Here is a 115,343-nt window from a genome sequence, read left to right as displayed (position 1 = left end):
AGCTCGCACGCTCGCTCATGAACCGGCCCCCGCCCGGGTCGGCAGCTCGTCGAGCAGCCGGTGACCGCGGGCGCTGTCGAGGGCGGCCTCGACCGCGGCCGCCAGCGAGTAGCAGCGGTCGTCGGCCAGGGCCGGCGCCATGATCTGCAGGCCCACGGGCAGCCCGTCGGACAGCCCGCAGGGCACCGACGTCGCCGGCAGCCCGGCCAGGCTGGCCGGCAGCGTGCACAGGTCGGCGGCGTACATGGCCAGCGGGTCGTCCACGCGGGTGCCCAGCGGGAACGCGACCGTGGGGGTGGTCGGGCTGACCAGGACGTCGACGTCGTCGAACGCCGCGGTGAAGTCGCGGGTGATGAGCGTCCGCACCTTCTGCGCCTGGCCGTAGTAGGCGTCGTAGTAGCCGGCCGACAAGGCGTAGGTGCCGAGGATGATCCGGCGCTTCACCTCGGGGCCGAAGCCCTGCTCGCGGGTCAGCGCCATGACCTCGTCGAGGTCGTGCCGGCCGTCGTCGGCGACGCGGATGCCGAACCGCATGCCCTCGAACCGGGCCAGGTTCGACGACGCCTCGCTCGGCGCGATCAGGTAGTACGCCGGCAGCGCCAGGTCGAAGCTCGGGCAGGAGATCTCGCGGACCTCCGCGCCCATGCCCTCCATGAGCTGCACCGCCTCGGCCACGCGGGCGAGCACGCCCTCCTCGTAGCCGTCGGTGTGCCCCTCGCCGCCGAGCTCCCGGACGACGCCGACCCTCAGGCCCTTCAGGTCGCCGGCCGCGCCGCGGCGGGCGCACTCGGCCAGCGGCGGCAGCGGGGCGTCGATGCTGGTGGAGTCGCGCGGGTCGTGCCCGCCGATCGCCTCGTGCAGGACGGCGGCGTCGAGCACCGTGCGGGCCATCGGGCCGGCCTGGTCCAGGCTCGAGGAGAACGCGATGAGGCCGTAGCGGGACACCGAGCCGTAGGTGGGCTTGTGCCCGACCAGCCCGGTCACCGCCGCCGGCTGGCGGATCGAGCCGCCGGTGTCGGTGCCCAGCGCCCACGGCGCCAGGCCGCCGGCGACGGCCGCGGACGAGCCGCCGGAGGAGCCGCCGGGGATCCGGGACAGGTCCCACGGGTTGCGGGTGACCCGGTAGGCGGAGTTCTCCGTCGAGCTGCCCATGGCGAACTCGTCCATGTTGGTCTTGCCCAGCAGGACCGTGCCGGCGTCCTTGAGCCGGCGAGCCACCGTCGCGTCGTACGGCGGCCGCCAGCCCTCGAGGATCCGCGAGCCGCTGGTGGTGGGCACGCCCTCGGTCACGACGACGTCCTTGAGCGCCACCGGCAGGCCGGCCAGCGGGCCCAGCCCCTCCCCCGCGGCCCGGGCGGCGTCGACGGCGGCGGCCTGCCGCAGCGCGGCCTCGGGGTCGACGTGCAGGTAGGCGCCCACGGCGCCGTCCTCGGCCTCGATCCGGTCGAGGAAGGCCCGGGTGGCCTCGACGGAGGAGAGCTCGCCGGCGCCCAGCCGGCGGCCCAGCTCGGCGGCGTCCAGTTCGGTCAGCTCGGTCACCGTCACTCCTCCCCCAGGATCCGCGGCACGCGGAAGCGGTCGTCCTCGGCCGCGGGCGCGGCGGCGAGGACGACGTCGCGCGGCAGGCACGGGGTGGTCACGTCGGGGCGGGACACGTTGGTCAGCGGCACCGCGTGGGTGGTGGGGGCGACGTCCTCGACGTCGGCCTTGCCCACCTGGGCGACCGCGTCGAGCACCGCGCCGAGCTGGCCGGCGAAGCGGTCGAGCTCGTCCTCGGAGAGGGCGAGGCGGGACAGCCGCGCGAGGTGCGCGATGTCATCTCGCCCCAGGGCTTCCTTCGCTGACGGGGTGCTCATGCTGTGGCGGGACTCCACTCCTGCGCCGTCCCGCCGCGGGCCCGGACCGGAGGGTGCGGGGACGTGCGGGACCGGGATACCAACCCCGCCACTGTACGTGGGCCGCCCGCGGCGGTTCCGTGGCCGACGCCGCTGCCGGCGCTGCTCGACCCGGCGGGGGCCCATGGGGGAAGCTGACCGTCGTCTGCCGATCGACGACGATCGACCCGCACCGAGGGACGCCCGGAGGAACCGTGTCCTATCTCCTGCGGCTGGTCGTCCCCGACCGGCCCGGCATCCTCGGCGCCGTCGCGACCGCGCTCGGCACCGCCGGGGTCGACATCGTGTCCGTCGACGTCCTCGAGCGCGGCGGCGGCGTCGCCGTCGACGACATCGTCATCGACCTGCCGCCCGACCGGCTGCCCGACAGCCTGATCACCGCCGCCCAGGCCGTGCCCGGGGTGCAGGTCGAGTCGCTGCGGCCGTTCTCCGGCCCGCTGGACACCCACCGGGAGCTGGAGCTGCTCGAGGCGCTGTCCCGGGCCGCCGACGGCACCGCGGTGAAGCTGCTCGCCGCGGAGCTGCCCCGCGTCTTCACCAGCGGCTGGGCCGCGGTCCTCACCGGCGGGGACGGCGCCTGCGAGGTGCTGGCCGCCTCCGACGCGGCGCCGGCCCTCGACGGGATGACGCTGCCCTGGCTGCCGCTGGAGGTGCCGCGGCTGCTGCCCAGCGAGGACGACTGGCTGCCCGAGCGGTGGCGCGAGCTGGCCGTCGAGATGATGGCGACGCCGTTCGGGTCGCCGCGCACCGCGGTCGTCGTCGGCCGGTCCGGCGGGCCGGCGTACCGGCGGTCGGAGCTGCTGCGGCTGGTGCACCTGACCGGCATCGCCGCGACCGTGGCGCACCTCCCCCCGGCCTGAGCCGCCGCCCCGGCCCGGGCCGTCGGCCCCGGCCCGGGTCGTCGGCCCCGGTCCCGCACCGTTGCCCCCCGGGCGGCCACCCGGGCGCCCGGAACGGCCGCCCGGGGGACGACGCCCGGTCAGGCCCCGGCGGGAGCGTCCTCGGCGGGCGCCGGGCCCTCGGCGGGCGCCGGGCCCTCGGCGAGCGCCGGGCCCTCGGCGGGCGCCGGGCCCTCGGCGGGCGCGTCCCCGGCCGGTGCGGGGGCCTCGGCCGGTGCCGGGGCCCCGGCGGGCTCGCTGCCGTCGCCGATCGTGGCCACCGCCCGGGCGGCGTCCGGGCCCTCGTCGAGCAGCACCCGGAAGCCGTCGTCGTCCAGGATCGGCGCCTTGACCTGCACCGCCTTGTCGTACTTGCTGCCCGGGTCGGCGCCGACCACGACGAAGCCGGTCTTCTTGCTGACCGAGCCGGTGACCTTGCCGCCGCGCTCCTGGATGGCGGCGATGGCCTGGTCGCGGCTGAGGTCCCGCAGCGACCCGGTCACCACGACGGTGACGCCGGTCAGCGGGCCGGGCCCGGCGTCGGTGCCCTCGTCGGCCATCCGCACCCCCGCGGCCCGCCACTTCTCGACCACCTCGCGGTGCCAGTCGACGGCGAACCACTCCCGCACCGAGCGCGCGATCGTCGGCCCGACCCCGTCGGCCGCGGCCAGCTCCTCCTCGGTCGCCTCCGCGATCCGGTCCAGCGAGCGGAAGTCACGCGCCAGCGCCTGCGCCGCGGTGGGCCCGACGTGCCGGATCGACAGCGCGACCAGCACCCGCCACAGCGGCACCTCCTTGCGGGTCTGCAGGTTGGCCAGCAGCTTCTGCCCGTTGGCCGAGAGCGTGCCGTCCTTCTTCGTGTAGAAGTCCGAGCGCTGGAGCTTCTCGGCGTCGAGGGAGAACAGGTCGCCCTCGTCCTGCAGCAGCCCGCTCTGCAGCAGCGAGATCGACGCCTCGTAGCCGAGGTTCTCGATGTCGAAGGCCCCGCGGCCGGCGACGTGGAACACGCGCTCCCGCAGCTGCGCCGGGCACGAGCGCGCGTTCGGGCAGCGGATGTCGGCGTCGCCCTCCTTCTCCGGGCGCAGCTCGGTGCCGCACTCGGGGCAGTGCGTCGGCATCTCGAACGCCCGCTCCTCGCCGGTCCGCGCCGCGACGACCGGGCCGAGCACCTCGGGGATCACGTCGCCGGCCTTGCGGATGACGACCGTGTCGCCGATCAGCACGCCCTTGCGGACCACCTCCGAGGCGTTGTGCAGGGTGGCCAGCTGCACCGTCGACCCGGCGACCTTCACCGGCTCCATGTAGGCGAACGGCGTCACCCGCCCGGTCCGGCCCACGTTCACCCGGATGTCGAGCAGCTTGGTGGTGGCCTCCTCCGGCGGGTACTTGAAGGCGATCGCCCACCGCGGCGCCCGGGAGGTCGACCCGAGCCGGCGCTGCAGCGCCACCTGGTCGACCTTGACGACGACGCCGTCGATCTCGTGCTCCACCGAGTGCCGCTGCTCGCGGTACCGCTCGACGTAGGCCCACACGCCCTCGAGGTCGTCGACCACCTCGAACCGCTCGCTGGTCGGCAGGCCGAGCTCGCGCAGCCGGGCGTAGGCCTGCGACTGGCGCTCGGGCTGCCAGCCGTCGTGCGCGCCGAGGCCGTGCACGATCAGCCGCAGCCGCCGGGACGCGGTCACCCGCGGGTCCTTCTGCCGCAGCGAGCCGGCCGCGGCGTTGCGCGGGTTGGCGAACGGCGCCTTGCCCTGCTCGACCATCGAGGCGTTCAGGTCGGCGAAGGCCTCGACCGGGAAGTAGATCTCGCCGCGGACCTCCAGCCGCTCCGGCACGTCCTCCCCCGCCAGCTGCTGCGGGACGTCGCCCATCGTGCGCACGTTGGCGGTCACGTCCTCGCCGGTGACGCCGTCGCCCCGGGTGGCGGCGCGGACCAGCCGGCCCCGCTCGTACAGCAGCGCGACCGCGAGCCCGTCGATCTTCAGCTCGCACAGCCAGCTCACCCCGGTGCCCGCGTCCCGCTCCACGCGCGCGGCCCACGCCGACAGCTCGTCGCTGCTGAAGACGTTGTCCAGGCTCTGCATCCGCTCCAGGTGCTGCACCGGGGCGAACGTGGCCGTGAAGCCGCCGTTGACCTTCTGGCTCGGCGAGTCCGGCGTGACCAGCGCGGGGTGCGCGGCCTCGATCGCCCGGAGCTCGGCCATCCGCTCGTCGTACTGGCCGTCGCTGACCAGCGGCGCGTCCTGCACGTAGTAGGCGAAGGCGTACCGGTCGAGCTCCTCGGCGAGGTCCCGGTGGCGCGTGCGCGCCTCGTCGGGCACCTCGGTGAGGTCCTCGCGGTCGACGGGAGCGGCGACCTGCGGGGTGTCGACGGCGGTCTCGGCGTCCGTGCTCACCCGGGAACCGTATCCAGCGGTACCGACAGCGATGCGCCCTCCGCCCGATCGGGTGCTACTCCGGCTGCAGGTAGCGGGCCGCCTCGCGGACGTGGGCCATCGCCGCGCGCGCGTACGCCGGCGTGGCCCCGGCCAGGCCGCACGCCGGGGACAGGGTGACCGCCGCGGCCAGCTCGTCGGCGGCGAAGCCCAGCTCGTGCCACCAGGCCCGCAGGCGGGAGGCGGTCGCCTTCGGCGCCGGCAGGACGGCGTCGGTGCCGGGGACGACGCCGAGCACCAGGTGCAGCCCGGCGTCGACCGCCGAGCCGACGGCGTCCAGGTCCTGCACCAGCCCGTGGTCGAAGGAGACCGCGGCGGCGCCGGCGGCCCGGAACAGCTCCAGCGGGGCCCGGTCCGCGCAGCAGTGCACGGCGACCGGCCCCGGGAGGGCGGCCACCACCGCGGCCAGCTCCTGCCGCACGACGGGCGCCTCGACGGCCGGCAGCCTGCCGAAGCCGCTGGCGGTCGGCAGCGCCCCCTGCACGACCGCCGGCAGGCTCGGCTCGTCCAGCTGCACCACCACCCGGGCGCCGGGCACCCGCGCCGACACCTCGGCCACGTGCGCCGCGATCCCCTCGGCCAGCGACTGCCCGAGGTCGCGGCGGGCGCCGGGGTCGACCACCGCCCGGTCCCCGCGCATGCGCTCGAGCGCGGCCGCCAGCGTCCACGGCCCGGCGGCCTGCACCTTGAGTCCGCCCGTGTACCCGGCGGCCAGCTCGTGCAGGGCGTCGAGGTCGCGGGCGAGGAACTCCCGGGCCCGGCGCTGGTCGACCCCGCCGCGCGGGACCAGCCGCCAGCCGGCCGGGGTCAGGTCGACGGCGAGGTCGACCAGCAGCGCCGCGCTGCGCCCGACGAGGTCCGCGCCGGCACCGCGGCCGGGGAGCTCGGGCAGGTGCGGCAGGTCGGGCAGCTCCCCCAGGACCACCCGCATCGCCTCGACCGGGTCGGTGCCCGGGAGCGAGCCCACACCGGTGGCGGCGCCCCACGCGGGGGCGCCGGACGCCTCGGTCACGGGCGGCCCGCCGCCACGACCGGCGCCTGCCCGAGCACGAGGTCGCCGCGCTCGGCGTCGGGCAGGTACAGCACCGCGGACTGGCCGGGCGCCACCCCGCGCTGCTCCTCGTCCAGGGCGATGGTCAGCCCGCCGTCGGCGGCGTCCACCGTGCAGGGCACCGCGGCGCCGTGCGCGCGCAGCTGCACCTGCGCCCGCAGCGGCAGCGCCGGGGCCGCACCGGTCCAGGTCGGCGCCCCGGTGCGGACCTCGCCGACCCCGGCCAGGTCGGCGGTGCCGATCGTCACCGTGCGCGAGACGGGCTCGATGCCCAGGACGTAGCGCGGCCGCTGGTCGCCGACGCTCACCCCGAGGCCGCGCCGCTGGCCGACGGTGAACCCGTACGCGCCCGAGTGCTCCCCCACCGTCGCGCCGGTGGCGGCGTCGACCAGCGGGCCCGGCTGCTCGCCCAGCCGCCGGGCGAGGAAGCCGCGGGTGTCGCCGTCGGGGATGAAGCAGATGTCGTGCGAGTCGGCCTTGGTGGCGACGGCGAAGCCGCGCTCGGCCGCGATCGCGCGCACCCGGTCCTTGGTCATCGAGCCCAGCGGGAACACCGCGCCGGCCAGCTGCGCGGGCGTGAGCACCGCGAGCACGTAGGACTGGTCCTTGGCCGCGTCGACCGAGCGGCGCAGCTCGCCGCCGGCGAGCCGGGCGTGGTGCCCGGTGACGACGGCGTCGAAGCCCAGGGCGCGGGCCCGGTCCAGCACCGCGCTGAACTTGATCCGCTCGTTGCAGCGCAGGCACGGGTTGGGCGTGCGCCCGGCCGCGTACTCGGCGACGAAGTCCTCGACGACGTCGGCGGCGAAGCGCTCGGCGAGGTCCCACACGTAGAACGGGATGCCGAGCTCGTCGGCCACCCGGCGGGCGTCGTGCGCGTCCTCCACGCTGCAGCACCCGCGGGCGCCGCTGCGCAGCGTCTGGCGGTCCGGGGAGAGCGCCAGGTGCACGCCGGTGACCTCGTGCCCGGCGTCGACGGCCAGCGCCGCGGCGACCGCGGAGTCCACCCCGCCGCTCATCGCGGCGAGCACCCTCATCGGGACCCCAGGCCGGCCCGCCGCGCCCGCTCCACCACCGGCCCGATGACCTCGAGCACCGCGTCGACGTCGGCGTCGGTCGAGGTCGAGCCGAGCGAGAAGCGCAGCGAGCTGCGCGCCCGGTCGGCGTCCGCGCCGACGCCGAGCAGCACGTGGCTGGGCCGGGCGACGCCGGCGCTGCACGCCGACCCGGTGGAGCACTCGACGCCGCGCGCGTCGAGCAGCATGAGCAGCGCGTCGCCCTCGGCGCCGGGGAACGACAGGTGCGCGTTGCCGGGCAGGCGGCCCGGGCCCCCGGCGAGGACGTCGTCCAGCGGTGCGCCGTTGAGCTGCGCGTCGGGCACCTGGGCGACCACCCCCGCGACCAGCCGGTCGCGCAGGGCGGCCAGCCGGGCGGCGCGCTCGGCGCGGCCGGCCACGGCGGCCTCCGCCGCGACGGCCAGCCCCACGATGGCGGCCACGTCGAGGGTGCCCGAACGGACGTCGCGCTCCTGGCCGCCGCCGTGCAGCAGCGGCATGCAGGCCGCGTCCCGGCGCAGCAGCAGGGCGCCGGCGCCCATCGGCCCGCCGAGCTTGTGGCCGGTCATGGTCAGCGCGTCGACCCCGCTGGCGCCGAAGTCGACCGGCACCTGCCCGACCGCCTGCACCGCGTCGGTGTGCAGCGGGACCCCCGCCCCGTGGGCGACCTCGGCGAGCGCCGCCAGGTCGCTGACCGTCCCGATCTCGTTGTTGGCCCACATGAGGCTGACCAGCGCGACGTCCGCGCCGTCGCCGAGCGCCGCGCGCAGCGCGTCCGGGGTGACCCGGCCGGTGGCCTCCACGGGCAGCCAGGTGACCTCGGCGCCCTCGTGCTTGGCCAGCCACTCGACGCTGTCGAGGACGGCGTGGTGCTCGATCGGGCTGGTGACGATCCGCCGCCGCTGCGGGTCGGCCTCCCGCCGGGCCCAGAACACGCCCTTGACGGCGAGGTTGTCGCTCTCGGTGCCGCCGCCGGTGAACAGCACCTCCGACGGGCGGGCGCCCACCGCGGCGGCCAGGCGCTCGCGGGCCTGCTCGGCGCTGCGGCGCGCGGCGCGGCCGCTGGCGTGCAGCGAGGAGGCGTTGCCCACCCGCGCGAGCTGCTCGGTCATCGCGGCCAGCACCGCGGGCAGCAGCGGCGTGGTCGCCGCGTGGTCGAGATACGTCACCCGTCCTCCTCGCTGGCGCTCGTCGGCCAGGTGCCGTGACGTGCTGTGCTCACGCGTGACCGCGCACCCTGGGTCACGAGGCCTCCTCGCCGGCCGCCACGCCCGCGCTGGCTGCAGGCCGGCCCGCCCCGGCCAGGGTAGTCGCGGCCCCGGGGGCCGCCTCCGCGGCCGGGGTCCGGCCCGCACGCGGGGCCACGAGCAGGCCGGCGACGGCGACGGCGGCGAGCAGGGCGACGGCCGCGAGGACCGCGCCGGCCAGCGGCAGCGCCTCCTGGCTCGCGGCGCCGACCAGGACGCCGACCGCGCCCACGCTGAGCGCCGAGCCGGTGACGTCGGAGATCTGCAGGGCCGCGGAGTCCGCGCCCCGCCGGTCCTCCGGCGAGTGCTCGAACAGCAGGACGCCGACGCTGGGCATGCCCAGACCCATCCCGAAGCCGGCGACGGTCCAGGTGAGGTAGGCGGTCCAGCCGCCGATGCCGGGCAGCGCCACGAGCGCGGTGCCCGCCACGCCCAGGGCCAGCGACGCGAACCCGATCCGCAGGAGCAGCACCCGGGACAGGCCCGGGAAGCGGCCCTGGGAGAACGACGCCAGCGCCCAGCCGAGCGACCCCGCGGTCAGCGGGACGCCGGCCGCCACCGGGCTGTACCCGTGCAACTCGGTCAGCGACAGCGGCAGCAGCGCGTCGACGCCGAAGAACGCCCCGGCGAGCAGCCCGCGCGAGGCGACGACCGTCGGCAGGCCGCGGCGGGCCCGGGCCGTGCCGGGCGGCAGCAGCGGGCGCAGCCCCAGCACGAGCGCGGCCAGGCCGACGACGGCGAGGGCGGCGGCGAGCGCGTCGAGCCGCTGGCCGGCGTACTGCAGCAGGGCGATGCCCAGCCCCGCGAGGCCGGCCCACCACCGCCGCGCCGGATCCGGGGTCGCCGCCCGGTCGGGCACCGGCAGCGCGCGGAGCGCGGGCAGCACCAGCAGCAGCCCCGCGACCACCAGCGGCAGCAGCCCGAGGAACACCAGCCGCCACGAGGCGTGCGCGGTGACCAGGCCGGAGACCAGCGGCCCGACCAGCGCCGGCAGCACCCAGGCGGTGGAGAAGGCGCCGAACAGGGCCGGCCGCACCCGCGGCGGGAACGCCTGGCCGGCGGCCACGTACAGCGAGACCGCGATCAGGCCCGAGCCCAGGCCCTGCACCGCGCGGCCGGCCACCAGGACCGCCATCGAGCCGGCCACGCCGGCGACCAGCAGCCCGGCGGCGAACACCGTGACACCGGCGACCAGCGCCGACCGCGGTCCGCGGCGGTCGCCGACGTCCCCGCCGACCACCATGCCGACCACCGAGGCGACGAGGAAGGCGGAGAAGGGCCAGCCGTACCAGGCCAGGCCGTCGAGCTCGGCCACCACGGTGGGCATCGCCGTCCCGACGGCCATCGTCTCGAACGCGACCAGCGTGACGAGCATGAGCAGCCCGATGGTGCGCAGCCGCAGCTCCCGCCCGAACAACCCGCCGTCCACGTCCTGCGCCAACCCGCTCCTCCCTCCGCTGCTTCCCGTGCCGCCGCTCCCCGTGCCGCCGCCGGCGGCCCCGCACACGGCCGAGCGCCGGCCCCCTCGGCGAGGGGACCGGCGCTCGGCGGGGTGCTGCTGCTACTTGCGGGCGGTGATCAGCTCGGTGGCCTGCGGGACGACGACGTTGAGGTCGCCGATCACGCCGAAGTCGGCCAGCTCGAAGATCGGGGCCTCGGGGTCCTTGTTGATGGCCACGATCGTCTTCGAGGTCTGCATGCCGGCCCGGTGCTGGATGGCGCCGGAGATGCCCACGGCCACGTACAGCTGCGGCGACACGGTCTTGCCGGTCTGCCCGACCTGGAAGCTGTGCGGGTAGAAGCCGGAGTCCACCGCGGCGCGGGAGGCGCCGACCGCCGCGCCGAGCGAGTCGGCCAGGCCCTCGATGATGGAGAAGTTCTCGGCGCTGGCCACGCCGCGGCCGCCGGAGACGACGATCGAGGCCTCGGTCAGCTCCGGCCGGGAGGACTTCTGCTCCACGACCCGGTCGAGCACCCGGGTGGCCTTGGCCGCGTCGGACACGGCCACCGACACCTGCTGCTCCGCACCCGCGGCCGGGGCCGGCTCGGGGGCGACGGAGTTGCCGCGCAGGGTGTAGATCGGGGTGCCGGTCGTCACCTTGGAGTGCACGATCGTCTGCCCGGCGAACGCCAGCTGGGTGGCGGTGCCGTCGGCGGCGATCTCGGTGACGTCGGTCAGGAAGCCGCTGCCGGTCTTCAGCGCGACGCGGGCGGCGATCTCCTTGCCCTCCGGCGAGGACGGGACGACCACGGCCGCCGGCGACTTCTCCGACACCAGCTGGGCCAGCAGCTCGGCCTTCGGCGCGACCAGGTAGTCGTCGAAGTCGGGGCTCTCGGCGACGTAGACCGTCGCCGCGCCGTACTCGGCCAGCTTGTCGCGCACGCCCGCGGCGGTGCCGGGGGCGCCGGCGACGACGGCCGACACCTCGCCGAGGGCGCGGGCGGCGGTCAGCGCCTCGAGGGTGGTCTTGCGGACGCCCTCACCGGCGGGGTTGAGCTCGGCCAGGACCAGGACCTCAGCCATGGGGATTACCTCTCTCCTTCGATCCGGATCCGGGTCAGACGATCTTCTGGCCGGCGAGGAAGTCGACGAACTTCTGCGCGCCGTCGCCCTCGTCGGGCACCTTGACGCCCTCGCCCTTGGGCGGGCGGCCGGCGAAGTCGAGCACCTGGCTGGTCGCCGTCCCCAGGCCGACGCTGCCCGCGTCCACGCCCAGGTCGGCCAGCGACTTGGTCTCCACCGGCTTCTTCTTGGCGGCCATGATCCCCTTGAAGGAGGGGTAGCGCGGCTCGTTGATGGTGTCCCAGGTCGACACGATCGCCGGCAGCGGCGCCTCCAGCGCCCAGTAGCCGCCGTCGGTCTGCCGCTCCACCTGCACCTTGCCGTCGGCGACGGTGAGCTTGCGGGCGCCGGAGACCTGCGGCACGCCCAGCCGCTCGGCCAGCAGCGCCGGCATGACGGCCATCAGCCCGTCGGTCGAGGTGGCGCCGGTCAGGATGAGGTCGTACTCGATCTGCTGCAGCGCCGCGGCCAGCACGGCCGAGGTCTGGATGGCGCACGAGCCGTGGATGGCGTCGTCGACGACGTGCACGGCCTTGTCCGCGCCCATCGACAGCGCCTTGCGGATCGCGTCGGTGGCGCCGGCCGGGCCGACGGTCAGCACCGTGACCTCGCCGCCCTCGCGGTCGCGGACCTGCAGCGCCTCCTCGATGGCGTACTCGTCGATCTCGTTGACGACGTTGTCCGCAGACGCCCGCGCGACGGTGTTGTCCGAGGGGTCCAGCGAACGCTGGGTGCCCGAGTCGGGGACCTGCTTGACCAGAACGACGATGTTCATCGCCAGACCTACCTCCGGATCGGTCAGGGGGACGCGAGCCCGACGGCCCGCCTGGCTCCGATCATGGAGGTTACTTCCAGGTAAAGACGCCGACGACGGCAGAGGCGGTGAGCCCGGTCACCCGGCGGGCCGCCACTCCCCCGTCTCGGCGAAACGGCGCAGGGTGGCGGCGTGCGGCGCCAGGTCCAGCCCCTGCGCCGCCACCCACTCGTCGGAGTAGTAGGTGTGCGCGTACCGCTCGCCGCCGTCGCACAGCAGGGTGACGACGCTGCCCCGGACGCCGGCCCGCAGCATCTCGGCGACCAGCGCGAACGCGCCCCACAGGTTGGTGCCGGTGGAGCCGCCGGCCCGCCGGCCGGTCGCCTCGGCGAGGTGGCGCATGGCCGCCAGCGACGCCGCGTCGGGCACCCGGATCATCCGGTCGACGATCGTGGGGACGAACGAGGGCTCGACCCGCGGGCGGCCGATGCCCTCGATCCGCGAGGGCGTGCCCGTCGTCCAGCCCGGCTCGCCGGCGGCGTAGCCGGGGAAGAACGCCGAGTTCTCCGGGTCGACGACGGCCAGCCGCGTGCGGAACCGGCGGTAGCGCAGGTAGCGGCCGATGGTGGCGCTGGTGCCCCCGGTGCCGGCGCCGACGACGACCCACTCGGGGACGGGGTGGCGCTCGAGGGCCATCTGGTCGAACACCGACTCGGCGATGTTGTTGTTGCCCCGCCAGTCGGTGGCGCGCTCGGCGTAGGTGAACTGGTCCAGGTAGTGACCGCCGCACTCCGCGGCCAGCCGCCGCGCCTCCCCGTACATGTCGGGAGCCCGGTCGACGAAGTGGCAGCGGCCCCCGTGGAACTCGATGAGCGCGACCTTCTCCGCGCTCGTCGAGGCCGGCATCACCGCGACGAACGGCAGCCCGAGCATGCGGGCGAAGTACGCCTCGCTCACCGCGGTCGAGCCGCTGGATGCCTCGACCACCGTCGTCCCCTCGGTGATCTGGCCCGAGCACAGCCCGTACAGGAACAGCGAGCGCGCCAGCCGGTGCTTGAGGCTGCCGGTCGGGTGCGTCGACTCGTCCTTGAGGTACAGGTCGACGCCCCACTCCGGCGGCAGCGGGTAGGCCAGCAGGTGGGTGTCCGCGCTGCGGTGCGCGTCGGCCTCCACGACCGCCACGGCACGGTCGACCCAGGCGCGGCCGGCGGGGTCGGAGCGGTCGAGGTCGGCGCGGTCGAGGTCGGCGCGGGCGAGGTCGGCGCGGGCGAGGTCGGCGCGGTCGAGGTCGGCGCGGTCCAGGTCGGGGGGCCGGCTCACCCCTGCGCCCCGGGCTCGGCGGCGGCGACCAGCGCCGGGCGCTCCGCGGGGGTGACGGTCACCGCCGTCCCGGGGGTCAGGTCCTGGCTGTCGACGCTGGCGACGTCGACCTGCACCTCCAGCCCGTCGGGCAGCGCGACCGCCAGCCGGGTGCTGGCGCCGGAGAAGGTGCGGGTGACCACCCGGCCCACCCCCCGCTCGTCGGCGGCGACCAGCAGCCCCTCCGGGCGGACCAGCGCGACGGCCGGGCCCGGCGCCGGGGCGGCGCCGAGCACCTCCCGACGCACGCCGAGGAACTCGACGTCGCCGTCGCCGAGGACGGCGGGGATGCGGTTCATCGTGCCGACGAACTGCGCGACGAACGCCGTCGCCGGCCGCTCGTACAGCTCGTCGGGCGAGGCGACCTGCTCCAGCCGGCCGGCCCGCATGACGCCGACCCGGTCGGCCACCGACAGCGCCTCGGCCTGGTCGTGGGTGACGAAGACCGTGGTGATGCCCAGCTCCAGCTGCAGCCGGCGGATCTCCTCCCGCAGCTGCACCCGGACCTGCGCGTCCAGCGCCGACAGCGGCTCGTCGAGCAGCAGCACCCGCGGCTCGACGGCCAGGGCGCGGGCCAGCGCCACCCGCTGCTGCTGGCCGCCGGAGAGCTGGTGCGGGTAGCGGCCGGCGCGGTCGGCGAGGCCGACCAGCTCCAGCAGCTCCGCGGCCCGCCCGCGGCGCTCGGCCTTGGCGCCGCGGCGGCGCACCCGCAGCCCGAAGGCGACGTTGTCGGCGACGGTGAGGTTCGGGAAGAGGCTGTAGGCCTGGAAGACCATGCCCATGTCGCGCTTGTTGGCCGGCACCCCGGTGACGTCGTCGCCGTCGAGCAGCACCCGCCCGGAGTCGGGCCGCTCGAACCCGGCGACGGCCCGCAGCGCCGTGGTCTTGCCGCAGCCGGAGGGGCCCAGCAGCGCGAGGAACTCGCCGCCGGCGATGTCGAGGTCCAGCCCGTCGAGGGCGAGCACCGAGCCGTAGCGCCGGGTGAGGCCCTCCAGCCGGACGGCGACGCCGGGGCGCTGCCGCAGCTCGGCGGCGGCGGAGTTGTCCGGCGACGCGGCGCCCGGCACGGCGGGGGCCGACGGGGTGGACGGGACGGCGGTCATACGGGGTCCTCCCCCCGGCGCCGGCGGTCCAGCGCGGAGATCAGCAGGAGCAGCGCCCAGGTGAGCAGCAGCGAGAGCACCGAGACCGCCACCGACAGCTGCGGCTCCGCGCCCGAGGCGAGGACGATCCAGGTCGGGAAGGTCTGGAACCCGAGGATGTTGGCCACGGTGAACTCGCCGAGCACGAGGGCCACGGCGAGGAACGAGGCGTTGAGCACCGACGTGCGCAGGACCGGCAGCACGACCCAGAGCATCACCCGCGGCCAGGAGGCGCCGAGGTTGCGCGCGGCCTCGGTGAGCGTGCGCAGCCCGGCGCCGCGCACCCCGGCGTCCAGCGCCCGGTAGACGAACGGCATCGCCAGCACCACGTAGACGAGCACGAGGATCCAGGGCAGGTCCGGCTCCTGGAGCGCGAACATGAACTCGGCCAGCGGGGTGTTCAGGAAGTAGTCCGGCGCCCAGGCCAGCACGCTGCGGACGCCGACGACGAGCGCGATCGGCGGCAGCACCAGGGGCAGCAGGGTGAGCAGCTCGACCGTCGTCCGCAGCCGGGGCAGCCGCAGCTCCACGAGCACGACGACCGGCACCACCAGGGCCAGCGCGATGAGCACGGTGAACAGGGCGAGCAGCAGCGAGCGGCCGAAGGTCTCGGCGAAGCCCTCCGCGCCCGGGATCCGGGTGTACGGCTCGAGGGTGACGCCGCCGTCGCGCCGGTCGCGGATCGTGTACCAGATCGAGGCGCCGAGCGGGACCAGGAAGTAGACGCCCAGGACGGCGAACACCGCCCAGCGCCACCACCCGCCGCCCCGGCGCCCGGGCCGGGCCGGCGTCTCGGGGGCGACGCCGCCGGCGCCGGTGACCCCGGTCGTCATCGCCGTCATGCCAACCACCGCTGCGCGCGCCGCTGCACCCAGGCGTAGAAGACCATCACCACGCCGACGAGCACGACCATGCCCAGCGCCAGGGCCTTGCCCAGGTTCTCCGCGCCGACGACGACGTTGCTCGACAGCGAGTCGGCGATCTGCAGCGTGACGAGCGGGACGCTGCTGCCCACCAGCGCCTTCGCGGTGGCGTACGCGGCGAACGCGGAGGCGAACAGCAGCATCGCCGCGCCCAGCACGGGCGGCGCCAGCACCGGGCCGCCCACGTACCGCCAGTACTGCCAGCCGGTGGCGCCGAGGTTGTCCGCGGCCTCGCGCCACTGCGGCCGCAGCGCCTCCACCGCGGGCGTGATGGTGAGGACCATCAGCGGGATCAGGAAGTACAGGTAGACGACGCCCAGGCCGGTCATCGAGGTCAGCGAGAAGCCGTCGAGCCCGAGGGTGTCGGTGAGCAGCGAGGTGACGACGCCGGCGTTGCCGATGGTGGCCAGGAACGCGAAGGCCAGCGGGACCCCGCCGAAGTTGGCCAGCACGCCGGAGGCGGTGAGCACCATCCGCCGCAGCGCCCGCCCGCGGCGGGAGCCCACGACCGCGAAGGACAGCGCGAGGCCCAGCACCGTGGCGAGCACGGCGGTGACCGCCGACAGCTGCAGGCTGCCCAGGTAGGCCCGCCCGTAGGCGCCCTCGGTGACCCGGCCGATGTTGTCGGTCGACCAGGTCTCGTCGAACGTGACCGGGTCGGTGACCCGGAACGCCTCGACGGCGAGGACGCCGAGCGGCAGCAGCAGGAAGACCGCGACGTAGAGGAAGAACGGCACCGTGCCCAGCACGCTGAGCAGGCCGGCGCGGTGCGCGCCGGGGGTGTCCAGGCTCGACGTGTGCGGGATGGTGGTGCTCAGCCCGACATCTCCTCGTTCCAGCGGGCCGTCACGACCTCCTTGGCCGCACCCTCCTGCTCCTCGGTCGGGAACTCGGCGTCGCCCTCGACCGGCGGCAGCGCGGCCAGTGCCTCGGGGTCGGCGGTGCCGGCCTCCTGCATCGCGGGCAGGCGGACCGGGCGGGCGCCGCCGGCCAGCCACAGGTTCTGACCCTCGTCGCTGTACAGGAACTCCTGCCACAGGCGGGCGGCCGCCGGGTGCGGCGCGAACGCGCTGATCGCCTGGCTGTAGTAGCCGCCGAACAGGCCGTCGCTGGGGACGGCCACCTCCCAGGTGGTGCCGATCTCGGCCAGGCCCTCGGCGTAGGAGGCGTTGAGGTAGTCCCAGTCGATGACGATCGGGGTCTCGCCGCTCTCGATGGTGGCCGGCGTGCTCTCGACCGGGTTGAAGTTCCCGGCGTCCTTGAGCTCGACGAAGAAGTCGATGCCCGGGCCGATGTCGTCGAGGTCGCCGCCGTTGGCCAGCGACGCCGCCCAGACCCCGCCGAACGCGGCCGCGGCCTGCGTCGGGTTGCCGTTGAGCGCGACCTGGCCGGCGTAGCGCGGGTCGAGCAGGTCCTCGAAGGTCTGCGGGCACTCGCCGACGATGGTGGCGTTGCAGCCGATGGAGATGTAGCCGCCGTAGTCGTTGTACCAGTGGCCCTCCGGGTCCTTCTGCCCCTCGGGGATCTCGTCCCAGGTCTGCACCTGGTACGGGGCGAGCAGGTCCTGGGCCTGCGCCTGCCGCGCGAAGGCGGTGCCGAGGTCGAGGACGTCGGGGGCCCGGTCCTGGCCGCGCTGCTGCTGGACGGCGTTGAGCTCGTCCTGGCTGGAGCCGTCGGGCAGCGTGCTGTTGACCTGGATGTCGTAGGTCTCCTCGAACGTGGAGATGATCTCCCCGTAGTTCGCCCAGTCCGGCGGCAGCGCGATGACGTTCAGCTCGCCCTCGGCCTGCGCGGCCGCGACCAGCTCGTCCATCGAGCCGAAGTCCTCCAGCGAGGTGGCCTCGGCGGCGTCGCCGCCGCCACCACCACCGCCGCCACCGCCACCGTTCCCGCTCCCTCCCCCGTCGTCGCTGCCGCAGGCAGCGAGGGCGAGGCCGGCCGTGAGCAGGGCCACGGCGGTCTTCGGGGTGCTGCGTCGCACGAGGTTCCTCCAGGTGTCTGTGCCGTCGGCCGCGGGCAACGGGGCCCGGCAGCCCCCGGGATGGTGACAGACGGGGGACCGTCCGGTGGGCCCGAACGGCGACGGTGTGGCGAACACGAGACGAACGGACGGCCCGCGGGGCCGCGGTCAGCGGCCGGAGAAGGTCGCCTTGCCGGGCCCGTTCTCGATGAACGAGCGCATGCCGCCCTGCTGGTCCTCGGTGCCGAACAGGCCCGAGAAGAGGCGGGTCTCCAGCGCCAGCCCCTGCGACAGGGTCATGTCGAGGCCGTCGTCGATCGCCTGCTTGGCCGCGGCCAGCGCCAGCGTCGGGCCGGTCGCGAAGCGCCGGGCCATGGCCAGCGCGGTGGAGTACACCTCGTCGTCGGGGACGACGGCGTCGGCCAGGCCCATCTCCAGCGCCTCCTCGGCGCCCACGTGCCGGCCGGTGAACACCAGGTCCTTGGCCTTGGCCGGGCCGACCAGGCGGGCCAGCCGCTGCGTGCCGCCCGCGCCGGGGATCACGCCCAGCAGGATCTCCGGCTGGCCGACCTTGGCCCCGGCGCCCATGACCCGGAAGTCGGCGCACAGGGCGAGCTCGTAGCCGCCGCCGAGGGCGTAACCGGTGATCGCGGCGATGACCGGCTTGGGGATCCGCTGCACCGCGCTGAACGACTCGGTGAGCTCGCGGCCCCAGGCGGCCATGCCGCGGGCGTCCAGCTCGGCCATGGCCTTGATGTCGGCGCCGGCGGCGAAGACCCGCTCCCCGCCGTAGAGGACGACCGCCCGGATCTCCTCCCGGCCCGCGGCCTCGATCGCCGCCGCGCGCACCTCGCGGTGCAGCTGGTCGTTGATGGCGTTCATCTTGGGCCGGTCGAGGCGGATGGTGCCCACCCCGTCCTCGACCTGCAGGGTCACGAACTCCGGCTCGCTCACGGGCACCTCCGGCGCTGGGACGTCGTCGTCCCCGGCACCCTAGCCAGCGGCGGCCCTCATGCCGCCCGGCGGGCGGTGAAGCGCCCCTCGGTGCGGTCCAGCCGCAGCCGCAGGCCGAAGGTCTCCGACAGGCCCTCGGCGGTGAGCACCTGCTCCAGCCGGCCGGAGTCGACGACCTCGCCGCCGCGCAGCAGCAGCGCGTGGGTGTAGCCCGGCGGGATCTCCTCGACGTGGTGGGTGACCAGCACCTGCGCGGGCGCGTAGAGGTACCCGGCGAGATCGGACAGGCGGGCCACCAGGTCCTCCCGGCCGGCCAGGTCCAGCCCGGCGCCCGGCTCGTCGAGCAGCAGCAGCTCCGGGTCGGGCATCAGCGCGCGGGCGATCTGCACCCGCTTGCGCTCGCCCTCGCTGAGGGTGCCGAACGGGCGGTGGGCGAACGCGTCGACGCCCCACTGCCGCATGAGCATCGCGGCACGGGTGAGGTCGGCGATGTCGTAGCGCTCCCGCCAGCGGCCGACGACGGCGTAGCCCGCGGAGACGACGACGTCCCCGGTCCGCTCCCCGGGGGCGATGCGCTGGGCGAGGGCGGCGCTGGTCAGCCCGATCCGCGGCCGCAGCTCGAAGACGTCGACCGCGCCGAGGGTCTCCCCGAGCAGCCCCACCACCCCGCGCGTGGGGTGCATGTGGGCCGAGACCAGCTGCAGCAGCGTGGTCTTCCCGGCGCCGTTCGGGCCGAGCACGACCCAGCGGTCGTCGGCGTGCACCGTCCAGTCGACCCCGCGCAGCAGGTGGGTCTCACCGCGGACGACGTCGACGCCGCGGATCTCGACGACGGGCTCGGACGCGGCGGGACTCGACACGTGCCCATCCAACCAACCCGCCGCGGCCCGCCGGTTGGCAGGATCACCGGGTGCGTTCTGCAGCGAGCGACCTCGAGGTCTGGCCCGGCTCCCCCGCCCCGCTGGGTGCCTCCTGGGACGGCAACGGCACCAACTTCGCGCTCTGGTCGGCCGGGGCGCAGGCGGTCGACCTGTGCCTGTTCGAGCCCGACGGCAGCGAGCACCGGCACCGGCTGCAGGAGACCACCCACCAGGTCTGGCACGGCCGGGTGAGCGGCGTCGGCCCGGGACAGCGCTACGGCTACCGGGTGCACGGCGGCTACGACCCCGGCAACGGGCTGCGCTACAACCCGGCCAAGCTGCTGCTGGACCCCTACGCGCGGGCCGTCGACGGCGAGCTGACCCTGCACCCGGCGCTGTTCGGCCACCCGGGAGAGGCGGTGGACTCCGGCGTCCCCGACACGACCGACTCCGCGCCGTACGTGCCCCGCGGGGTGGTGGTGCACGACCCGTTCCCCTGGGACGGCGACCGCCGCCCGGGCACGCCGTGGTCGGACACCGTCATCTACGAGGTGCACGTGCGCGGGGCGACGATGCGCCACCCGGACGTCCCCCCGGCGCTGCGCGGCACCTACGCGGGGCTGGCCCACCCGGCGTTCGTCGAGCACCTGCAGGCGCTCGGCGTCACCACGGTCGAGCTGCTGCCGGTGCACCACTTCGTCAGCGAGCCGCACCTGCTGCGGCGGGGGCTGACCAACTACTGGGGCTACAACACTCTCGGCTACTTCGCCCCGCACGCCGCCTACAGCTCGGCGGGGTCGGGCGGCGCGCAGGTCACCGAGTTCAAGGCGATGGTCAAGGCGCTGCACGCCGCGGGCATCGAGGTGGTGCTGGACGTCGTCTACAACCACACGGCCGAGGGCGACCACGCCGGCCCGACCCTGTCGTTCAAGGGCATCGACAACCGCGGCTACTACCGGCTCGACGGCGCCAACCCCTCCCGGTACACCGACTACACCGGCTGCGGGAACACCCTCGACGTCCGGCGCCCGCAGGTGCTCGCCCTGCTCATGGACTCGCTGCGGTACTGGGTGACCGAGATGCACGTCGACGGCTTCCGGTTCGACCTCGCCGCGGCGCTCGCCCGGTCGATGCACGACGTCGACCGGCTGTCGGCCTTCTTCGACGTCGTCCACCAGGACCCGGTGGTCAGCCAGGTGAAGCTGATCGCCGAGCCCTGGGACATCGGCGAGGGCGGCTACCAGGTGGGCAACTTCCCGCCGCTGTGGACCGAGTGGAACGGCCTGTACCGCGACACGGTCCGCGACGTGTGGTCCGGCGCGCACGTCGGCGTCCGCGACCTGGCCTACCGGCTGACCGGCTCCTCGGACCTGTACCGCTCCGACGGGCGCCGTCCCCTCGCCAGCATCAACTTCGTGACCGCGCACGACGGGTTCACCATGCGCGACCTCGTCACCTACGAGCACAAGCGCAACGAGGCGAACGGCGAGGACAACCGGGACGGCGAGAGCCACAACCGGAACTGGAACTGCGGCGTCGAGGGCCCCACCGACGACCCGGCTGTGAGCGCGCTGCGCGGCCGCCAGGTGCGCAACCTGCTGACGACGCTGCTGCTGTCGACCGGCGTCCCGATGCTCACCGCCGGCGACGAGCTCGGCCGCACCCAGCGGGGTAACAACAACGCCTACTGCCAGGACGACGAGCTGTCCTGGATCGACTGGGACGACGTCGACGGCGACCTGCTGGAGTTCGTGTCGCGGCTGGTGCGCCTGCGCCGCTCCTCCCCCGTGCTGCGGCAGGTGGCCTTCTTCGAGGGCCACGAGATCCCCGGCACCGGCGGCACCCGGGACCTGGCCTGGTTCGCCCCGGACGGCGGCCAGCTCACCACCGCCGACTGGTTCGACACCGACCTGCAGACCGTCGGGATGTACCTCGACGGCCGCGGCATCCGGCACCGCGACGACCACGGCCGGCCGGTGCGCGACGAGTCGTACCTGGTGTGGCTGCACGCCGGGCCCGAGCCGGTGACGGTGCAGCTGCCGGGCGCGCCGTGGAGCGACGGCTACGAGTTCGTCGTCTCCACCGAGTACCCGACCGGTGTGCCGCCGCGGCCGGCGGTGGTCGCGCCCGGCCCCATCGACCTGCCGTCCCGGACCGTCTGGCTGCTGCGGGTCCTCCGCCGTCCCTGAGACGGCCGGAGCCGGACGACGGTGTGCGCCGAGGTGCAGTTCCCGGGCCGGGAACTGCACCTCGGCGCACACCGTCCGGTGCGGGAGTCAGCTCCGGGCGGTGTCCTGCTCCAGGTGCACCCGCTGGTCCTGCCGCACCGAGGACGCCGGTGGCCCAGGACCCGGCGGGTCCTGGGCCACTCGCGTGCGGCGGTGCGGGCGCTCAGTCCTGCGGCTGCTCGAAGGTGATGACGGTCCAGCCCAGCAGCAGGCGGTCGCCGTCGGACAGCGGGTGGGCCACGCCCGGCTCCAGCTGGGTCCACTCGGTGGCCTCGGGGCCGGCGACGTGGGTGCCGTTGAGCGAGCCGAGGTCGACCAGCGACACCTCGCGGCCCTGGCGCTGGACGGCGGCGTGCGCGGAGGAGAGCACGTTCTGGGTGTCGGCGATCGGCACCGGCCGCGCCGACCCGGTGGTGACCAGCTCGTGGCTGTCGGGGCGGCGGCCGAGCACCAGGTCCTCGTCCACGGTGACCACGAGGCCGTCGTCGAAGCGCAGGACCGGCGCCGCGGGCGGCTCCGGCTTCCAGAACGCCGTCGCCTCCCCGCCGTCGGTGCCGGGGCCCTGCGCGGCGGCGGCCGGGGCGTAGCCGCCGCCCGGGGCGCCGAAGCCGGCGTCGGAACCGGCGGAGAACGACGAGGGGGCCTGCGTGGCGCTGGGCACCGCGGCGGCCGAGGCATGCGCCACCGCGGCCAGCTGCAGCATCGCGCCGCCGCCGGGGACGGTGCCCTCGACGAGGTCGTAGGCCACGCCCGGCGGCATCGACGGCACGGCCTGGCCGGGGCCGACGTAGAGGCTGGAGCCGAGCTGGAACCCGGCGGCGAGCGTGCAGCCGCCCGCGACCTGGTGCCCGGCCACGGGGACGCCGTCCACCGCGGGCTGGCCCTTGCCGTACCAGAGCGCCACCCCGGTGCCGGAGCCCCCGGCGGTGTCGACGAGCACGAGGGCGAACGAGGCCGACCCGCCGCCGAGGCCCGCGACCTCGCCGGCGACCGCGGCCAGGACCCGGTCCGCCCCGGGGCCGGACACGCCCAGGCAGGCGTGCAGGGCGGCCGTCAGCGCGGGGGCACCGGGAGCGTCCACCCACAGCAGACCGCCGCCGCGACGGGCGACGACGGCATCTCCGGGCAGGACTTCACAGCGGTCGGGCATGCCCGCCAGCCTAATGACCGACGGCGGAACTGGGCGGTTCGGCAAGTGCGCCACGCCGGTCGCACCACCGCGTTCGGGGAGTGGTGCGACCGGCGTGACGCGTGAGCCTCAGGCGGTCGCGACCAGACCGAGCTCCGCCGGGTCGGCGAGGTGCCCGGAGTGCGGGAGCACGCGCACGGTGTAGCCGAAGGCGCCGGTCCGCTCCAGCGGCAGCGTGGCGGTGAACCAGTGCCGCGAGCCGTCCGCGTGCTCGAGCGTCATCGGGATGGTCGTGACCTCGTGCAGCCCGTCGGCGTCGTCCACCCGGCCGTAGGCCGCCTGCACCTGGACGTCCTGCGGCGTCAGTCCCGGCAGCTCCACCTCGGCCCGCAGGGCGAGGGTGGTGCCGATCTCCGGGGTGTCGCCGACGCCGGTGGCCTCCACGTGCGCGACCCGGACGGTGTTCCACCGCTCCTGCAGCCGCGCCCGCCACGCCGACTCCTCGCGGGCCGGGGCGTAGCCACCGTCGGCCATCGCGCGGGCCGAGCCCGCGGCCGGCACGTAGAGCCGCTGCACGTAGTCGCGCACCATCCGGGTGGCCAGCACCTTGGGGCCGGTCTCGCGCAGGGTGTGCCGCACCATCTCGACCCAGCGGGTCGGGATGCCGTCGCGGTCCGCCTCGTAGAAGCGCGGGATGACCTGGGTGCCGAGCAGGTCGTAGATCGCCCGCGCCTCGACCTCGTCGCGGCGGTCGGGGTCGGCCACGCCGTCGGCGGTGGGGATCGCCCAGCCGTTCTGGCCGTCGAACCACTCGTCCCACCAGCCGTCGCGGATGGAGAGGTTCAGCCCGCCGTTGAGCGCGGCCTTCATGCCCGAGGTGCCGCACGCCTCCAGCGGCCGCAGCGGGTTGTTCAGCCACACGTCGCAGCCCCAGTACAGGTACCGCGCCATGCCGATGTCGTAGCCGGGCAGGAACGCGATCCGGTGCCGGACGGCGGGGTCGTCGGCGAACTTCACCATCTGCTGGATCAGCTGCTTGCCGCCGTCGTCGGCCGGGTGGCTCTTGCCGGCGATCACCAGCTGCACGGGCCGCTCGTCGTCGAGCAGCAGCGCCCGCAGCCGCTCGGGGTCGCGCAGCATCAGCGTCAGCCGCTTGTAGCTGGGCACCCGGCGGGCGAAGCCGATGGTGAGGACGTCGGGGTCGAACGCCGACTGGGTCCAGCCGACCTCCGCCTCCGCCGCGCCGCGGGCCAGCGCGACCTCGCGCAGCCGGCGGCGCACCTCGTCGACCAGGCGGCCGCGCAGCATCCGCCGCGTGCTCCACAGCTCGCCGGCGCTGATCCGGTCCACCCCGTCGAAGGAGGCCGGCTCGTCACCCTCGACCGGGTCGCCGGTGCGGGAGCTCTGCGTGCCCAGGTCGACCAGCTCCCGGGCGGTCCAGGTCGGGGCGTGCACGCCGTTGGTGATCGAGCCGATCGGCACGTCGGCCTCGTCGAACCCGGGCCACAGGTCGCTGAACATGTGCCGGCTCACGTGGCCGTGCAGCTGGCTGACGCCGTTGGCGCGCTGGCCCAGCCGCAGCCCCATGTGCGCCATGTTGAACTTCGTCGGGTCGTCCTCGGCGCCCAGCGGGATGAGGTGCTCCAGCGGGACGCCGAAGCCCGCGAAGTACCGCTCGATCAGGGCCCGCGGGAAGCGGTCGATGCCGGCCGGCACCGGGGTGTGCGTGGTGAACACCGTGCCCGCGCGGACGGCCTGCAGCGCCTCGGCGAACGACAGCCCGTGCGACTCGGTGAGCTCGCGGATGCGCTCGACGCCCTGGAAGCCGGCGTGGCCCTCGTTGGCGTGGAACACCTCCGGCGCCGGGGTGCCGGTGAGCTGGCAGTAGGCCCGCAGCGCGCGGACGCCGCCGATGCCCAGCAGCATCTCCTGGCGCAGCCGGTGGTCCTCGTCGCCGCCGTAGAGCCGGTCGGTGACGCCGCGCTCGGCCGGGGCGTTCTCCTCGATGTCGCTGTCGAGCAGCAGCAGCGAGACCCGGCCGACCTGCGCCCGCCACACGTGCGCGTGCAGGGTGCGCCCCTCGGGCAGCGGCACGTGCACCACGACGGCGGACCCGTCGGCCTGGCGCAGCAGCTTCACCGGCAGCCCGTGCGGGTCCAGCGACGGGTAGTGCTCCAGCTGCCAGCCGTCGGCGGACAGGCCCTGCTCGAAGTAGCCGGCCCGGTAGAGCAGCCCGACGCCGATCAGCGGGACACCGAGGTCGGAGGCGGCCTTGAGGTGGTCGCCGGCGAGGATGCCGAGGCCGCCGGAGTACTGCGGCAGCACCTCGGTGATGCCGAACTCGGCGCTGAAGTAGGCGATCGACGCCGGCGCCTCGGCGCCCAGCGACTGATACCAGTGCGGGGCCGACAGGTACTCGTCGAGGTCCTCCACGACGTCCTGCAGGCGGCGCACGAAGCGGCGGTCCTTGGCCAGCGTCGCCAGCCGCGAGGCCGACACCTCGCCGAGCACCTTGACCGGGTCGCCCCCGCACGTCTGCCAGAGCTCGGGGTCGAGCGCCTCGAAGAGGTCCCGCGTCTCCGGGTGCCAGGACCACCGGAGGTTCATCACGAGTTGGGCGAGCGGCATCAGCTCCTCGGGGAGGGATGCCCGGACCGTGAACCGACGGAGAGCACGCACGACGGCGACCCTATCCACGACCGGGCGGTCGGGCTCCTCTAGCACGGACCCGCCCGGCGGGACCGCTCACCCCGGGGCCTCTGCTCCGACATGCCCGCTGTTCGTGATCTCGCTAGCGTGATCGCGATGACTGGCCGCGCTGACCTCCGCCTCGGCATCACCGATGTCGCCCCCGTCGTGTCCTGCGGGTCGTTCTCCGCCCGCGCCGTGGTCGGCGAGCACGTGCCGATCACGGCCACCGTGTTCCGCGAGGGCCACGACGCCGTCGCCGCAGACGTCGTCTGGACCGGGCCCGACGGCACCCGCGCCCCGTTCACCCGCATGGCGCCCTACAGCCAGGAACCCGACCGGTGGCTGGCCACCGTCGTCCCGGACCGGGAGGGCCGCTGGACCTTCCGGGTGGAGGCGTGGAGCGACCCGCTGGCCACCTGGCACCACGCCGTCGAGGTGAAGATCGAGGCCGGGCAGGGCCCGGAGGACCTCGCCAACGACCTCGAGGACGGCGCCCGGCTCCTCGAGCGCGTCGCCGCGGAGGCCGACGGCGAGTGGCGCGACCGGCTGACCGAGGCCGTCACCGCCCTGCGCGACACCGACCGCGACCTGACCGCCCGGGTGGCCCCCGCGCTGGCACCGGCGGTGCAGGAGCACCTGCACGAGCACCCCGTCCGGCAACTGGTCACCGCCTCCCCCGAGTACGAGGTGTGGGTCGACCGGCCGCGCGCGCTCTCCGGCTCCTGGTACGAGTTCTTCCCCCGGTCGACCGGGCCGGTGGTCGGCGGCACCCCCACCCACGGCACGTTCACCACCGCCGCCGACCGGCTGCCCGCCGTGGCCGACATGGGCTTCGACGTCGTCTACCTGCCGCCGATCCACCCGATCGGCACGGTCAACCGCAAGGGCCGCAACAACACCCTCACCCCCGACCCGGACGACGTCGGCTCGCCGTGGGCCATCGGCTCGGCCGAGGGCGGCCACGACACCGTGCACCCCGAGCTGGGCACGATGGAGGACTTCCAGCGGTTCGTCCGGCGGGCCGGCGAGCTCGGCATGGAGGTGGCGCTGGACTTCGCGCTGCAGGCCGCGCCCGACCACCCGTGGGTGAAGACCCACCCGGAGTGGTTCACCACCAAGCCCGACGGCACGATCGCCTACGCGGAGAACCCGCCGAAGAAGTACCAGGACATCTACCCGATCAACTTCGACAACGACCCCGCGGGCATCTACGCGGAGTGCCGCCGGGTGATCCAGGTGTGGATCGACGCCGGCGTGAAGGTCTTCCGCGTCGACAACCCGCACACCAAGCCGCTGAACTTCTGGCACTGGCTGATCTGGGACGTCAAGCAGAGCCACCCCGACGTGCTCTTCCTCGCCGAGGCCTTCACCCGGCCGGCGATGATGCACCAGCTGGCGCGCATCGGGTACACGCAGTCCTACACGTACTTCACCTGGCGCACCCAGCGCGGCGAGCTCGAGGACTACGGCCGCGAGCTCGCCGAGAACGCGCACTACATGCGGCCGAACTTCTTCGTGAACACCCCGGACATCCTGCACGCGTCGCTGCAGTACGGCGGGCCGCCGATGTTCAAGATCCGCGCGGTGCTCGCGTCGATGATGAGCCCGACCTGGGGCGTCTACTCCGGCTACGAGCTGTACGAGCACGTGGCCGTGCGACCCGGCAGCGAGGAGTACCTCGACAGCGAGAAGTACCAGCTGCGCCCGCGCGACTGGGCGGCCGCCGAGGCCTCGGGCCGCAGCCTGGCGCCCTACCTGCGGCGGCTGAACGAGATCCGTCGCGCGCACCCGGCGCTGCAGCAGCTGCGGACGCTGCGCTTCCACCCGGTCGACAACCCGAACCTGATCTGCTTCTCCAAGACCGACCCCGGCTCCCAGGACGCCGTCCTGGTCGTGGTCGCCCTGGACAGCCACAACCGGCAGATCGGGACGACGGCGCTGGACCTGGCCGTGTTCGGCCTGGACTGGCACGAGCGGTTCGCGGTGCGCGACGAGCTGTCGGGCGCCACCTACGACTGGGGGCAGTTCAACTACGTCGAGCTGGACCCCTACCACGAGCCGGCGCACGTCTTCTCGATCACCTTCCCCCGACCGGTGACCTGGCCGCCGCCGGTCGCGTGACCCGCCCCGCCCACTCACCTCCAGCCCACCCGCACAGCACTACCTGAGGGGCGACACCTCCCGATGACCGTTCCCGTTCCCGACACCCCCGGCCGCTCCGCGCTGCCGCCGCCCGGCACCGACCCGGAGTGGTACAAGCGCGCGGTCTTCTACGAGGTGCTCGTCCGCGGCTTCGCCGACAGCAACGCCGACGGCGTGGGCGACCTGCGCGGCATGATCGACAAGCTGGACTACCTGCAGTGGCTCGGCGTCGACTGCCTGTGGTTGCCGCCGTTCTTCGCCTCGCCGCTGCGCGACGGCGGCTACGACGTCAGCGACTACACCGCCGTGCTGCCCGAGTTCGGCGACATCGAGGACTTCCGGGAGCTGCTGCAGGAGGCCCACTCCCGCGGCATCCGCGTGATCATCGACTTCGTCATGAACCACACCTCGGACCAGCACCCCTGGTTCCAGGCCAGCCGCAGCGACCCCGAGGGCCCCTACGGCGACTTCTACGTGTGGGCCGACGACGACACCGGCTACGCCGACGCGCGGATCATCTTCGTCGACACCGAGAGCTCGAACTGGACCTTCGACCCGGTGCGCAAGCAGTACTTCTGGCACCGGTTCTTCTCCCACCAGCCCGACCTGAACTTCGAGAACCCGAAGGTCGTCGAGGCGATCCTGGACGCGCTGCGGTTCTGGCTGGACCTGGGCATCGACGGCTTCCGGCTCGACGCCGTCCCCTACCTGTTCGAGGAGGAGGGGACCAACTGCGAGAACCTCCCCAGGACCCACGAGCTGCTCAAGCAGGTCCGCAAGGTCGTCGACCGCGACTACCCCGACCGGGTGCTGCTGTGCGAGGCCAACCAGTGGCCGGCCGACGTCGTCGAGTACTTCGGCGAGGACGGCGACGAGTGCCAGATGGCCTTCCACTTCCCGGTGATGCCGCGCCTGTTCATGGGCGTGCGACGGGAGCAGCGGTTCCCGATCTCGGAGATCATGGCGCAGACGCCGGACATCCCGGCCAACTGCCAGTGGGGCATCTTCCTGCGCAACCACGACGAGCTGACCCTCGAGATGGTCACCGACGAGGAACGCGACTACATGTGGGCGGAGTACGCCAAGGACCCCCGCATGAAGGCCAACATCGGCATCCGCCGCCGGCTGGCGCCGCTGCTGGACAACGACATCGACACCCTCGAGCTGTTCAACGCCCTGCTGCTCAGCCTCCCGGGGTCGCCGGTCCTCTACTACGGCGACGAGATCGGCATGGGCGACAACATCTGGCTCGGTGACCGCGACGGCGTCCGCACGCCGATGCAGTGGACCCCGGACCGCAACGGCGGGTTCTCCACCGCCGACCCGCAGCGGATGTACCTGCCGCTGAACGCCGACCCGGTCTACGGCTACCAGGTCACCAACGTCGAGTCGCAGCTGCGCAACACCACCTCGCTGCTGCACTGGATCCGGCAGATGATCCGGGTCCGCGGCCAGCACCCCACCTTCGGCCTGGGCAGCTTCGCCGAGATCGGCTCGCGCAACCCCACGGTGCTGTCGTTCGTCCGCGAGTTCGGCGACGACATCGTGCTGTGCGTCAACAACCTGTCGCGGTTCCCGCAGCCGGTGGAGCTGGACCTGCGCAGGTTCGAGGGCTACACGCCGATCGAGCTCACCGGCCGGGTGGAGTTCCCGCAGATCGGCGTCCTGCCCTACATGCTCACGCTGGCCGGGCACGGCTTCTACTGGTTCGAGCTCGCCAAGCCGGCACCGGAGCCCGAGCCGGTCGTCGAGGAGCACGAGACCGCCGGCTCCGCCGTGGCCGACTCGCTGCTGGCGGCCGGCGTGGTCCACGCCGCCGACGACGCGCCGGGAGGGGACCGATGAGCGCGCTCACCGACATCCTGCGGGAGTGGATGCCGAACCAGCGGTGGTTCGGCGGCAAGGGCCGGGAGTGGGCCGGCGTCGAGGAGGACGGCTTCTTCCTCGACCGGTCCGGCCCCGTGCTCTCGGTGCACCGGGTGCACGTCACCTACACCGACGGCGGCAGCGACACCTACCTGGTGCCGCTGTCCTGGCACGACCACGTCGTGGAGGACCTGTCCTCGGCGTTCGTGGGCGCCGTCCCCGGCGGGGACCGGGAGAACTACGCCTACGACGCGATGCGCGACCGGGAGGCGACGACGCCGTGGCTGGTCCACCTGGCCGAGCAGGCGCGGGTCGGGTCGCTGCGCTTCGTCGCCGAGGAGGGGGCGACCATCCCGGCGGGGCTGCCCGGTGACGTCATCTCCACCGAGCAGAGCAACACCTCCCTGGTGTACGGCTCCGAGGCGATCCTCAAGCTCTTCCGCCGGCTCGAGCCCGGGCTCAACCCCGACGTCGAGATCCACGACGCGCTGCGGCGCACCGACAACGAGCACATCGCGCCGCTGCTGGGCTACGCCGAGATCGACCACGACCGGGACCCGGACACCGAGCCGGCCACCGTGCTGATGCTGCAGACGTTCGTGCCCAACGCCAGCGACGGCTGGCGGCTGGCCACCGCCAGCGTGCGCGACCTGTACGCCGAGGGCGACCTGCACGCCGACGAGGTGGGGGGCGACTTCGCCGCCGACAGCGAGCGGCTCGGCGCGGCGACCGCCTCGGTGCACGCCGACCTCGCCGCGGTGCTGCCGACGCAGCCGGCCGACCGGGAGTGGTTCGAGGCGGCCGCCGAGGAGATGACCGGCCGCCTGGAGGCCGCCCTGCCGGTGGTGCCGCAGCTGGAGGAGCACGCCGAGGGCCTGCGCCGGCTCTACGCCGAGCTGGCCGACTGCCAGGAGCCGGTCGTCCGCCAGCGGGTGCACGGCGACCTGCACCTGGGCCAGGTGCTGCGCACCGCGACCGGCTGGATCCTGCTCGACTTCGAGGGCGAGCCGGCCCGGCCGCTGGCCGCGCGGCGGCAGCTGGACAGCCCGATGCGCGACGTCGCCGGGATGCTGCGCAGCTTCGACTACGCCGCCCGGCACATGCTCGTCGAGCAGCCCGAGAACACCCAGCGGGCGTACCGGGCGCAGGAGTGGGCCGAGCGCAACCGCAGCGCCTTCTGCGCCGGCTACTCCGCCGCCAGCGGGCTCGACCCCTGCGCCGACTCCCCCGTGCTGCGCGCGTTCGAGGCGGACAAGGCCGTCTACGAGTGCCTCTACGAGGCGCGCAACCGCCCGCACTGGCTGATGATCCCGCTGCAGTCGCTGTCACGGCTGGCCGCCGGCTGACCGGACCGGCCCGGCGGATCCCGGCCCCACGACCCCGACGCGAGTGAAGAGGACGACGACGCGATGACCTCCCCCGACGGCGCCCCGAGCGCCGAGACGACCGGCCGCGACCCCGCCGACACCCCCGAGTCGCCCGCGACCCGGGAGGAGCTGCAGCAGGCGGTGGACCAGATGGCCGAGGAGGCGCGGGCCGCCGAGCGCGAGCCGGTCGTCAACGCCGCCCCCGCCCGGAAGCGGGCCGCGGCGAAGAAGGCCCCGGCAGCGAAGAAGGCGCCCGCGGCGAAGAAGGCCCCCGCGGCGAAGAAGGCGACGACGACGGCCTCCGGGGCGGAGGCCCCCGCGGAGGAGGCGGGCGCCGCCCCGGCGAAGAAGACCACTCGCCGGGCGGCGGCGAAGAAGACCGTCGCGGCGCAGGGCGCCGTCGCCGAGGTCGAGCCGGCGGTCGACCCCGGCACGGTCGCGGCGCAGGGAGCGCCCACCGGCGACGCGGCGGAGCCGGCGCCGGCCACCAGGTCCCGGGCCCGCAAGGCGCCCGCCGAGCGGGCGCCGGCCAAGCGGGCGCCCCGCGCGAAGGCCTCCTCGCCGGCCGCCATCCACGAGCCGCAGGCCGACGCCGTCGCCGAGCAGGGCGGCACCGCCACCCCGGTCGTCGCCCCGGCCCCGATCGCCGAGCCGGGCTCGCCGTCGGGGGCGCCCGCCGGCCAGCCGTCGGCACCCGACCCGGACCCGGCCACGCCGAGCACGCCGCAGGCCCCGGCCGAGACCCCCGGCCGGGCGCCGGCCGAGGCGCCGGCCGAGGCACCAACCGAGGCCCCGTCCGAGGCCCTGTCCGAGGCGCCGTCCGAGGCCCCGTCCGGGACCCCGACCGGGACGACCGCCGGCACCCCGGCCGCCGAGGCCGTGCAGGAGGTCTCCGCCGACGACCTGCGGGCCGTCGTCGAGGGCTGGTCGCACGACCCGCACGCCGTCCTGGGTGCCCACCGCAGCGGCGACGGGTGGGCCGTCCGGACCCTGCGGCCCGACGCCGTCTCCGTCGCCGTCCTCGACGAGGACGGCAGCCGCTACGAGGCCCGGCAGCTGCACGGCGGCGGCGTCTACGAGGCGCGGCTGCCCGCCCAGCCCGGCGACTACCGGCTCGAGGTGGTCTACCCCGACGGCGCGGGCGGCACCGCCACCTACGGCGTCGACGACCCCTACCGCTGGCTGCCCACGGTCGGCGAGCTCGACCAGTACCTGATCCGCGAGGGCCGGCACGAGCGGCTGTGGGAGGTGCTCGGGGCGCACGTCCGCCGCTACGAGACCCCGCGCGGCACGGTCGAGGGCGTCTCCTTCGCCGTCTGGGCGCCCAACGCCCGGGGCGTGAAGGTGACCGGCGACTTCGACTACTGGGAGGCCCGCGCCTACCCGATGCGGTCGCTGGGCGCCTCCGGCGTCTGGGAGATCTACATCCCGGGCGTGCAGGCCGGCAGCCGCTACCGCTACCACGTGCTCGGCGCCGACGGGACCTGGCGGGAGAAGTCCGACCCGCTGGCCTTCGCCACGGAGGTGCCCCCGCTGAACGCCTCGGTCGTCACCGAGTCCCGCCACGAGTGGGCCGACGAGGAGTGGCTGACCGCGCGCGCGGCCGGCAACTGGCACGAACGGCCGGTGAGCGTCTACGAGGTGCACCTGGGCTCCTGGCGGCAGGGGCTGTCCTACCGCCAGCTCGCCGACGAGCTCGTCGACTACGTCGCCGCGGCGGGCTTCACCCACATCGAGTGCATGCCGGTCGCCGAGCACCCCTTCGGCGGCTCCTGGGGCTACCAGGTGACCAGCTACTACGCGCCGACGGCCCGCTTCGGCAGCCCCGACGACTTCCGCTACCTCGTCGACCGCGCGCACCAGGCCGGCGTCGGGGTCATCGTCGACTGGGTGCCGGCGCACTTCCCCAAGGACGCCTGGGCGCTGGCGCGCTTCGACGGCACGCCGCTGTACGAGCACCCGGACCCGCGCCGCGGCGAGCAGCCGGACTGGGGCACCTACGTGTTCGACTTCGGCCGGGTCGAGGTCCGCAACTTCCTCGTGGCCAACGCGCTGTACTGGTGCAAGGAGTTCCACATCGACGGCATCCGCGTCGACGCGGTCGCCTCGATGCTCTACCTGGACTACTCCCGCGAGGAGGGCCAGTGGACACCCAACGTCCACGGCGGGCGGGAGAACCTCGAGGCGGTGGCGTTCCTGCAGGAGATGAACGCGACCGTCTACCGCGAGGTGCCCGGCGTGGTCACCATCGCCGAGGAGTCCACCGCCTGGCCGGGCGTCACCCGGCCCACCTACCTCGGCGGCCTGGGCTTCGGGTTCAAGTGGAACATGGGCTGGATGCACGACTCGCTCGAGTACATGAGCAAGCAGCCCGTGCACCGCAGCTACCACCACGGCCAGATGACGTTCTCGATGATCTACGCCTACTCCGAGAACTACGTCCTGCCGATCAGCCACGACGAGGTCGTCTACGGCAAGGGCTCGCTGCTGCGGAAGATGCCCGGCGACCGCTGGCAGCAGCTGGCCAACCTGCGCGCCTACCTGGCCTTCATGTGGTCCCACCCCGGCAAGCAGCTGCTGTTCATGGGCTCGGAGTTCGCCCAGGACGCCGAGTGGGCGGAGAGCCGCTCGCTGGACTGGTGGCACCTGGACGACCCGGCGCACCGCGGGGTGCTGCAGCTGGTCACCGACCTCAACGCCCGCTACCGGGAGCTGCCGGCGCTGTGGTCGCAGGACGTCGACCCGGCGGGCTTCCAGTGGATCGACGCCAACGACGCCTCCGGCAACGTGCTGAGCTTCCTGCGCTACGCCCGGGCGGGCGCCGCCGAGGGCGCCGACACCACCGAGGAGCGGCCCCCCGGCCAGGCGCTGGCCGTCGTCGCCAACTTCGCCGGGCACCCGCACCACGGCTACCGGATCGGGCTGCCCCGCGGCGGCACGTGGCGGGAGGTGCTCAACACCGACGCCGAGGGCTACGGCGGTTCCGGCGTCGGCAACTCCGGCGCCGTGGTGGCCGAGGAGCAGCCCTGGCACGGCCAGCCGTTCTCGGTGACGCTGACCGCCCCGCCGCTCGGCACCGTCTGGCTGCTGCACGAGGGCTGAGCCGGCTCGCGACCGCGGGAGCCGGTCGCCGCCGGGCCCGGGGCGTACCCGGGCCCGGCGCCGGTCTCGCGCGGGGAGACCGCCTGCGCGGGGCCGGCGGCGTGCATCATGTGCCGGCTCCCGCGCGCGCCACCGGAGGGCGCCGCCCCGGCAGACGAGGACGACCGCTCCATGAGGCAGGCCCCGGGTCGCGCGGTCGTCCCGTCCGACACCGGCGCCCGCGGGCTCTGAGCCGTGCCGCGCCGTCCGGCCCCCCGGCTGGCCCTCGTCCTGCTGGCCGGCGCGCTGACCGCCGGCTGCACCTCGGTCGTCGCCGGCACCCCCGCGCCCGGGGGCGGGTTCCGCACGGACGCCACGGACGCCGAGCTCACGGTCGGGCTCGCCGGGGACGGCGAGGTCGACCGCCTGGCCCGCAACACGATGGCCGACGTCGTCACCTACTGGCAGGAGACGCTGCCGGCCGTCTACGGCGAGCAGTTCACCCCGCCCGAGGGCGGCTACTGGTCGGTCGACCCGGCCACCACCGACGACGCCGACCTGCCCCGGGACGCGTGCGTGGACGTCGACTACGTGGCGATGACCAGCGCGCTGTACTGCCCCGACACCGACACGATCCTCTACAACGCCGGCGGCCTGGCCGACTCGATGGCGGCGATCGGCCCGCTCGTGGTCGGCTCGACCATGGCCCACGAGATGGGGCACGCGATCCAGCACCGGGTGGGGACGGCGGACCGGGAGACCTCCCTCGTGCTCGAGACGCAGGCCGAGTGCTTCGCCGGCTCGTGGAGCCGGTGGGTGGCCGACGGGGGCGGGTCGCACAGCGTCGTGCGCGCCGCCGAGCTGGACCTCTACCTGGAGGGGTACGCGTTCTTCGGCGACCCCGCCGGCAGCTCCCCGGAGGACCCGGGCGCGCACGGCTCGGCCTACGACCAGCTCGCCGCCTTCCTCGTCGGGTGGGACGGCGGCGCGCAGGCCTGCCGGGAGGAGTTCACCGCCGACCGGCTGTTCGTGATCGCCGAGTTCACCTCCGAGGAGGAGGCCGACAGCGGCGGCGACGTGCCGCTGCGGGAGGCCCTGACCGCGGCCGAGGCGCTGCTGGACGCCTTCTGGACCGCCGCGGCCGACGGCGACCTCGCCGGCGACGACGGCTGGCGCGGCGACGTCGCGACCCCGGCCGTGACCGGGGAGCTCCCCGCCACGTGCGACGTCCCGGCCGGGGGCCTGCGGCTGTCGTGGTGCGTGGACGACGGCGGGCGGGCCACGGTGGTCGCGGACGAGGAGGTGCTGGCCCCCGCCTCGGCGCAGCTGGGCGACTTCGCCGTCGTCGCGCTGCTCGGCCTGCCGTGGGCGCTAGCCGCGCGGGAGCAGCTGGGCCTGCCGGTACGCGGGCCGGAGGCGCTCGCCTCGGCCGGGTGCACCGTCGGCTGGATGACCGGCCTGGTCCTCGCCGGCGACCTGCCCGGCCAGGACCTGCGCCTCTCCCCCGGCGACGTGGACGAGGCGGCGCTGGTCCTCCTCGACGCCGCCGAGGACCCGGCGCTCGTGCCGGCGCCCGAGCTGCCGGCCACCGCGCTGGTGGACGCGTTCCGGCGCGGCTTCGAGTCGCTCGGCGAGGACTGCGCGGCCTGAGCCCCCCGCCCCATCCACCCCAGGGGGCACGGGCGCGCGCGAAGCCGTTCCGCGACCGGCGGGCAGCGTGCATCATGTGCCGGCTCTCGAACGGCCGCCCGCCGGCCGCACCCCCCAGCAGACGAGGAACCACGCTCCATGAGGCACGTCTCGCGCCGCGCGGTCGTCGCGGCAGCGGTGGGCAGCGTGCTGCTCACCGGTTGCACCAGCAGCATCGACGGCACCGCGAACCCGCCGGTCACCGACGCGACGGCCGAGGAGTTCCCGATCGTGGGGGCCGCCGACAACGAGGTCGACCGGATCGCGCGCAACGCCTTCCTCGACCTCAACACCTTCTGGGCCGAGGCGTTCCCCGAGTACTTCGGCGAGGACTTCCTGCCGCTGCAGGGCCCCACGTCCTCGGTCGACACCGACGACATCGACTACAGCCTCTACCCGGAGGACACCGGCATCGGCTGCGAGGAGTACCCGGTCGACCCGGCCGAGGTGGAGATGAACGCCTTCTACCACTACGGCTGCGACGTCGTCGCCTACGACCGGCCGTTCATCGCCGCGCAGATGGAGGAGTTCGGCCCCTACATCAACGCCGCGATCATGGCCCACGAGTTCGGGCACCTGCTGCAGGGCCCGTTCGACGGGCCCTCCGGCCGGATCGGCCGGTTCACCGACATCACGATCTACCTCGAGACCCAGGCCGACTGCCTCGCCGGCGCCTTCACCCAGTGGGTGGTCGCCGGCAACGCCCAGCACACGACCGTGCGGGTCGAGGACCTCGACCGGGTCATCAGCGGCTTCATCGAGCTGCGCGACCCGGTGGGCCTCACCGACGTCGAGGTGCAGGGCGCGCACGGCTCCGGCTTCGACCGGGCGTCGGCCTTCTACGAGGGCTACGACAACGGCGTCGCCGCCTGCCGCGACAACTACGCCGAGAACGAGCGGGTCTTCACCGTCGACGAGTTCGACGAGACCAACGGCGAGGAGACCAACGGCAACGCCCCGCCCGAGGACATCGCCGCGATCATCGAGACGTCGATGGGCGAGTACTACACGGGCTTCGTGGACGGGTTCCAGCCGCCGACGCTGAACTTCGACGGCACCGCCCCCGAGTGCGGCGACATGGTCGAGCGCGACCTGGGCTGGTGCGAGTCCGACGACACCGTCTACGTCGACCAGGAGCTGCTGGAGGGCGCGTACAACGACATCGGCGACTTCGCCGTGGCGGCCGCGTACGGGCTGCCCTACGCGCAGGCCGTGCGGTCGCACCTGGGCCTGCCGGCCGACGACACCACCGCCACGGTGTGCCTGACCGGCGCGTACACCGCGGCGTTCTTCAACGGCGACTTCGAGGAGAGCCTGGAGATCTTCCTCAGCCCCGGCGACGTGGACGAGGCGGTCCAGTTCCTGCTGACGTACGGGCAGATCGAGACCGTCCTGCCGAACGTCGACGCCACCGGGTTCGAGCTGATCGGCGCGTTCCGGGCCGGCTTCCTCGAGGGCCCCGGCGCCGACGCCTGCGGCCTGCAGTAACCGGCCGGCACGCGGCACGGTTGCCGTCCCACCGTCGCGGGCACCCCGCGACGGTGGGACGTCGCCGTTTCCGGGCCCGGTGGTGGCCGCTGGTCGCCGCGCTGCTCGCCGGCCTGCTGCTGTCCGGCTGCGTGGTGACGCTCGGCGGGGTGCCGCGGGCGGCCGAGACGCCCCCGCCGGACGCGCCCGACGGCGAGGTCACCGTCGTCGGCACGGACGGCGGCGAGGTCGACCAGCTGGCCACCAACGCCCTGGCCGACCTGGGCACGTTCTGGTCCGAGCAGCTGCCCGACGTCTTCGGCGTCCGGTTCGAGCCGCTGGCGGGCGGCTTCTTCAGCGTCGACCCCGACGACGTCGACCCGGGCACCTACCCCGACGGCGTCGGCTGCGGCACCGACCCCCGCGAGGTCGAGGACAACGCCTTCTACTGCCAGGCCGAGCGGGTCGCGCACTCGGACTCGATCAGCTGGGACCGGGCCTTCCTGGCCGAGCTCGCCGACGCCTCCGGCCGGTTCCTGCCGGCGCTGGTGATGGCGCACGAGTACGGCCACGCGATCCAGGCCCGCGTCGGCTACCCCCGGACGTCGATCCTCACCGAGACCCAGGCCGACTGCATGGCCGGCGCGTGGACCGCCTGGGTCGCCGCCGGGGAGGCCGAGCACGTCCGGATCCGCCAGGCGGAGCTCGACCAGGTGCTCGGCGGCTACCTGCAGCTGCGCGACCCGGTCGGCACCGGGCAGTTCGAGCAGCAGGCGCACGGCTCGTTCTTCGACCGGGTCTCGGCCTTCCAGGACGGCTTCGACGGGGGCGCCGAGGCCTGCCGCGACGAGTTCGGCAGCGACCGGCCGTTCACGCAGAGCGAGTTCACGAGCGACACCGACTTCGCCACCGGCGGGGACGCGCCGTTCCCGACGGCCCAGGAGCTGGCAGCGAGCTCGCTGCCGGAGTTCTGGGACCGGGCGTTCGGCGAGGTGCTCGGCGGCAGCTTCCAGGCCCCGCAGCTGGAGCCGTTCGACGGGACGGCGCCGGACTGCGCCGGCGACGACGACCTCGACCTCGTCGCCTGCCCCGGCGAGGACCTGGTCGCCTACGACGAGACCGACCTCGCCCGCCCGCTCTACGAGGAGATCGGCGACTTCGCCGTGCTGACCGCCGTCTCGGTGCCCTACGCGCTCGAGGCCCGCGACCAGCTCGGGCTGTCCACCGACGACGAGGACGCCCGGCGGTCCGCGGTCTGCCTGACCGGCTGGTACGCCGCCGCGGTCGCCGACGGCGCGCTGAGCGACATCGTCATCTCCCCCGGGGACGTCGACGAGAGCGTGCAGTTCCTGCTCACCCGCGCCGGCGACCCGGCGGTGCTGCCCGGCCTCGACCTGTCCGGCTTCGAGCTGGTCGACCTGTTCCGGTCGGGGTTCCTCGAGGGGGCCGCGGCCTGCGACGTCGAGTGAGGACCCCCTCGCCCCCCACCGCTCGCGAGCTCGCGCCGGGCCCCTGCGAGGGGGCCGTGGGTCAGTACAGGGCGAGCATCAGCTGGCGGCGGGCGGCGCCGACCCGCGGGTCCTCGTCGCCGACCACGGCGAACAGCTCGACCAGGTGCTTGCGGGCGGCCTCCCGGTCCTCGCCGGCGGTGCGCCGCACCGTGTCGACCAGCCGGGCGAAGGCGCCCTCGACGTCTCCGGTGCCGAGCAGGAAGTCCGCGGCGCGGGTCTGCGCGGCGACGTCGTCCGGGGCGGCGTCGGCCAGCGCCAGGGCGTCCGGGCCCGCCGCGTCGGCCCGCTGGAACAGCTGCACCTGCCGCAGCGCCAGCCCGGCGACCGGGTGCTCGGGCTCCTCGTCGAGGATCGCCTGGTAGGCGGCCTCGGCGGCGGCGAGGTCGCCGCGCTCCAGGGCGGCCTCGGCGGCGTCCAGCCGCGGGTCCTCCGGCTCCTCGGGGCCGGCGTCGGCCCCGGGCACCGCGCCCCCGGTGGTGGCGCGGACCAGCTCGGTGACGAACTGACGGGCCTGGTCCTCGGGGATCGCGCCGGTGAACTCGGCGACCAGCTGCCCCTGCCAGACGGCCTTGACCGCGGGGATGCCCTGCACGCGCAGGCCCTGCGCCAGCGCCGGGTTGGCGTCGACGTCGACCTTGGCGAGCACCCAGGAGCCGCCGCCCTCCGCGGCCAGCCGCTCGAGCACCGGCGAGAGCTGCTTGCACGGCCCGCACCACTCGGCCCACAGGTCGAGCACGACCGGGACCTGGAAGGAGCGGTCGAGGACCTCGCTCTGGAACGTCGCCTCGGTGACGTCGACGACGGCCGCGCCCGGGGCGCCGGCCGGCGCGGCGGCGCTCGGCGGGGGTGCGGCCTGGGCGCGGGCGGCGGCCTCGGACCGGGCCTTCACGGCGGCCAGGTCGACGGCGCCGGACATCGCGGCGGCCAGCTGGGCTTGCTGGGCCTGCGCGCGCGGGTCGGGACGTCCGGGGCGGGAGGGCTGCATGACCCGATGATCCCACCCCGGGTCCCGGGCGTGCCGCCGGTGCCGCGCGCTAGGCCGCCGGGGCCGGCCGCAGCGCGGGGGCGTGCCGCAGGCCGAACACCTCCCGCAGCGCGAGCCTGGCGGCGTTGTCCCCGCACATGCCGTGCACCGCCGGCCCCGGCGGGGTCGCCGCCGACGCGAGGTAGGTGCCCGCGATCGGCGTCTTGTAGGTGTTCCAGCGCGGCACCGGCCGGGCCAGCATCTGGCGCAGCGACGCCTCGCCGTTGGAGATGTCCCCGCCGACGTGGTTGGGGTTCCACTGCTCCATCTGCCGGGCGTCCTTGGTCGCGCGGGCGACGATCGTGTCGCGGAAGCCGGGTGCGAAGCGCTCCACCTGCGCCTCGATGGCCTCGGTCATGTCGACGGCGGAGCCGTGCGGCACGTGCACGTAGGCCCAGAACACGTGCTCGCCGCCCGGCGCGCGCGTGCGGTCGACGACCGTCGGCTGCACCGCGAGCACGTACGGCCGCTCGGCCGGCCGGCCGTGCGCGGGCCCGTCCTCGCCGGCGATGGTCTCGGCCAGGTTCCCGGCGACGTGGATGGTGCCGGCGCGGCGCACCTCCGGGTTCGTCCACGGCACCGGCTCGGACAGGATCCAGTCGATCTTGAACACGCCGGGACCGTGCTTGTACCGCGACACCCAGCGCCGGTAGCCGTCGTGCACCCGGTCCCCCGCCATCCGCACGAACGCCCGCGGCGAGGTGTCGAGCAGGACCGCGGGCACACCCTCGAACTCGCGCAGGTCGGTCACCTCCTGCCCGGTGACCAGCTCCCCGCCCTGCTCCTCGAAGGCCGTGACCATCGCGTCGGCCAGCGCCTGCGAGCCGCCCTCGACCAGCGGCCACCCGCCGTGGTGGGCGAGCATCCCGAGCAGCATGCCGAGCGCGGCGGTCAGCGGGCGGGCGAGGTCGAGCATCCCGTGCGCGGCCGCCCCGGCCAGCAGCGCCTGACCCTCCTCGGTGTCGAAGGTGCGCCGGGCCAGCCAGCGGATGTTGGGCAGCCCGGTCAGGCCGAACCGCGCGACCTGCACCGGGCTCCGGGTCGGCAGGCGGCGCAGCATGCTGGAGAGGAAGAAGTCCACGACGTCGTCGCGGTGCTCCACCAGCGGCTCGAACAGCCGGCGGTAGGCCGCCCCGTCGGCGCCCAGGCCGGCCGCCGTCTCCTCCAGCGACCGGCGGGAGACCGCCGCCCGGCCGCCGTCGAGCGGGTGGGCGTAGCAGATCTCCGGGTGCACGAGCCGCACGCCGCGGCTCGCCAGGTCGAACTCGCGGAAGAACGGCGAGACCGCGGCCATCGGGTGCACCGTCGAGCAGACGTCGTGGCGGACACCGGAGCGGATCAGCTCCTCGGTCCGCATCCCGCCGCCGGGCCGCTCGGCCCGCTCGACCAGTTGCACCCGCAGGCCCGCGGCCGACAGCCGCAGCGCGGCGGCCAGCCCGTTGGGTCCCGCTCCGACGACGACGGCGTCCGGCTTCGAGCTCACCTCGTCATCCTGCCCGCGACGGGTCAGAGCTGCCCGAGGATCTCGTCGGCGGCGCGGAAGGGGTCGGTCTCCCCCGCCACCACGCGGGCCGCGAGCGCGTCCAGCGCCGCCGAGCCGCGGACGTCGCCCATCCGCTCCCGCAGGCCGGCCAGCGCGATCGCCTCGATCTCCCGCGCGGCCCGCTCGGTGCGCCGACGGCGGCCCTCGCCGGAGGTCTCCAGCCACTCGGCGTGCCGGTCCAGCTGCTCGAGGACGCCGTCGACGCCGTTGTCGGTGTCCCGGCTGGCGACGGTCCGGCAGATCGGCGGCCGCCACCAGCCCTCCCGGTCGTGCCGCCCGCCGAGGGACTGCATGGCCCGTAGGTCGCGCACGGTCTCCGCGGCGCCGTCCCGGTCGGCCTTGTTGACGACGAAGACGTCGGCGATCTCCAGGATCCCGGCCTTGGCCGCCTGGATGCCGTCCCCCATCCCGGGGGCCACCAGCACCAGCGTGGTGTCGGCCAGCGAGGCGATCTCCAGCTCCGACTGCCCGACGCCGACGGTCTCGATCAGGACGACGTCGCAGCCGGCCGCGTCGAGCACCCGCAGGGCCTGCGGGGTCGCCCAGGACAGCCCGCCGAGGTGCCCGCGGGAGGCCATGGAGCGGATGTAGACGCCGCGGTCGCCGGCGTGGTCCTGCATGCGCACCCGGTCGCCGAGCAGCGCGCCGCCGGAGAACGGGGACGACGGGTCGACCGCCAGCACCCCGACCCGCAGGTCCCGCGCGCGCAGGGCCCGCACCAGCGCGGTCGTCGTCGTCGACTTGCCGACACCCGGCGAGCCGGTGAGCCCCACCACCCGGGCCGAGCCGGTGTGCGGGGTGAGCGCGGCGGCGACCTCGCGCAGCGCGGGGCTGGCGTCCTCGACCAGCGAGATCAGCCGGGCCACCGACCGCGGGTCGCCCGCACGCGCGCCCTCGACCAGGGCCGGGACGTCGACGGCGCGACGGCCCCGCCGCCCGGGAGGGGCGGCGGGGCCGGGCGTCTGTACCGCGGTCCCCTCGAGGGGGTCGCTCACGCCTTCGCGGGCACGTGCAGGATCAGCGCGTCGCCCTGCCCGCCGCCGCCGCACAGGGCCGCGGCGCCGACGCCGCCACCGCGGCGGCCCAGCTCCAGCGCCAGGTGCAGCGCGATGCGCGCGCCGCTCATGCCGACCGGGTGGCCCAGGGCGATGGCCCCGCCGTTGACGTTGACCTTCTCCGGGTCCAGGCCCAGCTCGCGGGTGGAGACGATACCCACCGCGGCGAAGGCCTCGTTGATCTCGACGAGGTCCAGGTCGGCCGGGTCGATGCCCTCGCGGGCGCACGCCTTGGCGATCGCCCGGGACGGCTGGGTCTGCAGCGAGGCGTCGGGGCCGGCAACCACGCCGTGCGCGCCGATCTCGGCCAGCGGGGTCAGGCCCAGCTCGGCGGCCTTCTCCGCGCTCATCACCACGACCGCGCAGGCGCCGTCGGAGATCTGCGAGGCGGTGCCGGCGGTGATCGTGCCGTCCTTGGCGAACGCCGGCTTGAGCCTGCCCAGCGTCTCCACGGTCGTGTCGGCGCGGATGCCCTCGTCGTCGCGGAACTCGATCGGGTCACCCTTGCGCTGCGGGATGAGCACCGGGGCGATCTCGTCGTCGAACAGCCCGTTCTTGGCGGCGGCGGCCGCGCGCTGGTGGCTGGCGGCGGCGAAGGCGTCCTGCTCCTCGCGGGTCAGCCCGTACTGCGCGTTGTGCTGCTCGGTGAGCACGCCCATCGCGATCTGGTCGAAGGTGTCCGACAGACCGTCGTGGGCCATCGCGTCGACCAGCGTGGTGTCGCCGTACTTGGTGCCGACGCGGGAGTTGAGCAGCATGTGCGGCGCCTGGGTCATCGACTCCATGCCGCCGGCGACGACGATCTCGAACTCGCCGGCGCGAATCAGCTGGTCGGCCAGCGCGATCGCGTCGATGCCCGACAGGCAGACCTTGTTGAGCGTGAACGACGGCACCGACATCGGGATGCCGCCGGCGACGGCCGCCGGGCGCGCCGGGTTCTGGCCGGCGCCGGCCTGGATCACCTGGCCCATGATCACGTAGTCGACCTGGTCGCCGGAGATGCCGGCCCGCTCCAGCGCGGCCTTGATCGCCACGCCGCCGAGGTCGGCCGCCGAGAAGTCCTTGAGCGAGCCGAGCAGCCGGCCCATGGGCGTACGCGCGCCGCTGACGATCACCGAACGGGACATGCTGGCCTCCAGGTGCGCCGGCCGCCGACGCTGGCGACCGGGGGTGGGGTGCGAGCCGGCCGGGTGGAGTGCCCGCCGCGGCCGGGTGGGCTGCGCAGAAGGATAGGACGCCCGGTGCAACGAGCGGACCACGTCGGCCGCTCCTGTTGCCTGCACCACACCGCCGGCCGCCCGTCCCGGCCTGACGTCCGAGACGTCCTGCGGCAGGATGCCGCCCGTGACCGACACGCAGACCGGCCTGCCCGCGGGGCTGTTCACCACCATCGACCACGTGGGCATCGCCGTCCCCGACCTGGACGAGGCCATCGCCTTCTACGAGAAGACGTACGGCATCACCTCGGTGCACGAGGAGACGAACGAGGAGCAGGGCGTCCGCGAGGCGATGCTCGCCGTCGGCGACGGCGACACCCGCATCCAGCTCCTCGCGCCGCTCACCCCGGAGTCGACGATCGCCAAGTTCATCGGCCGCTCCGGCCCGGGCCTGCAGCAGCTGGCCTTCCGCGTCGAGGACGTCGACGCGACCTGCGCGCTGCTGCGCGAGCGCGGCCTGCGGCTGCTCTACGACGCCCCCAAGCGCGGCACCGCCGACAGCCGGATCAACTTCGTCCACCCCAAGGACGCCGGCGGCGTCCTGGTGGAGCTGGTCGAGCCCGCGAAGACCCCCGCCGCGCACTGACGCCGCGTGCCCGCCGGGTCAGCGGGGCCAGACCACCGGGAACAGCGGGTGGTCCAGCTCCGCGCCGGCGGGCAGCTCGTCGGCCAGCCCCTGGAACGGCGGCGACGTCCGCCACGGCCGCGGCGCGTGCCGCGCGTCGTCGGACAGGTAGCGCAGCGACAGCACGCGGCGGCGGCCCGCGAACGGGAACCCCGGGGCGCCGTGCACGGTGAGGAAGTCGAAGAACACCGCGTCCCCCGGCTGCAGCTCGAACGCCCGGACGTCGTGCGCCGAGCGGTCGGCCTCGACGTCGGGCAGCTCCGCCAGCGACCCCTCGGGGAACCAGCGCGCCTCGCCGGTCAGGAACGTCCGCGGCATCAGCCAGGGGCCCGCGTGGCTGCCGGCCAGCAGCTCGAGGCTGCCGGCCAGCGGCACCGGGTCGACCGGGATCCAGGCGCTCACCCCGCGGCCGTCCACGTTGTAGTACGGCTGGTCCTGGTGCCACGGCGTCCGCTGGGCCGTGCCGCCCTCCTTGACCAGCACGTGGTCGTGGTAGAGCCGCACCCGCGGCGTGCGCAGCAACGCCGCCGCGATCTCCGGCACGCGCGAGTCCAGCGCCAGCCGCGCGATCTCCGGGACGTCGCCCCACCGGCAGAAGTCCTCGACGAAGCGGCCCGGGTCGTCCGGCCCGCTCGCGGTCAGCGCCAGCGCGCTCGGCCGGCGCAGCACCTCCTCGACGGCGACCTCCGCGCGGGCCACCTCGGCGGGGTCGAACACCCCCCGGACGCACACGACGCCGTCCCGAGCGAACGCCTCCACCTGCTCCTGGCTCACCGCGACCACGGCGGCAGCCTAGGCAGGACCCGCCCGCGGTCCGGACCGGGAGTGGCGCAGGTCGCCCTCCCCCGCCTCGCCGCGGTTCTTACTCGTCAGTAACATCTGCCCCCACCGCACCAGCTCCTCCGAGCCGACGAAGACCCGGGAGACACCGTGGACGAGATCAGGGACGCCATCCTCGCCGACCAGCTGGCCGACATCGGCGGGCTCGAGGTGCCGGAGTCCTACCGGGCCGTCGTGGTCCGCAAGGACGAGCAGGACATGTTCGCCGGGCTGGCGACCCGGGACAAGGACCCGCGCAAGTCGCTGCACGTGCAGGAGGTCGCCACCCCCGAGCTGGGCCCGGGCGAGGCGATCGTGGCGGTGATGGCCTCGTCGGTGAACTACAACACCGTCTGGACGTCGATCTTCGAGCCGGTCTCCACCTTCGGGTTCCTGGAGCGCTACGGCCGGGTCTCCGAGCTCACCAAGCGCCACGACCTGCCCTACCACGTGGTCGGCTCCGACCTGGCCGGCGTCGTGCTGGCCGTTGGGCCGGGGGTGAACAAGTGGAAGCCCGGTGACGAGGTGGTGGCGCACTGCCTGTCGGTGGAGCTGGAGGACCCGGCCGGGCACGACGACACGATGATGGACCCGCAGCAGCGGATCTGGGGCTTCGAGACCAACTTCGGCGGCCTCGCCGAGCTGGCCCTGGTCAAGTCCAACCAGCTGATGCCCAAGCCGGGCCACCTGTCCTGGGAGGAGGCCGCCGCGCCGGGGCTGGTGAACTCCACCGCCTACCGGCAGCTCGTGTCGCGCAACGGCGCCAACATGAAGCAGGGCGACATCGTGCTCATCTGGGGCGCCTCGGGCGGGCTGGGCTCCTACGCCACCCAGATGGCGCTCAACGGCGGCGCCATCCCCGTCTGCGTCGTCTCCTCCCCGGAGAAGGCCGAGATCGTCCGCCGGATGGGCGCCGAGCTGGTCATCGACCGCTCCGCGGAGGGCTACAAGTTCTGGAAGGACGAGTCCACCCAGGACCCCAAGGAGTGGCAGCGGTTCGGCAAGAAGATCCGCGAGCTCACCGGCGGCGAGGACGTCGACATCGTCTTCGAGCACCCGGGCCGGGAGACCTTCGGCGCCAGCGTCTACGTCGCCAAGAAGGGCGGCACGATCATCACCTGCGCCTCCACCACCGGCTACCTGCACGAGTACGACAACCGGTACCTGTGGATGAACCTGAAGAAGATCCTGTCCAGCCACTTCGCCAACTACAAGGAGGCGTGGGAGGCCAACCGGCTGATCGACAAGGGCCTGATCCACCCGACCCTGTCGAAGGTGTACCCGATGGAGGAGGTCGGCCAGGCCGCCCTCGACGTCCACCGCAACGCCCACCAGGGCAAGGTCGGCGTCCTCACCCTCGCCCCCGAGGAGGGCCTCGGCGTCCGCGACGCCGAGAAGCGCGCCAAGCACATCGACGCCATCAACCGCTTCCGCGGCGTCTGAGCCGCCGCCCTGTGCGGGGACCGATCGGTTCCCGCACAGGGCTCCGCACATCCAGCTCCGCGTTCTATCGTCGAGGTCCGGGGCCCGGGAGGGACCTCGACCGACACGCCGACGAGCCCCGCCGACTCTGCGAGGATGACCGCATGACCGATCCCCGCCGCGACCCGGTGCCGATGCGCGAGGCACAGCACTCGTTCGACGTGGTCCTGCGGGGCTTCGACCGCCACCAGGTGGCGGAGACGATCGAGCGGCTCGAGGCCGACATCCGGGTGGCCCTGGCCGACCGCGACGCCGCCATGGGCCGGGCCGGCGACCTCGCCGGCCAGCTGTCGGCCATGCACGCCGAGATCGACCAGCTGCGCCGCAAGGCCGCCAACGCGGGCCCGGCGACGTTCGAGAACATGAGCGAGCGCATCTCGCACATGCTCCGGCTGGCCGAGGAGGAGGCCGCTGACATCCGGCGGGCCGCCGAGCAGGAGGCGCAGGCGCTGCGCGAGCAGACCGCCGCCGAGGAACGCGCCATGCACGAGCGGCACGCCGCCGGGCAGGCCGAGGTGGAGCGGATGCTCGCCGAGGCCCGGCAGAACGCCGAGCAGATCGCCAGCAAGGCCCAGATCCGGGCCGACGAGCTGGTGACCAAGGCGCAGGAGAAGGTGGCCCGCCTCGACGCGGAGTCCCAGGCCCGGCGCGCCAAGGTCGAGGAGGACTTCGAGATCGCCCAGCGCGCCCGGCGCGCGGAGGCCGCCCGGCTGGAGGAGGAGCGCGACCGCGCCTCGGCCGAGGCGGCCCGGCAGCGGGTGGCCGCCGCCGAGCAGCACGCCGCCGCGCTGGTCGGCGAGGCCGAGGCGGCGGCCGCGGCCATCCGCAGCGTCCGCGACGAGCTGACCGGCCGCCTGCTGGAGGCGCGCCGGATCCTCGGCACGCTGCCCGACCTGAGCGACCGTCCGGCGGCCGGCCCGGCGCAGCAGCAGGCGGCGCGCCCGGCGCCCGCCCCCCAGACCGGCGCCCCGCAGCCCCCCGCTCCCCAGCAGATGGCTCCCCAGCCGGCCGCTCCCCAGCAGGCCGCGCACCCGGCCCCGCCCCGCGAGCCGGCTCCCGGCGCCGGGGAGGCCGCCGCGGCGCGTCAGCCGGTCCGCCCGCCGGCGCCGCAGACCCAGCCGGCCGTGCAGCGCGGCGCGCACCGCCCGGCGACCGGCCCCCAGCCGGCGGTCCCGCCGCAGGGCCCGACCACGCAGGTCGCGCTGCAGACCGCCAGCGGCGGGCCGGCGACCACCCCGCCCGCACCCCAGACGCCCCCGGCCTCGCAGACGCAGGTCATCCGCCCGGTGACCGCACCGCAGCCGGCTGCCCGCCCGGCCGGGAGCAGCGCCGCCCCGTCGCGCCCGGTCGACCCGCCGACCCTCGTGCAGCCGGCGGTCACCCCCGGCGAGGCCGCCGCCGACCGCGCCGAGCAGCGCGGCGACGCCGCCCCCGAGAACCGCGCCGAGTCCGCCGAGCGCCCCCCGGCCGCCGGCACCGCCACCGAGTCCGACAGCGAGGCCGCCGCGCCCGCGGCGCGTCGCTGATCCCCGCTCCGCCGCGCCCCGCCGGGGCCGGTCGGTACGGAAGAACCGTGCACGACCCCGCCGACGCTCCCCCCGGAGCACCGGGGGACGGGCGACGGGGCGGGCCCCGGCACGCGGCTCCCGAGGGCGCCGCGCGGACGGGTGCCGCACCGCGGCGGGCCGCGCCGGGCCGGCGCGCCGCGCACCGTCGCCGGTGCAGCGCGCCGGCCGCCGCCCGGCGCGCCGGGCGGTGGCCGGCGCTCGCGGCCGCCCTCGTCACGGTCGCCGTCGTGGTCGTGGTCGGGCTGGTCAGGGACGACGACGCCCGCGACGACCCCGCGCGGGACGCCGCCGACCGCGCCCCCGTCACCGGACCGGCGGACGCGCCGACGGCCCTGCTCGACTGGCTGCGCACCGAGCTGCCCGAGGACGGCGCCGTCGCGGCCGCCCCCCAGGTGCGGGAGGTCCTGCTGCGCGCCGGGGCCGACGCCGCGGCCCTGACCGATCCGCCGCGCGGCGCCGACCCCCTCCTCGCCCTGGTCGAGACGCCGCCGCCGGGCAGCCGGCTGCTCGCCCGCTTCGACCGTCCCGGGGCCGCAGCGCTGCTGCTGGTCGACCTCGCCCCGGTCGAGCCCACCGAGGAGCAGCGGCGGCGCCGGGAGGCGCTGGCCGCCGCGGTGCTCGCCAACCCGACCACCCGGGCCGAGGGCGGCGCCCGGGAGGTCCTCGCCGGCGGGGACGTCGACCCCCGCCTGCTGTCGCTCGTCGCCGCGCTGACCGCGCAGGAGGGCGTGGGGCTCTGGTCCTTCCCCGCCGCGCCCGGCGAGGAGGCCGGCAGCGCCCCGGCCCGGCGGGTGGTCGTGGACGCCGTCGGTGGCCGGCCCGTGCCGGCCGACGGCGCCGCGACCGAGCGCCTGGTCGCCTGGCTGGACGCCCAGCGGCCCCCGTTCGCCCCGGACTCCGTGGAGGTCACCGGCGACGGCGTGCTCATCGGCTTCCGCTACGCCCCCGGGCCGGACGCCGTCGTCGGCACGGCCGCGCCCTGACCCCGGGCGTGCGGCGCCGGGACCGGCCCGGTAGACGTAGGGCGGCAGCGCGCGACGGAGCACGACTGCGGTCCGGGGGCCGATCGACCACCGGCCCGACCACCAGGAGGAGCTGATCGTGCGGATCGCCCGTGCCGTCCTCGTCGCGCTGCTCGCCGCCGTGGGCGCGGCGCTGCCGACGGGCGCCGCCGCGGCGGCCGACCCGGGGCTGCTGCGCCTGGCGCACCTGTCCCCCGACACCCCGCCGGTGGACGTCTCCGTCGACTCGGTGTCGTCCCCTGGCAGCGGGCAGACCTTCCCCGGGGTGGGCTACGGCGTCGTCTCGGACTACCAGCAGCTGCCGCCCGGCACGTACACGGTGAGCATGCGCCAGGCCGGCGCCGACCCGGCCGCCCCGCCGGTGCTGTCGACGACCGTCGAGGTCGGCGCCGGGCAGGCGCGGACGGTGGCCGGCGTGGGCGCGTTCGCCGACCTCGGCCTCGAGGTGCTCGAGGACGACCTCACCCCGCCGCCGGCCGGCTCGGCGCGCATGCGGGTCGTCGCCGCCGCGGCCACGGCGGGCCGGCTGGACGTGGCCCTGCCCGGCGGCCGGCCGGTGGCCTCCCACCTGGCGTTCGCGGACACGAGCGGGTACGTCGACGTGCCCGCGGGCGCGACGGCGCTGGCGGTGACCCCCGCCGGCGGGCAGCCGGTGGCGCTGTCCGCCGACGTCGCCGCCGGTGCGGTCTACAGCCTCCTGGTGCTCGACGCCCCCGGCGGCGGCCTGACCGTGCGGCCGGTGCTGGACGCCGCCGGGGCCGGCGCCGTCCCCGCCGGGGGCGTGGAGGCCGGGGCCGGGGGTGCGGCCGGCGGGTCGCCGTTGCCGGTGGCCGTCGGAGTCGCCCTGGCCGTCGTCGTCGTGGGGGCGGGGCTGTGCGCCGTCGCGTCCCGGGCCGGGCGGCGGACGGCGGCCGGCCGGCACGCGGCGTCGTCCTGGGGCCCGTGACCGAGCCCGCCCGGCACCGCCGGCCGCCGTCCCGCCACCGCGCGCCGCGCCGGTGGCGGCTGAGGGCGCTGCGCCTGCTGCTGGCCGTGGTCGCCGCCGGGGCCGGCACCGTGGCCGCGCTCGCGCCCGAGCCCGCCCCCGCCGCCTCCCCGGACCCCCCCTCCCCGGACGCCGCCGTCGCCTCCGGCCCCCCGGTGGTCCTGCAGGCCCGCACCGCCCAGGCGGTCGCCGAGCCGGTGCGCGTCCGCGTGCCGGCGATCGGCGTGGACACCGGGCTGGAGCGGTTGGGGCTCGACGGAGCGGGCGCCCTGCAGACCCCGGCGGACCACGGCCGGGCCGGCTGGTTCACCGGCGGCCCGGCGCCGGGGGACGTCGGCCCGGCGGTGCTGGCCGGCCACGTCGACTCCACCGCCGGCCCGGCCGTGTTCTGGCGGCTGCGGGAGCTGGCCCCCGGGGACGAGGTGCTCGTCGACCGCGCGGACGGGACCACGGCGCGGTTCACCGTGACCCGCGTCGAGCGCCACCCCAAGGACGCCTTCCCCACCGACGCGGTCTACGGGCCGACCCCGGACGCGCAGCTGCGGCTGGTCACCTGCGGCGGCGAGTTCGACCGGTCGCAGCGCAGCTACCGCGACAACGTCGTCGTCTTCGCGCGGCTCGCCTAGCGGCGACGGTCGCGGGCCCGCCAGCAGGCGGCGTGCCAGTGCCGCCGGGTGTCCGCCGCGGAGTCGATGTCCCAGGGGTCGAGGTCGGAGTCGCGCGGATAGGCCGGCCAGGTGACCACGTGCGGCGTCGCGGGCCGGATCTCCTGGTCGCAGCCCGGGCAGCGGTAGCTCTTGGTGCTCGCCGCGCCGGTCAGCGACCGGACGACCCAGTCGCCGTCCGCGGCTTCCTCCACCCGCTCGGCACGCCGGGCCGGGTCGGTCCGGCGAGGACTCGACCCGGCCCGGGCGCGCCGTCGGGGCACCGGGTCAGCTGCGGGCGTAGTCGCGGAAGCCGCGGCCGGTCTTGCGGCCGAGGTAGCCGGCGGTGACCAGGTGCTCCAGCAGCGGGGCGGGGGCGAACCCGGGCTCGCGGAACTCGGTGTAGAGCTCCCGCTCGATGGCCAGCGACACGTCCAGGCCGACGACGTCGAGCAGCTCGAACGGGCCCATCGGGTAGCCGCAGCCCACCTTCATCGCGGCGTCGATGTCGTCGGCGGTCGCGTAGTGCGCCTCGAGCATCTTCACCGCGTCGTTGAGGTAGGGGAACAGCAGCGCGTTGACGATGAACCCGGCCCGGTCGGCGCAGGAGACCGGGTGCTTGCGCAGCTTCTCGCAGACCGCGTAGGCGGTGGCCGTGACGTCGGCGGCCGTGGAGATCGTGGAGACGACCTCGACCAGCTTCATCACCGGCGCCGGGTTGAAGAAGTGCAGGCCCACCACGTCGGCCGGGCGGCCCGAGGCCCGGGCGCACTCGATGACCGGCAGGCTGGAGGTCGTCGTCGCCAGGACCGCGCCGGGCTTGGCGATCTCCCCGAGCGCGGCGAACAGCGCCTCCTTGACCGGCAGCGACTCGACCACGGCCTCGATGACCAGGTCGCGGTCGGCCATCTCGTCGAGGTCGGTGGTGCCCCGCACCCGGCCCAGCGCCTCGTCGCGGGCGGCCTCGTCGAGGCGGCCGCGGGCCACCTGCTTGTCCAGGCTCTTGGTCAGCGCCCGGGTGACCGCCTCGACCTTCTCCGCCGACCGGGCGTGGAAGAGGACGTCGTAGCCGCCCTTGGCGACGACCTCGATGATGCCGGTGGCCATCGTCCCCGAGCCGACGACGCCGACCGCGGACACGGGGCGGGCGCCGGCCGCGGCGCCGCCGGGCGCCGGGGTGAACGCGTCGGGGACGACCTCGGCGGAGTCGCGCTGGGCGTAGGTGTAGAAGCCGCGGCCGGACTTCCGGCCCAGCAGCCCGGCGGTCATCATCTGCTTGATGATCGGGCTGGGCGCGTGCAGCCGGTTGCGCGACTGCTTGTACATCGTGTCGAGGATCTCGTAGGCGGTGTCGATGCCGATGAGGTCCATCAGCGCCAGCGGCCCCATCGGCAGCCCGCAGCCCAGCCGCATCGCCGCGTCGATGTCCTCTCGCGACGCGTAGCGGTTCTCGAACATCGACACCGCGTGGTTGAGGTAACCGAAGAGCAGCGCGTTGGCGATGAACCCGGCGCGGTCGCCGATGGTCACGTCGACCTTGCCCAGGCGGGCGGCCAGCGCCTCGACGTCCTCGACCACCGAGGGCTCGGTGACGACCGTGCGCACCACCTCGACCAGCTTCATGACCGGCGCCGGGTTGAAGAAGTGCATGCCGATCACGCGGCTGGGCCGGCCGGTGGCCACCGACAGCTCGGTGACCGAGAGGCTGGAGGTGTTGGTCGCCAGGATGGTGTCCGGCGGGCAGATCGCGTCGAGCTTGCCGAAGATCTCGGTCTTGAGCTCCATCCGCTCCGGCACGGCCTCGATGACCAGCTCGGCCTGCGCCAGCGCCTCCAGCGTCGTGGCGTAGCGGATCCGGCCGAGGATCTCGTCCCGCTCGGCCGGGTCGAGCTTGCCGCGGGCCACCGCGCGCTCGGTGGACTGCTCGACGTGCTCGCGCCCGCGAGCCACCGCGTCGCCGTCGACGTCCACGGCCGTCACCGACAGGCCCGCCCGGGCGAGCACCTCGCTGATCCCGGCGCCCATGGTGCCCAGGCCGACGACGCCGACCTCGGTCAGTTCTCTGGCCACGCTGCCATCTCCTCCCGATCGCTGATCGACGGGAGTCTCCCACCCGGCCGCAGCGCCCGCGCGCCGGGGTTACCCGCGAGTAACCACGGGCCGTGGGCCGCGGCCGGTGGGCGGGTCAGAACAGGCGCTGGGAGGGGTCGTCGGTGCCCTTGAGGACGGCGTAGTCGACCGTCAGGCAGTCGATGCCGCGGTCGGTGGCCAGCACCCGTGCCTGGGGCCGGATCTCCTGCGCGGCGAACACCCCCCGCACCGGCGCGAGCAGCGGGTCGCGGTTCAGCAGCTCCAGGTACCGGGTGAGCTGCTCGACGCCGTCGATCTCCCCCCGCCGCTTGACCTCGACGGCGACGGTGGTGCCGCTGGCGTCGCGGCACAGCAGGTCGACCGGGCCGATCGCGGTCGGGAACTCGCGGCGCACCAGTGACCAGCCCGCGCCGAAGGTGTCCACGTGCAGCGCGAGCAGCCGCTGCAGCTCGGCCTCCACGCCGTCCTTCTGCAGCCCCGGGTCGACGCCCAGCTCGTGCGAGGAGTCGTGCTCCACCGACTCGATGGTGATCACCAGCTGCTCGCCGGCCTTGTTGGTGACCGTCCAGGTGCCCGCGCCGTCGGCGAGCTCCTCGCGCAGCGTGCAGGGCGGGGTCATCCAGTTGAGCGGCTTGTAGGCGCGGTCGTCGGCGTGCACCGAGACCGAGCCGTCGGCCTTCACCAGCAGCAGCCGCGAGGCCATGGGCAGGTGGGCGGTGAGCCGCCCGATGTAGTCGACCGAGCAGCGGGCGATGACCAGGCGCACGGAGGAGGACGGTACCCGGCGGGGTGGGTGGGGGCTGACGGAGCGGGGTGGGGTGGGGGCTGACGGAGCGGGGTGGGTGGGGGCTGAACGAGCGGGGTGGGTGGGGGCTGAACGAGCGGGGCGGCCGGGGCTGCCGTGACGGGGCGGGAACCGGGGTGCCCCGCCGGACGTCCAGCGACCGTGACGAGGACCTCCCTGCGCGGCGCGCTCGCCGTGCTCGCGCTGGTGCTGCTGTGCGCGTGTGCCGAGCGGCCGGACGACGGCGGGGACGCCGGCGCGCCGCCGCCCGCACCGCCGCTGCCCGACGGCCTGGTGCTGCAGGTCGCGCACACCGGCGGCTTCGTGACGCCGGAGATGCTGGCCACCCGGCTGCCGCTGGTCAGCGTGTACTCCGACGGGCGGGTGCTCGCGGAGGGCCCGGTCGCGGCGATCTACCCGGGGCCGGCGCTGCCCAACGTGCAGGTGTCGCACGTCGACGAGGCGACGCTGCGGGGGCTGGTGGAGCAGGCCGAGGCCGCCGGGGTGACCGGGACCGGCGACCTCGGCGCCCCGCCGATCGCCGACGCGCCCGCCACCCGGTTCACGCTCGTCACGGCCGAGGGCACGTACGTGCGGGAGGTGTACGCGCTGGCCGAGTCCGCCGGCGCCGACGACGACCTCACCCCGGCGCAGCGGGAGGCGCGCGCGGCGCTGCTCGGGCTGGTCGACGCCCTCACCGCCGCGGCGGGGACGGCGGGCGAGCCGTACACCCCGGCGGCGCTCGCCGTGGTGGGCCGGCCGTGGACCGAGGCGGACACCGACCCCGAGCTGCCCCAGCCCGACGCCGCCTGGCCCGGGCCGGCGCTCCCCGGCGAGCCGCTGACGCCGGCGCTCGGGCTCTCCTGCCTGACCGTCACCGGCGCCGACACCGCCGCGGTGCTCGACGCGGCCGCCGCCGCGAACGCCCGCACGCCGTGGGTCGCGGCCGACGGCTCCCGCTGGGCGCTGTCGTTCCGCCCGCTGCTGCCGCACGAGACCGGCTGCGCCGGCCTGGGCGCCTGAGACGACCGCGGGCCCGGCCCCCGAGGGGACCGGGCCCGCGAGGGGGATCCGTCAGGCGGCCGCGGGCTGGGGCTCGCGCAGATCGGCGTCGACCCCGCCGCGCTCCTCGGCGCGGGCCATCGGGTCGATCGTCGAGGTGGACCGGTAGCGCTCGACGTCGAGGATGCCCTCGCGCCGGGCGACGATCGTCGGCACCAGGGCCTGTCCGGCGACGTTCACCGCCGTGCGGCCCATGTCGAGGATCGGGTCGATCGCCAGCAGCAGCCCGACGCCGGCCAGCGGCAGGCCCAGCGTGGACAGCGTCAGGGTCAGCATGACCACCGCGCCGGTGACCCCTGCGGTCGCGGCCGAGCCGACGACCGAGACGAGGGCGATCAGCAGGTAGTCGGTGATCGACAGGTCCACGCCGAAGAACTGCGCGACGAAGATCGCGGCCAGCGCCGGGTAGATCGCGGCGCAGCCGTCCATCTTCGTCGTCGCGCCCAGGGGCACGGCGAACGAGGCGTAGGACCGCGGCACGCCCAGGTTCTGCTCGGTCACCCGCTCGGTCACCGGCAGGGTGCCGATGGAGGACCGGGAGACGAACGCCAGCTGGATGGCCGGCCAGGCGCCGGCGAAGTACCGCACCGGCGAGAGGCCGTGCAGGCGCAGCAGCACCGGGTAGACGACGAACAGCACCAGGGCCAGGCCTGCGTACACGGCGCCGGCGAAGACCCCGAGCGAGCCGAGGGACCCCCAGCCGTAGCTGGCGACCGCGTTGCCGATCAGGCCGACGGTGCCCAGCGGCGCCAGGAGGATGACCCACCACAGCACCTTCTGCACGATGGCCAGCGCGGAGCGGGTGAGCGCGAGGAACGGCTCGGCCGGCTCGCCGACCTTGAGGACCGCGACGCCGATCGCCACGGACAGCACGATCAGCTGCAGCACGTTGAACGACAGGCCGCCGTCCGGGGAGCTCTGCAGCCCGAGGATGTTCGCGGGCACCAGCCCGGTGAGGAAGTCCCACCACGAGCCGGTGGTCTCCGGGGCCGCCTGGGCGGCGGCGTCGACGGAGCTGTTGCGGCCGGGCTGGGTGAGCAGCCCCAGGCCGATGCCGATCGCGACGGCGATCAGCGCGGTGATCGCGAACCACAGCAGCGTCTGGCCGGCCAGCCGGGCGGCGTTGGAGACCTGCTTGAGGTTGGCGATGCTCACGATCACGGCGGTGACGATCAGCGGCGGCACCAGCACCTTCAGCAGCGTGACGAAGGTGCCGCCGACGGTCTGCAGGGTGCTGGTCAGCCAGTTGGGGGTCCCGTCGGCGACGGGACCGATCTCCCGGGCGACGAGCCCGAGGGCGATGCCCAGCACGAGGCCGAGCAGGACCTGCGCCGCGAACGGCACGCGGCGGAGACGAGCGAGCATGGGGGGACCTGTTCTGGAGCGGGGGTTTCTCGGGGCGGACCGGACGCGGGCGCGCGTCAGCGGCCGGCGGTCGCGCGCCCGAAGTCGACGACGCGCCGACGCGTGAGCCCCCAGGTGTCGTGCACGGGAGGGTCAATGCCGGCGCGGGCGCGCGGCATCCCGGCTGTGCGCGGTCTCACGGCCCCGAGCGGAGTCGCTCGGTGCCGCCTCCCGCGCCCGAGCGACTCCGCCGACGGCGGTCAGGCGCCGAGGTGGGCCAGGGCCTGCAGCAGCAGGGTGCCCTGCCCGCCGGCGAGCTCGGCGAGGACGCCGGGGTCGCGGACCTCGTCCGGCGAGAACCAGGTCAGCTCGAGCGCGTCCTGCTGCGGGGCGCAGTCCCCCTCGACCGGGACGACGTAGGCCAGCGAGACCGCGTGCTGGCGCGGGTCGTGGAAGGCGGTCACCCCGGGCGTCGGGAAGTACTCCGCGATCGTGAACGGCTGCGGCGCCGGCGGCACCCGCGGCAGCGCCAGCGGGCCGAGGTCCTTCTCCAGGTGCCGCAGCAGGGCCGAGCGGACCCGCTCGTGGTACAGCACGCGGCCGGACACCAGCGCTCGCTTGACCTGCCCGTCCTCGCCGATCCGCAGCAGCAGCCCGACCGCGGTGACCTGCCCGTGGTCGTCCACCCGGACCGGCACGGCGTCGACGTAGAGGATGGGCAGCCGCTCGCGGGCGGCGCCCATCTCCTCCGGGGAGAGCCAGCCGGCGCCGGACTGCGTCACTTCGGTCACCCGCACTGTCTATCCGACCCCGGGCTCGGCCCCCGTGCAGGGTCCCGGGCCGAGCGGAGCGAGGCCCGGGGGGCACGGGGGTCCTTCGTCAGTCGGGCCAGACGGGCGGGCGCTTCTCCAGGAACGCCGTCATCCCCTCGCGGGCGCCCTCGAGCTGGCTGGCGGCGGCCATGACCTCGACGGCGACGTCGTAGGCGTCCCGCTCGGGCCGGTCCAGCTGGGCGTACATCGTCGTCTTGCCCCAGGCCTTGCTCGCCCGCGAGCCGCGGGTGGCGCGGCCCATCAGGTCGGCGACGGCGGCGTCCAGCTCGGCGTCGGGCACGACCCGGTTGACCAGCCCCCACTCCAGCGCGGTGCGGGCGTCGATGACGTCGCCGGTGAGGGCCAGCTCCATGGCGCGCTTGCGGCCGACGTTCCGGGCGATCGCGACCATCGGCGTGTGGCAGAACCAGCCGCCCTTGCCGCCGGGCGCGGCGAAGCCGGCGGACTCGGCGGCGACGGCGAGGTCGCAGGAGGCGACCAGCTGGCAGCCCGCCGCGGTGGCCAGCGCGTGCACGCGGGCGAGCACCACCTGCGGCACCGCCTGCAGGGTCTGCATGAGCTCGGTGCACAGGGCGAGCAGGCTGCGGACCTCGGCGACCGGCCGCCCGGCCACGTCGGCGAAGTCGTGGCCCGCGCTGAAGACGGGCCCCTCGGCGGCCAGCACGAGGCCGGTCGCGTCGGTGCCGCCGACCGCGGTCACCGCCGCCAGCAGCTGGGTGAGGTGCTCGCGGGAGAGCGCGTTGCGCCGCGCGGGGCGGCACATCGTCACGGTGACGACGTCACCGTCGCGCTCGACCCGAGGGGCCCCGACCGTCTCCCCGCCCGCGTTCCCGCTCATGGCGCGACGCTACCGAGCCGCGGCCTCCCGGGCACCGGCCGACGGGGCCTCGTCGGCGGGCCGCGGCACGGGCAGCTCCTCCCCGCGGGCGCCGGCGTGCAGCAGGCCGCGGCCGCGCGCCTTGGCGCCGTACATCGCCAGGTCGGCCTCGGCGAGCACGTCGGCGAACGTCGTCCCCGGCCCGGCCACGGCCAGCCCGATGCTGACCGACACCCGCACGGTCCGGCGTCCCACCTCGATCTCGTCGGCGAGGTCGGCGACCAGCCGCTCCCCCACCACCGCCGCCTCCTCCCGGGCGAGCCCGGGCAGCACCGCCGCGAACTCGTCGCCGCCGAGCCGGCCCACCACCACGCCGGGGAAGGCGGCCACCCCGGCCTCCAGCCGCCGGGCCAGGCGGGTCAGCAACTGGTCGCCGACGGCGTGCCCGGCGCGGTCGTTGACCTCCTTGAACCGGTCGACGTCGACGAAGAGGACGGCGCCGCCGCGGCTGGTCAGCGCCTCCTCCCCGGCGCTGAGGAGGTGCCCGCGGTTGGCCAGGCCGGTCAGCGCGTCCTGGCGGGCGGTGCGGGTGAGCGCGCGCTTCCAGGCGTCGGCGTCGCTGGCGATCGTCGACAGCCGGGCCACGGTCTCGTCGAGGGCCAGCCGCTGGGCCGGGTCGGCGTCCGGCGCGAGCTCCCGGACCGTCGCGGCGACCAGGTCGAGCACGTCGTCGAGCGCCCAGCCGGTGGCCACGCCCTCCAGCGCCCGGTTGTGCATGGCCAGCAGCCGGGCGTCCCAGCGGTGGGCGGCCACCTGCCGCCGCAGCGACAGCACGCTGCGCACCAGCCGGACCTGGATCTGCAGGCTCTCCAGGCCCTCGTCGAGGAAGGTGCGCACGTCGTCGTCGAAGACCCCGAGCGAGCCGAGGACGAAGCCGTCGGCGTCGACCAGCGGCACCCCGAGGTAGGAGCGGATCGCCCCGGCGGCCACGGCCGGGTTGTCGGCGAACACCGGGTGCGCGAGCGCGTCGCTCACCTCGAGCGGCTCCCCGCTGGCCACCACGTAGGCGCAGAACGACAGCTCGTCGGGGACGTGGGAGAACGGCGCGCCGACGCCGATCTCCGCCGGGAAGCACTGCAGGTCGGGACCGACCAGGTTGATCACCGCGATCGGCGCGTCCAGGGCGCGGGCCATGTAGGCGACGACCGCGTCGAGGTCGTCGTCCCCGGCGTGGCCGCCCAGCCGGTAGCTGGCGAGGGCGGCCAGCCGGGCGGGGTCGGCGACGGCACTGCGGGGGGACTCCACCTGCGGCAGGCTAACCGCTCACGGTCACCGTGCACACACGTTCCGACACGAGACGGCGGATCCGCCCCCGGCTCAGGCCGGGGAGGGCACCCGCCCGCCGGACCCGGCCGGGAGCCCGTGGGCCTCGCGGACGACGTCGACGATCTGGCCCATGATGTCGGTCAGGGCGAAGTCCTTGGGCGTGAACACCCGGGCGACGCCCTGCTCGCGCAGCCGGCGCGCGTCGCCGTCCGGCACGATCCCGCCGACCACGACCGGGACGTCGTCCAGCCCCGCCTCGTGCAGGCCGCGCAGCACCGCCGGCACGACCTGCAGGTGCGAGCCGGAGAGCACCGACAGCCCGACGACGTGCACGTCCTCCTCCACCGCGGCCGAGACGATCTGCGCCGGGGTGAGGCGGATGCCCTGGTAGACGACCTCGAAGCCGGCGTCGCGGGCCCGCACGGCGATCTGCTCGGCGCCGTTGGAGTGCCCGTCGAGGCCGGGCTTGCCGACCAGCAGGCGCAGCCGGCCGCCGAGCTCCTCGCCGGTGGCCCGCACCCGCTCGCGGACGTCGGCGAGCCCCTCGTCCCCGCCGCCGCCGCTGGCCGCGGCCACGCCGGTCGGGGCGCGGTACTCGCCGAACACCTCGCGCAGCACCCCGGCCCACTCCCCCGTCGTCACGCCGGCGCGGGCGCACTCCAGCGTGGCGTCCATGAGGTTCTCGTCGGTGCCGGCGACCTGCCGCAGGCGCTCGAGCGCCCGCCGCACGGGCTCGGGGTCCCGCTGCGCCCGCCACTTCTGCACCGACTCGACCGCCGCGGCCTCCACCGCCGGGTCGACGACCATGATCGCGGTGTCGAGGTCCGCGGTGAGCGGGTTGGGCTCGGTGCCCTCGAACCGGTTGACGCCGACGACGACGTCCTCCCCGCTCTCCATCCGCCGGCGCCGCTCGGCCAGCGAGGCCACGAGCCGGCCCTTCATGTAGCCGGACTCGACGGCGGCGACCGCACCGCCCATCTCCTCGACCCGGGCCATCTCGGCGCGGGCCCCCTCGACGAGGTCGGCGACCTTGCGCTCGACGACGACCGAGCCGGTGAACAGGTCCTCGTACTCGAGCAGGTCGGTCTCGTAGGCGAGCACCTGCTGCAGCCGCAGCGACCACTGCTGGTCCCACGGCCGCGGCAGGCCCAGCGCCTCGTTCCACGCCGGCAGCTGGACCGCGCGGGCGCGGGCGTCGCGGGACAGGGTCACCGCGAGCATCTCCAGCACGATCCGCTGGACGTTGTTCTCCGGCTGCGCCTCGGTCAGGCCGAGCGAGTTGACCTGCACGCCGTAGCGGAAGCGCCGGTGCTTGGGGTCCTGGACGCCGTAGCGCTCCCGCGTCAGCTCGTCCCACAGCTGGGTGAAGGCGCGCATCTTGCACATCTCCTCGACGAAGCGGACGCCCGCGTTGACGAAGAAGGAGATGCGGGCGACCACCTCGCCGAAGCGCTCCTGCGGCACCTGCCCGGAGTCGCGCACCGAGTCCAGCACGGCGATCGCGGTCGACAGCGAGTAGGCGATCTCCTGCACCGGCGTCGCGCCGGCCTCCTGCAGGTGGTAGCTGCAGATGTTGGTCGGGTTCCACTTCGGCATGGCCGTCACCGTGTAGGCGACCATGTCGGTGATCAGCCGCAGGGAGGGCCCGGGCGGGAACACGTAGGTGCCCCGCGACAGGTACTCCTTGATGATGTCGTTCTGCGTGGTGCCGGCCAGCTTGCTGACGTCGTGGCCGTGCTCCTCGGCGACGGCCTGGTAGAGCGCGAGCAGCCACATCGCCGTCGCGTTGATCGTCATGGACGTGTTCATCTCGTCCAGCGGGATGCCGTCGAACAGCGCCCGCATGTCGCCGACGTGCGTGACCGGGACGCCGACCTTGCCCACCTCCCCGACGGCCAGCTCGTCGTCGGGGTCGTAGCCGGTCTGCGTCGGCAGGTCGAAGGCGACCGACAGGCCGGTCTGGCCCTTGGCCAGGTTGCGGCGGTACAGGGCGTTGGACTCGGCGGGCGAGGAGTGGCCCGCGTAGGTGCGCATGACCCAGGGACGGTCGCGCTCCTCCGGCGACGAGGGGAACGGCATGCACGGAGGATAGGGGGGTTACTCGTCAGTAGCATCCCCGCCCCCGGGGCACCGGCGGTGGCACACTCGATCGACGTACGGACCGGACCGGACCGGGGGGAGGACGCCGTGGCAGTCGCCGGGAGCCTGCACTACGCCACCGGGCCGGTGGTGGTCTTCGCCGTCCTCGCCCTGCTCGCGCTGTTCATGCGGTGGGCCTTCGGCACCGGGGGCACGCAGACCCGCCGGCGCCCGGCGCCGGCCGACGACGGGCTGCTGGTCCGGGTGGCCACCGCGTCCAGCCGCGAGTCGGCGCTCGCGCTGCGCGCCGTGCTCTCCGACGCCGACATCCGCTCGACCGTGCGCTTCCCCGGCCCGCACCGGGCCGAGGTCCTGGTCTTCCCCGAGGACGCCGAGCGCGCCCGCGCCCTGGCGTCGACGTTCCCCGGCTGAGGCGTCCCCGCCTCAGTCGGCCTTGGTGACGCGCTCGATCGTCGCGCCCAGCCCGCGCAGCTGGTTCACGAAGTCCGGGTAGCCGCGGTCGACGTGGTAGGCGTCGGCCACCTCGGTGACCCCGTCGGAGACCAGGCCGGCGAGCACCAGGCCCGCGCCGGCGCGGATGTCGGTGGCCAGCACCGGCGCGCTGGACAGCCGCTCCCGCCCGCGGACGACGGCGTGGTGGCCGTCGATGCGCACGTGCGCACCGAGCCGGACCAGCTCGTTGACGAACATGAACCGGCCCTCGAAGACGTTCTCCGTGATCAGCGCCGTCCCCGAGGAGACGGCGGCCAGCGCCACCGCCATCGGCTGCAGGTCGGTCGGGAAGCCGGGGAACGGCAGGGTGACGACGTCGACGCAGCGTGGCCGCTCGGTCATCACGACCCGCAGGCCCTCGGGCACCACCTCGATGGAGGCGCCGGCGTCGGTCAGCTTGTCCAGCGCGACCGTGAGGTGCTCGGGCACGGCCCGCTCGATGACGACGTCCCCGCGGGTCATCACCGCGCCGATGGCCCACGTGCCGGCGACGATCCGGTCGGTGACGGTGGTGTAGGCGACCGGCTGCAGCCCGGTGACGCCCTCGACGGTGATCGTGGAGGTGCCGGCACCGTCGATGCGGGCGCCCATCGCGTTGAGCATCGCGCAGAGGTCGGCGATCTCCGGCTCGCGGGCGGCGTTGTCGACCACGGTCGTGCCCTCGGCCAGGACCGCGGCCATGACCAGGTTCTCGGTGGCCCCGACCGACGGGAAGTCCAGCCAGATCGTCGTCCCGACCAGGCGGGGGGCCTTGGCCACGAGGAAGCCGTGCTCGCTGTCGATGGTGGCGCCGAGCCGCTCCAGGCCCGAGATGTGCATGTCCAGGCCGCGGGAGCCGATCGCGTCGCCGCCGGGCAGGGCGACCCGCGCGCTGCCGCACCGCGCCACCAGCGGCCCGAGCACGCTGATCGAGGCCCGCATCTTGCGCACCAGGTCGTAGTCGGTCTCGGTGCCCGGCTCCTCGGGGACGTCGATGGTGACCCGCCCGCCGCCGCCGGTGCCGGGCTGCCGCTCGTAGGTGACGCCGCAGCCGAGCCGGCGCAGCACCTCGCTCATGATCGAGACGTCGAGGATGTCGGGGACCTCGTCGATCGTCGTCCGGCCCGCGGCCAGCAGCGCGGCGGCCATCAGCTTCAGGGCGCTGTTCTTGGCCCCGGTGACACGGACCCGGCCGGTGAGGGCGGTGCCGCCGGCGACCTCGAAGCACTCCACGCGATCACCCTACGGCGCCCGGCGATCACCCGTCGGTGAGCACATAGGCTGCCCGGCATGACGGTCCGGCTGACCCGCATCTACACGCGCACCGGCGACGCGGGGCAGACCCACCTCGGCGACATGAGCCGCGTGGCCAAGACCGACCCCCGGCTCGTGGCGTACGCCGACGTCGACGAGACCAACAGCGTCCTGGGGGTGGCCCTGGCGCTGGGGGCGCCGCCCGAGGAGATCGCGGCGCTGCTGCGCGGCGTGCAGAACGACCTGTTCGACGTCGGCGCCGACCTGTCCACGCCGATCGTGCCGGACCCGGCCCACCCGCCGCTGCGGGTCACCGCGGAGTACACCGCGCGCCTGGAGGCGGCCTGCGACGAGCACAACGAGCACCTCGCGGCGCTCACCAGCTTCATCCTGCCGGGCGGCACGCCGCTGGGCGCGCTGCTGCACCAGGCGCGGACGGTCGCCCGCCGCGCCGAGCGCAGCGTCTGGGCGCTGCTGCAGGCCGACGCCGACCGCACCAACCCGGAGACCGCGCGCTACCTCAACCGCCTGTCGGACCTGCTGTTCATCCTCGCCCGCCGCGCCAACCCCGGCGGCGACGTGCTCTGGCAGCCCGGCGGCGCCCGGTCGTAGCGGCGCTCAGCGCCCGCGGGGGGCGGACTCCACCCAGGAGAGGAAGCCGGTCACCGTCGAGGGGTCCATCGCCAGGTCGCGCGGGCCCACGCCGGTGCGGCAGGACAGGACGACGACGTCGTCGGGGAGCGCCACGTCCTCGCGGGTGGCCCCGCGCCGGCCGGCCACCTCGAGCTCCGACCGGCACAGCCGCTGCTGCGGGCGGACCGACAGCGACACCGCGCGGTACCAGAGCAGCGCGTCCCCGCCGTACCAGGCGACGCCGACCGACCAGCGCGACGACCCGCCCGGGCGCAGCCACATGGTGACCGCGCCCAGCCCGGAGAGCAGGAACCGCCGGCGCAGCAGGAACGCCACCACCAGGACGAGCAGCAGCACCCCGGCCAGCACCAGCACGACCGTGGTCATGGGGTGCGTCCCGGGCGCCAGGGCGGAGCGGGTGGGACCGGCAGCGAGCTCAGGCCTGCTGGCCCGCGGCGCGGAGCCGGCTCTGGGCGCGGCGGGCGGCGGCCAGTGCGTCGGGGTCGTCGCCCTCCGACTCGGCGCGGCGCAGCGCGTCGCGGGCGCGCTCGACGTCGATCTCGCCGGAGATCTCCGCGGTCTCGGCGAGGATCGAGACCCCCTGGGCGGTCACGGACAGGAACCCGCCGTGCGCGGCGACGACGAGGTCCTCGCCCTCGGTGGTGCGGATCGTGACGACGCCGCCGTCGGCCAGCTGGCCGAGCAGGGGGGCGTGGCCCGGCAGCACACCGAGCTCGCCCTCGGTGGTGCGGGCGATGACCATGCTCGCCTCGCCGGACCAGATCGTCCGCTCGACGGCCACCAACTCGACCTGCAGGGTCGCCACGACACTCCTCGGGGTGCACCGCCGTCGGGCGGTGTGCGGGCGCCGGCCCGGGAGGGACGCGGCGACGGGTCGAGCCCACTGTAACGGCGTCCGCGACACGCCCGGACGCCCACCCGTCCGGGTGACCGCGCGCCGCGGGCCGCGGGACGCGACAGGCCGGGCCCCCGCGCGGGGACCCGGCCTGTCGGCGCTCGCTGGACCGGCCGCCCTCCAGGGGCCCGGACCGAGCGTGCGAGGTGCGGGGAGGAGGGTGGTCCTTACCCCTTCTTCAGCTTGTCGGCGTTGCGCTCGAGGTCCTCGAGGCCACCGCACATGAAGAAGGCCTGCTCCGGCACGTGGTCGTACTGGCCCTCGGTGAGCGCCTTGAACGCCTCGAGGGTCTCCGACAGCGGCACGAAGGAGCCGGGCTGGCCGGTGAAGGCCTCGGCCACGAACATGTTCTGCGAGAGGAAGCGCTCGATGCGCCGGGCCCGGTTGACCGTGACCTTGTCCTCCTCGCCGAGCTCGTCGATGCCGAGGATGGCGATGATGTCCTGGAGCTCCTGGTAGCGCTGCAGGATCTGCTTCACCCGCTGCGCGACCTGGTAGTGCTCCTGCCCGACGTACTGCGGGTCGAGGATCCGGCTGGTGGAGTCCAGCGGGTCCACGGCCGGGTAGATGCCCTTCTCCGAGATCGGCCGCGACAGGTTCGTCGTGGCGTCCAGGTGGGCGAACGTGGTGTGCGGCGCCGGGTCGGTGATGTCGTCGGCGGGCACGTAGATCGCCTGCATCGAGGTGATCGACCGGCCACGGGTCGAGGTGATCCGCTCCTGGAGCTGGCCCATCTCGTCGGCGAGGGTCGGCTGGTAACCCACGGCGGAGGGCATGCGGCCCAGCAGCGTGGACACCTCGGAGCCGGCCTGGGTGAACCGGAAGATGTTGTCGATGAAGAGCAGCACGTCCTGGTTCTGCTCGTCGCGGAAGTACTCCGCCATCGTGAGCGCCGACAGCGCGACCCGCAGGCGGGTGCCCGGCGGCTCGTCCATCTGGCCGAAGACCAGCGCGGTGGACTCGATGACGCCGGACTCGGTCATCTCGGTGATGAGGTCGTTGCCCTCGCGGGTGCGCTCGCCGACGCCGGCGAACACCGACACGCCACCGAACTCCTGGGCGACCCGGCGGATCATCTCCTGGATGAGCACCGTCTTGCCCACGCCGGCGCCGCCGAACAGGCCGATCTTCCCGCCGGCCACGTAGGGCGTGAGCAGGTCGATGACCTTGATGCCGGTCTCCAGCATCTCGGTACGGCCCTCGAGCTGGTCGAACCGCGGCGGGTTGCGGTGGATGCCCCAGTGCGGCGCGTCGGCGCCCCAGCCCGGGGAGTCCAGGCACTCGCCGAGGGCGTTGAACACGTGGCCCTTGGTCACGTCGCCGACCGGCACCGAGATGGGCCGGCCGGTGTCGGCCACCTGGGCGCCGCGGATCAGGCCGTCGGTCGGCTGCATCGAGATGGTGCGGACCACGTTGTCGCCCAGGTGCTGGGCGACCTCGAGGGTCAGCGTCTTGCCCAGGTCGGCGAGGGTGACCTCGACCTCCAGGGCGTTGAACAGGTCGGGCATCGCGTCGCGGGGGAACTCGACGTCGACGACCGGCCCGGTGACCCGGACGACGCGGCCGGTCGCCTGGGTGGTCGGACGGTCCTCGGTGACGGTCATGAGGTGGCTCTCCTGCCCTCGTTCAGTCGTCTGCGTTCGCCGAGACCAGCGCGTCGGCGCCGCCGACGATCTCGCTGATCTCCTGGGTGATGTCTGCCTGGCGGATCTGGTTGGCCTGCCGGGCGAGGTTCTTGGCCAGCTCCTCCGCGTTGTCCGACGCCGACTTCATCGCCCGCCGGCGCGACGCCGACTCCGAGGCCGCGGCCTCGAGCATCGCCGCGTAGATGCGGGTGGTGACGTACTTCGGCAGCAGCGCGTCGAGCAGGGCCTCGGCCGAGGGCTCGAACTCGTAGGAGGTGGGGACGCCGGAGTCGGCCGTGCGGCCGGCCTCGCGGTCCTCCCGCTCGTAGTCGAACTCCTCGACCTCCTCGACCTCCAGCGGGGCCATCCGCTTGGCGACCGGGACCTGGGCCAGCAGCGACCGGAACTCGGTGTAGACGATGTGCAGCTCGTCCACGCCGAGGACGCCGTCGGCACCGGCGCCGCTCTCGTCGTCGTCCTCACCGGCGGCGAAGACGTCGATGAGCTCCTGGCCGACGCGCTGGGCGTCGGTGTAGGCCGGCTGCTCGGAGAACCCGGTGAAGGTGTCGGCCATCTGCCGGTTGCGGAACCGGTAGTACGTCTCGCCCTTGCGGCCGACGACGTACAGGACCGGCTCCTTGCCCTCCTGCCGCAGCAGCGACAGCAGCTCCTCGGTCCGGCGCAGGACGTTCACGTTGTACGAGCCGGCGAACCCGCGGTCGGAGGTGATGACCAGCACCGCGGCCCGCCGCGGGTTCTGCCGCTCGGTGAGCAGCGGGTGGTCCAGCGACGCCGAGGACGCCAGCGCCGACAGCACCCGGGTGATCTCGCGGGCATACGGCTTGGAGGCCTCCACCCGCGCCTGGGCTCGCACGATGCGGGCGCCGGCGATCAGCTCCTGGGCCGAGAAGATCTTCTTCGTCGACTTGGTGGAGCGGATGCGGCGCCGCAGCGCGCGGAGGTTTCCGGCCATGGGTCAGGCGCTCCGCTTGACCTGGACGCGCTCCTGGCCACGCTCGGACGCGTCCATGGCCTCGGCCTCGGGCTCGTTGACCAGCGTGCCGCCGTCGGAGAGCTGGAACTGGCCGTAGAACTGCTCGACGGCCCGCTCGAGGCCGGACACGGAGTCGTCGCCCAGCGCCCGGGTCTGCCGGATCTCGTCGTAGACGCCGCTCTCGCTGCGGCCGACGAAGTCGAGGAACTCCGACTCGAACCGGCGGACCTCGCTCACCGGCACCTTGTCCAGCTTGCCGGTGGTGCCCAGCCACAGGGAGACGACCTGGCGCTCCACCGGGTACGGGCTGTACTGGCCCTGCTTGAGCAGCTCCACCAGGCGCTGGCCGCGGTCCAGGGTGGCCCGGCTGGCGGCGTCCAGGTCCGAGGAGAACGAGGAGAACGCCTCGAGCTCGCGGAACTGGGCGAGGTCCAGCCGCAGGCGGCCGGCGACCGACTTCATCGCCTTGATCTGCGCGGAGCCACCGACGCGGGACACCGAGATGCCGACGTTGATGGCCGGGCGGACACCGGAGTTGAACAGACCGGTCTCGAGGAAGATCTGCCCGTCGGTGATCGAGATGACGTTGGTCGGGATGTAGGCCGACACGTCGTTGCCCTTGGTCTCGATGAGCGGGAGACCCGTCATCGAGCCGGCGCCCAGGTCGTCGGAGAGCTTGGCGCAGCGCTCCAGCAGGCGGGAGTGCAGGTAGAAGACGTCGCCCGGGTAGGCCTCGCGGCCCGGCGGACGGCGCAGCAGCAGCGAGACCGCGCGGTATGCCTCGGCCTGCTTGGTCAGGTCGTCGAAGACGATCAGGACGTGCTTGCCCTCGTACATCCAGTGCTGGCCGATGGCCGAGCCGGTGTAGGGGGCGATGTACTTGAAGCCCGCGGCCTCGGAGGCGGGGGCGGCGACGATGGTCGTGTACTCCATCGCGCCGGCCTCCTCGAGGGCCGAGCGGATCGAGGCGATCGTCGAGCCCTTCTGGCCGACGGCGACGTAGATGCAGCGCACCTGCTGCGCCGGGTCGCCGGTGGCCCAGGCCTGCTTCTGGTTGATGATCGCGTCGATGGCGATCGCGGTCTTGCCGGTCTGGCGGTCGCCGATGATCAGCTGGCGCTGGCCGCGGCCGATCGGGGTCATGGCGTCGATGGCCTTGATCCCGGTCTGCAGCGGCTCGTGCACCGACTTGCGCTGCACGACGGTGGGCGCCTGCAGCTCCAGCGCGCGCCGGCCGGTGGTGGCGACCGGGCCGCCGCCGTCGATCGGGTTGCCGAGCGGGTCGACGACGCGGCCGAGGTAGCCCTCGCCCACCGGCACCGACAGGACCTCGCCCGTGCGGCGGACCTGCTGGCCCTCCTCGATGCCGGCGAAGTCGCCGAGGATGACGACACCGACCTCGCGCACGTCCAGGTTCAGCGCCAGACCGCGGACGCCGCTCTCGAACTCGAGCAGCTCGTTGGTCATGACCGAGGGCAGGCCCTCGACCCGGGCGATGCCGTCGCCGGCCTCGGTGACGATCCCGACCTCTTCCCGGGAGACGTCCGGGGAGTACTCGGTGACGTAGTTCTGGATGGCACTGCGGATCTCGTCTGCGGAGATCGTCAGCTCGGCCATGGCTCGCGTCCTCTTCCCTGCGGGGGTCGTGTCTGTGTTGCGGGTCGGGTGGGGGCTCGGGTCAGCCGACGAGGCGGCGGCCGGCCTCGTCCAGGCGGCGCAGGACGCTGCCGTCGATGACCTCGTCACCGACGCGGATCACCAGGCCCCCGAGCACCTCGGGGTCGACGGTCACCTGCAGCCCGATCGCCCGCCCGTAGATCCGGCCGAGCACCCCGGCCAGCCGCTGCTCCTGGACGGCGGACAGCGGGGCGGCGGCGGTCACGTGCGCGACCGACTGACCGCGGCGGCGGGAGGCCACCTCGGAGAGCCGCTCGATGGCCGTCTCCGCGTTGGCAACGGTGGGGCGGGTCAGGTGGTTCCGCAGCAGCAGCTCGGTGACCGAGCTGACCCGGCCGGAGAGCAGCCGGTCCAGCAGCGCGGTCTTCCCGGCGGCCGGACCGGAGCGGTCGGACAGGATCCGCGACAGCGCGGGGTCGCCGTCGACGATCCGGCCGAAGCGGAACAGCTCGTCCTCGACGTTCTCGAGCTCACCACGGGCGTCGGCCGCGTCGAGCGCGGCCTCCGTCGCGAGGGTCTCGGACGCCTCCACGAGGTCGAACGGCCGCGACCAGCGCTGCCGGGCGAGGGTCTCCACCAGGTCGAGCGCCGCGCCGGAGACCTTGCCCGCCAGCAGCCGCTGCGCGAGCGCGGCCCGGTCCGCCGGCTTGACCGCCGGGTCGGACAGGGCCCGCCGCAGCGACGGCTGCGTGTCGAGCAGGCGCGCGAAGGCGAACAGCTCCTCGGCCAGCCCGACCAGGTCGGCGGACTCGACGACGCGCGGCTGACCGGTCACCCGGTCCCGGGCCCGCTCGAGCAGCCCCGACGCCGGTCGGGTGAGCTCGGACAGGCGCTCCCGCGCCTCGGCCATGGCTGCCCGGCTGGCGGCGTCCATCAGCGGCTGCCCTCGGGCACCGTCGCGCCGGCCCGGCCGTCCGGGCCGCCGGCCATGCCCTCGAGCTGGTCGAGGAACCGGTCGACGGTGCCGCGCCGGCGGGCGTCGTCGCTCAGCGACTCGCCCACGACGCGACCGGCGAGGTCGACGGCCAGCGTGCCGATGTGCGTCCGCAGCTCGTTGAGGACCTGCTGGCGCGAGGCCGCGAGCTGCTCCTCCCCGCGGGCCACGATCCGGGCCGACTCCTCCTGGGCCTGGGTGCGCAGCTCCTCGAGGATCTGCTGCCCCTCGGCGCGGGCCTGGTCGCGGATCTGCGCGGCCTCGGTCCGGGCCTCGGCGAGCTGGGCGCGGTACTGCTCCAGCGCCTGCTTCGCCTCGGCCTGCATCGCCTCGGCACGCTCGATGCCGCCCTCGATCGCCTCGCGACGAGCACGGAAGACCTGCTCGAACCGCGGCGCGATGAACTTGAAGAACACCACCATGACGATCGCGAACGCGATGAAGCCGATGATGATCTCGCCGACCGGCGGCAGGAGCGGGTTGTGCTCCTCCGCAGCGAGGATGCTCATGCTCTCAGTGTCCCTGTCTGGAGTCGGAACCCGTACCGAGGAGTACGGATCAGGTGCCGAAGACGAAGGGGACGACGAAGCCGATCAGGGCCAGCGCCTCGGAGAGGGCGAAGCCGAGGAAGGCGTAGGTCCGGGTCAGGCCGGCCGACTCGGGCTGACGGGCGGTGGCCTGGATGTAGGCCGCCCACACGATGCCCACACCGATGCCCGGGCCGATCGCGGCGAGGCCGTAGCCCACCGAACCGATGCTGCCGGTCAGCTCTGCCAACAGGTCCATGCGAGGTGTTCCTCCTGTGTCGTCGCCCGGCGTCTGCCGGGCGGCTTTCGGGGGTGGTGCGGTGGTGCAGTTCGGGGGGGTCCCGGTCGGGGGGAGCCGACCTACGCGGGGCTCAGTGCTCGGCCTCGATCGACCCGTTCAGGTACGTGCCCATCAGCACGGTGAAGACGTAGGCCTGCAGGAAGATGACCAGCAGCTCGAAGAAGGTCATGACGATCGCCATGAGCGCCGAGACCGGGCCGAAGACCACCGAGAAGTTGTCGCGGCCGAACAGGTAGACGGCGCCGAGGGAGAAGACGACCAGCAGCATGTGGCCGGCGAACATGTTCGCGAAGAGCCGGACCGCCAGCGTGAACGGCCGGACGACGAAGTTCTGCAGGATCTCGATCGGCGTGACCAGGATGTACATCGGCTTGGGCACGCCGGGCAGGAACAGGATGTCCTTGAAGTACTTGCCGGCCCCCTGCTCGCGGATGCCGATGTAGATGTAGAGCACCCAGCAGATCGCCGCGAGGACCAGCGGGAAGGCGAACCTCGACATCGGGGAGATCTGCGCCAGCGGCAGGATCGCCATGAAGTTGTTGGCGAGGATGAAGAAGAACAGCGACGCGAGGAACGGCGCGAACGGGAGGCCCCGGGGGCCGACGACGTCGCGGGCGATGCCGTCGCGGACCAGCGAGTAGCCGCCCTCCCCGATGAACTGCATCTTCCCGGGGATGATCGACGGCTTGCGCACCGTCAGCGCCATGAACACGAGCATCGCGGCGGTGGCGAACCACAGGCCCAGGACGATGCGGGTGATCGCGAAGTCGACCCCGAGGACCGAGAACTCGAACAGGGGCTCCGGGTAGAACTCTTCGAGGCCGGGGGCCTGGAACCCGTCACCCGAGCCGGACTCGACAGCGAGCACGTCTGCGAGCGCGAGGGCGCTGGAGGTCACCGTTGTCCCTTCTGCGTCCTGGGCCGGCTCCGTCGTCCGCCCGGGCTGGTGCTGTGTCTGGTGCGCGGCGCCCCTGATGGCGAGGGCAGGCCGCCGAACCGGAGGACGACCACGTAGATCGCCACCGCCATGCCGAGGATGATGCCGACCGGGAAGAACACGCGCGTGTCCAGCCACTGGTCGAGCAGCCACCCGGCCCCGCCCCACACGGCCATCCCGGAGATGAGCGTGCCGGTGACCGCCCATCCGGTCTCGGCACCGCTGCCGCCCCCGGCAGGTCTGTCGGGCGAGGGCCTGGCGGACCCAGGTCTCGGGTCGTCCTCGGCCATCGCTGCGGACACTATCAGCCGCGCGTTCCCGGCCTTCCGGGGTGCGGCGGAGGGGCCGCCGCGACCACCCGTCCGGGTGTCCGGCGCCGGACCCGCGCGGCGGGTCAGGCGGCGGGCGGCCGGGGCGGCGGGACGTAGTACAGCGGCCGGGTCCAGACCCACCGCAGCTGTACCGCGCTCCACAGCAGCGCCCCGGCGATCACCGCCCACGCGAGGGTCAGCCGGTCGAGCCAGCCGTCCTCGGGCAGGGCGTTGAGCAGGGCGAACAGCACGATCGCCTTGACGAAGAACGCGCCCATCGCGGCGGGCAGGGTGAAGGTGTCGTTGATCCGGCCGGCCCAGGCGACGGCGAGGCCGCTGACGACGAAGAACGCCGTCACGATCGCGGCGCCGAGCAGCACGCCCACGGCGGCGTCCCAGCCGGCGGCCAGGCCGGTGACCGGCGCGGCCACGACCGTGACCGCCGCGGTGGCGAGGGCGCCGACGCGCAGGAACGACAGGTCCCAGCCGGGGTCCTCACGGGGCATGCCGCTCATCGGACCACCTGCCCGGCGCCGGGCGCGCTGGGGGTCCGCGCGGGCGGCGCCTCGGCGGGCGGGGCGGCGGCGCGCTGCCCGGGGCCGGCCGGCGGGGCGGCGCCGCGCACGGCGCGCGCGGTGGGGTGGGCGGCCCGGCTGCGCCGGCGCTGGGCCAGCAGGTCCGCGGCGCGGGCCTCGCGGGCGGCCCGGCGGGTGCGCGGCGCGAGCACCACGATCACGCCCACGACCAGCAGCGCCCCGATGGCGAAGAGCAGCTCCGCCCGCCCGCCGGTGATGGACAGGGCGACCGCGCCGCTGGAGAGCAGCGCCGTCCAGAAGTACATGACGAGCACCGCGCGGCGGTGCGAGTGGCCGATCGACAGCAGCCGGTGGTGCAGGTGCATCTTGTCCGGGCTGAACGGCGACTGGCCGCGACGGGTGCGGCGGACGACGGCCATCAGCAGGTCGATGAACGGGATGAACAGGACCGCGATCGGCACCAGCAGCGGCAGGGCGAGCGGCAGCAGGCTGGCCGCGGAGTCGAACGACTGGGGGTCGACGTTGCCGGTCGCCGACACGGCCGCGGCCGAGAGCATCAGCCCGACGAGCATCGACCCGGAGTCGCCCATGAAGATGCGGGCCGGGCTGAAGTTGTGCGGCAGGAAGCCCAGGCAGGCGCCGGCGAGCACCGCGGTGATCAGCGCCGGGGCGCTGGCGACGTCGTCGTAGCCGGTGAGGCCCAGGTTGTAGCTGTAGGCGAAGAAGGCCAGCGCGGCGATCGCCGAGACGCCGGCCGCGAGCCCGTCCAGGCCGTCGATGAAGTTCAGCGCGTTCACCGTCAGCACGGTCAGCAGGATCGTCAGGGGCACGCCGACGTCCGGCCCGAGCGAGATCGTGCCGAGGTCGGCCACGGGCAGGAAGACGAACGACAGCTGCACGCCGAGCAGCACCATCACGCCGGCGGCGGCGATCTGGCCGGTCAGCTTGGTGAGCGCGTCCAGGCCGAACTTGTCGTCCAGCACGCCGAGCAGGCAGATCAGCCCTCCGGCGACGAGCACCGCGGCGGTCTGCGAGTCGTCGAAGGTCCGCTGCAGCGCGGGCAGCCGGGTGGCCACGAGCACGGCCGCGGCGACGCCGAGGTACATCGCCACCCCCCCGCCGCGGGGCGTGGGGATGACGTGCACGTCCCGCTCCCGCGGGGCGGCCATCATCCGCAGCCGCACGGCGGCCAGCCGCACCACCGGGGTGGCGAGGAAGGTGACCAGCCCGGCGGTCAGGAGGACGACGAGGTACTCGCGCATGACGTCAGGCGGTGCCCTGCGGTGCGTGCGGGGTGCCCCGGCCGGGGATGCGCATCGGGTCGATCTCCCGGGCTGGACGACGGCTGTCGGTCCACGGTATCGCTCCCGCCTGGGAACGCAGCGTGACCGCGGCGGCGCGGACGGCGCTAGTCCGTGATCTCGGGGACGACGGCGCGCAGGGCCTCCACGGTCACGGCCCCGATGCGCAGCACCCGCGGGGTCGGCGCGGTGCAGTCGACGATCGTGCTGGCCGCGGAGCCGGTACGCGGCCCGCCGTCCAGGACGACCGCCGCGTGCAGCCCGAGCTGCTCGACCGCGCGGCCGGCGTCGGTGGCCGCGGGCCGACCGGAGCGGTTCGCGCTGGACACGGCGAGCGGGCCGGTGCGCCGCAGCAGGTCCCGGGCGACCTCGTCGTCGGGCAGCCGGACGGCGACGGTGCCCTCGGCGTCCCCGAGGTCCCAGGCCAGTGAGGGCGCGTGCTCGAGCACCAGGGTCAGCCCGCCGGGCCAGAACTCCTCGGCCAGCCGGTTGGCGACCGCGGGGAGGTCCACGGTGAGGCCGGCCAGGGTCGAGGCCTCGCCGATCAGCACCGGCACGGGCATGGCCCGCCCGCGGTTCTTGGCGGCCAGCAGGCGGGTCACGGCCTCGGGGGTGAAGGCGTCGGCGGCGACCCCGTAGACGGTGTCGGTGGGCAGCAGCACCAGCTCCCCGCGGCCGAGGGCGGCGGCGGCGGCGTCCAGGCCCGCTGCGCGGGCCTCGGGGTCGGAGCAGTCGTAGAGGTCGGCCACGACCGGTCAGTCTGCCGCAGGCCCGCCGGCCCGCAGAGCGGTGGTGAACCGCGGCCGCCCGGCGAGGTCGGGGTGGTCGGCGACGTCGTCCCAGCCGCCGGAGGCGCGGACCAGCGCGGGCAGCGCCGTCCCCTGCTGGTCGGCGTGCTCGATGCCCAGCGCGCCGCCGGGCCGCAGCAGCCGCGCCGCGGTCGTCAGCAGGCCGCGGACGACGTCCAGCCCGTCCGGGCCGCCCCACAGCGCCAGCGGCGGGTCGTGGTCGGCGACCTCGCGGGGCAGCCGGGCGCCGTCGGGGACGTACGGCGGGTTGGAGACGACCAGGTCGACGCGGCCGTCGAGCGCGCGCAGCAGCCGCCGGTCGGTCATGTCCCCGGCGAGCACCTCGACCGGCCGGTCCCCCGCGGCCGCGCGGGCGGCGGCGTTGAGCCGGGTCCACTCGACGGCGTCGGCGTCCCGCTCGACGGCGGCCACGCGGGCGCCGGGGTGCTCGTGCGCGATCGACAGCGCGATCGCGCCGGACCCGGTGCCGAGGTCGACGACGACCGGCTCGGCCGCGCCGGCCAGCCGGGTCAGCGCCCACTCGACGAGCTGCTCGGTCTCCGGCCGGGGCACGAAGACGCCGGGGCCCACGGCCAGCTCGAGGTGGCGGAACGCCGCGCGGCCGGTGAGGTGCTGGAGCGGCACGCGGTCGGCGCGCTGCTCGACCAGGGCGGCGAAGCGGTCGGCGGCGGCCTCGTCGACGGCGTCGAGGGTGAGCAGGCCGGTGCGGGTGCACCCGGTGACGTGGGCCAGCAGCAGCTCGGCGTCCACCCGGGGCGAGGCGACGCCGGCCGCGGCGAGCCGCCGCGCGGCGTCGGCCAGCAGCGTGCGGGTGCTCAGGAGCCGGCCGCCAGCAGCTCGGCGGTGTGCGCGCGGGTGAGCGCGTCGAGGACCGGGTCGAGGTCGCCGTCGAGCACCTGGTCGAGGTTGTGCGCCTTGAAGCCGACCCGGTGGTCGCTGATCCGGTTCTCCGGGAAGTTGTAGGTGCGGACCCGCTCGCTGCGGTCGACCGTGCGCACCTGGCTGCGGCGCTGGTCGCTGGCCGCGGCGTCGGCCTCCTCGCGGGCGGCGGCCAGCAGCCGGGAGCGCAGGATCCGCAGCGCGGACTCCTTGTTCTGCAGCTGGCTCTTCTCGTTCTGGCAGCTGACCACGATGCCGGTGGGCAGGTGCGTGATCCGGACCGCGGAGTCGGTGGTGTTGACGCTCTGCCCACCGGGCCCGGAGGAGCGGAAGACGTCGATCCGCAGGTCGTTCGGGTCGACGGTGACGTCGACCTCCTCGGCCTCGGGGAGCACCAGGACGCCGGCCGCGGAGGTGTGGATGCGGCCCTGGCTCTCGGTGACCGGCACCCGCTGCACGCGGTGCACCCCGCCCTCGAACTTCAGCCGGGACCAGATGCCCTCGTCGCCGCGCGAGCGCACGGCGACGGAGACGTCCTTGTACCCGCCGAGGTCGGCGTCGACGGCGTCGATGACCTCGGCCGACCAGCCGCGCCGCTCGGCGTAGCGCAGGTACATGCGCAGCAGGTCGCCGGCGAACAGCGCGGACTCCGCACCGCCCTCCCCCGCCTTGATCTCGAGGATGACGTCCTTGTCGTCGTCGGGGTCCTTGGGCAGCAACTGCTCCCGCAGCCGGGCGGTCAGCTCCTCGATCTGCCGCTCCAGGCCCTCGGCCTCGGTACGGAAGGAGGCGTCCTCGGCGGCGAGCTCCCGGGCCGCGGCGAGGTCGTCGCGCGCCTGGTCCAGCGTCCGGGCGGTCTCCACCAGCGGGGACAGCTGGGCGTAGCGGCGGCCGAGCCGGCGGGCGCGGCCGGTGTCGGCGTGCACGGCCGGGTCGGCGAGCTCGGCCTCCAGCGCGGCGTGCTCGTCGAGCAGCCCGCGCAGCCGGTCGGTGCCGGTGTCGGCGGTGCTCATCGCGGGGACTCCTCGGGGAACGGGTGCGGACACGACGACGGCGCCCGTCCCCGCCCCCCGGAGGGAGTGGGCACGGGCGCCGTCGGGTGCGCTACTGGCCGGCCTTGGCGGTGTCGCCGGCGCCGCGCTTGCCGAACCGCTTCTCGAAGCGGGCGACGCGGCCACCGGTGTCGAGGATCCGCTGCTTGCCCGTGTAGAACGGGTGGCAGGCGGAGCAGGTCTCGACGGTCAGCTGACCGCTGGGGACGGTGCTCTTGGTGGTGAAGGTGTTCCCGCAACCACAGGTCACCGTGGTGGTGTGGTACTCGGGGTGGATGCCGGGCTTCATGCCGTGGACCTCTTCCGCAGGGTGTCGGTGCTGTCTTCGTGAACGCCGCCTACCGGGCGGGCATTCCAGGCGCGCCGGGCGGGACTCGACCGTCGAGTATCCCCGATCGGTGGGCCCACCCGGCGCGCGGGGGGCTAGTCGTTGCCGGGGCCGAGCGTCGTCTTCTGGATCTGCATGAGGAACTCGACGTTGTTGCGCGTCTTGCGCAGCTTGTCGTTCAGCAGCTCCAGGGCCTGCTGCGGCTCCAGCGCGGCGAGCACCCGGCGCAGCTTGATGACGATCGCCAGCTCGTCGGGTGAGAGGAGGATCTCCTCCTTGCGGGTGCCCGACGCGTTCACGTCGACGGCCGGGAAGATCCGCTTGTCCGCCAGGCGGCGGTCGAGCTTGATCTCCGCGTTCCCGGTGCCCTTGAACTCCTCGAAGATGACCGTGTCCATCGTGGACCCGGTCTCCACCAGCGCCGAGGCGATGATGGTCAGCGAGCCGCCGTTCTCGATGTTGCGGGCGGCGCCGAGGAAGCGCTTGGGCGGGTACAGGGCCGTGGAGTCGACACCGCCGGAGAGGATGCGCCCGCTGGCCGGGGCGGCCAGGTTGTAGGCGCGGCCCAGGCGGGTGATCGAGTCCAGCAGGACGACGACGTCGTGGCCCATCTCGACCAGGCGCTTGGCCCGCTCGATCGACAGCTCGGCGACCGTGGTGTGGTCGGCCGGCGGGCGGTCGAAGGTCGAGGCGATGACCTCGCCCTTCACCGACCGCTGCATGTCGGTGACCTCCTCGGGCCGCTCGTCGACGAGGACGACCATGAGGTGGCACTCGGGGTTGTTCGTCGTGATCGCGTTGGCGATCGCCTGCAGCACCATCGTCTTGCCGGCCTTGGGCGGGCTGACGATGAGCGCGCGCTGGCCCTTGCCGATCGGCATGACCAGGTCGATGACCCGGGTGGTCAGCTGGTGCGAGTCGGTCTCCAGCCGCAGCCGCTCCTGCGGGTAGAGCGGCGTCAGCTTGGTGAACTCCGGACGCTGGCGCGCCTGCTCGGGCTCCAGGCCGTTCACCGTGTCGAGCCGGACCAGCGCGTTGTACTTGTCCTTGCGCTCGCCCTCGCGGGGCTGGCGGACGGCGCCGGTGATCGCGTCGCCGCGGCGCAGGCCGTACCGGCGCACCTGCGACAGCGAGACGTAGACGTCGTTCGGGCCGGTCAGGTACCCCGAGGTGCGGACGAACGCGTAGTTGTCCAGGACGTCGAGGATGCCGGCCACCGGCAGCAGGACGTCGTCCTCGCTGACCGTCGGCTCGCTCGGCTGGTCGAAGCGGTCGCGCCCGCTGCGCCGGTTGCGGTCGCGGTAGCGGCGGCCCCGGCGGCCGCGGCCGCCCTCGAAGTCGTCGTCGTCCTCGTCGTCGCGGACGTCACGGGCGGGGCGGGTGTCGGCGCGCCCCTCGGAGCGGTTGCCGTCGGTGCGCCCGTTGCGGTCGGCCCGGTCGTTGCGGTCGGTGCGGTCGGTGCGCTCGCCGCCCCGGCCGTCGCGGGCGGCGCGCTCGCCGCCGTCCCGGCCGTCGCGGGCGGCGCGCTCGCCGCCGTCCCGGTCGCGCGGGGCGCGGTCGTCGCGGTCCCGGTCCCGGTCGCGCGGGGCGCGGTCGTCCCGGTCGCGCGGCGCGCGGTCCTCGCGGGCGGCGCGCTCGCCACCGTCGCGGGGAGCACGGTCCTCGCGGTCGCGCGGGGCACGCTCGCCGCCCTCGCGGGGGGCGCGCTCGCCGCCGTCGCGGTCCCGGGTGCGCCCGCGGGTGCGGGCCGGGCGGTCGCCCTCGGTGCGCTCGTCGGTGCGCTCGTCGGTGCGCTCGTCCTCGGTGCGCGGGCCGGCCGGCGCCTCGGGCGCGGCCGCGGGGGTCTCCGCGGTCGGGCCGGCGGGCGCGGTCGCCTCGGCGGCGGGAGCGCCGGCGGGGCGGCTGGCCGCGCGACGGCGGCGCGGCTGCTCGACGGGGGCCTCGACCGGCGCGGTGTCGGCGTCGGCGGTGGTCAGCGGGCCGCCGTTGGCGCCGCCGGAGATCGGGGCCTCGAGGGGGGCCGCGGTGGCGGCCGCGCCGCGCGGGGTCGGCACGCCGTCCCGGGCGCCGGCGGAGGAGCCGCCGTCGTCGCCGCCGACCTGGCGGGCGGAGATCGCGGCGACGAGGTCGCCCTTGCGCATCCGGCCGGTGCCGGTGATGCCCAGTTCGGCCGCGAGGCGCTGCAGCTCGGGCAGCAGCATCCCCGACAGACCGCTGCCGCGGCGGCGGGATCGGCCCGCCGGCCCAGAAACGGCAGTCGCCTCGTCGGAGCCGGCACCCTCGGGCGCGGCGACGAGGTCGGTGGTTTCGCTCACGTACAGGTCCTTCCCTGCGGTGCCCTGCGCCTACCAGCGCAGGGGGTGACCCGGTCCCCTGCCGCCGGGTGTTTTCCGGGGTCGGCAGGACGAAGGGATCGTGTGGGTGCGGGGCGGGATCTGCGGCGTTGGAATTCGTCGGCAACGCCCCGCGCGAGGCCAGCCCCTCGAGGGGCGGCTACGCCGTGAGCCTAGATGCAGCTCACGGGCAGGACAACACTGGTTGTTCCCGGTGTGTTCCTCGTCATCAGGATGTTACCTGAGTGGCGGCGAGCACTCGCGCACCCGCCCCGTCGACCGTCAGCGGCAGCAGCCGCCAGCCCGCCGGGGTGAGGTCCGCCACCCGCCGCACGGCCACCCCCTCGGCGGGGTCCGCCGGGTCGTCGGCGGGGTCGCGGCGGGTCAGCACCAGCACGCTGGGCCCCGCCCCGGAGACGACGGCGGCCAGCCCCTCGGCCCGCAGCCGGTCGACCAGCGCGAGCGACTCCGGCATGGCCGCGGCGCGCTGCCGCTGGTGCAGCCGGTCCTCGGTCGCCGGCAGGAGCAGGCCGGGGTCCGCGGTCAGGGCGGCGACGAGCAGCGCGGCGCGGCCTGCGTTGAAGGCCGCGTCGCGGTGCGGCACGACGTCGGGCAGCAGCCCGCGCGCGGCCTCGGTCGACAGGGTGCCGCCCGGCACGAGCAGCAGCGGCTGGATCTCCGGGTGGACGTCGAGCCGCTCGGCGACCGGCCCGCGGTCGCCGTCGACGGCGAGGACGAGGCCGCCGTGCAGGCAGGCGGCGACGTTGTCGGCGTGCCCCTCGAACTCCGTCGCCAGGCGCAGCACCGCGTCGGGGTCGACGTCGCCGGCGTCCGGGCACAGCGCCCAGGCGGCGACCAGCCCGCCGACGACGGCCGCGGCCGACGAGCCCATCCCCCGCCCCTGCGGGATCGCGTTCACGGTGGCCAGCCGCAGGCCCGGCGGCGTCCAGCCCAGCTGCGCGCAGGCGGCCCGGAAGGCGCGAACGACCAGGTGCGACTCGTCGGCGGGCAGCGTGCCGGCCCCCTCGCCGGTCATCGCCACCGTCAGGCCGCCGTCGGTGACGGTGAACTCCAGCTCGTCGGCGCAGCTCAGCGCCAGGCCGGCGCAGTCGAACGCGGGCCCGAGGTTGGCGCTGGTGGCGGGGACGCGGACGCGGACGGCGGAGCGGGCCGGGGTCACGCCCCGCTCACAGGCCCAGCTGCGCGGCCGCGGCCGCCGCGTCGACGGGGACGGTGACGGGCGCGGGCGCGCCGGAGATGGCCCACTCCGGGTCCTTGAGGCCGTTGCCGGTCACCGTGCAGACGACCCGCTGCCCGGGCTCGAGCTCGCCGGCGGCCGCCACCTTGAGCAGCCCGGCCACCGAGGCGGCCGACGCGGGCTCGACGAAGACGGCCTCGCTGCGGGCGAGCAGCCGGTAGGCGGCCAGGATCTCGCGGTCGGTGACGGCGTCGATGCGGCCGCCGGACTCGTCGCGCGCGGCCAGCGCCTTGGTCCACGAGGCCGGGTTGCCGATCCGGATGGCGGTGGCGATGGTCTGCGGCTGCTCCACGACGGCGCCGTCGACGATCGGGGCGGCGCCGGCCGCCTGGAAGCCCCACATCCGCGGCCGCTTCGTCGAGACCCCGTCGGCGGCGTACTCGCGGTAGCCCTGCCAGTAGGCGGTGATGTTGCCGGCGTTGCCGACCGGCAGGCAGTGCACGTCGGGGGCGTCGCCGAGGACGTCGACGATCTCGAACGACGCCGTCTTCTGCCCCTCGATCCGGTACTGGTTGACGCTGTTGACCAGGCTGACCGGGTAGTCGATCGCCAGCTTGCTGGCCAGCGCCAGGCAGTCGTCGAAGTTGCCGTCGACCTGCAGCAGCTTGGCGCCGTGCACCAGCGCCTGGGCGAGCTTGCCCAGCGCGATCTTGCCCTGCGGGACGAGCACCGCGCAGACCAGCCCGGCGCGCGCGGCGTAGGCGGCGGCGCTGGCGCTGGTGTTGCCGGTGGAGGCGCAGATGACGGCCTGCGAGCCCTCCTCGACGGCCTTGGTGATGGCCATCGTCATCCCGCGGTCCTTGAAGGAGCCGGTCGGGTTGGCGCCCTCGACCTTCAGGTACACGTCGCAGCCGGTGCGCCGGGAGAGCTCGACCGCGGGCACCAGCGGCGTGGCGCCCTCCTGCAGGGTCACCACCGGCGTCGACTCGCTGACCGGCAGCCGGGAGCGGTAGGCCTCGATGAGCCCCGGCCAGGCCGGCGAGACCGTTCCGCGCAGCGTCCCCGTCATGACAGCCCCTCCACTCGAAGCACGCTGGTGACCCCGCGGACCGCGGGCATCTCGCGCAGCGCTGTGACCGTCGCCGACAGCGCGGCGTCGGGCGCGCTGTGCGTGACGATGACCAGCGACGCGGCGTCGCCGTGCCCGTCCTGGCGCACGGTCGCGATGCTGACGCCCTGGTGGGCGAACTCCTGGGCCACGGTGGCCAGCACGCCGGGCTTGTCGGCGACGTCGAGGCTGACGTGGTACCGGGTCGGCGTCTCGGCGATCGGCCGGGCCGGCAGGCCGGCGTAGGTGGTGACGCCGGGGCCGGCGACGCCGGCGACCCGGTTGCGGGCCACCGCGACCAGGTCGCCGAGGACGGCGCTGGCGGTCGGCTCGCCGCCGGCGCCGCGGCCGTAGAACATCAGCTCGCCGGCGGCCTCGGCCTCGACGAAGACGGCGTTGAACGACCCGCCGACGGCGGCCAGCGGGTGCGTCGTCGGGATCATCGCCGGGTGCACCCGGACGGCGACCGAGTCGGCCTCGGCGTCGCCCTCCGGTGAGGTCACCCGCTCGCAGATCGCCAGCAGCTTGACGGTGCAGCCGATCTCGGCGGCGCGGGCGACGTCGGCGGCGGTGACCGCGGAGATGCCCTCGCGGTAGACGTCGGCGGCGGTGACCGGGGTGTGGAACGCCAGCGACGCGAGGATCGCGGCCTTCGCGGCGGCGTCGAACCCGTCGACGTCGGCGGTCGGGTCGGCCTCGGCGTAGCCCAGGTCGGTGGCCTCGGCCAGCGCCTCGGTGAAGCCGGCGCCGGTCTCGGCCATGCGCGACAGGATGTAGTTGGTGGTGCCGTTGACGATGCCGACCACCCGGCGCAGCTGGTCGCCGGCCAGCGACTCGCGCAGCGGGCGCAGCATCGGGATCGCCCCGGCCACCGCGGCCTCGTAGTAGAGGTCCACGCCGGCCTTGGCCGCGGCCGCGTGCAGCTCGACGCCGTCGTCGGCCAGCAGCGCCTTGTTCGCGCTGACCACCGACTTGCCGGCGGCGAACGCGGCCAGCAGCAGCGTGCGGGCCGGCTCGATGCCGCCGATGACCTCGACGACGAGGTCGACGTCGTCGCGGGTGACCAGCGCCTCGGCGTCCGTGGTGAGCAGGTGCGCGGGCACCTCGGGGTGCCGGTCGGGACGGCGGACGGCGACCCCGGCCACCTGCACCGGCCGGCCGATCCGCGCGGCGAGGTCCTGGCCCTGCTCGTCGATCAGCCGGAGCACGGCGCCGCCGACGGTGCCGCAGCCGAGCAGCGCGACCCGCAGCGGCGGCGTCGTCACGAGGTCACCCCGGCGGCGTGCTCGGGAGCCGGCTGGTCGATCGCCGGCGAGGGCGCGGGGACGTCGGCGAGGACGGCGTCGAGGGCGAACACGTCGGACAGTGTCTGACGCCGCACGATCTCGGTGGCGACGCCGTCCCGCACGGCGACCACCGGCGGCTTGAGCAGGTAGTTGTAGTTGCTCGCCATGGACCAGCAGTAGGCGCCGGTGGCGGCCACCGCCAGCAGGTCGCCGGGGACGACGTCCGAGGGCAGCCACAGGTCGCGGACGAGCACGTCGCCGCTCTCGCAGTGCTTGCCGACGACCCGGCACAGCGCGGGCGGCGCGGTGGAGGTCCGGTTGGCCAGCACGCAGGTGTAGGCCGCGTCGTAGAGGGCGGTGCGGATGTTGTCGCTCATCCCGCCGTCGACCGAGACGTAGTTGCGCACCGGCGGCGTGCCGGGGCCGCCGCCGGAGCCCAGCCGGACCGGCTTGATGGTGCCGATCTCGTAGAGCGTCACCGTGCCCGGGCCGGCGATGGCGCGGCCGGGCTCCACGGCCAGCCGCGGCACCGGCAGGTCCAGCGCCGCGCACTCGGCGGCGACGACGGTGCGCAGCCGCCGGGCGACGTCCGCGGGGGCGACCGGGTCGTCCTCGGGCAGGTAGGCGATGCCGAAGCCGCCGCCGAGGTTGAGCTCGCCGAGCACCTCCCCGGTCGCCTGGGCGATCTGGCCGAGCAGCCCGACCACGCGGTGCGCGGCGGCCTCGAAGCCGGCGGTGTCGAAGATCTGCGAGCCGATGTGGCTGTGCAGGCCGGCCAGGTGCAGGGCCGGCTCGCGGATCACCCGGACGGCGGCGGTCAGCGCGTCGCCGGTGGCCAGCGAGAAGCCGAACTTCTGGTCCTCGTGCGCGGTGGCGATGAACTCGTGCGTGTGCGCCTCGATGCCGACCGTGGTGCGGATCAGCAGCGGCACCGGTGTCCCGCCGGCGGCCACCCGGGCGGCGGCCAGCGGCACCAGCCGCTCGATCTCGTCGAAGGAGTCGACGACGACGTGCCCGATCCCGGCGTCCACGGCCAGCCGCAGCTCGACGAGGGACTTGTTGTTGCCGTGCAGCGCGATCCGCTCCGGCGGGAACCCGGCGGCCAGCGCGACGGCGAGCTCGTTGCCGCTGCAGGCGTCCAGGTGCAGGCCGTCCTCGGCGATCCAGCGGGCCACCTGGCCGCAGAGGAACGCCTTGGACGCGTAGTGGACGTCGGCGTCGGCGAACGCGGCGGCGAAGTCGGCGGCGCGGCCGCGGAAGTCGCCCTCGTCGAGGACGAACAGCGGGGTGCCGTGCTCGCGGGCGAGCTCGGTGACCGGGCGCCCGGCCAGGTGCAGCTCGCCGTCCACCCGGGTGGCCGAGCGCGGCCACACCTGCGGGTCCAGCGCGCCGAGGTCGGCCGGCGGCGCGCCGACGGCCGCGGCGACCTCGAAGGCGCCGTGCAGCGGCCCCGCCGGGTGCGCCCTCACATCCGCTCCGGGGCGGAGACGCCGAGCACGCCGAGGCCGTTGCGCAGCACCACCGCGGTCGCGGCGCACAGCCACAGCCGGGCGGTGGTCAGCGGGGTGGCCTCCTCGTCGCCGCGGGGCAGCACCCGGCAGGAGTCGTAGAACCGGTGGTAGGTGCCGGCCAGCTCCTCGAGGTAGCGGGCCACCCGGTGCGGCGCGCGCAGCTCGGCGGCCGAGGCCACGATCCGCGGGAACTCCCCCAGCGCCCGGAGCAGGTCGTTCTCCCGCTCGTGGGTGAGCAGCGCGGCGTCGACGTCGGCCGCCTCCCCGAGCGCCAGCCCCAGGTCGGCGGCGTTGCGCAGCACCGAGGAGATCCGGGCGTGCGCGTACTGCACGTAGAAGACCGGGTTGTCGTTGGTCTGCCGGCTCCACAGGTCGACGTCGATGTCGATCATCTGGTCCACCGACGCCCGGGCCAGCGCGTACCGGGCGGCGTCCACCCCGATGGCGTCCACCAGGTCCGACAGCAGCACGATCGTGCCGGCGCGCTTGCTCATCCGGACCGGCTCGCCGCCGCGCAGCAGGTTGACCAGCTGGCCGATGAGGATCTCGAGGTGCTCGTCGGGGTCGTCGCCGGTGGCGGCGACCAGCGCCTTGTACCGGCCGACGTAGCCGGAGTGGTCGGCGCCCAGCATGATCACGACCCGGTCGAAGCCGCGGGCGCGCTTGTCCAGGTAGTAGGCGCAGTCGGAGGCGAAGTAGGTGGTCTCGCCGTCGGCCTTGACCAGCACCCGGTCCTTGTCGTCGCCGAACGTGGTGGTCCGCAGCCACACCGCGCCCTCGGACTCGTAGACGTGGCCCTGGTCGCGCAGCCGGCCGATCGCCTTCTCCACCGCGCCGCTGTCGTACAGCGACTTCTCGCTGAACCAGACGTCGAAGGCGACGCCGAAGTCCTCCATCGAGCGGCGGATCTCGTCGACCATCAGCGCCACGCCGCGGTCGCGGAAGACCCGGACCTGCTCGGCCTCGTCGCGCGCGGTCACGTCCGGCTCGACCGCGACCACCTGGGCGGCGATGTCGGCGATGTAGGTGCCGCCGTAGCCGTCCTCGGGCACCGGCTGCCCCGTGGCCGCGGCCTGCAGGCTGCGGGCGAAGCGGTCGATCTGCGCGCCGGCGTCGTTGATGTAGTACTCGCGGGTCACGTCGGCGCCGCTGGCCTCGAGCAGCCGGCCGATCGCGTCGCCGACCGCCGCCCACCGGCTGCCGCCGATGTGCACCGGGCCGGTGGGGTTGGCGGAGACGAACTCCAGGTCGAGCCGGACCCCGGCCAGCGCGTCGGTGCGGCCGTACGCGGCGCCGGCGGTGACGGCGTCGACGGCGATCCGGCCGAGGGCGCCCTGGGCGAGCGTGATGTTGAGGAACCCGGGGCCGGCGACGTCGACCCGGTCGATGCCGGAGAGGGCCCGCAGCTCGGCGGCGAGGGCCTCGGCCACCTCGCGGGGCGGACGGCCGGCGGGCTTGGCCAGGCGGAGGGCGACGTTGGTCGCGTAGTCGCCGTGCTCGGGGTTCTTCGGGCGCTCGACGACCAGGTCGTCGGGGACGGCGACGGCGAGCGTGCCGCGCTCGACTGCCGCCCCGACCGCGGTCCGGACGAGGTCGCGCAACTGCTCGGGTGTCACCGCGCGATCGTACGGGGCCGACCGGTGCGCCCCCGCTGCCCCCGCTCGACGTCCAGGGAACCCTCAGGTCGGCGACCTAGACTGCCCGGTCGGGAGCCGCCGCCGGGTCGACGGGGTGCGCTCCCCCGGCCCGCACCCGGCGGGCCCCACGAGGACGAGCACGAGGAGACGCTGTGCCCAAGGACGGTAAGCCCGACGACGCCCGGAGCGCGCGGGGAGCGTCCGGCCGGGGCGGCTCGGCGGCGTCCGGCCGGGGCGGCAGCGGCGCGCGGCCGGCCGGGGCCCGCGGGGGTGCGGCCGGCAGGGGCGGCGCCGGGAAGGGCGGCCGGACCCGCCCGCCGGCCAACGTCGTCACGGCCCAGAAGCCGTGGGGCCTCATCGCGGCCGCGATCGCCGTCGTCGTGTTCGCCGGTGCGGTGCTCACCTACGCGGTGCTCCAGGTCCGCGAGTCCGAGGCCAACGCGATCGACTCGGTCGACGAGATCGACGGCGTGCAGACCTTCGACTACGCCGCCGGCCAGGACCACGTGACGACGAGCGTCGACTACTCCGAGTCCCCGCCGGTCGGCGGGCCGCACGACGGCAGCTGGGCCGACTGCACCGGCACGGTCTACGACGTCGACGTCCGGCACGAGAACGCCGTCCACAGCCTCGAGCACGGCGCCGTGTGGGTGACCTACGACCCCGACGAGGTGTCCGCGGACGACATCGACACGCTCAGCGACCTCGTCGACGGCAACCCCTATCGGCTCATGTCGCCCTACGCCGGGCTGGACTCCCCGATCAGCATCCAGGCCTGGAACCAGCAGCTGAAGGTCGACTCCGCCGACGACCCGCGGCTGGCCGAGTTCGCCGACTTCCTGACGCAGAACGCCGACAACACCCCCGAGGACGGCGCCAGCTGCCAGAACGACGCCTTCCTGGCCGCCCCGCTGACCGCCGGCGAGGTCAGCGACGGCACCGAGGGCATGCCGACGGACGCGCCGTCCACCCCGACCGACGGCAGCACCCCGAGCACGCCGGCGACGACCGAGGGCGGGACCACCGAGGGCTCGACCGACCCGGCCGCCACCGGCTCGGCCGCGCAGTGACGGCGGTGGCCGAGCGCCCCGCCGCGCAGGCGCCCGCTCCCCCGGCCCGCCAGCCGCTGCGGACGGCGCTGCTGGCGGTGATCGCGGCGGCGCTGCTGGTGCTCGGCGGCGGGCTGGCCGTGGCGCTGGGCATCGGCGACGACGCGGCGCCGGCCACCCCGACGGCCGACTCCGTGGACGCCGGCTTCTCCCGGGACATGGCTATCCACCACCTGCAGGGCGTGGAGATGGCCAACCTGGCGCTCGAGCGCAGCACCGACCCCGAGGTCCGGCAGCTGGCCTTCGACATCTCGGCCACCCAGACCAACCAGGTCGGCCGGATGCAGGGCTGGCTGACGCTGTGGGGGCTGCCGCTGACCGGCGAGGAGCACATGGCCTGGATGGGCGCCGGCGGGCACGACATGAGCGCGATGGGCGACGGCGGCGCCCTCATGCCGGGCATGGCGACCGACGAGGAGCTGACGGACCTGCGGGGCCTGTCCGGCACCGGGTTCGACGTCGAGTTCCTCCGGCTGATGACCCGCCACCACCAGGGCGGCGCGGAGATGGCCCGCTACGCCGCCGAGCACGCCGACCAGGCCGCGGTCCGCTCGCTGGCCCGCTCCGTCGCCGACACCCAGGCGGCGGAGACGACGACGATGGTCTCGATGATCACCGCCCGCGGCGGCACCCCGCTGCCGCCCCCGTGACCGGCCGGGCCGACACCGCCGTCGGCCGGCCCGGGCGGGGCTGGTAACTTCATCCCTGCCCGAGCCCCCGTAGCTCAGGGGATAGAGCACCGCCCTCCGGAGGCGGGTGCGCAGGTTCGAATCCTGCCGGGGGCACCTCGACAGCACTCCCCCGCCGGCCCGGCCCCGGCGGCGCCGCCCGGCCGCGGACCGAACCGGGCGGGGCGCCGGTCACCCGGCGGAACGCCCGCGCGAACGCCGCCTCGGACTCGTAGCCGAGCCCGCGGGCCAGCTCCGACACGCGGGCTCCCCGCGCGAGCGCGACGCCCGCCACGTGCATCCGCCAGCGGGTGACGTACTGCATCGCCGGCTCGCCCGCGAGCTCGGTGAACCGGGCCGCGAACGCCGACCGCGACATGCGGGCCTCCCGGGCCAGCCGGGTCAGCGTCCAGGGCGCGCCGGGCTCCCGGTGCACGAGCGCCAGCACCCGGCCGACCTGCGGGTCGTGCAGCGCCCGCAGCCAGCCCGGCCCGGTGTCGCCGGTCTCGAGCCAGATCCGCACGGCCTGCACCACCACGACGTCGGCCAGGCGGGTGACGATCGCCTCCGCGCCCGGCCGGTCGTGCCGGACCTCCTCGGCGAGCAGGCCGAGCAGCACCGGCAGCCAGCCGTTGCGCGCCGCGTCCCGGCCCGCCACGAGCACGACGGGGGGCAGCAGGTCCAGCAGGTGGACCGCGCCCGGCCGGTCGGTCTCGAGCACCCCGCAGACCAGCCGCGCGGGGGTGCCGCCGCCGTCGATCCGCAGCAGCGAGTAGTGCTCGCCGAGGTACGTCTGGGGCAGCAGGTCGGCGCGGCCGGTGACGCGCGCCCCCGGGTCGCTGCGCAGCAGGTGGCCGCGGCCGTGCGGCACGAGCGCCAGGTCCCCGGCCTGCAGCGGGTGGACGACGCCGTCCACCTCGAGCACGCAGGTGCCCTCGGTGACCACGTGGAAGCTGAGGCACCCCTCCAGCGCGGGCATCTCGACGCCCCAGGGGGCGGTGCCCTCGGCCCGGCAGTAGAAGGTCCCGCGCACGCGTAGGTCCGCCAGCGCGGCGCCGAGCGGGTCGACCGGCGTCCAGGGGGCATCGCGCACGGCGGTGGGGTCGCTCACGCCGACCAGCCTGGCCGCGGGGCGCACCGTCCGTCCAGGCCGGCTGGACGAATGGGCAGGTCCTCCGGACGCACGGGCGTGTCGCCGCGCACCCGTCGTCCGCAGGCTGGGAGCGCCGGCCGAGGGGCCGGCCCAGCGGACGAGGAGGCGGACATGCGGGTCCTGGTGGTCGGCGCGACGGGTGGGTCGGGACGGGCAGCGGTGCGGGCCCTGGCGGCCGGCGGGCACGAGGTGACGGCGTTCGCGCGGCGGGTCTCGGCGGCCCTGCCCGGCGTGCGCGCGGTGGACGGCGACGCGACGGCGCCGGCGGACGTCGACCGGGCGGTGCGGGGGCAGGACGCCGTCGTGGTCACGCTCGGGATCAGCGAGAGCGCCGTGCGGGTGCGCCTGCGCGGCAGCTCGGGGACCCCGGGCGACGTGCGCTCGCGGGGCACCGCGGAGGTGGTGCGGGCGATGCGGGAGCGCGGCGTCGGGCGGCTGGTGGTGCAGTCCTCCTACGGGGTGGGGCCGAGCCGCGACCGGCTGCCGCTGTCGAGCCGGCTGGTGTTCGCGGCGCTGCTGCGGCCGCAGATCGTCGACCACGAGCGGCAGGAGGAGCTCGTGCGGGCCAGCGGCCTGGACTGGACGGTCGTCCAGCCGGTCTACCTCACCGACGGTGCGGAGGAGGCCACCTGCTCGACCGACGGCGAGGTGCACGGCTGGCGGGTGTCCCGCGCCGCGCTGGGGACCGTCCTCGCCGGGGCGGCCACCGGCCCGGGCCCGGCGGGGACGACGCTGACGGTCTCCGGGCTCAGCCCTCGCCGTAGGACCAGGTGACCTCGCTGGTGTACGCGCCACCGACGCCGGGGTCCGGCCGGTCGCCGCGCTGCACCACCTCGTCGGCGCCCACGCCCAGCAGCGTGCGGGTGACCTGCTGGGTGCTGTCGAGCAGGTCGTCCAGGGCCCGGCCGACGTGCGCGGCGGTGACCTCCGTCAGCGGGTCGGCGTCGTGCAGGGCCTCCAGGACGGCGCGGCGCAGCAGCTCCTTGAGGAACGACGCGGTGACGCCCTCGCTGCGCGCGACCACCTCGGCCACCTCGTCCTCCGCCAGCCGCAGCGGCACGTCGCGGCCGTACAGCTCCAGCAGGCTGCGGCGGGCCGCGGCGTCGGGGAGGTCGACCTCGACGGCGACGTCGACGCGGCCGGGCCGCGCGGCGAGCGCCGGCTCCAGCAGGTCGGCCCGGTTGGTGGTGAGGACGAAGAGCAGGTCGGCGTCGGGTGCGGCGCCGTCCATGGCGTCGAGCAGCTCGAACAGCACGGGGCCGCCGCCGGGCCCGAAGGAGCGGTCGGCGGCGACGAGGTCGACGTCCTCCAGCACCAGCACGGCCGGTTGCAGGTCGCGGGCGAGCTCGGCGACCGAGCCGATCGCGCCGAGGGAGCGGCCGGTGAGCAGCAGGCGGGTGTAGTCGTCCATGCGGCCGAGCAGGTACCGCACCGTGTGCGTCTTGCCGGTGCCCGGCGGGCCGTAGAGCAGCAGCCCGCGCTTGAGGTGCTGGCCGGCGGCCCGCAGCCCGGCCCGGTGCTCGGCCACCCCGAGGGCGTGCCGCTCGATGCGGCCGAGGACGAGCTCAGGGAGGACGACGTCGTCGCGGTGCACGTCCGGCGGGTCGAGGAAGGTCAGCTCGACCGAGCCCATCGGCGTGGGCGTGACCTCCACGAGGTGCCCGCGGTACACGTTCAGCGCGCGGCGCAGCCGGTCGAGCTCGGCGAGGACGGCCTGGGCCTGCCGCACCGGCAGGCCGGCGACCTCCACGCCCAGGGTCGGCCGGTGCTCGTCCGGCCCCTGCACCAGCAGGACGTAGGAGCCGGCGTCGTCGGTGACCAGCAGCAGCGCCAGGCGCAGGCAGGCGAGCGTGGTGCCCGGCCCGTTCGGCAGGTCCACCACCGCGGGGGCGCTGAGCCGGACCGGGGGCAGCGCCTCTCCGGTCATCAGCTGCTGCAGGGCGAGCCCGCCGAAGTGCGGCGGGAGCACCACGCCGCGGACCTCGACGTGCCGCCCGCCGGCGGCGGCCCAGGCGTCGAGCGCCGTCTGCAGGTTGACGTGCTCGAAGGCCGGCAGCTCCCGGGCGACGACGGACTCCTCCAGGCCCGCCGGGCCCAGCGCGTCCTGCACGAGCTCGACGACCTCGTTGCGCACCCCCCGGCCGGGGACGTGCAGCCACTCCAGCAGCGCCCTCAGGCCGGCCGCGAAGTCCGCGACCTCCGCCGGCTGCCCCGCCTCCGACTCCCCCGCCACGAGCCCACCCCGTTCCCGCCGTCCGGCACGTGGCCGCGCAGCGTAGCGGCGGCCGCGCCGGCGGACCCGCGCATTCCCCGACCACGCGCGCCGCGGCGGTACCGGGCGGCGAACAGCGCCACCAGCAGCGCCAGGTCCGCCAGGTGGCCGCCGTGGTACATCAGCTGCGCGGCCGCCTCCACCTCGCGCGCGCCGAGCCCGGCCCCCGGCGGCAGCTCCCCCGCCCGCGCGTACAGCTGCTGGGCCAGCACGGCGTGCGCGCCGCCGGCCGCGACGACGGCGGCCACCCGGACGCCGAGGCCCGGCCGGCGGGGCGCCGGGTCCGGGCCGGCCACCGCCCAGGCGAACAGGCAGCCGGCCGCCAGCAGGTGGACGTGCACGAGGGCGTGCACCGGCGCCGAGCGGGTGCCGAGCGCGTACAGCGGGGTCAGGTACAGCAGCCACAGCCCGCCGGCGGTGAGGAGGGCGCCGGTCGCCGGGTGCGCGAGGACCCGCATCCCGCGGGTGTGCAGGACGGCGGCCACCGGCCGCCGCGCCGGCGGGCTCAGCGCCCCGAGCAGCAGCGTGACCGGCGCGCCCAGCACGAGCGCGAGCGGCGCGGCCGCGCCCAGCAGCAGGTGCTGGGCCATGTGGCTGCCGGCGGCCGGCGTCTCCAGCGGCGGGGCGAGCGCCGTCCCGACCAGCGCGCAGCCGAGCAGCCACGACGCGGTGCGCCCGGCCGGCCAGCTCCGGCCGCCGTCCCGGCGCACGCCGACCCCGGCCAGGTAGAGCGCGGCGGGCAGCAGGGCGGCGCCCGCGGCCAGGACCCAGCCGGCCGCCTGGGCGCCGGTCACCGCCCCTCGCCGCGGGTGGCCAGCACCAGGCCCAGCCCGGCCAGCAGCAGGAGCACCGAGGCGCCGATCCAGGCCACGTCGTAGGGCAGCAGGTCGACGCCGTAGCGCACCTGGTGCAGCCGGAACACCTTGTGGTCGACGACGCCGTCGAAGAGCTGGAAGCCGCCGAGGCCGGTGACGAACCCGGCGACGGCGGAGCGGCGGGCCAGCGTGCCGGCGCGGCGCGCGTCGGCCAGGCGGAAGGCGCCGGCGACGAGCAGCACGAGGTAGCCGGTCTGCAGCAGCCCGTCGGACAGCAGCCCGACCGCGGTGGTGGAGCGGTCGTAGAAGTGGTGCCAGCCCAGGACCAGGTGGAACCCGACGACGTCCACCGCGGCCATGACGCCGACGCCCAGCATGGTGCCGGTCAGCAGGGAGCGGCGGCGGGCGACCCGGCGGGGCGCGGCGGCGGTCACGGCTGCCGGGGTGCCCGCCCCCGCCGCCGCCACACCACCGCCGCCGTCCTGCTACACCTCGCGGGCCGGCGGGATGGGCACCCGGTTAACGTCCGGGGCATGGAGCACACCGGGGTGCAGCGCACCAGCGTCGGGGACGTCGAGATCGCCTACGAGACCTTCGGGTCGCCCGGGGACACCCCCCTGGTGCTGGTCATGGGGCTGGCCACGCAGATGCTCGGCTGGCCGGACGAGTTCTGCCGGTCGCTGGCCGACCGCGGCCTGTACGTCGTGCGGTTCGACAACCGCGACATCGGGCTGTCCACGCACCTGCACGACGCGGGCGCGCCCGAGGTGATGGCGCTGCTGTCGGGGTCCGGGACGGCGCCGTACTCGCTGGCGGACATGGCCGACGACACCGCCGGGCTGCTCGACGCCCTGGGCCTGGACAGCGCGCACGTGGTCGGCGCCTCGATGGGCGGGATGATCGCCCAGTCGCTGGCGATCCGGCACCCGCGGCGGGTGCGCAGCCTCACCTCGATCATGTCCACGACGGGCGAGAGCGGCGTCGGCAGCCCGGCGGAGGTCGCCCTCGGCGTGCTGCTGGCGCCGGCGGCCCGCACCCGCGACGAGGCCCTGCAGCGCGCGGTCGACACCTACCGGGTGATCGGCTCCCCGGGCTTCGACTTCGACGAGGACGCGCTGCGCGAGCGCGCCGGACTCTCCTTCGACCGCGCGCACGACCCGGCCGGGGTGGCCCGCCAGCTCGCCGCGATCCTGACCACCGACGACCGGACGTCGCACCTGGGCGAGATCGCCGTCCCGACGCTGGTGGTCCACGGCGCGCAGGACACGCTCGTCGACGTGAGCGGCGGCCGGGCGACGGCGGCCGCGATCCCCGGCGCGGAGCTGTGGGTGGTCGAGGGCATGGGCCACGACCTGCCGCGCGCGCTGTGGCCGGAGCTGGTCGACCGGATCAGCGGGCTGGTGGCACGCGGCGAGGCCGCCCGCTGACTCACCCCTGCGGGCGCACCACGACCGAGGAGACGACGAGCTCGGGCACGGGCACGGCGGTCTCCCCGGCCGGGGCCCGGTCCGGGAAGTCGAAGACGCCGAGCATGAGCTGCACCGGGTAGTCGGGGGCCTGACCGACCCGGCGGACGACGTCGCCGTCCACGCTGAAGACCAGCGAGCCGGGGCGCCAGTCGACGGCGTAGGTGTGGTCGGCGGTCACGTCGAGGGGCAGGCGCACCGCCGCGAAGTCCTCGGTCAGGCCGGGGTCGCGGAAGCGGTGCAGGCCCATGCCGACCGCCGCCGTCCCGCCGGTGACCGTGTCGCCGAAGACCTCGGCGACGCAGATCTCGCCGGAGTGCTCGGGCACGTCCTCGATGCCCGAGAGCCAGAAGGCGAACATCGACCGCTGGGTGACCGTGGCGCGCATGGTGACCTCGAGCCGGCCGTACGTGGGGGTGCAGCCGCGGAACTCCGGCTGCTCCTCGCGGACCACCAGCCCCTCGGCGAAGGGCTGCTGGCCGCGGGTGCTGCCCACCGGGCCGGCCAGGCTGCCGGTCTGCAGGCAGGAGACCCGCAGCGGCGGCTCGTGCAGGTCGGCGCACCACAGCGGCTGGTCGACGGGGACGGTCAGGCGCAGCTCGCCGTCCCGGACCTCGTACGTGGCCGCCGAGGCCGGCCGGGAGCTCCAGTGCGGCAGGTAGTACGGGAACCACACGTCGAGGTCGAGGGCCCCGCCGGGGAACCGTTCGTCGAGGGTGTCGGGCACGGCGGCACGGTAGGGGCCGCCTCCGACAGCGCTCAACTGGTCAGCAAGCCGCCCTCGACGGGGATGGTCGTGCCGGTGACGTACCCGCCGGCGTCGCTGACCAGGAAGACCAGGGCCGCGGCCAGCTCCATCGGGTCGCCCGGCCGGCCGACCAGCACCCGGCCCAGCTGCTGGTCGATGTAGCCCTCGGGGTACTGGTCGGTCATCTCCGAGTCGAAGAAGCCCGGCGCCAGGGCGTTGACCCGGATGCCCTTGCGGCCGGTCCACTGCTGGGCCAGGTCGCGGGTCAGCCCGATGAGCCCGGCCTTGCTCGCGGCGTAGGCCGCCTGCGGCAGGCCGGCCGTGGTGAGCCCGAGGATGCTCGAGATGTTGACGATCGAGCTGCCCGGCTGCATGACCCGGCCGCAGGCCTGCGCCATCCAGTAGCAGCCGTTGAGGTTGACGTCGATGACCTGCCGGAACTGCTCCGGCGTCTCGCGGGTGGCGGGCACGGCGGTGCCGATGCCGGCGTTGTTCACCAGGACGTCGACCCGGCCGAACTCCGCGACCGTGGCGTCGACCAGCGCCTGGCAGTCCTCGGGGCTGGAGACGTCGGTGCGCACCGTGATCGCCCGCCGGCCGGCCGCCTCGACCGCCTCCCGGGTGGCGGTCAGGCGGTCCTCCCGCCGGGCGCCGAGGGCGACGTCCGCGCCGGCCTGCGCCAGGGCCCGCGCGAAGACGACGCCGAGCCCGGACGACGCCCCGGTCACGATCGCCACCCTGCCGTCGAGCCGGAACATGTCCAGGACGCCCTTGTCCGCCACGCGCGCTCACTCCCGTCGTCGCCACCGGTACCGCGACGACCGTAACGGTCGCTCGACCGGCCCGCCGGACGTACGCCGGACGCCTGCTCGGTGAACTCCGCAAGGCCTTCTACGGATCTGTGGACAGGCGCCTGAGCTGCGGATTCACCGGCTCGGAGAGAGGGTCCGCCGATAGAATCCGCACATGTGTTCGACCAGTGATCCGGGGGCCGACGCCGCCCGGCTGCATGCGCTGCCCGACGGCGAGCTGCTCACCGAGGTGGCCGGCCTGGTCGCCGAGCAGAACCGGATCGCGGCGCGGTTGACCGCCGCGGTGCGGGCGGCCGACGGGCGGCTGGCGTGCGAGCACGACGGGTTGAAGACGATGCAGGCCTGGCTGCGCACCCACGCCGGGCTGAAGAAGGAGGCCGCCGCGGCGCTGGTGCACCGCGGCCGGGCGCTGGCGCTGCTGCCGGCCACCGCCGCCGCGTTCAGCTCGGGCGCGATCGGCGTCGAGCACGTCACCGCCATCGCCGCCATCACCACGGGGAAGCACCTGGCGATGGCCGCCGAGCAGGGCATCGACCTGACAGAGGTCGACCAGGCGCTGGCCACGATCGCCGCCGGGCAGAGCTTCCAGACCCTCGCCGAGGCTGTTCAGCAGTACCTGACCCGGCTGGACCCCGACGGGCCGGAACCGGAGCCGATCACCCAGCGGTCGCTGCGGATCATCACCCACCCCGACAGCACCGTCACCGTGATCGCCGAACTCGACGCCGTCGGTGGGGAGAAGGTCAAGGCCGTGATCGAACCGATGGCCGCGACCTCCCGCTGCGCCGGCGACGACCGCAGCCCGGCCCAGCTCCGCGGCGACGTGCTGGTGCAGTGGGCCGACAACACCCTCGCCGCCGGCCAGGTGCCGATCCAGCGCACCCGCCGCCCGGGCATCGCCGCCGTGCTGGACCTGGACGACCTGGTCGACCCCGCGATCGGCAAGACCGCCGCGGAGCTGGGCTTCGGCGCCACCATCTCCGCCGCCCGCGCCCGCTGGCTGGCCTGCGACTCGGTGGTGGCCCGGATCGTGATGGGCCCGAACGGGGAACCGATCCACCGCGGCCGCGAGGTCCGCATCGTCCCCGCCGCGCTACGCCAGCTGCTCGATCTGCGGGACCGGGGCTGCGTGTTCGCCGGCTGCGACGCCCCGCACTGGTGGTGCGAGGCCCACCACCGCATCCACTGGGCCTTCGGCGGCCAGACCGATCCGGACAACCTGGGCCTGCTCTGCGAGCGCCACCACGGCAAGGTCCATCACGGCTACCGCATCGAACGCGACGCCGACGGGCGATGGCACACCTACCGGCCCGACGGCACCGAGATCCTGATCGACCGCGACGACCTCCTCAGCCAGGCGGCCCTCGCCATCCAGCAGGAGCTCCCCGACCGCGACGCCGCCCACGACCCGGACGACGCGTTCGTCCCCGTCTGACCCCACCGGCCGACCCCGGCACACGGCCCCGACACACCGCCACACCCCCCACCGCCACACCCCCACGGACACCGTCCGCGGGGGCAGACGGCGTGCGCCGGGGCACGTGGCGTGCCCGGGCGGTCGGCCGCAGACCGCCGCTCGGTGGGCGGCCGGGTCCCGGCGGCCCGAGGTGCGGGCGCCGCGTCCGCCGCTCATGATCACCGCCGTGGCCTCGCCGGACGTCGTCCTGGAGCTCAGGCCCCCCGCGCTGGCGTCGTTCCTCTACGCGGCGTCCCTGGTGGTGGGGGTCGTCGTCGTGGTCGTCTTCCTCGGCACCGATGCCCCGCCGTGGTTCGCCGTCGCCTTCCTCGCGGTGGCGGTCGGCATCACCGCGGTGAACACCGCCGCCGCGCTGAGCCGGGCCCGCGCACGCACGGACGGCACGCTCGAGGTCCGCAACCGCTTCACCACCCGCCGGGTCGACCGGTCCGAGATCGACCGGGTGCTGCTCGACTCGGTGGGTGGGTTCGGATCGAACCGGCGCGTCGAACTGCTGCTCACCGACGGCTCGACGCTCCCGCTGGTCGCGACGGAGACGCCGCCGCTGCCCGGCGCGCGCCGGCGCCTGGAGGACCAGGCGGCGCGCCTCCAGGACTGGGTGGGCACCGCGGCGCGGTACTGAGGGTCCGCATCCGTCGCGCAGTCGCATCGCCGCCGTCCCCGGGGCGTCACCGCCCCGACACCTCCGGCGGCCACGCTCGCGCTGTGAGCCCGACCCTGATCGCGCCCGCCGCCGAGCCCGCCGTCCACCCGCTGCGCCGGCTGCGCACCGCCGCCGTCCTGGCCGGCGCGGGACTCCGGCCGACCACCTCCCGTCGCGCCGCAGTCTGCGGCGCCGCCCGCCTGCTGACGGCGCTGGGCGTGCGGGTCCGCGTGCACGCGCCGCTGGTCGCGTGGCCACGGGTCCGCCCGGGCGGCCCGGGCGTCCTCGTGGTCGCCGACTCCGCCTCCGACCTGGCCCACCTCGCCCTGGCGACGGCCGTGCCGGGCGCGGTCGCGGTCGACGGCCGGCCCGGCCGGCACGCCCGCACCCTGCGCCTGCCCACCGTGCCGGCCACCACCGAGGCGATCGCCGCCGCCCTGCGCACCGGCCGGACCGTGACCTTGCGCCCCGGCGTCGGCGGCACCCACTCCCCCGCCGGCTTCGCGGCGGCCGCGGCGGTGGGCGCGCCGGTGTGCCCGGTCGCCGTCCGGATGCGGCCGGCCGCCGGGGCCGGCGTGCACGTCGCCCTGCACCTGCTGCCGGAGGTCGCGGGCGCGAGCGGCGACGCCGCCGCGCTCGCCGCCCGGGCCCGTCGGGCACTCGCCGCGGTTCCCGGTGGCCTCGCTGCAGGGGCCCGGCCCGAGCCCGCGAGGGTCAGAGGGCAGCGAGGTCCTTCTACTCGGTGACCCGACCCTCGCGGACGTCGAGCCGGCGGGTGGTCTCGACCGCCTCCAGCATCCGGCGGTCGTGCGTCACCAGCAGCAGCGTGCCCCGATAGCCGGCCAGGGCCTGCTCCAGCTGCTCGATCGCGGGCAGGTCCAGGTGGTTGGTCGGCTCGTCGAGCACCAGCACGTTGACCCCCCGCGCCTGCAGCAGCGCCAGCCCGGCGCGGGTCCGCTCGCCCGGGGAGAGGGTCTCGGCCGGCCGCAGCACGTGATCGGCGACCAGGCCGAACTTCGCCAGCAGGGTGCGGACCTCCGCCGTCGGCCAGTCGGGCACCTCGGCGGAGAAGACGTCGAGCAGCGGCTCCGGGCCGACGAAGCGACCGCGGGCCTGGTCGATCTCGCCGATCCGCACCGCCGGGCCCAGCGAGCCGCTGCCCTCGTCCAGCGCGACCCGGCCGAGCAGGGCGGCCAGCAGCGTGGTCTTCCCCGAGCCGTTCGGCCCGGTGATGGCCACGCGGTCGCCCCAGTCCACCTGCAGGTCCACCGGGCCGAGCGTGAACCCGCCCCGCCGGACGACGGCGCCGCGCAGCGTGGCCACCACCGCCCCGGCGCGTGGGGCGGCGGCGATCTCCATCCGCAGCTCCCACTCCTTGCGGGGCTCCTCGACGACCTCGAGCCGCTCGATCCGTCGCTCGGTCTGCTTGGCCTTGGCGCCCTGCTTCTCCGCCGTCGAGCGGTTGTGCGCCTTGATGTGCTTGTCGGGGTCCTTCTGCTTCTTCACCGCGTCGCGGACGCCCTTGGCCAGCCAGTTGCGCTGCATCCGGGCCCGCGCCTCGAGGTCGGCCCTCGTCTCGGCGTACTCCTCGTACTCCTCGCGGGCGTGCCGGCGGGCCACCTCCCGCTCGACGAGGTAGCTGTCGTAGCCGCCGTCGTGCACCCGCACCAGCTGCTGGGCCAGGTCCAGCTCGACCACGCGGGTCACCGTGCGGGACAGGAACTCGCGGTCGTGGCTGACCACCACCACGCCGCTGCGCGCGCCGGTGACGAAGCGCTCGAGCTGGTCCAGGCCGGCCAGGTCGAGGTCGTTGGTCGGCTCGTCGAGCAGCAGCACGTCGTAGCGGGACAGCAGCAGCGCGGCCAGGCCCACCCGGGCGGCCTGACCCCCCGAGAGCCCGGCGGTCGGCGCGTCCAGCGCGACGCCGGGCGCCACCTCCGCGACGACCTGCTCCGCCCGCTCCTCCAGGTCGGCGCCGCCCAGGGCCAGCCACCGCTCCAGCGCCTCGGCGTAGTCGTCGTCCGCGCCCGGCGCCCCGGCCGTCAGCCGCTCTGTCGCCGCCTCCATCGCCGCCTGCGCCGCGGCGACGCCGGTCCGGCGGGCCAGCAGGCCGGCCACGGTCTCCCCCGGCCGCCGCTCGGACTCCTGCGGCAGGTGGCCGACGGTCGCATGCGGCGGGCTCAGCGCGATGCTGCCGCCCTCGGCGGGCTGCTCGCCGGCGAGGATCCGCAGCAGGGTGGACTTGCCGGCGCCGTTGACGCCGACCAGCCCGACGACGTCACCGGGCGCGACCACCAGGTCCAGGCCGGCGAACAGCACGCGGGCGCCGTGACCGGCGGCCAGCTCCCGGGCGACGAGGGTGGCACTCACGGGAAGCCAGCCTGCCAGGGCGGTTCAACCGGATTCGCCGGCCGTCCGGTCGGGGTCGTCGTCGTCCTGCTCGAGGACGTCGTCGGCGATCTCGTCGAGCATCTCCTCCAGCGCCAGGTCCTCCTCGCCGGGCGGACGGCGGCGCAGCAGCCACGGCTGCAGGTGCTCGTAGCCGCGCACCGACACCCGGCGCAGCGGCCGCACCCGGTAGCCGGGCAGGCCCCGCAGCCGGCGGGCCAGCTCGCGATCGACCAGCGCCGTGCCCGGCCGGGCCACGGAGGTCAGCCGGCTGGCCAGGTTCACCACCGGCGAGTAGACGTCCCCGAGGTGGGTGAGCACCGGCCCGTAGGCGACCCCGACCCGCAGCGCAGGGCGGTCCTCGGCGGCCCAGGTCTCCGGCAGCTCCAGGGCGATCTCGGCCGAGGCGGCCGCCGTCCCGGCGGTGAACAGGACGCCGTCCCCCACGGTCTTGACCACCCGGCCGGCCCGCCGGGCGACGACCTCCGCCGCGATCGCCTCGAAGTCCTCGATCATCGCGCCGAGCTCCCGCGCGTCCATCCCGCGGCTGCGCGAGGTGTAGCCGACCAGGTCGGCGAAGCCGACGGCGAGCTCCCGGCGGTCCCCGGCCACCCCGCCGGAGGCCTGCAGGCGCTCGGCGTTGGCGGCCAGGTGCCGGCGCCACACGTAGTCCTGCACCGCGCGCAGCACCGGCAGCAGCCGCTGGGCGGCCTCCATCACCTGCCCGACATCGGCCTCCCCCACGCCGCCGGCGCTCCGCACGAGCGTCTCGGCGAGCAGGTCGGACTGCCAGTCGGCCAGCCGGGACAGCGCCTGCGCCAGCGCCCGGGCGATCGAGGCCTCGGTGTTCTCGTCGACGAAGCCGGCGTCGATGAGCGTCGACAGCAGCCCCAGCGCGTGCACGTCGGCGTCGGTGAAGACCACCGCGTCGTCGGCGACGTCGGGGAACCCCAGCGCCCGCCACAGCCGCTGGGTGCGCGCCGGAGGCATCCCGGCCTTCGCGGCGACCTCGTGCCGGGTCCAGCGGCGCGGACCGCCGAGCAGCAGACGCTCGAGCGCGTCGAGCGCCTCGGCGTCGCCTCCCGTGCCCGGCTCTCCCATCCGCGCGACCGCCCCGCGGCTCAGCCGGTGGTGTGCACGACGAGGACGTCGCAGGCCGACCGCCGGGTCGCGTCGGCCGGCACCGAACCCAGCAGCCGGCCCTTGATGCCGTTGAGCCCGCGGTTGCCGACGACCAGCAGGTCGGCCTGCTCGCGCCGGACGACGTCGATCAGCACCTCGACCGGGGAGCCGGCCACCGCCACCGACCGCACCTGGCCGGCGCCGGCCGAGGCCGCCCGCTCGGCGGCCGTGCGCACCGTCTCCTCGGCCGGTGAGGAGCCGACCACCTGGTAGGCCTCGTCGCCGAGCACGTCCTGGGCGCGGGAGAGCTCGCGGTCGTCGGCCTCGGTCGGCAGGTAGGCGCAGGCGATCACCAGCTGGGCGTCGCAGGCACCGGCCAGCGCGCCGGCCCGCGCGACCGCGCGCAGCGAGGAATCCGAACCGTCCGTGCCGACGACCACCGTGCGATAGGCACCCACGTGCTGCGCTCCCTGCCTCGACTCCGTCGTCGCCGGGACTGTAGGTGACCGGCGACCTGTCCGCTCCCGCGGTGCAACGACGCCGCGGGCGGCAGGACACGGTGAACATCTCGCGAACGGTTCGCAGGAACGCCGACCGGGTGCGGTTGGATGGCCGGGTCAGGCCCCGAGCCGCACGAGGAGGGCGTCATCGCCACCGGCAGCACCGCCACCGGAACCACCCCCACCGGCGGACCGGCCCGCCGCGACCCCGTCCGGGTCGAGGTCACGGGCCTGACCAAGACCTTCGGCGCCGTCCGGGCCGTCGACGACCTGAGCTTCACCGTCGAGCCCGGCTCGGTGACCGGCTTCCTCGGGCCCAACGGTGCCGGCAAGACGACGACGCTGCGGATGGCCCTCGGCCTGCTCGTCGCCGACCGCGGCCGGACGACCTTCAACGGCGTCCGGTACCGCGACCTGCCCGAGCCCACCCGGCTGGTCGGCGCGGTGCTGGAGACGGCGTTCCACCCGGCCCGCTCCGGCCGCAACCACCTGCGCGTGTACTGCCGCGCGGCGGGCCTCCCGCTCGCCCGCGCCGACGAGGTGCTGCACCAGGTCGGCCTGGCCGACGCGGGCGGCCGGCGCGCCGGCGGCTACTCCCTCGGCATGCGGCAGCGGCTCGCACTGGCCACCGCGCTGCTCGGCGACCCGGCCGTGCTGGTGCTGGACGAGCCGGCCAACGGCCTGGACCCCGAGGGCATCCAGTGGCTGCGCGGCTTCCTGCGCCACCTCGCCCACGTCGAGGGCCGGACGGTCCTGGTCTCCAGCCACCTGCTGGCCGAGGTCGAGCAGACCGTCGACCGGGTGGTCATCGTCGGCGCCGGCCGGCTGGTCCGCGAGGGCTCGATCGCCGAGCTGCGGGCGGGTGCGGAGGGCGCGGGCAGCGTTCTGGTCCGCAGCCCCGAGGCGGCCCGGCTCGCCGCGCTGCTGGAGGGCCCCGGCCGCTCCGTCGCGGTGGAGGACCCGACCCGGCTCACCGTCACCGGCGCCACGACCGACCAGGTCGGCGCCACCGCGTTCGCCGCCGGGGTGGAGCTGCACGAGCTGGCGGCCCGCAGCAGCGGCCTCGAGCAGATCTACTTCCAGCTGACCAGCGGGACCGAGCAGTACGCGGCCGTCCCCGCGGGCACCGTTCCCCAGGGGGACCCCCGATGACCGCGCTGGTGCGCGCCGAGTGGACCAAGCTGTTCACGACCCGCACGTGGCTGGGCATGCTGCTCGGCGGCTGCCTGCTCGCCGGCGGCTTCGCCGCCCTGTTCACCGGCCTGGCCGGGCAGGACGGCGACGGCGGGCCCGGCCTCCCGGCCATCGGCACGGCCGAGTACGAGGAGCTGGTCTTCTCGGTCGCGGCCAACGCCAGCGTCTTCCTGCTGATCCTGGGGATCATCGGGATGACCCAGGAGTACCGGCACCGGACGGCGACGCCGACGTTCCTCACCACCCCCCGCCGGGGCCGGGTCATCGCCGCCAAGGTGGCCGCCTACGCGGTGGTCGCCGTGCCGTTCGCGCTCGCGGTCCTCGCGGTCAACGTCCTCGTCGTCCTGCTGTACGCCGGCGCGCGGGGCGACGCGCCCGGGCTGGGCGGGGACAACCTGCGCACGCTGGCCGCCTCGGGCCTGGTCCTCGTGGTGTTCACGGTGATCGGCGTGGGCGTGGGCGCGCTGGTCCGCAACCAGGTCGGCGCGATCGTCGGGGCGCTGGTCTACCTCAACGTCATCGAGCCGATCGTCGCCTCGATCGGCGCGATCCAGGGCGCCTACAAGTGGCTGCCCGGCGGCGCCGTCCAGGCCATCACCTCCGACTTCGAGGCGCCGGACCTGCTCGAGCCGTGGCAGGGTGCGGTGCTGCTGCTGGCCTACGGCGTCGTCGCCGCGCTCGTCGGCACCTGGCTGGCCGCCCGCCGCGACGTGGTGTGACGCCTCGGGCGCGCCCGACACCGACCGGTCCGCAGCAACCGGCGGGCGTAGCATCGGACACCGGTCAAATCCCGCTCGATCGACGACGAAGAAGGCACTCGACCCCGTGTCACGCGTGAGCCCCTCCCGGCCGTCCACCTCCTCCTCCCCGTCCTCCGCGGTGGCCGGCTTCGGCACCAACGAGTGGCTGGTCGAGGAGATGTACCAGCAGTACCTCGCCGACCCGTCCAGCGTGGACCAGGCCTGGCACGAGTTCTTCGCCGACTACCGGCCCGGCAGCCCGGTCGCGTCCAGCGACGACCGCGAGCAGGCCCCCGCGCCGGCCCCGCAGGCCGCGGCGCAGGAGGCGCCGGCGCCGCAGGCCGCCGCCCCGGCCGCCGCCGAGCAGCGCGCCGCGGAGCCCGCGGCGGCGCAGGAGCCCGCCGCGCAGGCCGGCAACGGCCGGGCCGCCGCCGCGCCGCCCGCCGTCGGCATCGAGCCCAAGACCGAGGCCACCGTGGTCGGCCGCGCCGCCGACCGCACCGACCAGCAGCGCCCGGCCGCCCCCGCGCCGAAGCCGTCCCCCGCGGCGGCCGCCGCCGCCAAGGCGCCCGCCGCCGGCGAGGGCCCCAAGCAGTCGCCGCTGCGCGGCGCCGCCGCCAGCGTCGTCAAGAACATGAACGCCTCGCTGACCGTCCCGACGGCCACGAGCGTGCGCGCCGTGCCGGCCAAGCTGCTGGCCGACAACCGCATCGTCGTCAACAACCACCTGGCCCGCGCCCGCGGCGGGAAGGTCTCCTTCACCCACCTGATCGGCTACGCGCTGGTCCGGGCGCTGGACGACTTCCCGAACATGAACAACGCGTTCGCCGAGGTCGACGGCAAGCCGGTGCTGGTGCAGCCCGAGCACGTCAACTTCGGCCTGGCGATCGACCTGCCCAAGCCCGACGGCTCGCGGTCCCTGGTCGTGGCCTCCATCAAGGCCGCCGAGACCATGGACTTCGCCCAGTTCTGGGCGGCCTACGAGGACGTCATCCGCCGCGCCCGGCAGAACAAGCTGACCCTCGAGGACTTCTCGGGCACCACCATCAGCCTGACCAACCCGGGCACGATCGGCACCAACCACTCCGTGCCGCGGCTGACCGCCGGGCAGGGCGCGATCATCGGCGTCGGGGCCATGGAGTACCCGGCCGAGTTCCAGGGGATGAGCCCCGAGGCGCTCACCGAGCTCGGCATCTCCAAGATCATCACGCTGACCTCGACCTACGACCACCGGATCATCCAGGGCGCCGAGTCCGGCGACTTCCTGCGCCGGCTGCACGCGCTGCTGCTGGGCGAGGACGGCTTCTACGACGACGTCTTCCGCTCGCTGCGCATCCCCTACGAGCCGGTGCGCTGGATGCCCGACGTGCGGGTCAGCCGCGAGGGGCAGATCGACAAGGAAGCCCGGGTCATCGAGGTCATCGAGGCCTACCGGCGCAACGGCCACCTCATGGCCGACACCGACCCGCTCGAGTTCAAGGTCCGCACCCACCCCGACCTGGACATCCTCCAGCACGGGCTGACCCTGTGGGACCTGGACCGGAAGTTCCCCGTCGGCGGCTTCGCCGGCGAGCGGATGATGGCCCTGCGCGACATCCTCGGCGTGCTGCGCAACTCCTACTGCCGCACGGTCGGCGTGGAGTACATGCACATCACCGACCCCGAGGAGCGCGAGTGGATCCAGAAGCGGGTCGAGCTCAAGGCCGAGCAGCCCGACCGGGAGAAGCAGAAGCACGTCCTGGGCCGGCTCAACGCCGCTGAGGCGTTCGAGACCTTCCTGCAGACCAAGTACGTCGGGCAGAAGCGGTTCAGCCTCGAGGGCGGCGAGTCGGTCATCCCGCTGCTGGACGAGGTGCTCATCGCCTCCACCGACCACCAGCTCGACGAGGTCGCGATCGGCATGGCCCACCGCGGCCGGCTGAACGTGCTCGCCAACGTCCTCGGCAAGAGCTACGCCAAGATCTTCGGCGAGTTCGAGGGCAACATCGACCCCGGCACCGTCCAGGGCTCCGGCGACGTGAAGTACCACCTCGGCGCCGAGGGCACGTTCCGCAACCCGCTCGAGGACGGCAAGGAGATCGCCGTCTCGCTGGCGAGCAACCCCTCGCACCTGGAGACGGTCAACCCGGTCCTCGAGGGCATCGCCCGCGCCAAGCAGGACATGATCGACAAGGGCGAGAGCGGCTTCACCGTGCTGCCGGTCCTGCTGCACGGCGACTCCGCGTTCGCCGGGCAGGGCGTCGTCCAGGAGACGCTGAACCTCTCCCAGCTGCGCGGCTACCGCACCGGCGGCACCGTGCACGTCGTCATCAACAACCAGGTCGGGTTCACCACCAGCCCGGCAGCGGCTCGCTCGAGCCTCTACTCGACCGACGTCGCGCGGATGATCGGCGCCCCCGTCTTCCACGTGAACGGCGACGACCCCGAGGCCTGCGTCCGGGTGGCGCGGCTGGCCGTGGACTACCGGCAGGCGTTCCGCAAGGACGTCGTCATCGACCTGGTCTGCTACCGCCGGCGCGGGCACAACGAGGGCGACGACCCGTCGATGACCCAGCCGCTGATGTACGACATCATCGACCGCAAGCGCTCGGTCCGGAAGCTGTACACCGAGGCGCTGATCGGCCGCGGCGACATCACGCTGGCCGAGGCCGAGGAGGCCCTGAAGGACTACCGCGGCCAGCTCGAGCGGGCCTTCGCTGAGACCCACGACGCCCGGGACACCTCCAAGCCCGAGCCGGTCATGGACCCGCGGACGGCGCAGGAGTCCGACGTCGCCACGGCCATCCCCACCGAGGTGCTCAAGGCCATCGGCGACGCGCACGTCTCCTTCCCGCCGGACTTCACGCCGCACCCGAAGCTGCAGAAGATGCTCGAGCGGCGCGCGGCCATGGTCAGCGAGGGCGGCATCGACTGGGCGATGGGCGAGCTGCTCGCCTTCGGCTCGCTGCTCATGCAGGGCATCCCGGTCCGGCTGGCCGGCCAGGACTCCCGGCGCGGCACCTTCGTGCAGCGGCACGCGGTGCTCATCGACCGGGAGAGCGCGGCGGAGTACACCCCGCTGCTGCACCTGGCCGAGGGCCAGGCGAAGTTCTTCGTCTACGACTCGCTGCTGTCGGAGTACGCCGCCCTCGGCTTCGAGTACGGCTACTCGGTGGCCAACCCGAAGGCGCTCGTGCTCTGGGAGGCGCAGTTCGGCGACTTCGTCGACGGCGCGCAGATGGTCATCGACGAGTTCATCAGCTCCGGCGAGGCGAAGTGGGGGCAGCGCTCCGGCGTCGTCCTGCTCCTCCCGCACGGGCTGGAGGGCCAGGGTCCGGACCACTCCAGCGGCCGGATCGAGCGGTTCCTGCAGCTGTCGGCCGAGAACAACATGACGGTCGCCAACTGCACGACCCCGGGCAACTACTTCCACCTGCTCCGCCGGCAGGCGCTGTCGGACGTGCACCGGCCGCTGGTCGTGTTCACCCCGAAGTCGCTGCTGCGCTCCAAGGCGGCGGTCAGCGCGGTCGCCGAGTTCACCGACGAGGGCTTCCGGCCGGTCCTGCCCGACACCGGCGTCGGCGGCGAGCAGCTCGACGCGGCCGCGGTGCGCCGGGTGCTGCTGTGCAGCGGCAAGGTCGCCTACGACCTGATGGCCCAGCGGGAGTCCGCCGGCGCCCGCGACACCGCGATCGTGCGGGTCGAGCAGCTCTACCCGCTGCCGGCGGAGCAGATCGTGGCCCAGCTGGAGCGCTACCCGAACGCCTCGGACGTCGTCTGGGTGCAGGAGGAGCCGGCGAACATGGGCGCCTGGCAGTTCATGGCCGTGAACCTGCCCGAGCACCTGCCGGCCGGCCGGCAGCTGCGCCGGGTCAGCCGCCGCGCCTCGGCCAGCCCGGCCGTCGGCTCGGCCAAGGTGCACGAGGTCGAGCAGCGCCAGCTGGTCGCGCAGGCCTTCGCCGACTGAGCAGCCGGCCGAGCGTGTACTTCACCGACCGTGGCCTGGAGGAGCTGGTCGACCGGCGGGGCGAGGAGCAGGTGACCCTCGCCTGGCTGGCCGACCAGCTCCAGGCCTTCGTCGACCAGAACCCCGAGTTCGAGGTGCCCGTCGAGCGGCTGGCCACGTGGCTGGCCCGCGGCGGCACCGACGACGACGAGGAGTGAGGGACCCCCTCGCCCCCATCCCCTCGCACGCCCGGGGCCGGATCCTGCGCGACGGCCGTCCCGGCTCCCCGCGGGGCCTCCTCGTGCTGCTGGGCGCCCTGTCGGCGTTCGGCCCGCTGTCGATGGACCTCTACCTGCCGGCGCTGCCGGCGGTGGAGGACGACCTGCGGGCCGGCCAGTCCCCGGTCCAGCTGACCCTGTCGGCGGTGGCCCTGGGTCTGGCGGCGGGGCAGCTCGTCGCCGGGCCGCTGTCGGACCGCTTCGGCCGCCGGGGCCCGCTGCTGCTCGGCGTGGGCGCCTGGGCGCTGGCGTCGCTGCTGTGCGCCCTCTCCCCCACCGTGTGGGTCCTGGTGGCCATCCGGCTGCTGCAGGGGCTGGGCGGCGCGGCCGGGATCGTGCTGGCCCGGGCGATCGTCCGGGACCGGTACGAGGGCACCGAGTCGGCGCGGGTGTTCGCCGTCCTCGCCTCGATCGGCGGTGCGGCGCCCGTCCTGGCGCCCGTGCTGGGCGGGCAGCTGCTGCGGGTCACCGACTGGCGCGGGCTGTTCGTGGTGTTGGCCGCGATCGGCCTCGTGCTGCTGCTCGCGGCGGCGTGGCGGCTGCCGGAGACGCTGCCGCCCGACCGGCGGGTGGCCGGCGGCGTCCGCAGCACGGTCCGCAACGGCCGCGCCCTGCTGCGCCGGCGCACCTTCGTCGCGGCCGTCCTCTCCCAGGGTCTGGCCTTCGGCGCGCTGTTCACCTACATCTCCGGCTCGTCGTTCGTCCTGCAGGACGGCTACGGGCTCTCGGCTCAGCAGTTCAGCCTCGTCTTCGCCGCCAACGGGACGGGGATCGTGCTGGCCGGCCAGGCGTCCCGGGTGCTGGTCGCCCGGACCGGCTCGCGCCTGCTGGTGCGGGTGGGCCTGGGCCTGCAGGCCGCCGGCTCGGCCGTCCTCGTGGCGGGCGCGGTCGCCGGTGCCGGCCTGCCGGTGGTCCTGCCGGCGCTGTTCGCCGTCGTCGCCGCGACCGGGCTCGTGCTGCCCAACGCGACCGCGCTGGCCATGGCCGACGCCGCCCGCGCGGCCGGCACGGCGTCCGCGCTGGTCGGGGTCGGGCAGTTCGCCATCGCCGGCGTCGGCGCGCCGCTGGCCGGCCTGGGTGCCGCGGGCACGCTGCTGCCGATGGCCGGTGTGATGCTCGGGTTCGCGCTGCTCGGCGGGCTCGCCACGGCGTTCCTCGCCCGTCAGCCGGATCCCACCGATGCCCCGGTCAGCGAGCCGGCGGCGGCGCCCGAGGCCTGACCCCCGTCCTGCCCCCGGTCCTGCCCCCACCCGGGCCCCGGCCTCGACCTCCGCGCGCCTCCCCCGCCCGCGGCGCCCGGCGCGGCACCCTGCGGCCGTGCTCGGTCACTCCCACGCCCTCTCGGGCCTGGCCGTCGGCGCCGCGACGCTGCCGTGGGCCCCGGTCGACGGGACGGTCGCCCAGGTCGCGTGGGTCGCCGCCGTCGGCGGGTTCTCGATGCTGCCCGACCTCGACGCCCACGGCTCCACCGTGTCCGACATGTGGGGGCCGATCACCGACGTGCCGTCCGGCGCCATCGGCCGCCTCGCCCAGGGGCACCGATGGGGCACCCACGACGCCGTCCTCGGCCCGCTGGCCTTCGCCGGCCTGGCCGTCCTCGCCGCCCGCAACTATTGGTCGAGCCTGCTGTTCATGGCGCTGGCCATCGGCCTGGCGCTGCACGCGCTGCACTTCATCATCCCGGGCCGGGCCGAGAACACCGTGATCGGCAACCTGGCGCTGTCCTGGGCCGGCGCCTGGTTCCTGCTCGACCACACCCCGCAACCGATGTGGCTGCCGTGGGCGGTCGGCCTCGGCTGCCTGGTGCACATCGCCGGCGACGCGATCACCCGGCAGGGCGTGCCGATGCCGCTGATCTGGCTGGTGCGCCGCTGCCGGCTCAAGCTGACCCCGATGCACACCGGCGCCTTCCTCGAGAAGGCGGTGCTGGCGCCGGGCTTCGTGGTCGCGGCGCTGTGGTTCCTCTACGCCAACACCGCGGTCCGCGACACCGTCGACCCGCTGATCTCCGACCTGCTCGCGCGGGTCTGAGCGGGGGTCACCCGACGCCGGCCGGCACCCGCCCCTCCGGGCCGACGGCGGCGGCCCGGGCGGTGCACCGCCTCCCCGGCCGCGACGGATACGTGCGGCCGGCCCGGGACGCCCGCGCGGCCACCGTGGCCCTCGCGGATGCCGGCCGGCGTCCTCGACCCGGTCTCCCGCCCCACCGGAGGGGATCCGCCGGCGTGACGCCGGCGGATCCCCGCCGCGCGGGGGTCAGACCGTGACGTGCTGGTCGCGGGCGCAGGCGGCGACCGCGGCGGCGACGGCCTCGGCCACCCGGCGGTCCAGCGGGCTGGGCACGATGTAGTCGGGCCGCACGTCCGCGCCGACGACGTCGGCGATCGCCGTGGCCGCGGCGAGCTTCATCTCCTCGGTGATGTGCTTGGCGCCGGCGTCGATGGCGCCGCGGAACACCCCGGGGAAGGCCAGCACGTTGTTGATCTGGTTCGGCTCGCCGCTGCGGCCGGTGGCGACGACGGCCGCGTACCGCGCCGCCATCTCCGGGTCCACCTCGGGGATCGGGTTGGCCAGCGAGAACACGATGCAGTCCGGCGCCATGGACGCGATGGCCGACTCCGGCACCGAGCCGCCGGACAGGCCCAGGTAGACGTCGGCGCCCTCGAGGGCACCCACCATGGTCCCGGCGTAGCCCGCCCGGTTGGTGTTCTCGGCGACCCAGCGCTTGATCGGCGTGAGGTCCTCCCGGCCGGTGTGCAGCACGCCGCGGGAGTCCGCGACGGCGATGTCCCCCACCCCGGCCTCGAGCAGGATCTTGGTGCATGCCACACCCGCCGCGCCGGCACCGGACACGACGACGCGCAGACCGGCCAGCTCGCGGCCGACCACCTTCGCCGCGTTGCGCAGCGCGGCGAGGACGACGATCGCCGTCCCGTGCTGGTCGTCGTGCATCACCGGGATGTCCAGCCGCTCGCGCAGCCGCTCCTCCACCTCGAAGCAGCGCGGGGCGCTGATGTCCTCGAGGTTGATGCCCCCGAAGGACGGCGCGATCGCCGCGACGGTCTCGACGATGGCGTCGACGTCGGTGGTGTCGAGCACGACCGGCACGGCCGAGAGGCCCGCGAACTCGCTGAACAGGCAGGCCTTGCCCTCCATGACCGGCAGCGCCGCGGTCGGGCCGATGTCGCCCAGGCCGAGCACGGCGGTGCCGTCGGAGACCACCGCGACCGTGCGCGGCGCCCAGGTGTACCGGCGGGCGAGCTCGGGCTCGGCGGCGATCGCGCTGCTCACCCGGGCCACGCCGGGGGTGTAGGTCAGCGCCAGGTCCGCGATCGAGCCGATGGCCCGGGTGGACCGTACGACCAGCTTGCCGCCCTCGTGCACCGCGAACGCCGGGTCGTCGGCGAAGCGGTCGGGCTGCTGCGAGTCGGAGTTCCCGTCCATGGACACGGCAGCGTAATCCTCCGGCCGAAGGCCCCTCGCTACGGTGCGACCGTGGAGATCCGCGAGCTCGCCGTGCCCGACGCCTACGCCATCGACCTGGTGTCCCACGGCGACGCCCGCGGCCGGTTCACCGAGTGGTACCGCGCCGACCTGATCGCCGAGGCGGCCGGCTCCGCGCTGCCGCTGGTCCAGGCCAACCACAGCGTCTCGGCGCGCGGCGCGCTGCGGGGCGTGCACTTCGCCCTCGTGCCGCCCGGGCAGGCCAAGTACGTCTACTGCCCGGCGGGCCGCGTGCTCGACGTGGTGGTCGACGTCCGGGTCGGCTCCCCCACCTTCGGCGTCTCCGACGCGGTGCTGCTGGACAGCGACGAGCCGCGGGCGGTCTACCTCGCCGAGGGGCTGGGCCACGCGTTCGTCGCCCTGGCCGACGGCAGCTCGGTGACCTACCTGGTCTCCAGCGGCTACGACCCGACCCGCGAGTTCGGCGTCCACCCGCTCGACCCGGAACTGGACCTCCCCTGGCCCGCCGACGTCGACTTCGAGCTGTCGGCCAAGGACCGCGCCGCCCCGACCCTCACCGAGGCGCGCGAGCAGGGGCTGCTGCCCACCATGGCCGAGTGCGCCGCGCGCTACGCGGAGCGCCGCGGGGCCTGACGCCGCGGGGCCTACCGCCCCGGGTCGGGCGCGTCCGGCGGGGGCCCGCCCAGGCGCCCCGGGCGCGGCCACAGCCGCGCCACCACCCGCCCGACGACGACGGCCGGCCCGAACGCCCGGCTGTCGTCGGTGACGAGCGCGTTGTCGCCCTGCACCCAGTGCCCGCCCGGCAGCGGGTGCACGACCCGCTTGACCACGAGCAGGTCCGGCCGGGCCGGGAACCGGGCGAGGACGACGTCGCCGGAGCGGACCCGCCCGCCGGGCGCGACCCGCCGCACGAGCAGCCGGTCACCGGAACGCACCGTCGGGCTCATCGAGGGGCCGCTCACCCGGGCCACGACCCACGGCGTGAGCAGGGCGGGAGCCCCCTGTCCCCCTCTGTCCGCGCCGGTCACCGCGAGTAGGGTCGCAGACGACCCACCCCACGAGAACCGGAGGCTACGTCCATGCGTCTGTTCCGCATGTTCTCCGCCGTGGAGGCCACCGCGCACTGCGACCTCCCCTGCGGCGTGTACGACCCGGCCCAGGCCCGCATCGAGGCGGAGTCCGTCAAGGCCATCCAGGAGAAGTACCAGGCCAACGAGGACCCGGTGTTCCGGCAGCGCGCCGTGCTGATCAAGGAGCAGCGCTCGGACCTGGTCAAGCACCACCTGTGGGTGCTGTGGACCGACTACTTCAAGCCGCCGCACTTCGAGAAGTACCCGCAGCTGCACGAGCTGTTCAACAAGGCGACCAAGCAGGCCGGCGCCGCCGGCGGCAAGGGCAGCATGGACCCGGCCGAGGGCCAGAAGCTGCTCGACTACATCGCCGAGATCGACAAGATCTTCTGGGAGACCAAGGCCGCGGCCTGACCCTCCCCCTCACCGGCCGGTGACCCCCCGGGGTCGCCGGCCGGTGGCGTCCCCGGCGGCCGATGAGTCCGCGGCGCGGGCCCCGTCTGCCCTCCGACGACCCCACTCCCGAGGAGCGACCATGGCCATCCGCCTCAACCCGTACCTGCACTTCGCCGGCGACGCCCGCGCGGCGATGGAGTTCTACCGCTCCGTCCTCGGCGGGCAGCTGGACGTGATGACGTTCGGCGACGCGGGCGGCGGGGGCGGCGAGTACCCCGCCGACGGCGTCATGCACGCCTTCCTGCGCACCGACGCCGGCCTGGAGCTCATGGCCTCCGACGGGCACGACCCCGACGCCGGCGGCCCCGACAAGGTCTCCTGCTCGATCTCCGGCGACGACCCGGAGACCCTCACCCGCTACTTCGAGGGGCTGGCCGAGGGCGGCACCGTCGACGTGCCGTTCGAGAAGCAGATGTGGGGCGACACGTTCGGGCAGGTCACCGACCGATACGGCATCCGCTGGCTGGTCAACGCCACCTCTCCCGCCTCCTGAGCCCCGCGGGCGTTCCCGGGCCCCGCCGGCCCGGGAACGCCCCGGCCCCGCTCCGCGGCCCCCGGTAGCGTGGGGGCCACCATGCGCATCGACCCCGCCGGCTGGCCCTTCATCGCCGGCCCGCTGGCCCCTGCCGCCCTCCTGTCGACCGCCGCGTCGGTCTCCGGCCGCCGCTGGCCCCGGCGGGTGGCCTGGCCGCTGGTCGGGCTGTCGGCCTACATGACGCTGTTCTTCCGGGACCCGGACCGCCGCTGTGACCGCGAGGCCCCGGCCCCCGACGACGTCCTCTCCCCCGCCGACGGCGTCGTCATGGTCGCCGGGCAGCCGCAGGAGGACGTCGCCCCGCCCGGGGACTGGCAGCAGGTCAGCGTCTTCCTCTCCGTCGTCGACGTGCACGTCAACCGCTCGCCGTACGCCGGCGAGGTGGTGGAGAGCTCCTACCGCCGGGGCAGCTTCCTGGCCGCGTACCGCAAGGAGTCCGCGCACCGCAACGAGCGCAGCGAGCTGTGGCTGCGCGACGGCGAGCGGACGGTGGTCTTCCGGCAGATCGTCGGCGTGCTGGCCCGCCGGATCGTCACCCGCACCGGGGTCGGGCAGCGCCTGGCCACCGGCGAGCGGATGGGCCTGATGAAGTTCGGGTCGCGGATGGACGTCTTCGTGCCGCCGGAGTGCGAGATCACGGTCCGCACGGGGCAGCGGGTGCGCGGCGGCGAGACCGTCATCGCGCGCTGGCCCGCGGCCGGCTGAGGAGCGGCGGCATGCCCAGTTCCGCGTCGGGCGCCGGGGTCCCGCAGACCCGCCGGACGGCGACCGTGGAGTTCGTCCGCGGCTCGGTGCGCGGCACCCGGCGGCGGGCGCTGGCCACCCTGCCCAGCCTCTTCACGCTGGCCAACATGATGTGCGGCTTCGTCGCCATCCTGGTGTCGATCCGCGGGGACCACACGCTGGCCGCGGTCCTGGTCGGGCTGTCGGTCGTCTTCGACATCACCGACGGCGCGGTCGCCCGGCTGGTCGGCGCCGTGACGCCGTTCGGGCTGCAGTTCGACTCCCTCGCCGACCTGGTCTCCTTCGGCATGGCGCCGGCCCTGCTGGCCTTCACGCTGTTCTCCGAGGGCCGCGACGGCTGGGACCCGCTGGGCTGGGTGGTCTGCGGGCTGTGGGTGGCCTGTGCGGCGATCCGGCTGGCCCGGTTCAACACGACGATCGACCCGACGGCGGACAAGCGGTACTTCACCGGCATGCCCAGCCCCGGCGCCGCCGGCGTCGTCCTGGCCTCGGTGTTCGCCTTCGGCGACCAGATGCAGGGCCGCGACCGGCTGTGGGTGCTGCTCATCGTCGCGGTGCCGGCGCTGCTGATGGTCAGCACCGTCCGCTTCCGGTCGTTCCGCTCGCTGGTCAGCCCCAAGAGCGGCCGCCCGTACGGCCTGATCGCCGCCGCGGTCGTGATCGTCGTCGGCTTCGCCACCGTCCCCGTCGTCACCGGCTGCGTGCTGGCCTACGGCTACCTGTTCGCCCCCGTCCTCGTCCCCGCCCTGTCACCGCTGGCCCGGCTGGTGCCCGACCGCGTCAAGGAGCTGCTCACATGAGCGTCCGGGAGATCCGGCCCGCCGACGTCCCCGCCGTGGTGGGCCTGGTCCGCGAGCTGGCCGACTACGAGAAGGCGCTGCACGAGGTCCGGCTCACCGAGGAGCGGCTGACCGCCGCGCTGTTCGGCGACTCCCCCGCCCTGTTCGGCCACGTCGCGGAGCAGGACGGCCGCGTGGTCGGGACGGCGCTGTGGTTCCTCAACTTCTCCACCTGGCGCGGCACCCACGGCATCTACCTCGAGGACCTCTACGTGCAGCCGGAGCACCGCGGCAGCGGCCTCGGCCGGGAGCTGCTGCGGACCCTCGCGGCCACCTGTGTGGAGCGCGGCTACGACCGGCTGGAGTGGTCGGTGCTGGACTGGAACACGCCGTCCATCGACTTCTACCGGGCCGCCGGGGCGGTGCCGATGGACGAGTGGACCGTCTTCCGGCTGACCGACGAGGCCCTCGCCGGCTTCGCCGCCGACCGGCGGGGAGCATGAGCACCGGGCGCCAGCCGGCGGAGTGCTGGCTCACCGACATGGACGGCGTCCTGGTGCACGAGGGCCACGCGCTGCCCGGCGCCGCCGAGTTCCTCGCCCGGCTGGTCGAGCGGCGGCGGCGGTTCCTCGTGCTGACGAACAACTCGATCTTCACGCCGCGCGACCTCGCGGCGCGGCTGGCCCGGTCGGGGCTGCAGGTGCCCGAGGAGGCCATCTGGACCTCGGCGCTGGCGACGGCGGACTTCCTGTCCACCCAGCTGCCCGGCGGGTCGGCCTACGTCATCGGCGAGGCGGGCCTGACGACGGCGCTGTACGAGGCCGGGTACACGCTCACCGACACCGACCCGGACTACGTCGTCCTCGGCGAGACCCGCACCTACTCGTTCGAGGCGATCACCCGCGCCGTCCGCCTGGTGGAGGCCGGAGCCCGGTTCATCGCCACGAACCCCGACGTGACCGGGCCGTCCGCCGAGGGGCCGCTGCCGGCGACCGGCGCGGTGGCCGCGATGATCACCAAGGCGACCGGCGCGGAGCCGTACTTCGTCGGCAAGCCGAACCCGATGATGTTCCGCAGCGCCATGAACCGGATCGAGGCGCACTCGGAGAGCACCGTGATGGTCGGCGACCGGATGGACACCGACGTGGTGGCCGGCATCGAGGCCGGGCTGGACACGATCCTGGTGCTGACCGGCTCGACCCGGGCCGGCGACGTGTCCCGCTTCCCGTTCCGCCCCGGCCGCGTGCTCGACTCGATCGCGGACGTCGTCGACCTGGTCTGAGCTACTCCTCCGAGCGCTGGAAGAAGGCGAGCCGGGCCTCGGGGGTGGCCAGCAGGTAGAGCTCCACGGCCACGAGCACGAGCACCGGCAGCCCGATCTCCGGCCGCTCGGCGGTGAACGCCGTCGTGTAGCCCAGCGCGGCCAGGATGAGCTGCAGCACCACCACGGGCCCGCGCGCCCACGCCGACACCCGCCACAGGCCGACCGCGGCGGCGGCCATCGCGGCGCCGAAGATCGCCACGTAGACGACCTCGGCGACCGCGTTGCTGGTGCTCGTCGGCGTGCTGGTCAGCGTCAGGTAGAGCAGGACGAGCGCGCCGCCGAGCAGCAGCGCGGCCTCCAGCGCCACGACCAGCGCGGCGCGGCGGACGGCGGCGGGCGCCTCCGGCCGGTCGGCCCGCGGCCGCGGCGCGCCGGGCTCGGCCGCCCCGCCCAGCAGCCGGTCGGCGCGGCTGCGCCGCGGGGGGGGGGGGGGGGGGCCCCCCCCCCCCCCCCCTAAAACAACCCCACCCCCCACAGCCCCCCCAAAACCCACCACCCCAACAGGCGCCCCAAAAAA

The 115,343-nt window shown here is 75.1% G+C and carries 103 protein-coding genes, 1 tRNA gene and 1 pseudogene; 39 read left to right on the top strand and 66 right to left on the bottom strand.

From position 1 onward, the window contains the following. Positions 1–15: 15 nt before the first annotated feature. A complete protein-coding gene (gatA, locus tag ACI79F_RS00525) occupies positions 16–1,539 on the bottom strand; it encodes an Asp-tRNA(Asn)/Glu-tRNA(Gln) amidotransferase subunit GatA (protein WP_456543748.1) in 1,524 nt (507 codons plus the stop codon). Positions 1,540–1,541: 2 nt separating this feature from the next. Beyond that, a complete protein-coding gene (gene gatC / locus ACI79F_RS00520) occupies positions 1,542–1,856 on the bottom strand; it encodes an Asp-tRNA(Asn)/Glu-tRNA(Gln) amidotransferase subunit GatC (RefSeq protein ID WP_456543749.1) in 315 nt (104 codons plus the stop codon). Between the two features lie 233 nt (positions 1,857–2,089). Between gatC and ACI79F_RS00515 the strand changes: the two genes are divergently transcribed. Continuing rightward, positions 2,090–2,755, top strand: coding sequence for an ACT domain-containing protein (locus tag ACI79F_RS00515; protein ID WP_456543750.1), 666 nt, complete (start codon positions 2,090–2,092; stop codon positions 2,753–2,755). A gap of 119 nt (positions 2,756–2,874) precedes the next feature. On the opposite strand, the gene ligA is transcribed toward ACI79F_RS00515, so the two are convergent. From ligA to ACI79F_RS00445, 14 genes are all read right to left on the bottom strand, one after another. Next, positions 2,875–5,169, bottom strand: a complete 2,295-nt coding sequence (ligA, locus tag ACI79F_RS00510; protein ID WP_456543751.1) for an NAD-dependent DNA ligase LigA — start codon at positions 5,167–5,169, stop codon at positions 2,875–2,877. Between the two features lie 55 nt (positions 5,170–5,224). Then, entirely contained in the window at positions 5,225–6,220 is a 996-nt protein-coding gene (locus ACI79F_RS00505) for a methionine synthase (protein ID WP_456543752.1), read from the bottom strand. Beyond that, positions 6,217–7,293: a tRNA 2-thiouridine(34) synthase MnmA gene (gene mnmA, locus ACI79F_RS00500; protein ID WP_456543753.1), complete on the bottom strand. Its 1,077-nt coding sequence runs from the start codon at positions 7,291–7,293 to the stop codon at positions 6,217–6,219. Before mnmA ends, ACI79F_RS00505 begins: the two co-directional genes overlap by 4 nt. Further along, positions 7,290–8,480 (bottom strand): cysteine desulfurase family protein, encoded by a 1,191-nt coding sequence (locus ACI79F_RS00495; protein ID WP_456543754.1) that lies wholly within the window; start codon positions 8,478–8,480, stop codon positions 7,290–7,292. The genes mnmA and ACI79F_RS00495 overlap by 4 nt, the downstream gene beginning before the upstream one ends. Before the next feature lie 73 nt (positions 8,481–8,553). Continuing rightward, positions 8,554–9,999, bottom strand: a complete 1,446-nt coding sequence (locus ACI79F_RS00490; RefSeq protein ID WP_456543755.1) for an MFS transporter — start codon at positions 9,997–9,999, stop codon at positions 8,554–8,556. A gap of 120 nt (positions 10,000–10,119) precedes the next feature. Further along, a complete protein-coding gene (locus ACI79F_RS00485) occupies positions 10,120–11,082 on the bottom strand; it encodes an electron transfer flavoprotein subunit alpha/FixB family protein (RefSeq protein WP_456543756.1) in 963 nt (320 codons plus the stop codon). 34 nt (positions 11,083–11,116) lie between these two features. Continuing rightward, positions 11,117–11,896 (bottom strand): electron transfer flavoprotein subunit beta/FixA family protein, encoded by a 780-nt coding sequence (locus ACI79F_RS00480; RefSeq protein ID WP_456543757.1) that lies wholly within the window; start codon positions 11,894–11,896, stop codon positions 11,117–11,119. 117 nt (positions 11,897–12,013) lie between these two features. After that, on the bottom strand, positions 12,014–13,195 hold the full coding sequence (gene cds1, locus ACI79F_RS00475) for an L-cysteine desulfhydrase Cds1 (RefSeq protein WP_456543758.1): 1,182 nt from the start codon (positions 13,193–13,195) through the stop codon (positions 12,014–12,016). Beyond that, complete coding sequence (locus tag ACI79F_RS00470) at positions 13,192–14,337, bottom strand: ABC transporter ATP-binding protein (protein WP_456543759.1); 1,146 nt, start codon at positions 14,335–14,337, stop codon at positions 13,192–13,194. Before ACI79F_RS00470 ends, cds1 begins: the two co-directional genes overlap by 4 nt. Continuing rightward, complete coding sequence (locus tag ACI79F_RS00465) at positions 14,334–15,218, bottom strand: ABC transporter permease (protein ID WP_456543760.1); 885 nt, start codon at positions 15,216–15,218, stop codon at positions 14,334–14,336. Before ACI79F_RS00465 ends, ACI79F_RS00470 begins: the two co-directional genes overlap by 4 nt. Beyond that, positions 15,215–16,048: an ABC transporter permease gene (locus ACI79F_RS00460; RefSeq protein ID WP_456543761.1), complete on the bottom strand. Its 834-nt coding sequence runs from the start codon at positions 16,046–16,048 to the stop codon at positions 15,215–15,217. The genes ACI79F_RS00465 and ACI79F_RS00460 overlap by 4 nt, the downstream gene beginning before the upstream one ends. Before the next feature lie 65 nt (positions 16,049–16,113). Beyond that, positions 16,114–17,280 carry an ABC transporter substrate-binding protein gene (locus ACI79F_RS00455; protein WP_456543762.1) on the bottom strand — a complete coding sequence of 389 codons (1,167 nt, stop codon included), beginning with the start codon at positions 17,278–17,280 and terminating at the stop codon, positions 16,114–16,116. Between the two features lie 147 nt (positions 17,281–17,427). Beyond that, on the bottom strand, positions 17,428–18,213 hold the full coding sequence (locus tag ACI79F_RS00450; RefSeq protein ID WP_456543763.1) for an enoyl-CoA hydratase/isomerase family protein: 786 nt from the start codon (positions 18,211–18,213) through the stop codon (positions 17,428–17,430). Between the two features lie 56 nt (positions 18,214–18,269). After that, positions 18,270–19,073, bottom strand: coding sequence for an ABC transporter ATP-binding protein (locus ACI79F_RS00445; protein ID WP_456543764.1), 804 nt, complete (start codon positions 19,071–19,073; stop codon positions 18,270–18,272). 50 nt (positions 19,074–19,123) lie between these two features. On the opposite strand from ACI79F_RS00445, the gene glgX reads away from it, so the two are divergent. Further along, positions 19,124–21,262 (top strand): glycogen debranching protein GlgX, encoded by a 2,139-nt coding sequence (gene glgX / locus ACI79F_RS00440; protein WP_456543765.1) that lies wholly within the window; start codon positions 19,124–19,126, stop codon positions 21,260–21,262. Between the two features lie 202 nt (positions 21,263–21,464). Here glgX and ACI79F_RS00435 read toward each other — a convergent pair whose 3' ends face one another. Both ACI79F_RS00435 and glgP read right to left on the bottom strand, forming a co-directional pair. Continuing rightward, positions 21,465–22,451, bottom strand: a complete 987-nt coding sequence (locus tag ACI79F_RS00435; protein WP_456543766.1) for an FHA domain-containing protein — start codon at positions 22,449–22,451, stop codon at positions 21,465–21,467. A 108-nt stretch (positions 22,452–22,559) separates the two neighbouring features. Further along, complete coding sequence (gene glgP / locus ACI79F_RS00430; protein ID WP_456578856.1) at positions 22,560–25,109, bottom strand: alpha-glucan family phosphorylase; 2,550 nt, start codon at positions 25,107–25,109, stop codon at positions 22,560–22,562. A gap of 126 nt (positions 25,110–25,235) precedes the next feature. Between glgP and ACI79F_RS00425 the strand changes: the two genes are divergently transcribed. The 7 genes from ACI79F_RS00425 (at position 25,236) to ACI79F_RS00395 (ending at position 38,202) form a co-directional block, all read left to right on the top strand. Then, a complete protein-coding gene (locus ACI79F_RS00425) occupies positions 25,236–27,242 on the top strand; it encodes an alpha-1,4-glucan--maltose-1-phosphate maltosyltransferase (protein ID WP_456543768.1) in 2,007 nt (668 codons plus the stop codon). Positions 27,243–27,305: 63 nt separating this feature from the next. Next, positions 27,306–29,108, top strand: a complete 1,803-nt coding sequence (gene treS / locus ACI79F_RS00420; RefSeq protein ID WP_456543769.1) for a maltose alpha-D-glucosyltransferase — start codon at positions 27,306–27,308, stop codon at positions 29,106–29,108. After that, on the top strand, positions 29,105–30,475 hold the full coding sequence (locus ACI79F_RS00415; RefSeq protein ID WP_456543770.1) for a maltokinase N-terminal cap-like domain-containing protein: 1,371 nt from the start codon (positions 29,105–29,107) through the stop codon (positions 30,473–30,475). Before treS ends, ACI79F_RS00415 begins: the two co-directional genes overlap by 4 nt. A gap of 63 nt (positions 30,476–30,538) precedes the next feature. Beyond that, positions 30,539–33,598, top strand: coding sequence for a 1,4-alpha-glucan branching protein GlgB (gene glgB, locus ACI79F_RS00410; RefSeq protein WP_456543771.1), 3,060 nt, complete (start codon positions 30,539–30,541; stop codon positions 33,596–33,598). Positions 33,599–33,832: 234 nt separating this feature from the next. Next, positions 33,833–35,227, top strand: a complete 1,395-nt coding sequence (locus tag ACI79F_RS00405) for a hypothetical protein (protein ID WP_456543772.1) — start codon at positions 33,833–33,835, stop codon at positions 35,225–35,227. 138 nt (positions 35,228–35,365) lie between these two features. Next, positions 35,366–36,754 carry a neutral zinc metallopeptidase gene (locus ACI79F_RS00400; RefSeq protein ID WP_456543773.1) on the top strand — a complete coding sequence of 463 codons (1,389 nt, stop codon included), beginning with the start codon at positions 35,366–35,368 and terminating at the stop codon, positions 36,752–36,754. Positions 36,755–36,807: 53 nt separating this feature from the next. Continuing rightward, the gene (locus ACI79F_RS00395) at positions 36,808–38,202 is read left to right on the top strand and encodes a neutral zinc metallopeptidase (protein WP_456543774.1); all 1,395 of its coding nucleotides are present in this window, start codon (positions 36,808–36,810) and stop codon (positions 38,200–38,202) included. 61 nt (positions 38,203–38,263) lie between these two features. Here ACI79F_RS00395 and ACI79F_RS00390 read toward each other — a convergent pair whose 3' ends face one another. The 4 genes from ACI79F_RS00390 to ACI79F_RS00375 are packed head-to-tail and all read right to left on the bottom strand — an operon-like array spanning position 38,264 to position 42,993. Continuing rightward, a complete protein-coding gene (locus ACI79F_RS00390) occupies positions 38,264–39,229 on the bottom strand; it encodes a tetratricopeptide repeat protein (protein WP_456543775.1) in 966 nt (321 codons plus the stop codon). Positions 39,230–39,278: 49 nt separating this feature from the next. Then, the gene (locus tag ACI79F_RS00385) at positions 39,279–40,751 is read right to left on the bottom strand and encodes a phytoene desaturase family protein (protein ID WP_456543776.1); all 1,473 of its coding nucleotides are present in this window, start codon (positions 40,749–40,751) and stop codon (positions 39,279–39,281) included. 23 nt (positions 40,752–40,774) lie between these two features. Beyond that, positions 40,775–41,806 (bottom strand): methylmalonyl Co-A mutase-associated GTPase MeaB, encoded by a 1,032-nt coding sequence (gene meaB / locus ACI79F_RS00380; RefSeq protein ID WP_456543777.1) that lies wholly within the window; start codon positions 41,804–41,806, stop codon positions 40,775–40,777. After that, a complete protein-coding gene (locus tag ACI79F_RS00375) occupies positions 41,803–42,993 on the bottom strand; it encodes an acetyl-CoA C-acetyltransferase (RefSeq protein WP_456543778.1) in 1,191 nt (396 codons plus the stop codon). Before ACI79F_RS00375 ends, meaB begins: the two co-directional genes overlap by 4 nt. A gap of 217 nt (positions 42,994–43,210) precedes the next feature. On the opposite strand from ACI79F_RS00375, the gene mce reads away from it, so the two are divergent. Then, a complete protein-coding gene (gene mce, locus ACI79F_RS00370; RefSeq protein ID WP_456543779.1) occupies positions 43,211–43,669 on the top strand; it encodes a methylmalonyl-CoA epimerase in 459 nt (152 codons plus the stop codon). An 18-nt stretch (positions 43,670–43,687) separates the two neighbouring features. Here mce and ACI79F_RS00365 read toward each other — a convergent pair whose 3' ends face one another. Continuing rightward, positions 43,688–44,491, bottom strand: coding sequence for a phytanoyl-CoA dioxygenase family protein (locus ACI79F_RS00365; protein ID WP_456543780.1), 804 nt, complete (start codon positions 44,489–44,491; stop codon positions 43,688–43,690). 147 nt (positions 44,492–44,638) lie between these two features. Here ACI79F_RS00365 and ccrA point away from each other — a divergent pair, with 147 nt between their 5' ends. The 5 genes from ccrA (at position 44,639) to ACI79F_RS00340 (ending at position 50,210) form a co-directional block, all read left to right on the top strand. After that, complete coding sequence (gene ccrA, locus ACI79F_RS00360) at positions 44,639–45,970, top strand: crotonyl-CoA carboxylase/reductase (RefSeq protein WP_456543781.1); 1,332 nt, start codon at positions 44,639–44,641, stop codon at positions 45,968–45,970. 143 nt (positions 45,971–46,113) lie between these two features. Further along, positions 46,114–47,535 carry a hypothetical protein gene (locus ACI79F_RS00355; RefSeq protein ID WP_456543782.1) on the top strand — a complete coding sequence of 474 codons (1,422 nt, stop codon included), beginning with the start codon at positions 46,114–46,116 and terminating at the stop codon, positions 47,533–47,535. Positions 47,536–47,804: 269 nt separating this feature from the next. After that, the gene (locus ACI79F_RS00350) at positions 47,805–48,560 is read left to right on the top strand and encodes a hypothetical protein (RefSeq protein WP_456578855.1); all 756 of its coding nucleotides are present in this window, start codon (positions 47,805–47,807) and stop codon (positions 48,558–48,560) included. A 118-nt stretch (positions 48,561–48,678) separates the two neighbouring features. Continuing rightward, positions 48,679–49,545, top strand: a complete 867-nt coding sequence (locus ACI79F_RS00345; protein ID WP_456543784.1) for a DUF4397 domain-containing protein — start codon at positions 48,679–48,681, stop codon at positions 49,543–49,545. After that, a complete protein-coding gene (locus tag ACI79F_RS00340) occupies positions 49,542–50,210 on the top strand; it encodes a class F sortase (RefSeq protein ID WP_456543785.1) in 669 nt (222 codons plus the stop codon). The genes ACI79F_RS00345 and ACI79F_RS00340 overlap by 4 nt, the downstream gene beginning before the upstream one ends. On the opposite strand, the gene ACI79F_RS00335 is transcribed toward ACI79F_RS00340, so the two are convergent. The 3 genes from ACI79F_RS00335 to nucS form a co-directional block, all read right to left on the bottom strand. After that, a complete protein-coding gene (locus ACI79F_RS00335; protein ID WP_456543786.1) occupies positions 50,207–50,443 on the bottom strand; it encodes a hypothetical protein in 237 nt (78 codons plus the stop codon). The two genes, ACI79F_RS00340 and ACI79F_RS00335, sit on opposite strands and share 4 nt — an antisense overlap. 73 nt (positions 50,444–50,516) lie before the next feature. Continuing rightward, entirely contained in the window at positions 50,517–52,298 is a 1,782-nt protein-coding gene (locus ACI79F_RS00330) for a 3-hydroxyacyl-CoA dehydrogenase family protein (protein WP_456543787.1), read from the bottom strand. A 115-nt stretch (positions 52,299–52,413) separates the two neighbouring features. After that, positions 52,414–53,085 carry an endonuclease NucS gene (nucS, locus tag ACI79F_RS00325; RefSeq protein ID WP_456543788.1) on the bottom strand — a complete coding sequence of 224 codons (672 nt, stop codon included), beginning with the start codon at positions 53,083–53,085 and terminating at the stop codon, positions 52,414–52,416. Between the two features lie 180 nt (positions 53,086–53,265). Here nucS and ACI79F_RS00320 point away from each other — a divergent pair, with 180 nt between their 5' ends. Then, positions 53,266–54,126, top strand: a complete 861-nt coding sequence (locus ACI79F_RS00320) for a hypothetical protein (RefSeq protein WP_456543789.1) — start codon at positions 53,266–53,268, stop codon at positions 54,124–54,126. A gap of 51 nt (positions 54,127–54,177) precedes the next feature. On the opposite strand, the gene ACI79F_RS00315 is transcribed toward ACI79F_RS00320, so the two are convergent. The 5 genes from ACI79F_RS00315 to ACI79F_RS00295 all read right to left on the bottom strand — a co-directional run bounded on the left by ACI79F_RS00315 (position 54,178) and on the right by ACI79F_RS00295 (position 60,564). Next, positions 54,178–55,530 carry a dicarboxylate/amino acid:cation symporter gene (locus ACI79F_RS00315; RefSeq protein WP_456543790.1) on the bottom strand — a complete coding sequence of 451 codons (1,353 nt, stop codon included), beginning with the start codon at positions 55,528–55,530 and terminating at the stop codon, positions 54,178–54,180. Positions 55,531–55,769: 239 nt separating this feature from the next. After that, positions 55,770–56,300, bottom strand: a complete 531-nt coding sequence (locus tag ACI79F_RS00310; protein ID WP_456543791.1) for an NUDIX hydrolase family protein — start codon at positions 56,298–56,300, stop codon at positions 55,770–55,772. Between the two features lie 88 nt (positions 56,301–56,388). After that, positions 56,389–57,180 carry an enoyl-CoA hydratase-related protein gene (locus ACI79F_RS00305; protein WP_456543792.1) on the bottom strand — a complete coding sequence of 264 codons (792 nt, stop codon included), beginning with the start codon at positions 57,178–57,180 and terminating at the stop codon, positions 56,389–56,391. A gap of 9 nt (positions 57,181–57,189) precedes the next feature. Next, a complete protein-coding gene (locus ACI79F_RS00300; protein WP_456543793.1) occupies positions 57,190–58,464 on the bottom strand; it encodes a diguanylate cyclase domain-containing protein in 1,275 nt (424 codons plus the stop codon). A gap of 72 nt (positions 58,465–58,536) precedes the next feature. Beyond that, positions 58,537–60,564, bottom strand: coding sequence for a methylmalonyl-CoA mutase family protein (locus tag ACI79F_RS00295; RefSeq protein WP_456543794.1), 2,028 nt, complete (start codon positions 60,562–60,564; stop codon positions 58,537–58,539). A gap of 108 nt (positions 60,565–60,672) precedes the next feature. On the opposite strand from ACI79F_RS00295, the gene ACI79F_RS00290 reads away from it, so the two are divergent. After that, positions 60,673–60,996 (top strand): hypothetical protein, encoded by a 324-nt coding sequence (locus ACI79F_RS00290; protein ID WP_456543795.1) that lies wholly within the window; start codon positions 60,673–60,675, stop codon positions 60,994–60,996. Positions 60,997–61,008: 12 nt separating this feature from the next. On the opposite strand, the gene murA is transcribed toward ACI79F_RS00290, so the two are convergent. After that, positions 61,009–62,289: a UDP-N-acetylglucosamine 1-carboxyvinyltransferase gene (gene murA, locus ACI79F_RS00285; RefSeq protein WP_456543796.1), complete on the bottom strand. Its 1,281-nt coding sequence runs from the start codon at positions 62,287–62,289 to the stop codon at positions 61,009–61,011. A gap of 57 nt (positions 62,290–62,346) precedes the next feature. On the opposite strand from murA, the gene ACI79F_RS00280 reads away from it, so the two are divergent. Beyond that, positions 62,347–62,922 carry a cob(I)yrinic acid a,c-diamide adenosyltransferase gene (locus tag ACI79F_RS00280; RefSeq protein WP_456543797.1) on the top strand — a complete coding sequence of 192 codons (576 nt, stop codon included), beginning with the start codon at positions 62,347–62,349 and terminating at the stop codon, positions 62,920–62,922. 6 nt (positions 62,923–62,928) lie between these two features. Here the strand turns inward: ACI79F_RS00280 and ACI79F_RS00275 are convergent, their stop codons facing one another. The 22 genes from ACI79F_RS00275 to argS form a co-directional block, all read right to left on the bottom strand. Then, complete coding sequence (locus ACI79F_RS00275; RefSeq protein WP_456543798.1) at positions 62,929–63,330, bottom strand: DUF2550 domain-containing protein; 402 nt, start codon at positions 63,328–63,330, stop codon at positions 62,929–62,931. Positions 63,331–63,379: 49 nt separating this feature from the next. After that, complete coding sequence (locus tag ACI79F_RS00270; RefSeq protein WP_456543799.1) at positions 63,380–63,769, bottom strand: F0F1 ATP synthase subunit epsilon; 390 nt, start codon at positions 63,767–63,769, stop codon at positions 63,380–63,382. A gap of 257 nt (positions 63,770–64,026) precedes the next feature. Next, on the bottom strand, positions 64,027–65,463 hold the full coding sequence (gene atpD, locus ACI79F_RS00265) for a F0F1 ATP synthase subunit beta (protein WP_456543800.1): 1,437 nt from the start codon (positions 65,461–65,463) through the stop codon (positions 64,027–64,029). A 22-nt stretch (positions 65,464–65,485) separates the two neighbouring features. Next, the gene (locus tag ACI79F_RS00260) at positions 65,486–66,457 is read right to left on the bottom strand and encodes a F0F1 ATP synthase subunit gamma (protein WP_456543801.1); all 972 of its coding nucleotides are present in this window, start codon (positions 66,455–66,457) and stop codon (positions 65,486–65,488) included. Positions 66,458–66,460: 3 nt separating this feature from the next. Continuing rightward, the gene (gene atpA / locus ACI79F_RS00255; RefSeq protein ID WP_456543802.1) at positions 66,461–68,095 is read right to left on the bottom strand and encodes a F0F1 ATP synthase subunit alpha; all 1,635 of its coding nucleotides are present in this window, start codon (positions 68,093–68,095) and stop codon (positions 66,461–66,463) included. 61 nt (positions 68,096–68,156) lie between these two features. Next, positions 68,157–69,029: a F0F1 ATP synthase subunit delta gene (locus tag ACI79F_RS00250; protein WP_456543803.1), complete on the bottom strand. Its 873-nt coding sequence runs from the start codon at positions 69,027–69,029 to the stop codon at positions 68,157–68,159. Next, positions 69,029–69,598: a F0F1 ATP synthase subunit B gene (locus ACI79F_RS00245; protein WP_456543804.1), complete on the bottom strand. Its 570-nt coding sequence runs from the start codon at positions 69,596–69,598 to the stop codon at positions 69,029–69,031. The genes ACI79F_RS00250 and ACI79F_RS00245 overlap by 1 nt, the downstream gene beginning before the upstream one ends. Before the next feature lie 49 nt (positions 69,599–69,647). Then, on the bottom strand, positions 69,648–69,875 hold the full coding sequence (gene atpE / locus ACI79F_RS00240; RefSeq protein ID WP_029432783.1) for an ATP synthase F0 subunit C: 228 nt from the start codon (positions 69,873–69,875) through the stop codon (positions 69,648–69,650). A gap of 112 nt (positions 69,876–69,987) precedes the next feature. Then, positions 69,988–70,815, bottom strand: a complete 828-nt coding sequence (gene atpB / locus ACI79F_RS00235) for a F0F1 ATP synthase subunit A (protein ID WP_456543805.1) — start codon at positions 70,813–70,815, stop codon at positions 69,988–69,990. After that, a complete protein-coding gene (locus ACI79F_RS00230; RefSeq protein ID WP_456543806.1) occupies positions 70,812–71,144 on the bottom strand; it encodes an AtpZ/AtpI family protein in 333 nt (110 codons plus the stop codon). The genes atpB and ACI79F_RS00230 overlap by 4 nt, the downstream gene beginning before the upstream one ends. Before the next feature lie 104 nt (positions 71,145–71,248). Next, positions 71,249–71,680: a hypothetical protein gene (locus ACI79F_RS00225; protein WP_456543807.1), complete on the bottom strand. Its 432-nt coding sequence runs from the start codon at positions 71,678–71,680 to the stop codon at positions 71,249–71,251. After that, a complete protein-coding gene (locus ACI79F_RS00220) occupies positions 71,677–72,963 on the bottom strand; it encodes a glycosyltransferase family 4 protein (RefSeq protein ID WP_456543808.1) in 1,287 nt (428 codons plus the stop codon). The genes ACI79F_RS00225 and ACI79F_RS00220 overlap by 4 nt, the downstream gene beginning before the upstream one ends. Before the next feature lie 146 nt (positions 72,964–73,109). Beyond that, positions 73,110–73,751 carry an L-threonylcarbamoyladenylate synthase gene (locus ACI79F_RS00215; protein WP_456543809.1) on the bottom strand — a complete coding sequence of 214 codons (642 nt, stop codon included), beginning with the start codon at positions 73,749–73,751 and terminating at the stop codon, positions 73,110–73,112. A 6-nt stretch (positions 73,752–73,757) separates the two neighbouring features. Beyond that, positions 73,758–74,612: a peptide chain release factor N(5)-glutamine methyltransferase gene (gene prmC / locus ACI79F_RS00210; RefSeq protein ID WP_456578862.1), complete on the bottom strand. Its 855-nt coding sequence runs from the start codon at positions 74,610–74,612 to the stop codon at positions 73,758–73,760. Between the two features lie 14 nt (positions 74,613–74,626). Continuing rightward, positions 74,627–75,703: a peptide chain release factor 1 gene (prfA, locus tag ACI79F_RS00205; protein WP_456543810.1), complete on the bottom strand. Its 1,077-nt coding sequence runs from the start codon at positions 75,701–75,703 to the stop codon at positions 74,627–74,629. Between the two features lie 91 nt (positions 75,704–75,794). Next, positions 75,795–76,031: a 50S ribosomal protein L31 gene (gene rpmE, locus ACI79F_RS00200; protein ID WP_456543811.1), complete on the bottom strand. Its 237-nt coding sequence runs from the start codon at positions 76,029–76,031 to the stop codon at positions 75,795–75,797. Between the two features lie 134 nt (positions 76,032–76,165). Continuing rightward, positions 76,166–78,385, bottom strand: a complete 2,220-nt coding sequence (rho, locus tag ACI79F_RS00195) for a transcription termination factor Rho (RefSeq protein ID WP_456543812.1) — start codon at positions 78,383–78,385, stop codon at positions 76,166–76,168. Between the two features lie 247 nt (positions 78,386–78,632). Continuing rightward, positions 78,633–79,583 (bottom strand): homoserine kinase, encoded by a 951-nt coding sequence (thrB, locus tag ACI79F_RS00190; RefSeq protein WP_456543813.1) that lies wholly within the window; start codon positions 79,581–79,583, stop codon positions 78,633–78,635. A 7-nt stretch (positions 79,584–79,590) separates the two neighbouring features. Further along, positions 79,591–80,670 carry a threonine synthase gene (thrC, locus tag ACI79F_RS00185; RefSeq protein WP_456543814.1) on the bottom strand — a complete coding sequence of 360 codons (1,080 nt, stop codon included), beginning with the start codon at positions 80,668–80,670 and terminating at the stop codon, positions 79,591–79,593. Further along, positions 80,667–81,974, bottom strand: a complete 1,308-nt coding sequence (locus tag ACI79F_RS00180; RefSeq protein WP_456543815.1) for a homoserine dehydrogenase — start codon at positions 81,972–81,974, stop codon at positions 80,667–80,669. The genes thrC and ACI79F_RS00180 overlap by 4 nt, the downstream gene beginning before the upstream one ends. Continuing rightward, complete coding sequence (gene lysA / locus ACI79F_RS00175; protein WP_456543816.1) at positions 81,971–83,464, bottom strand: diaminopimelate decarboxylase; 1,494 nt, start codon at positions 83,462–83,464, stop codon at positions 81,971–81,973. Before lysA ends, ACI79F_RS00180 begins: the two co-directional genes overlap by 4 nt. After that, complete coding sequence (gene argS / locus ACI79F_RS00170) at positions 83,461–85,122, bottom strand: arginine--tRNA ligase (protein WP_456543817.1); 1,662 nt, start codon at positions 85,120–85,122, stop codon at positions 83,461–83,463. The genes lysA and argS overlap by 4 nt, the downstream gene beginning before the upstream one ends. A gap of 173 nt (positions 85,123–85,295) precedes the next feature. Between argS and ACI79F_RS00165 the strand changes: the two genes are divergently transcribed. The 3 genes from ACI79F_RS00165 (at position 85,296) to ACI79F_RS00155 (ending at position 87,037) form a co-directional block, all read left to right on the top strand. Continuing rightward, positions 85,296–86,213, top strand: coding sequence for a DUF3105 domain-containing protein (locus ACI79F_RS00165; protein WP_456543818.1), 918 nt, complete (start codon positions 85,296–85,298; stop codon positions 86,211–86,213). A gap of 5 nt (positions 86,214–86,218) precedes the next feature. Beyond that, positions 86,219–86,902, top strand: a complete 684-nt coding sequence (locus ACI79F_RS00160; protein ID WP_456543819.1) for a DUF305 domain-containing protein — start codon at positions 86,219–86,221, stop codon at positions 86,900–86,902. Between the two features lie 63 nt (positions 86,903–86,965). After that, positions 86,966–87,037 (top strand) — tRNA-Arg (locus ACI79F_RS00155). Positions 87,038–87,143: 106 nt separating this feature from the next. On the opposite strand, the pseudogene ACI79F_RS00150 reads toward ACI79F_RS00155, so the two are convergent. Continuing rightward, positions 87,144–87,953 (bottom strand): annotated as a pseudogene (locus tag ACI79F_RS00150) (cupin domain-containing protein); the annotation flags it as partial. Between the two features lie 231 nt (positions 87,954–88,184). On the opposite strand from ACI79F_RS00150, the gene ACI79F_RS00145 reads away from it, so the two are divergent. Beyond that, positions 88,185–88,847 carry an NAD(P)-dependent oxidoreductase gene (locus tag ACI79F_RS00145; RefSeq protein ID WP_456543820.1) on the top strand — a complete coding sequence of 221 codons (663 nt, stop codon included), beginning with the start codon at positions 88,185–88,187 and terminating at the stop codon, positions 88,845–88,847. Here ACI79F_RS00145 and ACI79F_RS00140 read toward each other — a convergent pair. From ACI79F_RS00140 to ACI79F_RS00130, 3 genes are read right to left on the bottom strand one after another with little or no spacing between them, the layout of a single operon-like run. After that, positions 88,822–90,306, bottom strand: coding sequence for an AAA family ATPase (locus ACI79F_RS00140; protein WP_456543821.1), 1,485 nt, complete (start codon positions 90,304–90,306; stop codon positions 88,822–88,824). The genes ACI79F_RS00145 and ACI79F_RS00140 overlap by 26 nt on opposite strands. Beyond that, the gene (locus ACI79F_RS00135) at positions 90,246–91,139 is read right to left on the bottom strand and encodes a cytochrome c oxidase assembly protein (RefSeq protein ID WP_456543822.1); all 894 of its coding nucleotides are present in this window, start codon (positions 91,137–91,139) and stop codon (positions 90,246–90,248) included. The genes ACI79F_RS00140 and ACI79F_RS00135 overlap by 61 nt, the downstream gene beginning before the upstream one ends. Further along, complete coding sequence (locus ACI79F_RS00130; protein WP_456543823.1) at positions 91,136–91,594, bottom strand: DUF2243 domain-containing protein; 459 nt, start codon at positions 91,592–91,594, stop codon at positions 91,136–91,138. Before ACI79F_RS00130 ends, ACI79F_RS00135 begins: the two co-directional genes overlap by 4 nt. A 99-nt stretch (positions 91,595–91,693) precedes the next feature. Here ACI79F_RS00130 and ACI79F_RS00125 point away from each other — a divergent pair, with 99 nt between their 5' ends. Beyond that, positions 91,694–92,587 carry an alpha/beta fold hydrolase gene (locus ACI79F_RS00125; RefSeq protein ID WP_456543824.1) on the top strand — a complete coding sequence of 298 codons (894 nt, stop codon included), beginning with the start codon at positions 91,694–91,696 and terminating at the stop codon, positions 92,585–92,587. 1 nt (position 92,588) lies between these two features. On the opposite strand, the gene ACI79F_RS00120 is transcribed toward ACI79F_RS00125, so the two are convergent. Both ACI79F_RS00120 and ACI79F_RS00115 read right to left on the bottom strand, forming a co-directional pair. Then, a complete protein-coding gene (locus ACI79F_RS00120; protein ID WP_456543825.1) occupies positions 92,589–93,353 on the bottom strand; it encodes a glycoside hydrolase family 16 protein in 765 nt (254 codons plus the stop codon). A gap of 32 nt (positions 93,354–93,385) precedes the next feature. Continuing rightward, positions 93,386–94,156, bottom strand: a complete 771-nt coding sequence (locus ACI79F_RS00115; protein WP_456543826.1) for an SDR family NAD(P)-dependent oxidoreductase — start codon at positions 94,154–94,156, stop codon at positions 93,386–93,388. Positions 94,157–94,340: 184 nt separating this feature from the next. Here ACI79F_RS00115 and ACI79F_RS00110 point away from each other — a divergent pair, with 184 nt between their 5' ends. The 3 genes from ACI79F_RS00110 (at position 94,341) to ACI79F_RS00100 (ending at position 97,052) form a co-directional block, all read left to right on the top strand. Then, on the top strand, positions 94,341–95,621 hold the full coding sequence (locus ACI79F_RS00110) for a DUF222 domain-containing protein (RefSeq protein ID WP_456543827.1): 1,281 nt from the start codon (positions 94,341–94,343) through the stop codon (positions 95,619–95,621). A 208-nt stretch (positions 95,622–95,829) separates the two neighbouring features. Further along, complete coding sequence (locus ACI79F_RS00105; protein WP_456543828.1) at positions 95,830–96,285, top strand: hypothetical protein; 456 nt, start codon at positions 95,830–95,832, stop codon at positions 96,283–96,285. A gap of 83 nt (positions 96,286–96,368) precedes the next feature. Next, complete coding sequence (locus ACI79F_RS00100; protein WP_456543829.1) at positions 96,369–97,052, top strand: hypothetical protein; 684 nt, start codon at positions 96,369–96,371, stop codon at positions 97,050–97,052. Here ACI79F_RS00100 and ACI79F_RS00095 read toward each other — a convergent pair. From ACI79F_RS00095 to ACI79F_RS00085, 3 genes are read right to left on the bottom strand one after another with little or no spacing between them, the layout of a single operon-like run. Continuing rightward, positions 97,042–98,676 (bottom strand): ABC-F family ATP-binding cassette domain-containing protein, encoded by a 1,635-nt coding sequence (locus ACI79F_RS00095; RefSeq protein ID WP_456543830.1) that lies wholly within the window; start codon positions 98,674–98,676, stop codon positions 97,042–97,044. The genes ACI79F_RS00100 and ACI79F_RS00095 overlap by 11 nt on opposite strands. Before the next feature lie 24 nt (positions 98,677–98,700). Further along, entirely contained in the window at positions 98,701–99,795 is a 1,095-nt protein-coding gene (locus ACI79F_RS00090; protein WP_456543831.1) for an adenylate/guanylate cyclase domain-containing protein, read from the bottom strand. Between the two features lie 20 nt (positions 99,796–99,815). Then, positions 99,816–100,274: a universal stress protein gene (locus ACI79F_RS00085; protein WP_456543832.1), complete on the bottom strand. Its 459-nt coding sequence runs from the start codon at positions 100,272–100,274 to the stop codon at positions 99,816–99,818. A 150-nt stretch (positions 100,275–100,424) separates the two neighbouring features. On the opposite strand from ACI79F_RS00085, the gene ACI79F_RS00080 reads away from it, so the two are divergent. The 6 genes from ACI79F_RS00080 to ACI79F_RS00055 all read left to right on the top strand — a co-directional run bounded on the left by ACI79F_RS00080 (position 100,425) and on the right by ACI79F_RS00055 (position 108,484). Beyond that, entirely contained in the window at positions 100,425–101,468 is a 1,044-nt protein-coding gene (locus ACI79F_RS00080; RefSeq protein WP_456543833.1) for an ABC transporter ATP-binding protein, read from the top strand. Then, positions 101,465–102,229 (top strand): ABC transporter permease subunit, encoded by a 765-nt coding sequence (locus ACI79F_RS00075; protein WP_456543834.1) that lies wholly within the window; start codon positions 101,465–101,467, stop codon positions 102,227–102,229. The genes ACI79F_RS00080 and ACI79F_RS00075 overlap by 4 nt, the downstream gene beginning before the upstream one ends. A 115-nt stretch (positions 102,230–102,344) precedes the next feature. Continuing rightward, entirely contained in the window at positions 102,345–106,196 is a 3,852-nt protein-coding gene (locus ACI79F_RS00070) for a multifunctional oxoglutarate decarboxylase/oxoglutarate dehydrogenase thiamine pyrophosphate-binding subunit/dihydrolipoyllysine-residue succinyltransferase subunit (RefSeq protein ID WP_456543835.1), read from the top strand. Between the two features lie 14 nt (positions 106,197–106,210). Further along, a complete protein-coding gene (locus tag ACI79F_RS00065) occupies positions 106,211–106,393 on the top strand; it encodes a DUF6104 family protein (protein ID WP_456543836.1) in 183 nt (60 codons plus the stop codon). Then, a complete protein-coding gene (locus ACI79F_RS00060; protein ID WP_456543837.1) occupies positions 106,390–107,673 on the top strand; it encodes a multidrug effflux MFS transporter in 1,284 nt (427 codons plus the stop codon). The genes ACI79F_RS00065 and ACI79F_RS00060 overlap by 4 nt, the downstream gene beginning before the upstream one ends. A 97-nt stretch (positions 107,674–107,770) precedes the next feature. Further along, positions 107,771–108,484, top strand: a complete 714-nt coding sequence (locus ACI79F_RS00055; protein WP_456543838.1) for a metal-dependent hydrolase — start codon at positions 107,771–107,773, stop codon at positions 108,482–108,484. Between the two features lie 225 nt (positions 108,485–108,709). On the opposite strand, the gene ACI79F_RS00050 is transcribed toward ACI79F_RS00055, so the two are convergent. Then, positions 108,710–109,897, bottom strand: a complete 1,188-nt coding sequence (locus ACI79F_RS00050) for an NAD(P)-dependent malic enzyme (RefSeq protein WP_456543839.1) — start codon at positions 109,895–109,897, stop codon at positions 108,710–108,712. A gap of 51 nt (positions 109,898–109,948) precedes the next feature. Here ACI79F_RS00050 and ACI79F_RS00045 point away from each other — a divergent pair, with 51 nt between their 5' ends. Continuing rightward, positions 109,949–110,551 carry a dTDP-4-dehydrorhamnose 3,5-epimerase family protein gene (locus tag ACI79F_RS00045; RefSeq protein ID WP_456543840.1) on the top strand — a complete coding sequence of 201 codons (603 nt, stop codon included), beginning with the start codon at positions 109,949–109,951 and terminating at the stop codon, positions 110,549–110,551. Between the two features lie 11 nt (positions 110,552–110,562). Here the strand turns inward: ACI79F_RS00045 and ACI79F_RS00040 are convergent, their stop codons facing one another. After that, entirely contained in the window at positions 110,563–110,880 is a 318-nt protein-coding gene (locus tag ACI79F_RS00040; RefSeq protein WP_456578861.1) for a S26 family signal peptidase, read from the bottom strand. 117 nt (positions 110,881–110,997) lie between these two features. On the opposite strand from ACI79F_RS00040, the gene sodN reads away from it, so the two are divergent. From sodN to ACI79F_RS00010, 6 genes are all read left to right on the top strand, one after another. Beyond that, a complete protein-coding gene (gene sodN, locus ACI79F_RS00035) occupies positions 110,998–111,402 on the top strand; it encodes a superoxide dismutase, Ni (protein WP_456543842.1) in 405 nt (134 codons plus the stop codon). Between the two features lie 121 nt (positions 111,403–111,523). Continuing rightward, complete coding sequence (locus ACI79F_RS00030) at positions 111,524–111,937, top strand: VOC family protein (RefSeq protein ID WP_456543843.1); 414 nt, start codon at positions 111,524–111,526, stop codon at positions 111,935–111,937. An 81-nt stretch (positions 111,938–112,018) separates the two neighbouring features. Then, positions 112,019–112,684: a phosphatidylserine decarboxylase gene (locus ACI79F_RS00025; RefSeq protein ID WP_456547714.1), complete on the top strand. Its 666-nt coding sequence runs from the start codon at positions 112,019–112,021 to the stop codon at positions 112,682–112,684. An 11-nt stretch (positions 112,685–112,695) separates the two neighbouring features. Continuing rightward, a complete protein-coding gene (pssA, locus tag ACI79F_RS00020) occupies positions 112,696–113,523 on the top strand; it encodes a CDP-diacylglycerol--serine O-phosphatidyltransferase (protein WP_456547713.1) in 828 nt (275 codons plus the stop codon). Then, a complete protein-coding gene (locus ACI79F_RS00015) occupies positions 113,520–114,005 on the top strand; it encodes an N-acetyltransferase family protein (protein ID WP_456547712.1) in 486 nt (161 codons plus the stop codon). Before pssA ends, ACI79F_RS00015 begins: the two co-directional genes overlap by 4 nt. Then, positions 114,002–114,784 carry an HAD-IIA family hydrolase gene (locus tag ACI79F_RS00010; protein WP_456547711.1) on the top strand — a complete coding sequence of 261 codons (783 nt, stop codon included), beginning with the start codon at positions 114,002–114,004 and terminating at the stop codon, positions 114,782–114,784. The genes ACI79F_RS00015 and ACI79F_RS00010 overlap by 4 nt, the downstream gene beginning before the upstream one ends. A gap of 1 nt (position 114,785) precedes the next feature. Here the strand turns inward: ACI79F_RS00010 and ACI79F_RS00005 are convergent, their stop codons facing one another. Continuing rightward, complete coding sequence (locus ACI79F_RS00005) at positions 114,786–115,133, bottom strand: hypothetical protein (protein ID WP_456578854.1); 348 nt, start codon at positions 115,131–115,133, stop codon at positions 114,786–114,788. Positions 115,134–115,343: the final 210 nt, after the last annotated feature.

It is taken from the genome of Blastococcus sp. SYSU D00868 (assembly GCF_054050575.1).
The sequence above is the reverse complement of the archived record's forward strand: the minus strand, read 5'-3'. Positions and strand labels throughout refer to the sequence as shown.

Excerpts from the sequence above, each read along its gene's own strand:
- ACI79F_RS00050 (WP_456543839.1), bottom strand. The coding sequence starts at position 109,897 with ATGGACGGGAACTCCGACTCGCAGCAGCCCGACCGCTTCGCCGACGAC.
- ACI79F_RS00075 (WP_456543834.1), top strand. The coding sequence starts at position 101,465 with ATGACCGCGCTGGTGCGCGCCGAGTGGACCAAGCTGTTCACGACCCGC.
- ACI79F_RS00090 (WP_456543831.1), bottom strand. The coding sequence starts at position 99,795 with ATGGGAGAGCCGGGCACGGGAGGCGACGCCGAGGCGCTCGACGCGCTC.
- ACI79F_RS00225 (WP_456543807.1), bottom strand. The coding sequence starts at position 71,680 with ATGAGCGGCATGCCCCGTGAGGACCCCGGCTGGGACCTGTCGTTCCTG.
- pssA (WP_456547713.1), top strand. The coding sequence starts at position 112,696 with ATGCCCAGTTCCGCGTCGGGCGCCGGGGTCCCGCAGACCCGCCGGACG.
- ACI79F_RS00305 (WP_456543792.1), bottom strand. The coding sequence starts at position 57,180 with ATGAGCGGGAACGCGGGCGGGGAGACGGTCGGGGCCCCTCGGGTCGAG.
- ACI79F_RS00355 (WP_456543782.1), top strand. The coding sequence starts at position 46,114 with ATGACCGATCCCCGCCGCGACCCGGTGCCGATGCGCGAGGCACAGCAC.
- ACI79F_RS00390 (WP_456543775.1), bottom strand. The coding sequence starts at position 39,229 with ATGCAGCCCTCCCGCCCCGGACGTCCCGACCCGCGCGCGCAGGCCCAG.
- treS (WP_456543769.1), top strand. The coding sequence starts at position 27,306 with ATGACCGTTCCCGTTCCCGACACCCCCGGCCGCTCCGCGCTGCCGCCG.
- ACI79F_RS00010 (WP_456547711.1), top strand. The coding sequence starts at position 114,002 with ATGAGCACCGGGCGCCAGCCGGCGGAGTGCTGGCTCACCGACATGGAC.
- atpD (WP_456543800.1), bottom strand. The coding sequence starts at position 65,463 with ATGACCGTCACCGAGGACCGTCCGACCACCCAGGCGACCGGCCGCGTC.
- ACI79F_RS00280 (WP_456543797.1), top strand. The coding sequence starts at position 62,347 with ATGACGGTCCGGCTGACCCGCATCTACACGCGCACCGGCGACGCGGGG.
- gatC (WP_456543749.1), bottom strand. The coding sequence starts at position 1,856 with ATGAGCACCCCGTCAGCGAAGGAAGCCCTGGGGCGAGATGACATCGCG.
- thrC (WP_456543814.1), bottom strand. The coding sequence starts at position 80,670 with ATGACGGGGACGCTGCGCGGAACGGTCTCGCCGGCCTGGCCGGGGCTC.
- ACI79F_RS00145 (WP_456543820.1), top strand. The coding sequence starts at position 88,185 with ATGCGGGTCCTGGTGGTCGGCGCGACGGGTGGGTCGGGACGGGCAGCG.
- ACI79F_RS00315 (WP_456543790.1), bottom strand. The coding sequence starts at position 55,530 with ATGCTCGCTCGTCTCCGCCGCGTGCCGTTCGCGGCGCAGGTCCTGCTC.
- ACI79F_RS00480 (WP_456543757.1), bottom strand. The coding sequence starts at position 11,896 with ATGAACATCGTCGTTCTGGTCAAGCAGGTCCCCGACTCGGGCACCCAG.
- ACI79F_RS00295 (WP_456543794.1), bottom strand. The coding sequence starts at position 60,564 with ATGCCGTTCCCCTCGTCGCCGGAGGAGCGCGACCGTCCCTGGGTCATG.
- ACI79F_RS00080 (WP_456543833.1), top strand. The coding sequence starts at position 100,425 with ATGGCCGGGTCAGGCCCCGAGCCGCACGAGGAGGGCGTCATCGCCACC.
- rpmE (WP_456543811.1), bottom strand. The coding sequence starts at position 76,031 with ATGAAGCCCGGCATCCACCCCGAGTACCACACCACCACGGTGACCTGT.
- ACI79F_RS00425 (WP_456543768.1), top strand. The coding sequence starts at position 25,236 with ATGACTGGCCGCGCTGACCTCCGCCTCGGCATCACCGATGTCGCCCCC.
- ACI79F_RS00375 (WP_456543778.1), bottom strand. The coding sequence starts at position 42,993 with ATGTCCCGTTCGGTGATCGTCAGCGGCGCGCGTACGCCCATGGGCCGG.
- ACI79F_RS00485 (WP_456543756.1), bottom strand. The coding sequence starts at position 11,082 with ATGGCTGAGGTCCTGGTCCTGGCCGAGCTCAACCCCGCCGGTGAGGGC.
- mnmA (WP_456543753.1), bottom strand. The coding sequence starts at position 7,293 with ATGAGGGTGCTCGCCGCGATGAGCGGCGGGGTGGACTCCGCGGTCGCC.
- ACI79F_RS00250 (WP_456543803.1), bottom strand. The coding sequence starts at position 69,029 with ATGGACGCCGCCAGCCGGGCAGCCATGGCCGAGGCGCGGGAGCGCCTG.
- ACI79F_RS00435 (WP_456543766.1), bottom strand. The coding sequence starts at position 22,451 with ATGCCCGACCGCTGTGAAGTCCTGCCCGGAGATGCCGTCGTCGCCCGT.
- atpA (WP_456543802.1), bottom strand. The coding sequence starts at position 68,095 with ATGGCCGAGCTGACGATCTCCGCAGACGAGATCCGCAGTGCCATCCAG.
- ACI79F_RS00015 (WP_456547712.1), top strand. The coding sequence starts at position 113,520 with ATGAGCGTCCGGGAGATCCGGCCCGCCGACGTCCCCGCCGTGGTGGGC.
- ACI79F_RS00465 (WP_456543760.1), bottom strand. The coding sequence starts at position 15,218 with ATGACGGCGATGACGACCGGGGTCACCGGCGCCGGCGGCGTCGCCCCC.
- ACI79F_RS00220 (WP_456543808.1), bottom strand. The coding sequence starts at position 72,963 with ATGCGCGAGTACCTCGTCGTCCTCCTGACCGCCGGGCTGGTCACCTTC.
- ACI79F_RS00110 (WP_456543827.1), top strand. The coding sequence starts at position 94,341 with ATGTGTTCGACCAGTGATCCGGGGGCCGACGCCGCCCGGCTGCATGCG.
- ACI79F_RS00230 (WP_456543806.1), bottom strand. The coding sequence starts at position 71,144 with ATGGCCGAGGACGACCCGAGACCTGGGTCCGCCAGGCCCTCGCCCGAC.
- ACI79F_RS00400 (WP_456543773.1), top strand. The coding sequence starts at position 35,366 with ATGAGGCACGTCTCGCGCCGCGCGGTCGTCGCGGCAGCGGTGGGCAGC.
- ACI79F_RS00275 (WP_456543798.1), bottom strand. The coding sequence starts at position 63,330 with ATGACCACGGTCGTGCTGGTGCTGGCCGGGGTGCTGCTGCTCGTCCTG.
- sodN (WP_456543842.1), top strand. The coding sequence starts at position 110,998 with ATGCGTCTGTTCCGCATGTTCTCCGCCGTGGAGGCCACCGCGCACTGC.
- glgB (WP_456543771.1), top strand. The coding sequence starts at position 30,539 with ATGACCTCCCCCGACGGCGCCCCGAGCGCCGAGACGACCGGCCGCGAC.
- ACI79F_RS00260 (WP_456543801.1), bottom strand. The coding sequence starts at position 66,457 with ATGGCCGGAAACCTCCGCGCGCTGCGGCGCCGCATCCGCTCCACCAAG.
- ACI79F_RS00470 (WP_456543759.1), bottom strand. The coding sequence starts at position 14,337 with ATGACCGCCGTCCCGTCCACCCCGTCGGCCCCCGCCGTGCCGGGCGCC.
- ACI79F_RS00025 (WP_456547714.1), top strand. The coding sequence starts at position 112,019 with ATGCGCATCGACCCCGCCGGCTGGCCCTTCATCGCCGGCCCGCTGGCC.
- ACI79F_RS00125 (WP_456543824.1), top strand. The coding sequence starts at position 91,694 with ATGGAGCACACCGGGGTGCAGCGCACCAGCGTCGGGGACGTCGAGATC.
- ACI79F_RS00415 (WP_456543770.1), top strand. The coding sequence starts at position 29,105 with ATGAGCGCGCTCACCGACATCCTGCGGGAGTGGATGCCGAACCAGCGG.
- atpE (WP_029432783.1), bottom strand. The coding sequence starts at position 69,875 with ATGGACCTGTTGGCAGAGCTGACCGGCAGCATCGGTTCGGTGGGCTAC.
- ACI79F_RS00245 (WP_456543804.1), bottom strand. The coding sequence starts at position 69,598 with ATGAGCATCCTCGCTGCGGAGGAGCACAACCCGCTCCTGCCGCCGGTC.
- ACI79F_RS00030 (WP_456543843.1), top strand. The coding sequence starts at position 111,524 with ATGGCCATCCGCCTCAACCCGTACCTGCACTTCGCCGGCGACGCCCGC.
- prfA (WP_456543810.1), bottom strand. The coding sequence starts at position 75,703 with ATGAGCACCGCCGACACCGGCACCGACCGGCTGCGCGGGCTGCTCGAC.